The 103,713-nt window shown below is 40.2% G+C and carries 80 protein-coding genes and 1 pseudogene; 39 read left to right on the top strand and 42 right to left on the bottom strand.

What is annotated here, in order from left to right; all coding sequences use genetic code 11:
* Window positions 1-863: 863 nt before the first annotated feature.
* A complete protein-coding gene (locus H6G41_RS19020) occupies window positions 864-1,250 on the top strand; it encodes a hypothetical protein (RefSeq protein WP_190747745.1) in 387 nt (128 codons plus the stop codon).
* A gap of 390 nt (window positions 1,251-1,640) precedes the next feature.
* A complete protein-coding gene (locus tag H6G41_RS19015; RefSeq protein ID WP_190747744.1) occupies window positions 1,641-2,345 on the top strand; it encodes a DUF305 domain-containing protein in 705 nt (234 codons plus the stop codon).
* Between the two features lie 63 nt (window positions 2,346-2,408).
* Here the strand turns inward: H6G41_RS19015 and H6G41_RS19010 are convergent, their stop codons facing one another.
* Complete coding sequence (locus H6G41_RS19010; protein WP_190747743.1) at window positions 2,409-4,031, bottom strand: patatin-like phospholipase family protein; 1,623 nt, start codon at window positions 4,029-4,031, stop codon at window positions 2,409-2,411.
* A 405-nt stretch (window positions 4,032-4,436) separates the two neighbouring features.
* Between H6G41_RS19010 and H6G41_RS19005 the strand changes: the two genes are divergently transcribed.
* The 3 genes from H6G41_RS19005 to H6G41_RS18995 all read left to right on the top strand — a co-directional run bounded on the left by H6G41_RS19005 (window position 4,437) and on the right by H6G41_RS18995 (window position 9,765).
* Window positions 4,437-6,095: an efflux RND transporter periplasmic adaptor subunit gene (locus H6G41_RS19005; RefSeq protein ID WP_190747742.1), complete on the top strand. Its 1,659-nt coding sequence runs from the start codon at window positions 4,437-4,439 to the stop codon at window positions 6,093-6,095.
* Window positions 6,096-6,178: 83 nt separating this feature from the next.
* Window positions 6,179-9,250 (top strand): efflux RND transporter permease subunit, encoded by a 3,072-nt coding sequence (locus H6G41_RS19000; protein WP_190747741.1) that lies wholly within the window; start codon window positions 6,179-6,181, stop codon window positions 9,248-9,250.
* Window positions 9,251-9,279: 29 nt separating this feature from the next.
* Window positions 9,280-9,765: a hypothetical protein gene (locus H6G41_RS18995; protein WP_190747740.1), complete on the top strand. Its 486-nt coding sequence runs from the start codon at window positions 9,280-9,282 to the stop codon at window positions 9,763-9,765.
* A gap of 50 nt (window positions 9,766-9,815) precedes the next feature.
* Here the strand turns inward: H6G41_RS18995 and H6G41_RS18990 are convergent, their stop codons facing one another.
* Entirely contained in the window at window positions 9,816-10,097 is a 282-nt protein-coding gene (locus H6G41_RS18990; protein WP_190747739.1) for a hypothetical protein, read from the bottom strand.
* Between H6G41_RS18990 and rppA the strand changes: the two genes are divergently transcribed.
* Complete coding sequence (rppA, locus tag H6G41_RS18985; protein WP_190747738.1) at window positions 10,098-10,793, top strand: two-component system response regulator RppA; 696 nt, start codon at window positions 10,098-10,100, stop codon at window positions 10,791-10,793.
* A 260-nt stretch (window positions 10,794-11,053) separates the two neighbouring features.
* Here rppA and H6G41_RS18980 read toward each other — a convergent pair whose 3' ends face one another.
* The 3 genes from H6G41_RS18980 to H6G41_RS18970 all read right to left on the bottom strand — a co-directional run bounded on the left by H6G41_RS18980 (window position 11,054) and on the right by H6G41_RS18970 (window position 15,986).
* Complete coding sequence (locus tag H6G41_RS18980) at window positions 11,054-12,403, bottom strand: glutamine synthetase family protein (RefSeq protein WP_190747737.1); 1,350 nt, start codon at window positions 12,401-12,403, stop codon at window positions 11,054-11,056.
* A 428-nt stretch (window positions 12,404-12,831) separates the two neighbouring features.
* Window positions 12,832-14,073, bottom strand: a complete 1,242-nt coding sequence (gene argJ / locus H6G41_RS18975; protein ID WP_190747736.1) for a bifunctional ornithine acetyltransferase/N-acetylglutamate synthase — start codon at window positions 14,071-14,073, stop codon at window positions 12,832-12,834.
* Between the two features lie 209 nt (window positions 14,074-14,282).
* Entirely contained in the window at window positions 14,283-15,986 is a 1,704-nt protein-coding gene (locus H6G41_RS18970; protein ID WP_190747735.1) for a TrkA family potassium uptake protein, read from the bottom strand.
* A 600-nt stretch (window positions 15,987-16,586) separates the two neighbouring features.
* On the opposite strand from H6G41_RS18970, the gene H6G41_RS18965 reads away from it, so the two are divergent.
* From H6G41_RS18965 to H6G41_RS18950, 4 genes are all read left to right on the top strand, one after another.
* Window positions 16,587-17,081, top strand: a complete 495-nt coding sequence (locus H6G41_RS18965) for a hypothetical protein (RefSeq protein WP_190747734.1) — start codon at window positions 16,587-16,589, stop codon at window positions 17,079-17,081.
* 441 nt (window positions 17,082-17,522) lie between these two features.
* Window positions 17,523-18,173 (top strand): transaldolase family protein, encoded by a 651-nt coding sequence (locus H6G41_RS18960; protein ID WP_190747733.1) that lies wholly within the window; start codon window positions 17,523-17,525, stop codon window positions 18,171-18,173.
* Window positions 18,174-18,362: 189 nt separating this feature from the next.
* The gene (locus tag H6G41_RS18955) at window positions 18,363-18,566 is read left to right on the top strand and encodes a DUF104 domain-containing protein (RefSeq protein ID WP_190747732.1); all 204 of its coding nucleotides are present in this window, start codon (window positions 18,363-18,365) and stop codon (window positions 18,564-18,566) included.
* Between the two features lie 29 nt (window positions 18,567-18,595).
* The gene (locus H6G41_RS18950) at window positions 18,596-19,021 is read left to right on the top strand and encodes a type II toxin-antitoxin system VapC family toxin (RefSeq protein WP_190747731.1); all 426 of its coding nucleotides are present in this window, start codon (window positions 18,596-18,598) and stop codon (window positions 19,019-19,021) included.
* 68 nt (window positions 19,022-19,089) lie between these two features.
* On the opposite strand, the gene H6G41_RS18945 is transcribed toward H6G41_RS18950, so the two are convergent.
* The 3 genes from H6G41_RS18945 to H6G41_RS18935 form a co-directional block, all read right to left on the bottom strand.
* Entirely contained in the window at window positions 19,090-19,872 is a 783-nt protein-coding gene (locus H6G41_RS18945) for an ABC transporter permease (protein WP_190747730.1), read from the bottom strand.
* 141 nt (window positions 19,873-20,013) lie between these two features.
* Entirely contained in the window at window positions 20,014-21,306 is a 1,293-nt protein-coding gene (locus tag H6G41_RS18940) for a condensation domain-containing protein (RefSeq protein WP_190747729.1), read from the bottom strand.
* A 220-nt stretch (window positions 21,307-21,526) separates the two neighbouring features.
* On the bottom strand, window positions 21,527-25,582 hold the full coding sequence (locus H6G41_RS18935) for a BTAD domain-containing putative transcriptional regulator (protein ID WP_190747728.1): 4,056 nt from the start codon (window positions 25,580-25,582) through the stop codon (window positions 21,527-21,529).
* A 186-nt stretch (window positions 25,583-25,768) separates the two neighbouring features.
* Between H6G41_RS18935 and H6G41_RS18930 the strand changes: the two genes are divergently transcribed.
* Window positions 25,769-28,567: a CHAT domain-containing tetratricopeptide repeat protein gene (locus tag H6G41_RS18930; RefSeq protein ID WP_190747727.1), complete on the top strand. Its 2,799-nt coding sequence runs from the start codon at window positions 25,769-25,771 to the stop codon at window positions 28,565-28,567.
* Window positions 28,568-28,702: 135 nt separating this feature from the next.
* Window positions 28,703-31,627 (top strand): CHAT domain-containing tetratricopeptide repeat protein, encoded by a 2,925-nt coding sequence (locus H6G41_RS18925; RefSeq protein ID WP_190747726.1) that lies wholly within the window; start codon window positions 28,703-28,705, stop codon window positions 31,625-31,627.
* Here the strand turns inward: H6G41_RS18925 and H6G41_RS18920 are convergent.
* The 3 genes from H6G41_RS18920 to murJ all read right to left on the bottom strand — a co-directional run bounded on the left by H6G41_RS18920 (window position 31,605) and on the right by murJ (window position 35,482).
* Window positions 31,605-31,946 (bottom strand): hypothetical protein, encoded by a 342-nt coding sequence (locus tag H6G41_RS18920; RefSeq protein WP_190747725.1) that lies wholly within the window; start codon window positions 31,944-31,946, stop codon window positions 31,605-31,607. The genes H6G41_RS18925 and H6G41_RS18920 overlap by 23 nt on opposite strands.
* 73 nt (window positions 31,947-32,019) lie before the next feature.
* Entirely contained in the window at window positions 32,020-33,594 is a 1,575-nt protein-coding gene (locus H6G41_RS18915; RefSeq protein ID WP_242037974.1) for an EAL domain-containing protein, read from the bottom strand.
* Window positions 33,595-33,877: 283 nt separating this feature from the next.
* On the bottom strand, window positions 33,878-35,482 hold the full coding sequence (gene murJ, locus H6G41_RS18910) for a murein biosynthesis integral membrane protein MurJ (protein ID WP_190747724.1): 1,605 nt from the start codon (window positions 35,480-35,482) through the stop codon (window positions 33,878-33,880).
* Between the two features lie 257 nt (window positions 35,483-35,739).
* Between murJ and H6G41_RS18905 the strand changes: the two genes are divergently transcribed.
* On the top strand, window positions 35,740-36,576 hold the full coding sequence (locus H6G41_RS18905; RefSeq protein ID WP_190747723.1) for an endonuclease/exonuclease/phosphatase family protein: 837 nt from the start codon (window positions 35,740-35,742) through the stop codon (window positions 36,574-36,576).
* Window positions 36,577-36,617: 41 nt separating this feature from the next.
* Window positions 36,618-38,060 (top strand): cardiolipin synthase, encoded by a 1,443-nt coding sequence (gene cls / locus H6G41_RS18900; protein WP_190747722.1) that lies wholly within the window; start codon window positions 36,618-36,620, stop codon window positions 38,058-38,060.
* A 263-nt stretch (window positions 38,061-38,323) separates the two neighbouring features.
* Here cls and H6G41_RS18895 read toward each other — a convergent pair whose 3' ends face one another.
* The 11 genes from H6G41_RS18895 to H6G41_RS18845 form a co-directional block, all read right to left on the bottom strand.
* Window positions 38,324-38,749: a hypothetical protein gene (locus tag H6G41_RS18895; RefSeq protein ID WP_190747721.1), complete on the bottom strand. Its 426-nt coding sequence runs from the start codon at window positions 38,747-38,749 to the stop codon at window positions 38,324-38,326.
* A 475-nt stretch (window positions 38,750-39,224) separates the two neighbouring features.
* On the bottom strand, window positions 39,225-39,869 hold the full coding sequence (locus tag H6G41_RS18890; RefSeq protein ID WP_190747720.1) for a heterocyst differentiation related protein: 645 nt from the start codon (window positions 39,867-39,869) through the stop codon (window positions 39,225-39,227).
* A gap of 267 nt (window positions 39,870-40,136) precedes the next feature.
* The gene (gene trpA, locus H6G41_RS18885; RefSeq protein WP_190747719.1) at window positions 40,137-40,937 is read right to left on the bottom strand and encodes a tryptophan synthase subunit alpha; all 801 of its coding nucleotides are present in this window, start codon (window positions 40,935-40,937) and stop codon (window positions 40,137-40,139) included.
* A gap of 72 nt (window positions 40,938-41,009) precedes the next feature.
* Window positions 41,010-41,321 carry a DUF3007 family protein gene (locus H6G41_RS18880; RefSeq protein ID WP_190747718.1) on the bottom strand — a complete coding sequence of 104 codons (312 nt, stop codon included), beginning with the start codon at window positions 41,319-41,321 and terminating at the stop codon, window positions 41,010-41,012.
* Between the two features lie 24 nt (window positions 41,322-41,345).
* Entirely contained in the window at window positions 41,346-41,558 is a 213-nt protein-coding gene (ndhL, locus tag H6G41_RS18875) for an NAD(P)H-quinone oxidoreductase subunit L (protein WP_190747717.1), read from the bottom strand.
* 1,216 nt (window positions 41,559-42,774) lie between these two features.
* The gene (locus H6G41_RS18870; RefSeq protein ID WP_190747716.1) at window positions 42,775-44,673 is read right to left on the bottom strand and encodes an ATP-binding protein; all 1,899 of its coding nucleotides are present in this window, start codon (window positions 44,671-44,673) and stop codon (window positions 42,775-42,777) included.
* Window positions 44,674-44,685: 12 nt separating this feature from the next.
* Window positions 44,686-45,573 carry a phosphate/phosphite/phosphonate ABC transporter substrate-binding protein gene (locus tag H6G41_RS18865; RefSeq protein WP_190747715.1) on the bottom strand — a complete coding sequence of 296 codons (888 nt, stop codon included), beginning with the start codon at window positions 45,571-45,573 and terminating at the stop codon, window positions 44,686-44,688.
* A 361-nt stretch (window positions 45,574-45,934) separates the two neighbouring features.
* Window positions 45,935-46,261 (bottom strand): DUF6464 family protein, encoded by a 327-nt coding sequence (locus H6G41_RS18860; protein ID WP_190747714.1) that lies wholly within the window; start codon window positions 46,259-46,261, stop codon window positions 45,935-45,937.
* A gap of 287 nt (window positions 46,262-46,548) precedes the next feature.
* Entirely contained in the window at window positions 46,549-46,989 is a 441-nt protein-coding gene (locus tag H6G41_RS18855; RefSeq protein ID WP_190747713.1) for a hypothetical protein, read from the bottom strand.
* Between the two features lie 394 nt (window positions 46,990-47,383).
* Window positions 47,384-47,926: a hypothetical protein gene (locus H6G41_RS18850; RefSeq protein WP_190747712.1), complete on the bottom strand. Its 543-nt coding sequence runs from the start codon at window positions 47,924-47,926 to the stop codon at window positions 47,384-47,386.
* 214 nt (window positions 47,927-48,140) lie between these two features.
* Window positions 48,141-49,490, bottom strand: coding sequence for an OB-fold nucleic acid binding domain-containing protein (locus tag H6G41_RS18845; RefSeq protein ID WP_190747711.1), 1,350 nt, complete (start codon window positions 49,488-49,490; stop codon window positions 48,141-48,143).
* A gap of 204 nt (window positions 49,491-49,694) precedes the next feature.
* On the opposite strand from H6G41_RS18845, the gene gatA reads away from it, so the two are divergent.
* The 4 genes from gatA to H6G41_RS18825 all read left to right on the top strand — a co-directional run bounded on the left by gatA (window position 49,695) and on the right by H6G41_RS18825 (window position 54,869).
* Complete coding sequence (gene gatA / locus H6G41_RS18840; RefSeq protein ID WP_190747710.1) at window positions 49,695-51,155, top strand: Asp-tRNA(Asn)/Glu-tRNA(Gln) amidotransferase subunit GatA; 1,461 nt, start codon at window positions 49,695-49,697, stop codon at window positions 51,153-51,155.
* 308 nt (window positions 51,156-51,463) lie between these two features.
* A complete protein-coding gene (locus H6G41_RS18835; protein WP_190747709.1) occupies window positions 51,464-52,357 on the top strand; it encodes an alpha/beta hydrolase in 894 nt (297 codons plus the stop codon).
* A 300-nt stretch (window positions 52,358-52,657) separates the two neighbouring features.
* The gene (locus H6G41_RS18830) at window positions 52,658-53,740 is read left to right on the top strand and encodes a RodZ family helix-turn-helix domain-containing protein (protein WP_242037973.1); all 1,083 of its coding nucleotides are present in this window, start codon (window positions 52,658-52,660) and stop codon (window positions 53,738-53,740) included.
* Window positions 53,741-54,209: 469 nt separating this feature from the next.
* The gene (locus H6G41_RS18825; RefSeq protein ID WP_190747707.1) at window positions 54,210-54,869 is read left to right on the top strand and encodes a PEP-CTERM sorting domain-containing protein; all 660 of its coding nucleotides are present in this window, start codon (window positions 54,210-54,212) and stop codon (window positions 54,867-54,869) included.
* An 83-nt stretch (window positions 54,870-54,952) separates the two neighbouring features.
* Here the strand turns inward: H6G41_RS18825 and H6G41_RS18820 are convergent, their stop codons facing one another.
* The 8 genes from H6G41_RS18820 to alaS all read right to left on the bottom strand — a co-directional run bounded on the left by H6G41_RS18820 (window position 54,953) and on the right by alaS (window position 65,685).
* Window positions 54,953-55,210, bottom strand: a complete 258-nt coding sequence (locus H6G41_RS18820) for a hypothetical protein (protein WP_190747706.1) — start codon at window positions 55,208-55,210, stop codon at window positions 54,953-54,955.
* Window positions 55,211-55,436: 226 nt separating this feature from the next.
* Window positions 55,437-56,789 (bottom strand): magnesium transporter, encoded by a 1,353-nt coding sequence (gene mgtE / locus H6G41_RS18815; RefSeq protein ID WP_190747705.1) that lies wholly within the window; start codon window positions 56,787-56,789, stop codon window positions 55,437-55,439.
* Window positions 56,790-57,575: 786 nt separating this feature from the next.
* A complete protein-coding gene (locus H6G41_RS18810; protein ID WP_190747704.1) occupies window positions 57,576-60,689 on the bottom strand; it encodes a CHAT domain-containing protein in 3,114 nt (1,037 codons plus the stop codon).
* A gap of 101 nt (window positions 60,690-60,790) precedes the next feature.
* On the bottom strand, window positions 60,791-61,174 hold the full coding sequence (locus H6G41_RS18805; RefSeq protein WP_190747703.1) for a type II toxin-antitoxin system VapC family toxin: 384 nt from the start codon (window positions 61,172-61,174) through the stop codon (window positions 60,791-60,793).
* The gene (locus tag H6G41_RS18800) at window positions 61,171-61,386 is read right to left on the bottom strand and encodes a prevent-host-death protein (protein ID WP_190747702.1); all 216 of its coding nucleotides are present in this window, start codon (window positions 61,384-61,386) and stop codon (window positions 61,171-61,173) included. Before H6G41_RS18800 ends, H6G41_RS18805 begins: the two co-directional genes overlap by 4 nt.
* Before the next feature lie 7 nt (window positions 61,387-61,393).
* Window positions 61,394-61,759, bottom strand: coding sequence for a hypothetical protein (locus H6G41_RS18795; RefSeq protein WP_190747701.1), 366 nt, complete (start codon window positions 61,757-61,759; stop codon window positions 61,394-61,396).
* Between the two features lie 4 nt (window positions 61,760-61,763).
* Entirely contained in the window at window positions 61,764-62,885 is a 1,122-nt protein-coding gene (locus tag H6G41_RS18790) for a hypothetical protein (RefSeq protein ID WP_190747700.1), read from the bottom strand.
* Between the two features lie 136 nt (window positions 62,886-63,021).
* Entirely contained in the window at window positions 63,022-65,685 is a 2,664-nt protein-coding gene (alaS, locus tag H6G41_RS18785; protein WP_190747699.1) for an alanine--tRNA ligase, read from the bottom strand.
* A gap of 377 nt (window positions 65,686-66,062) precedes the next feature.
* Between alaS and H6G41_RS18780 the strand changes: the two genes are divergently transcribed.
* Together H6G41_RS18780 and H6G41_RS18775 are read left to right on the top strand one after the other, a co-directional pair.
* Window positions 66,063-66,263, top strand: a complete 201-nt coding sequence (locus H6G41_RS18780; RefSeq protein WP_190747698.1) for a heavy-metal-associated domain-containing protein — start codon at window positions 66,063-66,065, stop codon at window positions 66,261-66,263.
* Window positions 66,264-67,147: 884 nt separating this feature from the next.
* Window positions 67,148-68,173 (top strand): diguanylate cyclase, encoded by a 1,026-nt coding sequence (locus H6G41_RS18775; RefSeq protein ID WP_190747697.1) that lies wholly within the window; start codon window positions 67,148-67,150, stop codon window positions 68,171-68,173.
* 49 nt (window positions 68,174-68,222) lie between these two features.
* Here H6G41_RS18775 and H6G41_RS18770 read toward each other — a convergent pair whose 3' ends face one another.
* Together H6G41_RS18770 and H6G41_RS18765 are read right to left on the bottom strand one after the other, a co-directional pair.
* A complete protein-coding gene (locus H6G41_RS18770) occupies window positions 68,223-68,894 on the bottom strand; it encodes an ATP-dependent Zn protease (protein WP_190747696.1) in 672 nt (223 codons plus the stop codon).
* 585 nt (window positions 68,895-69,479) lie between these two features.
* Window positions 69,480-69,743, bottom strand: a pseudogene (locus H6G41_RS18765) (IS1 family transposase); the annotation flags it as partial.
* A 593-nt stretch (window positions 69,744-70,336) separates the two neighbouring features.
* Here H6G41_RS18765 and H6G41_RS18760 point away from each other — a divergent pair.
* From H6G41_RS18760 to H6G41_RS18745, 4 genes are all read left to right on the top strand, one after another.
* Window positions 70,337-71,818: a CoA-acylating methylmalonate-semialdehyde dehydrogenase gene (locus H6G41_RS18760; RefSeq protein WP_190747694.1), complete on the top strand. Its 1,482-nt coding sequence runs from the start codon at window positions 70,337-70,339 to the stop codon at window positions 71,816-71,818.
* Between the two features lie 271 nt (window positions 71,819-72,089).
* Window positions 72,090-73,562, top strand: coding sequence for a TldD/PmbA family protein (locus tag H6G41_RS18755; protein WP_190747693.1), 1,473 nt, complete (start codon window positions 72,090-72,092; stop codon window positions 73,560-73,562).
* A gap of 40 nt (window positions 73,563-73,602) precedes the next feature.
* Window positions 73,603-73,968 (top strand): four helix bundle protein, encoded by a 366-nt coding sequence (locus H6G41_RS18750; RefSeq protein ID WP_190747692.1) that lies wholly within the window; start codon window positions 73,603-73,605, stop codon window positions 73,966-73,968.
* Window positions 73,969-74,038: 70 nt separating this feature from the next.
* Window positions 74,039-75,379: a TldD/PmbA family protein gene (locus H6G41_RS18745; protein ID WP_190747691.1), complete on the top strand. Its 1,341-nt coding sequence runs from the start codon at window positions 74,039-74,041 to the stop codon at window positions 75,377-75,379.
* A gap of 57 nt (window positions 75,380-75,436) precedes the next feature.
* On the opposite strand, the gene H6G41_RS18740 is transcribed toward H6G41_RS18745, so the two are convergent.
* The 4 genes from H6G41_RS18740 to H6G41_RS18725 form a co-directional block, all read right to left on the bottom strand.
* Entirely contained in the window at window positions 75,437-75,880 is a 444-nt protein-coding gene (locus tag H6G41_RS18740) for a pentapeptide repeat-containing protein (protein ID WP_190747690.1), read from the bottom strand.
* A gap of 433 nt (window positions 75,881-76,313) precedes the next feature.
* Complete coding sequence (locus H6G41_RS18735; RefSeq protein WP_190747689.1) at window positions 76,314-77,321, bottom strand: aspartate carbamoyltransferase catalytic subunit; 1,008 nt, start codon at window positions 77,319-77,321, stop codon at window positions 76,314-76,316.
* Between the two features lie 192 nt (window positions 77,322-77,513).
* The gene (locus H6G41_RS18730) at window positions 77,514-78,155 is read right to left on the bottom strand and encodes a hypothetical protein (RefSeq protein ID WP_190747688.1); all 642 of its coding nucleotides are present in this window, start codon (window positions 78,153-78,155) and stop codon (window positions 77,514-77,516) included.
* A 168-nt stretch (window positions 78,156-78,323) separates the two neighbouring features.
* Window positions 78,324-79,001, bottom strand: a complete 678-nt coding sequence (locus H6G41_RS18725; protein ID WP_190636091.1) for a LuxR C-terminal-related transcriptional regulator — start codon at window positions 78,999-79,001, stop codon at window positions 78,324-78,326.
* Between the two features lie 103 nt (window positions 79,002-79,104).
* Between H6G41_RS18725 and H6G41_RS18720 the strand changes: the two genes are divergently transcribed.
* A complete protein-coding gene (locus tag H6G41_RS18720) occupies window positions 79,105-79,758 on the top strand; it encodes a DUF3386 domain-containing protein (RefSeq protein WP_190747687.1) in 654 nt (217 codons plus the stop codon).
* Here H6G41_RS18720 and H6G41_RS18715 read toward each other — a convergent pair.
* The gene (locus H6G41_RS18715; RefSeq protein ID WP_190747686.1) at window positions 79,741-79,881 is read right to left on the bottom strand and encodes a hypothetical protein; all 141 of its coding nucleotides are present in this window, start codon (window positions 79,879-79,881) and stop codon (window positions 79,741-79,743) included. The genes H6G41_RS18720 and H6G41_RS18715 overlap by 18 nt on opposite strands.
* A 174-nt stretch (window positions 79,882-80,055) precedes the next feature.
* Between H6G41_RS18715 and H6G41_RS18710 the strand changes: the two genes are divergently transcribed.
* Both H6G41_RS18710 and H6G41_RS18700 read left to right on the top strand, forming a co-directional pair.
* Complete coding sequence (locus tag H6G41_RS18710) at window positions 80,056-81,006, top strand: class I SAM-dependent methyltransferase (RefSeq protein WP_190747685.1); 951 nt, start codon at window positions 80,056-80,058, stop codon at window positions 81,004-81,006.
* A gap of 675 nt (window positions 81,007-81,681) precedes the next feature.
* On the top strand, window positions 81,682-82,638 hold the full coding sequence (locus H6G41_RS18700; RefSeq protein WP_190747684.1) for a protochlorophyllide reductase: 957 nt from the start codon (window positions 81,682-81,684) through the stop codon (window positions 82,636-82,638).
* 205 nt (window positions 82,639-82,843) lie between these two features.
* On the opposite strand, the gene rppB is transcribed toward H6G41_RS18700, so the two are convergent.
* The gene (rppB, locus tag H6G41_RS18695; RefSeq protein WP_190747683.1) at window positions 82,844-84,259 is read right to left on the bottom strand and encodes a two-component system sensor histidine kinase RppB; all 1,416 of its coding nucleotides are present in this window, start codon (window positions 84,257-84,259) and stop codon (window positions 82,844-82,846) included.
* A 126-nt stretch (window positions 84,260-84,385) separates the two neighbouring features.
* On the opposite strand from rppB, the gene H6G41_RS18690 reads away from it, so the two are divergent.
* Window positions 84,386-84,805 (top strand): hypothetical protein, encoded by a 420-nt coding sequence (locus H6G41_RS18690; RefSeq protein WP_190747682.1) that lies wholly within the window; start codon window positions 84,386-84,388, stop codon window positions 84,803-84,805.
* Window positions 84,806-84,912: 107 nt separating this feature from the next.
* On the opposite strand, the gene H6G41_RS18685 is transcribed toward H6G41_RS18690, so the two are convergent.
* A complete protein-coding gene (locus H6G41_RS18685) occupies window positions 84,913-85,104 on the bottom strand; it encodes a hypothetical protein (RefSeq protein ID WP_190747681.1) in 192 nt (63 codons plus the stop codon).
* Window positions 85,105-85,420: 316 nt separating this feature from the next.
* Window positions 85,421-85,819, bottom strand: coding sequence for a CAAD domain-containing protein (locus tag H6G41_RS18680; RefSeq protein ID WP_190747680.1), 399 nt, complete (start codon window positions 85,817-85,819; stop codon window positions 85,421-85,423).
* Between the two features lie 397 nt (window positions 85,820-86,216).
* Here H6G41_RS18680 and H6G41_RS18675 point away from each other — a divergent pair, with 397 nt between their 5' ends.
* From H6G41_RS18675 to H6G41_RS18635, 9 genes are all read left to right on the top strand, one after another.
* The gene (locus H6G41_RS18675) at window positions 86,217-86,657 is read left to right on the top strand and encodes a pyridoxamine 5'-phosphate oxidase family protein (RefSeq protein ID WP_190747679.1); all 441 of its coding nucleotides are present in this window, start codon (window positions 86,217-86,219) and stop codon (window positions 86,655-86,657) included.
* Window positions 86,658-87,156: 499 nt separating this feature from the next.
* Complete coding sequence (locus H6G41_RS18670) at window positions 87,157-87,552, top strand: hypothetical protein (protein WP_190747678.1); 396 nt, start codon at window positions 87,157-87,159, stop codon at window positions 87,550-87,552.
* Between the two features lie 652 nt (window positions 87,553-88,204).
* A complete protein-coding gene (locus H6G41_RS18665; protein ID WP_190747677.1) occupies window positions 88,205-88,897 on the top strand; it encodes a 2Fe-2S iron-sulfur cluster-binding protein in 693 nt (230 codons plus the stop codon).
* Window positions 88,898-88,914: 17 nt separating this feature from the next.
* Complete coding sequence (locus H6G41_RS18660; RefSeq protein ID WP_190747676.1) at window positions 88,915-89,910, top strand: xanthine dehydrogenase family protein subunit M; 996 nt, start codon at window positions 88,915-88,917, stop codon at window positions 89,908-89,910.
* Window positions 89,907-92,021, top strand: coding sequence for a xanthine dehydrogenase family protein molybdopterin-binding subunit (locus tag H6G41_RS18655; protein ID WP_190747675.1), 2,115 nt, complete (start codon window positions 89,907-89,909; stop codon window positions 92,019-92,021). Before H6G41_RS18660 ends, H6G41_RS18655 begins: the two co-directional genes overlap by 4 nt.
* A 47-nt stretch (window positions 92,022-92,068) precedes the next feature.
* Complete coding sequence (locus H6G41_RS18650; RefSeq protein WP_242037972.1) at window positions 92,069-93,277, top strand: XdhC family protein; 1,209 nt, start codon at window positions 92,069-92,071, stop codon at window positions 93,275-93,277.
* 286 nt (window positions 93,278-93,563) lie between these two features.
* Window positions 93,564-96,512 carry a PAS domain-containing protein gene (locus H6G41_RS18645; protein WP_190747746.1) on the top strand — a complete coding sequence of 983 codons (2,949 nt, stop codon included), beginning with the start codon at window positions 93,564-93,566 and terminating at the stop codon, window positions 96,510-96,512.
* A 17-nt stretch (window positions 96,513-96,529) separates the two neighbouring features.
* Window positions 96,530-96,955, top strand: coding sequence for a response regulator (locus H6G41_RS18640; RefSeq protein ID WP_190747674.1), 426 nt, complete (start codon window positions 96,530-96,532; stop codon window positions 96,953-96,955).
* Window positions 96,956-96,960: 5 nt separating this feature from the next.
* Complete coding sequence (locus H6G41_RS18635) at window positions 96,961-99,243, top strand: response regulator (protein ID WP_190747673.1); 2,283 nt, start codon at window positions 96,961-96,963, stop codon at window positions 99,241-99,243.
* 285 nt (window positions 99,244-99,528) lie between these two features.
* Here H6G41_RS18635 and cydB read toward each other — a convergent pair whose 3' ends face one another.
* Window positions 99,529-100,542 (bottom strand): cytochrome d ubiquinol oxidase subunit II, encoded by a 1,014-nt coding sequence (cydB, locus tag H6G41_RS18630; protein ID WP_190747672.1) that lies wholly within the window; start codon window positions 100,540-100,542, stop codon window positions 99,529-99,531.
* Window positions 100,543-100,550: 8 nt separating this feature from the next.
* Complete coding sequence (locus H6G41_RS18625) at window positions 100,551-101,993, bottom strand: cytochrome ubiquinol oxidase subunit I (RefSeq protein ID WP_190747671.1); 1,443 nt, start codon at window positions 101,991-101,993, stop codon at window positions 100,551-100,553.
* Window positions 101,994-102,557: 564 nt separating this feature from the next.
* On the opposite strand from H6G41_RS18625, the gene H6G41_RS18620 reads away from it, so the two are divergent.
* Together H6G41_RS18620 and H6G41_RS18615 are read left to right on the top strand one after the other, a co-directional pair.
* Window positions 102,558-103,262, top strand: coding sequence for a hypothetical protein (locus H6G41_RS18620; protein ID WP_190747670.1), 705 nt, complete (start codon window positions 102,558-102,560; stop codon window positions 103,260-103,262).
* Window positions 103,263-103,612: 350 nt separating this feature from the next.
* A partial coding sequence (locus H6G41_RS18615; protein WP_190747669.1) for a CTB family bacteriocin occupies window positions 103,613-103,713 on the top strand: 101 nt, incomplete at its 3' end.

Here is a 103,713-nt window from a genome sequence, read left to right as displayed (position 1 = left end):
TTTTAGCGATCGCTCTCTTCACCAGTTATATATAGTTCTCTTGTACTACTCAAAACACACCTCTACTTAGCACTTTTCTCTATTTAGATGCGTTTGCCCTGTCTGCACCCCTGCTTTCAGGTAATAGTTGGATGCAATTACCAACTTACTTAGAGGATGTTTTAAAAATCCTATCGTTGGTAGCAAAACGTTTTAGATCCCCCTAAATCCACGCCACTGAGGGAGTCGGGAAACCGCAAGGGCGCAGTGGCTCCCCTTTTTTAAGGGGGGTAGGGGGGATCAATAAGTATCTAAAATCACAGCCAAAAACTTTTCAAACAACCTCTTAGATGATTGCAGCGATGTGCAAACAAAGATTTATTGCTTACGGTATACACTAAAGCTTAATAGGCAAACCTATTGGGAGATTTGAAATAATTTTTTATTTGTTATATCTATAATTAGGTTTTTGAGTTAATAGATTTAGCTAAATATTTAAATCTGAGGTTGTATATGCTTAGCTAACAATATGTATTTATCATATATTGCTAGCTCATATATTAATCAGATTTGAATTGGGAAATAATTTAAATATTTGTCGGGTGTGTTAAATGTTTTATTTAACTAACTATCTTCATATAGTGGTGCTTTAGGCTACGGCATAAAACACTTACATAAATATAGCAATCCGATTTTATTTCTGAAAGAAAATCTACCTATCCATAGGGGAGCTAGTACGCCCTTACGTATATTTCAAAAATTCAATTAAATTACAATCATCAGTTTCCCTGAATTAGTGAAAGATGACAAAGATATTTTCCCGTATTAGCCAATACAAAAATATGTGCTGAATAGATATAAAAATATAACCGAGAACAATTGATATGCAAATTCAAGAAATATGGCAAAGATATCAAGTAATAGATTCATCGTCTCACCCCATAACCTTGCAAGAAGTTCAAACTCAACCTGCAAAAACTGAGAATTTTTTCATCAGTGATACATTTATAGCTCAGTCAGGGAGTTTTCTGGCTTTTCTAGTTTTTTGGGGTGGAATTTTAATAATTTTCACAAAAAAATTGAAGTTATTATCTGAGAATCAGCTTACTGAACCCATGAATGATTGTGCTAACTTACCTTGTATAAGATGTCATTATTTCGCAAGAAATCATTATTTAAAATGCGCTGTGCAGCCAGCAATAGCGTTGACTAAAGATGCAAATACTTGTTCTGATTACCACCCTAAGAGAGAAGTAGCATCTGGGGATTAGAAATTGGCGCAACAATTTGGATGTTCTTTATAACATCATCAACAGCACAAAGATGTAATTTCATTGAAAGCTGCGGGAAACTCCATCCTCTGGCGATGCGCTGAGCTTGTCGAAGTGTGAGTTGAGAGAGACAGCCGCTTCGGACATTGGTATGTTCTTTACCTATGTCCCATTCCCTATGCCCAAAAACTCCATCCCCTTGTGGGTGGAGTTTTTCATCCTAATTTCATTTCTGTCTGCAAAACTATGTATTGGGGTGCAGCAGTCATGTATGGCGCGATTTTCTGGAGAATTGTTTTACCTAAGGAAAAAATAAGTTACCAAAAAGCTTGACTCTCCACCCAACTAGAGATTGCTTAATGAAATTAGGAATTTATTGAAATCATCCTTATGGAACTCTCTACTCTAAAACATAACTTTTTGGCATTTACTTTAGTAGCGATCGCCTCTGTATCTGGTAGCCTATTAACAGCCTGTAATACAACTACTTACCACACTAGAAGGCAAGCATCATTACCACCCATTACTACCCGTGCTGCTAGCGACAAACAACCGATAAATCACAACCAGCACAATCACCACAGCATGGTGATGGATTTAGGCCCGGCTGATGCTAACTATGATTTACGCTTCATTGATGCAATGATTCCCCACCACCAAGGCGCAACTCTGATGGCTAAGGAAGCACAGCAAAAATCAAAACGCCCAGAAATTAAAAAGCTAGCAGACGCAATTATCAAAGCACAGAACCAAGAAATTACCCAGATGAAAGGCTGGCGCACAGCTTGGTATCCCAAAGCGGGAGATAAACCGATGGCTTATGATTCTCAAAAGGGTCAGATGATGGAAATGTCATCTGCACAAATGCAAGCGATGATGATGAATATGGACTTAGGCGCTGCTGATGAAGAATTTGATTTACGCTTTATTAATGCAATGATTCCGCATCATGAAGGAGCCGTAACGATGGCTAAAGATGCTTTGCAAAAATCTCAGCGTGGGGAAATTAAGAACCTAGCTCAAGCAATTATCAAAGCACAAGATGCGGAAATTAATCAGATGAAACAGTGGCAAAAAGCTTGGTATAAAAAGTGATATTAAGCAAGAAAGGCAGATGGTTTACCTTCTGCCTGACCGGAAAGAGGCAAGGGTCGAAGATTATTTATTTTTGAGAGTTTCCTTCAGTAGAAATTGAAAATAATTCTGAGGATTCACACAAAAACCATTCCAATCTTGTACCAAGATAGCCCAAAGTTTTTGAATGTCTTGAGGATATGAACTAGGTTCATCTCCATGATTGCGAGTAATATAAACCATTAAGTTATAACAACTAGTCACTTGACCAGCAATCATCACATTATTGAATTGGTTATCTTCAGTAAACCAAAGCGTAGTGGGCATAGTTGCCGCAGCATCAATGACTTTAAGAATCTCCGGTGATATTGGTTTGACTTCTATTGGTAATTTAGCTCTTTTACCACCGGCTCTTAATTCATAAATTAGATTAGAAATTAATTTTTTTTGTTTATCTTTGTCTCTATACTGTTGATAAATAAAACTAAAGCCCATATTGCGAATGCGATTCATGAAAACTGAACCAGCCATCGCCTGTAAAGAAGTTAAACGCAAAGAAATAGCATTAATTACTTGGTTAATTGTTAAACTTTTTAAATCGTTCCAAGCAACTATACCAGCTTGAGGTACAGCCGGGAGAATTTGATTTTTAATGATATTTCGACCCCAAAACAAAATAAAAGCTGTGGCAAGAGCTAAGAAAAAGGGAATGATATACAAGAAAAAATCTAGCCAAATAAATTGACCGCTTATATAGTCTTTGATGGCTTCATAAGCTACGGTTATTACAGTAAATAAACAGAAGACTATTAGGATTTTTGATAGCCAATCAATTGTTTGTAACTTTAAATTACTTACTTTAAAATCTGGGGGAAAGGAATAAAATGTTCCTGGTCTTTCATCGACATCAGAAATAATAAATAAATCTAAGGGAAAATCACTGCGTTTTTCAGCTAACCATAAACTGTCTATGCCTTGGTTATCATAAATTCCCCCATCCATCAAAGCTAGATCTTCAGCCAATTTTTCATGAACTACGGCTCTGACATTATTGAAAATATTTTGCTTTGACCAATTAAAATCTCCGGGAAAGGCTAAAGGTTCAAATCCACCAGGAAAACAAGAAGATGCTGCTACAATATCAGCAACTCGAATGTCTTCTGCATCAGACCTCTCTATTGATATTTTCCCATTACCAATTTTGGCGTTTAAGTTGGCACTACGCTGAAACCGAAAAGCTAAACCACTGCGAAATTCTGTAGCGTTAAAAATGACTTCTTGTAGATGTATATTAGCTTGAAGAATATCGCCAAAGCGATAGGGTTTGCCTTGAGGATTTTGGAAAAATTTTTCGGCGTAGACTTGGGCACTGGCAGTAATAAGATCGTGTCTTGCTGATGATTTCTTAGATGATTTTTTACTGAGGTTTTTTAATGCTAATTCTACCAGCCTAGTGTTTTTCAGCAAGTAAGAATATTCTTGATAAAATTCCGCAAAAGATTTCTTTTCTACTAAAGATAAAGTATATTTTGCACCTGTAAATGTTCCTCCAGATACGGTGGATATCATTTTGACTTGCTGCAATAAATTGACGCGATTTAAATAAAACAATAATCCTAAATGAAATACCGCAGCCCGATAACCGCCTCCTGACAATGCTAAGCCAATATTTTGAGGTAAATTTGATTGCTGGTTATTTGAATTCATGGAATTTTTACCAATAAATTGAGTTTGCCTAGTTTGTGTAATAAGTAGCTGAAGTGCGTAGATGCGCAGCGTCTTGTCAACAGATATCGCTTGGGCGAATTCCTCAAAAAATCGAGGATAAAGTCTCTTAAACCGTTAATTTTTTCTAAAAATGTCTATATTCCACAAATAGGAATTATTCTACCTCAAAAAAACCTTGTAGAAAATCTTACTTAACATAAAGACAGGGAATTTACGGTGCAGCTTTTTGACTAATCAAAACAGTCTAGATGAACCAGGAACAGTCAACCGTCAACCGTCAACTGTCAACATGATTGTCATTTCATCCCAATTTCATTTTCAGATGAAAAACTGGGAAGTATAGCTTTGTTTACGCTGCCCATAAATGACAAATTCCTGATAGCGATGTTTAAAACTCTGCGTTCCCAACCACTCATAGCAATTTCCTCTGTTTCTAGCACAATTATCAGTCTGTTGATATTTGCAAATTCCCCAGTAGTTTTAGCCCACGGGGGACATGGTAATGAATTTCAAGGAGGTAGTGAGGCGCATTCCGCGACTACAGCGATTAAAGTTGATGCGCAAACAGCGCAACGCTTGGGTATTAAAGTTGAGCCAGTGAAACTTCAGGCGTTAGCTGTGGGAATTAAAACTACGGGACAGATTGAAACTTTACCCAGCCAAAAGGTAGAAGTAAATACGCCAATTGCTAAAGCCAAAGTAGTGGAGTTGTTGGTAGAACCGGGTGCTACAGTCAAAAAAGGTCAAGCAGTAGCGGTGGTATCTAGCCCGGATTTAGTGGAATTGCGAGTTAATTCCCAAGAAAAACTGGCAGAAGGTCAGGCAGATTTACAACAAGCTTTAGCTGATTTAAAATTAGCTCAACAAAATCGCGATCGCTATCAACAAATAACCACAGCAGAAATCGCTCAAGCACAAACACAAGTAGCATTCGCCCAAGAAAAGTACAATAAAGATCAGCAGTTAGTCGCGGCTGGCGCTTTACCCCAACGCACAGCCTTAGAATCGCAAACCCAGCTAGCGCAAGCTAAAGCCGAACTCACTAAAGCTAACAGCCGCCGGGAAGTAATTGAGGCAGAAAATCAGCTAAAACGCGCCGCTTCCGCCGTTGAAGTGGCAAAATCGCGCATTCAACTGAGCAATACCACCTATCAAACTCGCCTTTCTCAATTAGGAACCCGCGCTAATGCTCAAGGATTGGTGACGGTGGTATCCCCGATTACTGGTAAGGTGGCAGATAGAGAAGTTACCCTCGGTCAATCCTTTGAGGATACGGGCGGTAAATTGATGACGATTGTCAATGATAGCAAGGTTTTTGCCACCGCGAATATCTATGAAAAGGATTTAAATCAAGTTAAGACTGGTCAAAGGGTAATTGTTAAAGTTGCTGCTGTGCCTAACCGTAGTTTTACAGGTAGAATTATCCGCATTGGCTCGGTGGTGGAAGGAGAAACGCGAGTTGTTCCCGTACAAGCTGAATTGGAGAACTTCGGCGGATTGCTCAAACCGGGAATGTTTGCAGAACTGGAAGTGTTAACACAGCAAACAGCATCGCCTAGTTTAGTGATTCCCAGTGCGGCGGTAGTGGAAGCCAATGGTAAAAAGCAGGTTTATATCCAAAATGGTAACGCCTATCAATCTGTGGAAGTGACTTTAGGGCAAACCTCTGGCGATATGGTGGAGGTAAAAACTGGGTTATTTGCAGGGGATTTAATTGTTACCCAACGCGCTCCGCAACTTTACGCACAATCGCTGCGGGGGAGTAGTGCAGCAGATGAGCATGGACATGGCACTTCGACTTCGCTCAGTGCCCAAACAGAAGAGAAAAATTCTAATTCCTCAATTCCTTTGTGGGTGGGTGTAGGGGGAGGTGTTGCACTTTTTGGTGTAGCTTTTATGGGTGGTGTTTCTTGGGCTAGTCGTTGCCGCAAACATCAATATCAATTACCTGTAGAACAACCAGATTTACCGCCAGAATGGGTTGATAACCATTACGTAGCGAAACAGGATTCGGAAGTAAGGATTGATACGAAATTGAGATAAGTTGACGGTTGACTGTTGATGGTTGACGGTTGACGGTTGACTGGTAATCCAAAATCTAAAATCTAAAATCTAAAATTTTCAAGATGCTTAGTGCGATCATTAAATGGGCGATCGCTCGCCGTTGGCTAGTGGTTCTGAGTACAATTATCCTGATAATTTGGATATTTCGTACGATTATCCAAATGCCTTTGGATGTTTTTCCTAGTTTTGCGCCACCGCAGGTAGAAATTCAAACGGAAGCGCCAGGACTCGCGCCGGAAGAGTTGGAATCTTTGGTGACTTTACCGATTGAAAGTGCAATTAATGGTACTCCTGGGGTGACAGCAGTGCGTTCATCTTCCGCAGCGGGAATTTCTGTGGTTAAGGTGATTTTTAATTGGGGAAGTGATATTTATCAAGCGCGTCAGTTGGTAACGGAAAGGTTACAACAAGCACAAGGTAAGTTACCTGCTGGGGTAGAAACGCCACAAATTTCTCCTACTAGTTCCCCAATTGGTACTGTATTGCAATATGCTTTTACTTCTGATACTACACCTTTAATGGAAGTACGGCGAATTGTCGATTGGCAAGTGACAAATCGGCTTTTGGCTGTGCCTGGTGTGAGTCAAGTTGTTGCTTATGGGGGTGATATTCGGCAATATCAAGTATTAGTAGATCCAGAAAAATTACAAGCTTTTAATGTTACTTTAGCTGATGTAGAAGAAGCAACGGCGGCAGCAAATATTAATGCTCCTGGTGGTTATTTGATTACCCCTGATAGAGAGAAATTAATTCGGGGAATTGGCAGAATTGAATCTCTTGAAGAATTACAACAATCTGCAATTACTGCTCGCAATGGTACGCCAGTTAAAATATCTGATGTGGCTGATGTAAAAATTGGTGCAGCAATTAAAAGAGGTGATGGCAGTTTTAACGGAAAAAAGGCTGTTATCGTTACAATCAACAAACAGCCACAAGCCGATACACCAAGCGTTACCCGTGCTATTGAACAGGCGATCGCAGAAATTAAAGCTGCTTTACCAAAAGATATGCAAGTAACGGCGACATTTCGCCAAGAAAACTATATTGATGCTTCGATTGAAAATGTTCGCGCTGCTTTAATTGAAGGTAGTATTATTGTTGCTATTATTCTCATTCCTTTTTTAATGAATTGGCGGAACCTCGCCATTTGTTTAACTGCTTTACCTCTATCTTTATTAATTGGGATATTTCTCCTTAATTGGTTGGGACAAGGTTTAAATACCATGACTTTGGGAGGGTTAGCTGTTGCAATTGGTTCGGCGGTTGATGATGCAATTGTTGATGCAGAAAATGTTTACCGCAATTTACGAGAAAATAAATATTCTCCCCATCCTCGCCCTGTTTTAGATGTGGTATTTGATGGTTGTCAAGAAGTAAGAGATTCGGTATTTGGCGCGACTATTATTACTATCGTTGTCTTTGCTCCCGTGTTTGCTTTAACTGGGGTAGAAGGTAGCATTTTTATCCCGATGGGGTTAGGCTATATGGCGGCTGTGATTGCGTCGAGTATCACAGCTTTGACGATAACTCCCGCTTTATGTGCAATTTTATTACCTCACGGTCATCTACCAGAAAATGAACCTTGGGTAGCGAGATTTTTTAAGCGGTTGTATTATCCGCTGTTGGGTTTTTCGCTGCGAAATTCGGGAATTATTTTAGCCTTAGCCCTTGCAAGTATAGTAACTGCGATCGCGATCGCTCCTAGTTTTGGGAGAGTCTTTTTACCAGAATTCCAAGAACAAACTTTGGTAAATACCCTGACACTCTACCCTGGTGTTTCCTTGGAAACTACCAACGCTGCGGGGGAAGCAATTCAGCAAGCACTTAAAGGCGATTCGCGATTTCCTTATGTACAGTTGCGTTCCGGGCGCGCACCAGGTGATAGCGACGCAGGAGGGGTAAATTTAGCACATTTGGATATTGAATTGAGCCGGGAAGCTTTAGAAGATAGGGAAGCGGCGATTAAAAAGCTGCGGGAAGAAATGGCGAAATTACCAGGAGTCGCGCCAAATATTGGCGGTTTTATCTCCCATAGAATGGATGAGGTATTATCTGGGGTAAGAAGTGCGATCGCAGTTAAAATTTTCGGCCCTGATTTAGCAGAACTCCGCACCATTGGGAGTCAAGTAAATGAAGTCATGAAAACTGTAAATGGGATTGTTGATTTACAACTAGAACCGCAAGTACCCATCGAACAAATACAAATTAAATTTAATCGGATTGATGCTTCTCGCTATGGTTTAACAGTAGGCAAAATTTCCCAAATTATGGAAACTGCTTTAAATGGTAAAGTAGTTTCGCAAATCTTAGATAAACAACAAACTTTTGATTTATTAGTTTGGTTAAAGCCAGAATCTAGGCAAAATTTAGATACAATTGGCAATTTATTAATTGATACTCCTGCTGGACAAAAGATACCATTAGCCCAAGTCGCCACAATTGAAAATGGTACAGGGCCAAATACCATTAATCGGGAAAATGTCTCTCGGTTAATTGTCGTTTCTGCAAATACTAGCGGTAGAGATTTGCGCTCCGTTGTCAATGAAATTCAAGCAAAAGTCAATCAACAAGTACATCCACCCTCTGGTTACTATATCCAGTATGCAGGGCAATTTGAGGCACAAGAAAGAGCCACACAGGATATTTTAATTTATAGTGCGATCGCCTTTATTGCCATTACAGTTATCATGTATATTTCCGTCAAATCTATTCCTTCAACTGCCACGATTATGATTAACTTACCCTTGGCATTAGTAGGAGGAGTATTTTCTGTAGCTTTATCTGGCGGAATTATTTCTATTGCTTCTTTAGTTGGCTTTGTTACCCTATTTGGCGTTGCAACTCGTAATGGTTTATTACTAGTAGATAATTACAATACCAAGTTTGCCGAAGGAATGCCTTTGAAAGAAATTTTAATCAAAGGTTCAATGGAAAGATTAAACGCCATTTTAATGACAGCCTTGACCTCTGCTTTAGGTTTAGCACCTTTAATAATTGATAGCGGCCCTGGTAAGGAAATATTACAACCGCTTTCTATAGTTGTCTTAGGTGGTTTATTTACATCTACAGCATTAACGCTAGTAGTTATTCCTGCCTTATATGCTAAATTTGGCAAAATTTTATTACAAAAATAATAAATTGAATTGAATTGAGGATTAAATCTATGAATTCACTCAAATCTAGCTTGCTAATTATTAGCAGTATCGGCTTATTATTCTTAGGTGCTTGCAGTAACAATCAGCCAGCAGCAAATACAGAAAATAATCCAGCTAATTCTAGTCCTAATACTCAGACTTCAACTGCACCCGTAGCAAAAACAGAAGCACAACATGGTAAAACTCATGGCGGACAAGTTGTTGAAACAGGTGCTTACCATTTAGAATTTGTTCCTGTGAAAGAAGCTAGGGGAACGCATCTAGATTTCTATCTCCAAACAGGAGATAATCACGAAACAATATCTAATGCTAAAGTGACAGCGCAAGTGCAGTTACCTGATGGTAAACAGCAAACAATTCCTTTAACCTATGATGCTAAAGATAAGCATTATGCAGGTTTATTAAAAGAACAATTAACAGGTCAGTATCAGGTGAAAATTAATGCTGATATTAAAGGTAAAAAAGTAGATGGACGCTTTAATTTTAATCGGTAGATGTTTATCGTCCTGCGGGTAACTTCCGTCTTCCCGTTTCCGTGTTTCGCTTAGCCTGAATTAACTTCAGGGTTCCCGGAATCAACTTCCGTCTTCCCGTTTCCGTGTTTCGCGTAGTCTGAATTAACTTCAGGGTTCCCGGAATCAACTTCAGGGTTAACGTTTCCGTGTTTCGCGTAGTCTGTAGCAACTTCAGGGTTCCTTGAATCAACTTCAGGGTTAACGTTTCCGTGTTTCGCGTAGTCTGAATTAACTTCAGGGTTCCTTGAATCAACTTCAGGGTTGACGTTTCCGTGTTTCGCGTAGTCTGTAGCAACTTCTGGCTTTACCATATGCGAATATTACTAGTAGAAGATGAAGAAGATTTAGGTGGTGCTATTAAGCGAACTCTTACCCAACATAAATATTTAGTAGATTGGGTAATTGATGGTGATGATGCTTGGGCATATTTAGAAAATAGTTGGACACAATATACTCTAGCTATTTTTGATTGGATGATACCAGGAATATCAGGCTTAGAATTATGCAAACGCCTACGCCAGCATAAAAATCCTTTACCTGTGTTAATGCTCACAGCCAAAGACAGCATGGAAGATAAAGTTGCTGGCTTAGATGCAGGTGCAGATGATTATTTAGTCAAGCCTTTTGGTATGGCAGAATTATTAGCTAGATTGCGAGCATTACAAAGGCGATCGCCCCAATTTCAGCCACAGGAATTAACTGTTGGTAAATTAACTCTCGACTATGGTAACAATTTAGTTGTCAGTCATGATTCGGCGGGAAACAAACAGGAAATTCCTCTAACAAATAAGGAATTTCAGCTACTAGAATATTTTATGAAACATCCCAACCAAATTGTCACCACAGAACAAATTCGCAATCAACTTTGGGAAGTCAGCGCCGAGCCAGTTAGTAATGTAGTAGCAGCACAAATGCGATTGCTGCGACGTAAATTAGCTAATAGCGGTTGCGATCACACGATTGAAACTTTGCACGGTACGGGATATCGTCTTAATATTACCCATTGAATTTTTGAATTTAACAGTCAACCGTCAACCGTCAACCGTCAATTTTAGATTTTGGATTTTAGATTTTAGATTATCCCCATACATTAATGTAGGGGCTTGAATCTAAAATTTTAGATTTTGGATTTTAGATTTATGCCATGAATAAATTCAGGGGCTTGAAACCTTTTTAAATTTTGGATTTTGAATCTTCAATCCAAAATCCAAAATTTAAAATCTAAAATTCCGTCAACCGTCAACCATCAACCATCAACCATCAACCATCAATATCTTTCTAATAACAGCTTGACTTCTGCTTCTAATTCCCAATCTTTCATTGCTAGCCATTCAGCTTGACGAACTGCGAGAAAAGCTTGTGATAGCTGGGGATTTAAGGCATTTAATAATACATGATTGTCTTGCAAACGAGCGATCGCATCTCCTAAATTTGTCGGTAAGGGATCGATAAGATTGGCTGTCCGTTGTTCAATAGACAAGTTTCCTGGATCTTCTGTCACTGGGTTTGGCGGTTCTAAACCTCGTTGTACGCCATCTAATCCCGCCGCAATCACTGCACCTAAGGCTAAGAAAGGATTAGCTGATGCGTCTACAGTTTTCACTTCAAAATGGCTCGAACTACCCAAACCCGGATCGCTAGGAACTCTCACAGCTGCTTCGCGGTTATCTAATCCCCAACAACGGAAAGCGCCACTCCAAGTATGAGGACGGATGCGGCGGTATGAGTTAACACTAGGAGTAGTTAATGCCATTAGTGCTGGTAAATGCTCTAGAATACCAGCACTAAACGCTCTACCTATCTGGGAAACACCGCAGACACCTTGAGTATCAGGTAGCAGATTTTTCCCGTCATGCCACAAGCTGAGGTGGATGTGACAACCGCTACTTGCAGCATCAGCGAAGATTTTTGGTAAAAAAGAAGCTGTGAGATGATGTTGACGCGCGATCGCTCTGACAGTTTCCCGAAAAGCAATTTGTCGGTTAGCCGCTTCTAAAGCATCAGTGTAGCGTACAGAAATTTCTTGTTGACCGGGGCCTGATTCTGGGTAATATTGCTCTACGGGAATTCCCTGAGCAATTAAGGCATCAGCTATACCATCAATCACTTCTCGATTGATATCCATTGATTGCGTCGCTGCAAATACAGTAGAGTCTGTCGGCGCAATTCCTGTATCTGTATGCTTTAACAGATAAAATTCGTTTTCAAAAGCTGCTTGAATTTCCAAACCTTGATTTTTCGCCGCATTAATCATTTGGATAAGGAAATTTCGCGGACAAAAAGCCCAAGGTTGTCCATCAAGGATCATATTTCCTAAAACGCGGGCATGACCAGGAGCGTAAGGTAAAGGCGTGAGACTAGCCCAATCAGGTACTAAGCGAATTTCCCCCACTGGAGCCACACCACTATCAGGTGCGATCGCATCATACATCACAGGTATGCCTTGTTCTCCAGCAGATATGCCCACACCATGCTCAAAATAGTGTGACAACATCTCAACATGAACAGCCTTGCCGCGAATAATATTGGCATTATCACACCACAGAATCCGGACAAACTTTACACCAGCTTCCTGAAGGGATTTCTTAATCTTTTTAAATCTATATTGTCCACTCATAAATAGCCATCATAAACTGCGTACACCAGAACACATGAAAAATTGATTAATCCCCTTTGCTCCCTGCTCCCCTGCTTTTTCAAGTTAGTCAATCATGGGAAAAACCCACAACCAAACATGAAAACCTGTCTTTCCCATGCCCAATGCCCCATTGGTGTCAACTTAAGCTAAAAGCTATATACGGCGCGTATTGTACAAAAACCCTCGCCCTCATCCCCTCACCCCTTCTCCCCCAGGAGAAGGGGAATTAAATCTCTTGCTCCCCTCTCCCGGTGGGAGAGGGGTTGGGGGTGAGGGCAAAAACCTTGCTACAAAGCGGATTTCGCGTTAAGTTGACACCCATGCCCCATGCCCAATGCCCACCAAAACCCGGATATGGTGGGCATCGCCCCTAAAATCTGTGGCGTTCTTTTTTCAAATTGGTATAATTACGTCGTATATTCGGCGTTAATCTTCACATAGTCATAGCTTAAATCGCAACCCCAAGCTTTACCTGTACCTTGACCATTGCCAACGCTCACAGAAATTAAAACAGTATCTTCTTTGAGATAAGCACCTGTCGAGGCTTGTTTTAAATAGGCGCTGGCGGCTGCACGATCAAATGTTAGAGGTTGACCATTTTCTAATAATAAGAAATTGCCTAATTTGATTTGCAGATTTTCTTGTTCAAAGGGTACACCTGCGCGTCCGGCGGCGGCGGCGATGCGTCCCCAGTTGGGATCGCGGCCAAAGATTGCCGATTTAACTAGGGATGAACCGGCGATGGTTTTGGCTATTTGACGGGCAGAAATTTCATCATGTGCGCCAGTAACTTGGACTTCAATTAAGCAAGTTGCACCTTCACCATCACGGGCGATCGCTTTTGCTAAATGCTGACACACTGCTGTTAACATGGCCTCTAGTTTCTCCGCTTCTGCACCCATTTCTGTAATCGCTGGGGTGCGAGATTGACCATTAGCTAAGGCAATTAAGCTGTCATTGGTGCTGGTATCACCATCAACTGTAATCGAATTAAAACTTCTATCGGCAGCGCGACTTAACATTTGCTGCCATAAACTTGGTGACACCGCCGCATCACAGGTAACAAATGCCAACATCGTCGCCATATTCGGATGAATCATCCCCGAACCTTTGGCAATTCCGCCAATCCGCACCGGGCGATCGCCTATAGTGGTTTCTAAAGCGATAGATTTTGGGACTAAATCTGTAGTAATAATTGCGCCGGCGGCTGCATCGGAACCTGTTTCCGAAAGCGCCGCAACTAATGAAGGAATTCCCGCTTTGAGTGCATCCATCTTGATCCGCTGACCAATTACCCCAGTAGAAGCTAATAACACCGATTCGCTAGGGATATTTAAAGCTTGCGCTACTGCCATAGCTGATTCTATAGCATCAAACCAACCTTGAGTACCTGTAGCGGCATTTGCTTGTCCCGCATTACAAAGAATCGCGCGGGCATTATGCTTAGCTTGCAAACGTTGACGACAATAATCTACACAGGCGGCTTTAACTTGACTGGTAGTAAACACACCAGCTGCGATCGCTTCTACATCAGATACTATTAAAGCTAAATCGGGTAATCCCGAAGGCTTTAAACCTGCGGTAATTCCTGCGGCCCGATAACCCCTTGGTGCTGTGATCCCACCAGTAATCTCCTGCCAGTCTGCCATGATTATTCTCTCACAACTGTATAGTGGCTCGACTGGCGATTATACCAAGAGTTAGTGGGCATTGGGCATTGGGCATTGGGCATGGGGCATAGAAACAATTTTGGATTTTGGATTTTGGATTTTAGATTGGAATCCAAAAGACGCTCGCGGACTCGCTAACGCTACGCTAACGCAAATCTAAAATCTAAAATTCCTTGTCCCCCTGCCTCCTACTCCCTAGTCCCTGTCACCATAACTTGCGATCGCTCGTCGCGCCATAATTGATATAACCGATTGGCTGGCATGGTCAAATATAAAATGTCTCCTGGACATAGTTGAGCATCTAATAATTCCCAACCATGCAGGGTTTTATGTGTGGTTTCCACATACAAGGGTACAAAGTCTGCTGACATGGCGACATCTTTTACCAATTCGCCGCAAAAGGGATGTACTTGGGTAATCATCGTGGCAAAGGCTACCCAAAGACTATCAGCAGTGATGCCATTACCAAGGATACGTCCGCCTAGTGCGGCGGCGGCGAAAGCTGGGGCGGCTAATTCTGCGGGACTGAGTACGGCCTCGAAATCAAATACTTGTTGTGCCATACCCGCAAAATCAGGGTCGGCATAATGGACAATTACGGGAATGCTGGGTGATAATCCTTTGGCTTTCAGGGCAATTTCTAAGTTAATGGCATCATTACTAGTAACAGCTAGCACTGCGGCGGCATTGTTAATATTACTCGATTGCAAGATGGCGCGGAAGCTGGCGTCACCTTGAATTACAGGTATGCCAAGTCCGCGAGTGGTGTTGACAAATCTATTGTTACTATCTGTCTCAATAACTACCACCTCATGGCCGCTAGCGTGGAGTTCTTGCACAATTCTCACGCCAATGCCACTCAAGCCGCAAACTATGTAATGATGACGCTGGGGTATCCTAGCTGCATCCCAAAATTGCTTGAAGCGATTTCCCAGAACAAAATCGGTAAGCATCGCATACCAAATACCAATCACCCCTGCACCAACTAGCATCATCACAACCGTAAAGATTTTGATACTATTGGGAGCAAATTCGACTACTTTATCATTGCCGCCGGCTCCGGTAATCATGCCAACGGCAAAATATAAAGCATCAACAAAGGAGATATTTAAATTAGCAGAAACATAGGTAAGTGAGGCGAGAAAAATAACTACTAATAGCACCGCCGCCATGACTAAAACTGATTGGGCGTGTTTTTGAAATTGCTTCAAACTAGTACAAACTTTGAGCAATTTTCTTACCCATGATTTGCGCGTAGAACGAACGCGGGGTTGGATACCGACAATAATGCGATCACCTACTTTTAATTCTTGGTCTGAAAGTAAAGCAGATACCAAATTCATTTTACCTTTGACAGGTAAATAATAAATCAGCATCCGCGATCGCTCTTCCCATAATTCACTGAGTTTATGACCGAGCCAAGGATGGTTTTCATCAATATATTCTTCTTGAATCGGCCAAGTTTGTTGAAATAACTTAATTTGACCAATTGCTTGATTACCCAGTGCGGCGAAGGTAAACACCGGTGCAGCTAAACCTACCACACTCATACTCAAGTGATTTGGCAAAGTCTGATCGAGACGTTCCGCCAAACTTGTATTATAAAAACGATTAATAATCCGAATGTGGGGATTTAACACCCGCGCTTGCAACATAATTGCTAAATTACGCGCATCATCGGAAGTAGCAATCACTAAAGTATGTGCTTGCTCAATTCCCGCCGCTGTCAGCGTAGCAGCGGTATGTAAATCGCCAATGATTACATCTGGAGCGGATTCACCAGGGATAGGTTTGTGATGAATACCAACGACAAATGCACCCTGCTGTCTTAGCAGTCGAAAGACTTTATAGCCAGTACGTCCTAAGCCACAAACAATAATACGAGGTTTCATGAAATCGCAGCATTATGGAATAAGGGGCTGCATTTGGAAATATCAATTAATATTGTTGCCCACTTCCTTTGCTAAGAACTGTAACTGACAACACGGTAATTAATTCAAAAGTCAAAACTTGTGCTGAAGCTCGTGAAGTATTCAAAATTCAAAATTAATGATTTTGGAAATACAAGTAGAGTGAATAATACCTAGCATCTAAAGATTTTTTTGAGTATTGCCTATTTTACAGATGCCGATATTTTTTGAAAAATCAATTTGTATTGCTATAGATTGAGGAAATATTTTATTTGATGAGCTATGGTACAACACATTTCCTTTAAGCATTAATTCCTTCTCTTTCTTCTCTTTCTTCTCTTGGCGTCTTCTCTGTGAGACGCTGCGCGTTGGCGGAAGCCTCTCCCAGAGAAGGCGGTTAATTAAAATAATTACTACAAATACAGCGTTTTATCTTAAACATTGATGGTGCGTTGCGCTACGCGACAACACACCCTACTAGTTACTGATATGTCAATCGGATATCTTACCTAAATTGGCACTTTGTCCCCATCGGAACAGTCAATATTATTTAGATAGCTTAAATCTAAAAAACTTAATTTTATGAAAAATTTAGCAAAGTTAGCTACTCTTGGGGTAATTATCTCGCCCTTAATAGCAGCAGGAATAATTTCAACTACAGCAAAAGCACAGCAAGAATCACCTCCCGGCCCCCTTGCTGCACCCAATGTGCCATTAAATATACAACGTAGCGCTGGCAATTGTCCCAAAACCGTTGGCTTGTGGTGGTTTGTCTTGCCTTATGAAGGTGGAGCAGAACACACAGTAGTTGCAGATACCAGAGCATTTGCAGACTCTACTAAGTTAGTATCATCAACTAAGCAGTATGTAGAATTTGTTTCACCGTTACGCAGTGATTATGCTTCTTGCGTTGGTAAAACCCAAGGTCAAGAATATAACTTTTACAGCGTGCAATTTAAGAACAAACAAGCCTACTTTCGTGTAGATTTGCGCAAAATTAATGCACCTGCGAAGGAAGTTACCTATAAAACTGTAACAGCTTCTCGTCCTTATGTGCGCTGGGCGATCGCAGACTAAGACAATCTCCGCATTAGGTTTATGACTTTTGTCATGGTTGATTCATGACTTTTGTCTATAGGATTCTTTGATGAAAACAGTTTTAATTACTCATGTAAGGGCTAAGAACGGCTACTACCTAATAATGGGTCAGGACATTAAAAAGTAGTAGCTGTTAATCCCTTGGTTAAAGCTAGTTTACTCCTCATCGCCGATATAGTTGCCATACTCACACCTATATCAGCAGAATCAACAATCATTTCTCATTGATTTTCTCTAGGAGCTGCGTGTGTAGCTTCTTTTTTCTTTTGGGCATTGGGCATTAGGCATTGGGCATGGGGAAGAGAGATTTTGTGATGACTGCATAGGGAAAATCTTGATGCATCTGGCGGTTTTGTGACAGAGGTAACCGGCAAATTTCTTGTAAAATGACAGCGACACAACCTTTCACAGGAGATACAAGTGAGTATTTATCTCGATTCGGCAATTGTCGCTGAAGCTCAAGCTGCGAAGGAATTAGGCTGGGTAAAAGGTATCACAACTAACCCTACTCTGTTAGCGAAAAGCGATTTACCAGTAGAGACTACGCTGAAACGATTGACACAATTGACTACAGGCCCGGTATTTTATCAGCTAATGTCTTCAGATTTTGATGAAATGTTAGCTGAAGGGCGAGCAGCTTTTGAGATTATTGGTAAGCAAACTGTACTCAAAATTCCCGCATCTATGGTAGGGTTTCAAGTAGTTGCAGCATTATTCGGAGAAATTTCCTGTGCAGTCACAGGAATATATAGTGCTTCCCAAGCAGCAGTGGCTAAAGAAGCGGGTGCAAAATATGCGATCGCTTATGTGAATCGAGCTACTAAACTCTTAGGTGATGGCATTGCTTTATTACAGCAAATGTCTAGCGTAGTCGCTGGTAGCAATACAGAAATTATGGCAGCTAGCATTAAATCACCTGAAGAAGCAGTAGCATCTCTCCAAGCAGGCGCACAACATCTCACCTTACCTTTAACTATGTTGCAAGCCATGACTACCCATGAACTCTCACTGCAAACCATTGATGAGTTTAACAAAAATGGTCGTGGTCTTTGGGTATCTTGTCATTTATGAATTGGTCAGTTGTCAGTTGTCAGTTGTCAGTTGTTAGTAGGGGCGGGTTTATTAAGATCATCATTGCTCGGCGAAGATATCCGTGAACCCGCCCGTACAGTTGTCAGTTGTCAGCGATGCACTGAGAGCTACAAGAAGTGTTGTCAGTTGTCTCCTTGTTCTCCTAGCCCCTAGCCCCTAGCTAAAACAATGTCACAAAAAATCACAGCCGTATTTGATGGTAAAGTGTTCTATCCGACAGAACCCTTAGCTTTACCAGCTAATACGCGTGTGCGGTTGAGTATTGAGGTTTTACCGCCACAGAAGCAAGAAAGTGTATCTTTTTTAGCCACTGCGCGATCGCTTCAACTTTCAGGGCCAGCTGATTGGTCTACCAAAATTGATAAATATTAGTAAGATTAGTAAGTTTTAGCATCTACAGCATGAGGTCAGAAGTTTTTTTAGATACAACATTTGCGATCGCCTTATCTACGCCACAAGATAACTTGCATCGGCGTGCTGTTCAATTGTCTCAACTTTTAGAAACAGCGGGCACGCGCTTAGTGACAACTCAAGCCATATTGTTAGAAATTGGCAATATTTTATCTAAACAACCATTACGTCAAGGGGCAGTGATGTTATTAAATGCCCTCACAGCCGACTCTAAGGTAGAAATTGTCCCTTTATCTCAGGAACTTTTTGAAAAAGCTTTTCAGCTATACTGCGATCGCTCCGAGAAAGAATGGAAATTTATTGATTGCGTATCTTTTATAGTGATGCAATATAGTGGCATTACAGAAGCTTTAACTGCCAATGAACATTTTCAGCAAGCAGGCTTTCGGGCTTTACTGCGCGAAGAACAAAATTAAATAAACATTCAACAGTCAACAGTCAACCGTCAACAGTCAACAGTCAACCATCAACTTACCTGTAGTCTCTAACTCGAAGCACTAGTATAAAAACGCAAGGCAAATCGCCAAAACCAAGCGGAAAGAAAAAATAACGCCAATGCTAAGACAACTGCACCTGCTACCCAGGTAATCTGTCCTCTACCTAGCATGGCTTCCGCTGGAACTGTTGTTAAAAAAGCTACTGGCACGACGAAAGTAAAGAAAAAACGATAAGCCGCAGGATAAGCGGCGATTGGATATCTTCCTGCTTCTAATAAACCCCGTAGCACTTCGGTAACGTTGTATATTTTCACAAACCAGATGCTAGTCGCACCTAGAATAAACCACAGGCTATAAAGAATTACTAAACCCAATAATAAGGGTAATGCACTGACTAAATAGTTATTGATACTCAAGCCGAGACGTTTACCCGCATAGCCAATAATCGCGCTACCAAAAATTAAATCGGGTAGTCCCCAAGGTGACAGGGTGTGAGTCGAAAGCCAAAATTGACTGCGGATAGGTTTGAGTAGAACAAAGTCTAAAGTACCTTCTTGGACGTGGCGAACAATACTATTTAAATTGGGTGCGAGGAAGGTAGAAGAAAAACCTTGTAGCAGCGTAAAAATGCCTAGCACAACTAAAGCTGCATCCCATGACCAACCAGCAAAATTATAGCCAGTGCGGTAAAACAAAAATAATCCAAACAGGCTACCTATCAAATTACCCAAGCTGGTGATGGTAGCAACAATAAAGTTAACACGATATTCCATTTCAGCTGCGATCGCAGTACTCCAAAATAGCCTCAGCACTCTTAGATATCTCTGCATTTTCCACCTTTCACCGCAATATCAATCGGAATTTTATCTATAATTGTCTCTAATAAATTAGAATATCCCCGATTTTTTAAAGAAGTCGGGGATATTACTTTGGGGCATGGCAGTGCCAGTGCCCCTACAATCAACGATAATCTAGACTAAATACTCTTGTTTTAATGCTTGGGCTTGCTTAAGTTGTTGCATTGCTGCTTGCTGAATTTGGGTGGCTTTGGCTGATGATGTTTCTGGTTGTAAATAAACATAGGTAAAAAACATTTTATCTCCTAAAGTTGCTACTCCTATTTGCGGTGCGTTATTCATGTATGTTGAGACAGCGGGGCCGTAAATTGCTTGGAGATGGAGATTACCAAACTGTTGGGGAATATTTAACCGTCCAAGATTGGAAACAAAAACATCATAACCATAAGCATCTGTAAAGCCTTGCTTAACTTGAGAAGGGGTTGGATTTGTAGTTAAAAAAGCTTGTCTTGGGGCGATTGTTTCTGCTACTTTTTCTAGTGTCATCTGCTGATGAATTTGGGATTTAAGCGATCGCGCTATATCCCAAAGGGTTAAATCTGGGGTAATGCTATTACTGGCCATCCCTACAGAAGCATAATAACCATAATCTTCTGCAATTAATGGTGCTAGGTAATCTCTGATATTAATTGGCGATAAACATTTGAGTTCAAACTGCTTACCGCTATCTTCAGAAACCGCCAATAAAAATGCAGCACAAATAGCCCCATGAACAGTTGTTTGTTCTTGGCGACAGCGAGAAATTAATGCAGTAGTTTCTGCTGGTGATAGTGACCAAGTAAGTAGAGAAACACGATAATTATCGGAAATTCTATTTATCTCTACACTTGTAGAATCATAGATATGTGATGCCCAATTATCAGGATTAATGTTTTCTGGATTGGCTAAATTAGAGAAATTACCAAATTTCTCAGCAATTATTTCTTCCATACCCGAACGTAATGCTAAGATATTGCGATCGCTATCAGTAAGACCAACTGCTTGTAAGATATCTCGCAATAAATATACAGAAGATAAAGCATCACCAATTGAGTGATGAATCGTCACAATCAGTTCGGAAATTTCCGGAGAATGAACCAGAACTACGCGGATTAGGGGTGCTTGTCTCCAATCAAATGGTTGGGCAATTTCTTGTTCTACTTCTTTTTGCCAATGTTCTTCGCCTAAACGCTGGACAATTCGCAAAGGAATTTTCGCGCAATATTCTTGAAACCAAGGTTTTCCTGATGCATCAAGAACAATGCCTACTCTTAATAATGGATGCCTTTGCTGGACAAATTCAAGTGCTTGTTCTAATTGGTTCAGATTAATTTCTCCGGCGATTTGTGCAGTGATGGCAAAATTTAATAATGCTGCTTGGTCGTATAACCAAAAGCTGTGTTCTGTGGCGCTAAGAGGTCGTTGCATATATTAATAATCTCCAAATTAGTCATTGCTAGGACAGCAAGAATTAGGGCTGGTATTGACCAGCCAATGACAGGTATATTTACAAATAGAAATCATTTGTAATTTATTGAGAAAACAAAGTCTGAAAAAACTCAATTTCTTTGTTCTCTGGGTTTCATTTATTAAGATAATGAAGGAAGCGATCGCAAAACGTTCTCAAAACGATCCAAAAACGTCGTCATTAGGAAAATGCGATCGCACCGAGTAATTTTAAAGTGGCTATTTGGGCGTTGGTTAAGCCTGTGACACCTGTGATGTTCATGTTGGCATAAGGGCGATCGCACTGCAAGGTCTGCAAGTATTCACCTGTATTGACATCCCAAATTTTAATTGTCTCATCGGCGCTACCACTGGCAATCAAATGTCCGTCGGGACTGAAAGTAACACAACGGATTTGATTTGTATGTCCGCGTAAAATCGCCAAACATTCCCCAGATTCAATCTTCCACAGTCTGATGGTTTGGTCAGTACTGCAACTGACTAACTTACGATTATCTGGACTAAATTTAACTTGAAATATTTGATTGGTGTGTCCCTGCAAAGTTTGTATGCGATCGCCTGTGGCTACATCCCATAATTTAATAGTATGGTCAGTACTGCTACTAGCTAAAGTGCGACCGTCGGAACTAAAAACTACAGACCAAATCCAGTTTGTATGTCCCTGCAAAGTTTTTAAACACTCACCGTTACGGATATCCCAAATTTTAATTAATTTATCAAAACCGCCACTAGCTAAGGTTTTTCCATCAGGACTAAAAGCTACAGACCAAACCCAGCTTGTATGACCTTGTAATGTATTTATACATTTACCTTGGGAAATATCCCAAATTTTGATGGTGCTATCAAAACTGCAACTAGCAATAATGTCTCCTACCGGACTGAAAATAGATGATAATACCCAGCCTTGATGTCCCTGAAGAATTTTCAGACATTCACCTGTACTGATATCCCAAATTTTAATATTTTGTTCGGAACCGCTACTAACAAGCAGTTTACCATCGGGACTGAAAGATACTGATGTTGACCAATTGGTATCTTTTTGTAAGGTTTTCCTGCATTTTCCTGTGTTTGCATTCCAGAGATTGACGGAACCAGTGTTAGCACTAGCCAAGATTTTTCCATCATGACTAAAAGCCACTGACCAAACTTGCATGGCGTATCCGTGCAATGTTCGCAAAACTTGTTTGCTATTTAAATCCCATAGTTTCACAGTTTGGTCATCACTACCACTGGCTAAAATTTGCCCATCGGGACTAAAAGCCACAGACCACACCATGCTATAATGTCCGGTCAAGGTGCTGATGCATTTACCTTGATTAATATCCCATAGCTTAATAGTTTGGTCGTCGCTACCACTCGCTAGGGTTTGTCCATCAGGACTAAAAGTAACTGACCACACCATACTATGATGTCCGGTCAAGGTGCTGATGCATTTACCTTGAGAAATATCCCACAGCTTAATAGTTTGGTCATAGCTACCACTGGCGAGAATATTTCCATGAGGGGAAAAAGCTACTGTCCAAATTTGGCTGGTGTGTCCTTGTAAAATTTTTAAAGGTTTACCAGTAGAAACTTGCCAAAGTCTGATAGTTGACTCACTACTCCCACTAGCTAGGATTTCTCCATCGCTACTAAAAGCAATTGAGCGTACTTGATGATTATGGCCTAAAAACACTTGCAAACACTCACCTGTATTTGCATCCCATAATCTAATTGTAAAATCAACGCTACCGCTAGCGATCGCTCTACCATCTGGACTAAAGGCGACTGAAGAAACTATACCAGTATGTTCTGATAAAATCCGTCTGCATTCCCCTGTGCTAATATTCCACAGTCTTACTGTTCCGTCTTCGCTACCACTGACAATGGTTTTGCCATCTGGACTAAAGCCAAGCGACCAAATCCAGTTATCATGTCCTTTAAGAATTAAGTATGGTTGATCGCTATTAGCAATTTGCCATAAATAAATATCGCCTGTACCATCGCCTGTGGCTAAAATTTCGCCATTGGGACTGAAGGCTAAAGATGTAATTGCACCAAAACTGTGGGTGAAAGCAGATTTAGCAAAATCGCAATTAGCAAAGCTAACTTGATTTAAATCTAGTTTTGCAAGATAGGCGTGCCAAATTGTTAAATTAGAGAAATCATAGCTGGTTAAATCAAGTTGCAAATTACAGCAAAGATTGAGTAAATTTCCTCCACCATAACCAGATAATCTATTTTCTGGCTGTCGCAGTAACTCGGTAATTAGCTGAATTTGTTGATTGAGTGCTGATTTAGCTGAAAAATTTTTACTGATTTGTTCAGCAATTGGTTGTAAGATTAATCGCAGTTGACTTTCCCGCACATAGTCTTTAACTGTGGTTTTGATGATGGCGTAATTTAGGAAGAGTGAGAGTTTTGCTGTAATGATTTCATTGCATATCTGCTCAATTAATCTGTCAGTTACATATTCCATCACTACAGATTGTTGTGTATAGCTGCTCAATTTTTTTTCAATTAATGAGCGACCATTTAAATATTCTAAAGCTTCTAATAATCTGCCTGTAGAATTGGACGAAACAATATCTTCTTGTAATTGATTAATGGTAGTCCATTCGCGATTAATGGCTAACCAGTACATAATAGTTTGTTCTAAAGGTGAAAGTCGTTCAAATTGTTGTTCTAATAAGCGACGAATTCCGTTAAAAATCACTGTGTCGTGCTTTTGGAATTCACTAATATCACCATCAAATAATTCTTGAATAGAAGTGGCAACAATTTTCACCGCTAAAGGACTATTATCATAGCGATCGCATAATTTTTGCTTTTGGGTTGGCGAACCGACTAATCTTTTGGCTGCTAATAAAGCTTGTGCGGCTTCTTTGGAACCTGTTAACTTGAGCGATCGCACTTTTGACTCTAGACTTTCTAAAGTACCCACTTCCACAGGTTTCTCTCTACTAGTCAGCAGCAAGCAACTCTGGTGTACCGTTTCCCCAATTACATTAAATAGTTCGCCATATCGCTCATAACCTACACGATATTCTCCCGAACGATTTCCCGCCTGAAATAAAGTTTCGAGATTATCTAAAATTAATAAACAACGGTGGCGGCGAAGATAAACTAGTAATGTCGGTAAATCTGTTTTTGACTCTTGTTGACGGGAAAGAAACAACACCCAATCATTGATTAAAGTCTCAAATGGTGGCGCATTCCGCAAAGAACGCCAAATTACAAATTCAAAACCTGCTTCCCGATTTTCCACTAATTCTTGGGCAATTTTCACCGCTAACGCAGTTTTACCAATCCCACCCATTCCCAGCAGCGCAATTAGGCGAGATTTATCCTGAATCATCCATTCTTCCAGGGTTTTGCGTTCCGATTCACGCCCATAAAATACAGATACATCAATTGCTTCACCCCAATCGCAAGTAGGTGCGGGAGCAACTACATTTTCTCTGACTTCCTGGGTACTGAGCGTAGTCGAAGTACCCTGCTTCTCTGCTTCTTCAGCGCGCAGTAATTGTTCATACAACTGACGAGTATTCAGGCTGGGATCTATACCTAATTCTTCCCGTAAAATTGTCATACAGCGATGGTAAACGCGGAGTGCGGAAGTGCGATCGCCTAAAAGCGAATGTAACCGCATTAAACTTAGGTAGGCGATTTCGTGTAACGGCTCAATTTCCAGCAAACGTTGTGCATATTCAATTGCTAGCGGATAATTACCTTGGTTTTCTAACAACTGTATTAAAGCTTCGAGAGCGCAGATATATTTCTGGCGCAGTTGTTCGCGTAATAGTACAATCCACTCATCCTCAAAATCAGGTAGTAATTCTCCAGCGTATATACTTACTGCTTGTGTTAAATCTCCTATTAATTTTTCACGATCATTTCCTGCTTTAGCGGCTTCTGCTGTTGCTAATCCTTGTGTAAATTGCTCAACATCAAGTATAAATGGTGCATCAGACTGCCATTGTAGGGTTTTGGCATTAGCGAAAATAAAACTATCAGCATCGGGGAGTACCTGACGCAGCTGATGTAATTCCCGACGCAAATTAGTCCGGGCTTGAGTGTCGGTGGAATCTGGCCAAAGTTGAAAAGCCAAGCGCTGACGGCTTTGAGGTGTATGATGATGGAGTACGAGATAAGCCAGTAATGCTTGTAGGCGTTCTATTCTCACACCAGCCACAGGCTTACCCCCATAAGCAAGGGAAAATCCACCTAATAGCTTGATGTGCAAAGTTAAAGGCATATTCGCAGCCAAGGATTCCAGCCAAATACAATACATGGTAGGGGCATGGCACTGCCATGCCCTCTAGAATATTATTGATGTGCCGCAAACACTATTTAAATTGGTATGACAAATCTTCATCAAAACTGCATACCCTAAGCCATCACAGAAATATATGTTACTGACAGGATAACCCCAGTAACACCAATGAAGATACAGAAAATTGCACTGATTACTTTCATTACCTTACTCGCAACGATTGGACAAACACCAATCAACCGCAGCGCAATTGTGGGAATCACCCAAGCTTCAGCGCAAACCCCAGAGGCGCGGAAAGCGGAAGCTGAAAGGCTGATGAAACAAGGTATTCAGGAGTATCGAAAGCGTCAATTTCCAGCAGCTATACAATCTTGGCAACAAGCGCTAATTATTTACCAAGAAATCAAAGATCGTCAAGGTGAATATGAGGTACAAGGTAGTCTCGGTTTTGCTTACTATAACTTGAGAAACTACCCAAAAGTTATTGAGCACCACTCCTCAAGTTTAGCGATCGCCCGGGAAATTCAAAACAGTAAAGACGAAAGACTATTTCTAGATAGTCTCGGTTTTGCTTACTATGCTTTGGGAAACTATCCAAAAGCCATTGAGTACTACCAACAAAGTTTAGCGATCGCTCGTAAAAGCCAAGATCCTCAAAGTGAAGAAAACGCCTTAGGCGGTATTGGTCTTGCTTACTATTATTTGGGAGACTACCCAAAAGCCATAGAATACCACTCTTTAAGTTTAGCGATCGCCCGGAAACTAAAAGACCGTCAAAGCCAGGGAAAGTCTTTGGGTAATCTTGGTCTTGCTTACCATGCTTTGGGAGACTACAAAAAAGCTATTGATTACCAGCAGCAGAGATTAGCGATCGCTCGTGAAATTAAAGACTCTTTAGGTGAGGGACAGTCTTTGGGTAATCTCGGTCTTGCTTACCGTGCTTTGGGAGATTACCCCAAAGCCATTGAGTACCATCAGCAGAGTTTAGTAGTGTTTCAGAAAATCAAAGACTTGTTAGGGGAGGGAAGAGCGCTGGGTAATCTCGGAAGTATTTACCATGCTTTAGGGGACTACCCAAAAGCAATTGAGTACTATTCCTCAAGTTTAGTAATTCTCAGGAAAATCAAAAATCGTCAAGGTGAGGCACAATCTCTAGGTAATATTGGGAGCGTTTACTATGCTGTGGGAAATTATCCAAAAGCAATTGAGTACCATCAGCAGAGTTTAGTAGTTTTCCAAGCAATGAAAGATCGGTTAGGAGAAGGAAGGGCGCTGAGTAATCTTGGTCTTGCTTATGATGCTTTAGAAGAATACCCAAAATCCATTAATTATTATTCCTCAAGTTTAGCCATTTTCAAGGAAATCAAAAACCGTCCTGGCGAGGGTGCAGCGCTGGGTAGTCTCGGTAATGCTTACTATGCTTTGGGAGACTACAAAAAAGCTATTGACTACCAAAAGCAGAGTTTAGCAATCAAAAGGGCAATTAATGACCGTGCTGGCGAAGGAATTTCTTTAAACAATCTAGGAATTGCTTTCTATAAACAAGGTAATCTCAGCGACGCCGAGAAAGTCTTGTATGAAGGAATTAAAGTTTGGGAATCTCTGCGAGATAAAAAGTTAGCTGATACCAACAAAGTCTCTTTGTTTGATACCCAACGTATTACCTATATAGTTTTACAAAAAGTCCTCATCGCCCAAAATAAAACTGATGCAGCCTTAGAAATAGCTGAACGCGGTCGCGCTAGAGCGTTTGTTGAGTTGTTAGCATCTCGCCTATCTACTAATAATAAACAAACTGATAAATCGTCCTCTTCACCAACAATTGACCAAATTAAACAAATTGCTCAACAGCAAAATGCCACTCTCGTTCAATATTCTATTACTAGCGATCAATTCCTAGTCGCTGGTAAACAAAAATATAAAACATCAGATTTGTATATCTGGGTTATCAAACCAAATGGTGAAGTCACATTCCGTAAAGTTGACCTGAAATCTTTGTGGCAAAAAGATAATACAAGTTTAGAAGAATTAGTTACTCAAAGCCGTGTGGGAATTGGTGCTGGTAGAGGGCGCGGCGGTATTATCGCCCGTCAAAATCCTGATGCTGCAAACGTTAAAAAGCCATTACAAAAACTGTATGACATTTTAATTAAAGATATCGCTGATTTATTACCAAAAAACCCTGAAGATAGAGTTATTTTCATTCCCCAAGATTCTTTATTTCTCGCACCTTTCCCAGCTTTACTTGATGCAAAAGGTAAATATTTAATTGAAAAACATACTATTCTTACTGCCCCAGCAATTCAAGTATTAGATTTTACCCATCAATTAAAGCGAGGCAGACAAACTAATTATAATAATGCCTTGATTGTCGGTAATCCTATCATGCCTGTAGTATCTACAGAACCAGGTAAACCTGCAACAAAGTTAGATCCACTACCAGGGGCGGAACTTGAAGCCAAGACTATTGCCCAGATGTTAAAAACTCAGGCGATTCTAGGTAAAGATGCGACTAAAGCTAATATTTTGTCAAGGTTATCTTCAGCAGATGTAATTCATTTAGCTACTCACGGTTGGGCTGATGATTATCGCGGTTTGGGTAGTTGGATTGCTCTTGCGCCATCGAGCAATGATGATGGTTTACTCAAAGCTGAGGAAATTTTAGATTTAAAATTAAAAGCTCAGTTAGTTGTTCTCAGTGCTTGTGAAACTGGTAAAGGAAAACTTTCCGGTGATGGTGTAATTGGGTTATCGCGTTCTTTAATTTCCGCAGGCGTTCCCAGTGTGTTGGTTTCTTTATGGCAAGTACCGGATCAACCCACACAATATTTAATGGTGGAATTTTACAAGAGTTTGCAAACTCAACCAGATAAAGCGCTGGCTTTACGTCAGGCGATGTTGAATACGAAGGAAAAATTTCCCTCTGCTGGTGATTGGGCGGCGTTTACTTTGATTGGGGAAAGGTAGTTTGAATCCATACGGTTCAGTTCAGGATAAATTGTAGCGACTAGCTGATGACTAATGACAAATCTTCATCAAAACTGCATACCCTAAGCCATCACAGAAATATATGTTACTGACAGGATAACCCCAGTAACTCCAATGAAGATACAGAAAATTGCACTGATTACTTTCATCACCTTACTCGCAACAATTGGACAAATACCAATCAACCGCAGCGCAATTGTGGGAATAACCCAAGCTTCAGCACAAACCCCAGAAGCGCGGAAAGCTGAAGCTGATAAACTTTTTCAGCAAGGTAATCAGCAGTATAACAATAGTGACTTTGAAGCTGCATTACGATTGTGGCAACAAGCACTGATTATTTACCAGGAAATCAAAAACCGTCAAGGCGAAGGATACGCACTGAGTAATATCGGTGGTGCTTACCATGCTTTAGCAGAATATCAAAAAGCCATTGATTACTTTCAGCAGAGTTTGGCGATCGCTAAAGAAATTAAAGACCGTAAGCTTGAAGGAGTTGTGCTGGGCGGACTTGGTATTGCTTACCATGTTTTGGGAAACTACAAAAAAGCCATTGATTACCACCAGCAAGATTTAGCGATCGCTAAAGAAATCAAAAATCGTGAAGATGAAGGTAGGGCGCTGGGTAATCTTGGTAATGCTTACTATAATCTAGCAGATTACCCGAAAGCGATTGAGTATCAACAACAGAGTTTAGCGATCGCTATTGAAACTAAAGACCGATTTAGCCAAGGAAAAGCACTTGGTAATCTTGGTGTTGCTTATAGTGCTTTGGGAAACTACAAAAAAGCTATTGAATACTACCAACAGAAATTAGCGATCACCAAAGAAATTAAAGACCGGAAAGGTGAGGCTCATGCACTGAGTAGTCTCGGTAGTACTTACTATAATCTAGCAGATTACCCGAAAGCGATTGAGTATCACCAACAGAGTTTAACACTGGCTAAAAAAATTAAAGACCGTAGGGGCGAGGCCAGGTCACTAGGTAGTCTCGGTCTTGTCTATAGAGCTTTAGGATACTACAAAAAAGCTATTGATTCCCATCTTGCCAGTTTAGCGATCAAAAGAGAAATTCAAGACCGTAAAGGCGAGGGAGATTCTTTAAGTAGTCTGGGTGTAATTTACGATGATTTCGGAGACTATTCCCAAGCTATTGCATACTTTCAGCAGAGTTTAGCGATCTTCAGAGAAATTCAAAACCGTCGGGGTGAAGGAAAGGTACTAGGTAATCTTGGTAATGCTTACTTTTCTCTAGGAGACTATAAAAAAGCTCTTGAGTACTTCCAACAGAGATTAGCGATCGCCCAACAAATCAAAGACCGTAGGGGAAGTTCTATAGTATTAGCTAATCTTGGTACTACTTACCATAAACTGGGAGACTATCAAAAAGCCATTGATTATCAGCAACAAAGTTTAGCGATCGCCAGGGAAATTCAAAGCCGCACGGGCGAGAGTAATGCACTGGGTAATCTTGGTAATACTTATGATGCTCTAGGAAACTATCCCAAAGCGATTGAATATCACAAACAAAGTTTAGCAATTGACCGTGAAATTAAAGACCGTGTAAGTGAGGGAATCTCTTTACACAATCTAGGAATTAGTTTTCAAAAGCAAGGTAATCTCAGTGCAGCAGAGAAAACCCTGTATGAAGGAATTCATATTTGGGAATCTCTGCGAGATAAAGAATTACCTGATGAAGATAAAATTTCTTTATTTGACACCCAACGCAGCACCTACAGGATTTTACAAGAAGTCCTGATTGCTCAAAATAAAATTGATGCAGCTCTAGAAATTGCCGAACGCAGTCGCGCTAGGGTATTTGTTGAGTTGCTATCATCTCGTATATCTACTAATAATAAACAGACAGATAAATCAACTCAATTTCCCACAATTGCCGAGATTAAACAAATTGCTCAACAGCAAAATGCTACTCTCGTACAATATTCTATTATTTACGATCATTTCAAAATTGCAGATAGACAACAAACTAAAGAATCCGACCTCTATATTTGGGTTGTCAAGCCGACAGGTGAAGTCGCATTTCGCAAAGTTGACCTTAAATCTCTGTGGCAAAAAGATAATACAAATTTAGAGGAATTAGTTACTAGTAGTCGTATAAATATTGGTGCTGGTAGAGGTAGAAGCGCAGGCGGTATTGTCGCGATTCAAAATCCTGATGCAGCATCATCTAAAAAATCATTACAAAGACTGCATGAAATTTTAATTAAAGATATTGCCGATTTATTACCAAAAAAACCTGAAGATAGAGTTATTTTCATTCCCCAACGTTCTTTATTTTTCGCACCTTTCCCAGCTTTACTTGATGCAAAAGGTAAATATTTAATTGAAAAACATACTATTCTTACTGCTCCAGCAATTCAAGTATTAGATTTTACCCATCAATTAAAGCGAGGCAGACAAACTAATTATAATAATGCCTTGATTGTCGGTAATCCTATCATGCCTGTAGTATCTACAGAACCAGGTAAACCTGCAACAAAGTTAGATCCACTACCAGGGGCGGAACTTGAAGCCAAGACTATTGCCCAGATGTTAAAAACTCAGGCGATTCTAGGTAAAGATGCGACTAAAGCTAATATTTTGTCAAGGTTATCTTCAGCAGATGTAATTCATTTAGCTACTCACGGTTGGGCTGATGATTATCGCGGTTTGGGTAGTTGGATTGCTCTTGCGCCATCGAGCAATGATGATGGTTTACTCAAAGCTGAGGAAATTTTAGATTTAAAATTAAAAGCTCAGTTAGTTGTTCTTAGTGCTTGTGAAACTGGTAAAGGAAAACTTTCCGGTGATGGTGTAATTGGGTTATCGCGTTCTTTAATTTCCGCAGGCGTTCCCAGTGTACTGGTTTCTTTATGGCAAGTACCGGATCAACCCACACAATATTTAATGGTGGAATTTTACAAGAGTTTGCAAACTCAACCAGATAAAGCGCTGGCTTTACGTCAGGCGATGTTGAAGACTAAGGAAAAATTTCCCTCTGCTGGTGATTGGGCGGCGTTTACTTTGATTGGGGAAAGGTAATGTAATTGGGCATTGGGCATGGGGCATTGGGCAGAGAAAAATGCTGTATCACGAAAAATTTTTGTTGCAATGATTGTCTTATTAATAAGTTTTGCTTAAGTTTTTTAATAAAAGAATAAGCAGTTATCGTAAATGCGATCGCATTTGCCATTTTTGATAATACAATTGCCATTTCTGATACTACAATTGCCATTTCTGATACTACAATTGCCATTTTTGATAATACAATTGCTATTTCTGACACTACAATTGCCATTTTTGATAATACAATTGCCATTTCTGATACTACAATTGCTATTTCCGATAATACAATTGCCATTTCTGATACTACAATTGCTATTTTCGCGAACCCAATTGCTATTTTCGCGATCGCATTTATAAATATCTTGTCCTCAATAGGGCTTTTCTAAAATCAATCTTCGCAGATCGTCGTACTTTTCTTTACTCAGCCGATAAATCTCTGGACTTGGTTTACCAACAATATGCCCTTGAATATATTTGACGCCAATCTCGTGCAGGCGATGTAAGCTAATGGGAGTAGTTTCATCTATCCCTTCAACAATGACATTGGAAGGATTAAGATTATTTGCACCTACTAATTCATGAACAAAGCGGATAATCACATCGCAAGGTTGATGGTACAAAATATTGCGATCTATTTTCACATGAGATGGGTTTAAGCCGGCGAGGCGAGACACGGAAGCATAACCTGCACCAAAATCATCAATGGCAAATCTTATTTGTAATTGACTGACATATTCCAATAATTTATTCTTGAAAAATGTCAAAGGTGATTTTAACTGCACACCTTCATTAAATTGTGGTAATTCTGTTTTTTCGGAAATTTCTAAGATTAAATTTCTTGATGTAATGGTTTTCTCTTGCAAAACCTGACGCACAGTTTCAAAATAGGCAGTTCTAATTAAAGATTCTGGATAAACGTTAACGGATAATGGTACGATATCTTTAGATCTATTTTGTTTTGATTTTTTTCTCGCTGCTTGATAACTAAAAGTAGCTGTGCGCAAAAAATATTGATCGAGTTCAATTATAAATCTCGTTCCCCACATTTCCGCAGCCTGAAATAAATCCACAGGTGCGGTTAAAGTATCGGGATCTCTGGCTAAAGCTTCCCAACTACTGATAAATAATTCATCAGCATCTAAATGCAGCACTGGCTCAAAATAAACTATCATCCTTTGCAGGCGATCGCAAAATAATCTAAACCTGCGTTCGTATAAATGTGCAGCAACAAATCCAAAGTCTTTCTTTAAATCATCCAAAATCGCCGCTTCTACTAAATCTGGATTATGAGCTAATTTCTGAGCAGCCAGATAAAAGCTAGATAATATTCGCCCGTAGATATCGCCTAAGAGATAGGAATCTTGTGGTATACCACAAACCACAAGTACCTCGACTTTTAATAAACCTTTTAAAGGTACAAAGACAAAAGCTTTTCTCTCACCATTGATATCTTCATGTAATCTATAAATTCCATGATAAGCCGGGTTAAAAATTGCCACCTGAGAAACTGTAGGTAAAATATGTGAATTGAAGGTATTAAAATAAAAGTTATGGTCTATAAATTGAGAAACATTACTATGGGATTGAATATATAATTTATCTTGGCTATCGCTTCCCAAAATAAATACCAAATCAGCATCAGAAGTTTGACGAATAATATTTAAAATATGCTGAGTATTACCAGCAGGATTAATATTTAATTTATCTTGGACTAAATTAGTTAATTGTTGAATTAAGCTTTTAATAAAAAATTCGTAAGGTTCGAGAAAGTTACGTAATTGACGTATCGGCGCTTCCAGATGATATAAATCTCCAGAGGTTTTGATTTTTCCTAAATTAATGACTTGAGAATTATTGTTTTGAATATCTTCTAGCTCTGGTTGCGTTGTCATATTATTTGTTTGAGCAATAACAATATCAAAGCCTTCATCAAAATCTCCCATAATTATCCTTAATTCTTAGCCAAGAAAAATACAAAAGTAGTATATCGCCTTTATTACAACCACAAAAGCAACTTGCTGTTGCATATGTATAGGCTACAACTAAGGACACAACAATGTTGTGCCCTTAGCTGTGTAGTTGATGTATAGCTGTTGACTGTTGACTGTTGGCTGGTAACGGGTGCATCCCAGTTTTTAAAACGCCCGCAGGCTGGAAGCCTGGGGCTATAAAGATGAAGCCTGCGGAGGCAGGCTTTGTTTATGTAGCAATACCCAAAAAAGTTGGTTATTTCTTCAAGAATCGCTGACGCATCCGCACTACAAAACTATTTATCTCTGGTATCTTCAGCCAGTAAGCAAAGATAGCAAACACAACAATTCCTACTAAACCAGCGATAGATACCTCTAACAGCAGAATGACTAAATTTGTTGATTTAAATACCTGCTGACAAGCGAATAAAGCACCATAGCTAGCTACCCCAGAAACTATGCTCCCAGCAGTTAAACCAATAATAGGTATACTCCACTCACGCCAAGGTAAACCGTCAATTTTGCGATTGAGTATCCACAACAGCATTAACATGGAACTACAATTAACACCTACAGTAGCTAAAACTAAACCAGGCGCGCCAAAAGGTTGCACTAGTAACCAATCTAGTAAAGCGTTGAGAAAGATGTTAAAAGTACTAATGCGAAATGGTGTTTGTCCATCACCTAAAGCATAAAATACTCGGACTAATACATCACGCCCTAAATAGACAAACATGCCGATACCATAAGCAATCAGTAAGGAAGAAACCAACTCTGTTGCTTCTTGCTTAAAAGCACCTCGTTCATAGACTATTTGCACAATGGGGACTGATAAAACTACCATCAGTGCGCCTAAGGGTAACATGGTAAAAGCAGTTAGTAGCAATCCTTGGCGAATGCGTAGTTTCAAATCCGGCCAATTTTCCGGTGCAGCAAGTTTGGCAAATATTGGTAATAATGGCAACAAAATAATGTTAGAAATAATCCCTAGAGGTGTTTGCACTAGCAGATTGGCATAATTAAAACCAGCCGCAGCACCAGGAATCGGACTAGCAAAATATAGTGCTGTTGCAAAGTTAATCGGCATCATTCCCGAGGAAATTGTCGCCGGCGTCATGATTTTAATTACTTCTTGAACTCCAGGTGATTTAAAATCAAATCGCAACTTTAATGTGCCTAATCCTAAGCGCCACTGCACAATTAACTGTACTACCCATTGCAGAATTGCTCCGGCTAAGGTTCCCCAAGCTAAAACCATACCGCCGATGTAAGCATATTGCGGCAGAATAATATCTTTGCCATATTGCACCGCTAAGATAGCAATACCGATGACAACAGTGATGCTAGATAATAAAGGACTAAGGGAAAGCAACCAATATTGATTAGCAGCGTTGAGAGTACCAAAACCAATACCGATGAAGCCTGCAAATAAAGCCATCGGTGCCATAATTTGGATTTGTTGGATAGCGATCGCTCTAGTTGTCGGATCTAAACCATGTCCGATTAAATCAACTAGCTCATTTGCAAAGAAAATCTGTGCAAATGTCACCAGTAACAGCAAACCACCTACAAAAGTCGTCACTGTTTCCACTAAAGGCGCAGCTTCTTCTGGCTTGCGCTTAGCTAAAACACTAACAATGGCACTATGTAACGGCCCGTTTACACCACCGAGTAAAATTAATAAAAAACCAGGAATAATATACGCATAACTATAGGCAGTGGCAGCAGCACCAACACCAAAAGCCGCAGCGATCGCTTGCTGCCTAACTAAACCAAATACTTTACTAATTAACGTAGCAATGGCAACAATGCCAGCAATTCCAGCGAAAGAACGAGAGGGTTTTTGGTCTTGTTGTGTCACGAATAATACCTGAAAACTCTTGCTGAGTCGATATCTGAAAACATTAACCTGAAATTGTAGATGGTGTCAGGCAATTTTTCATCATTAGCATTTGCAATTTCCAATTTTTCCTCAGCTGTCAGCTATTAAGCTCATCCTATCCTCCGGGGATGGAATTTCATGATGACAGGAAACAGCATTCCCTTCTGCCTCCTGCCCTCTGCCTTTCCCGATAAAATTTAGAGTTAAGCTATGTAAAGGTCAGGTTGCAGTAAAAAATGGTAGATCTCAAAGAAAAAGTAGACATCCTTGCGAAAAAATTCGTTCCCTCCTATCGCTTTCTGCGCCCTCAAGAATCCACAATCGATCGCAGCCATATACTGCAAACAGAACTTAACGCTTCATCAATCAAAGTTCTCAACTGGAATATCGCCAAGAAAACTTATGACAAAAATTGGCTGCAAGATTTTTTAAACATCCTGGAGCAATATCAACCAGACTTAATTTTTCTGCAAGAATTCCGTCTAGATATAGATGCAAAGAACCTCAAAGAACTGATAAATATGAGTTGGAACTTTGCACCTAACTTTATTGATGCTCATCATCAAAGTTATTCAGGCATTTTAACCGCAGCTAAAATCAGCCCCCTGCATAAAAGAGCCATCATTACTAAACATTATGAACCCATTATAAAAACACCAAAAGTCTCGCTTATTGCTGAATATTCCTTATCTCACAATCAAAATAGTCTCTTAACTATCAATAGTCATTTGATAAATTTCGTCAATATTCATAAATTTAAAACTCAATTGCATGAATTAGAAATAGCACTGTCTACCCATCAAGGGCCAATTATTTTTTCGGGAGATTTCAACACATGGAGTCAAAAAAGGGCTTTACTGCTTTATAAAGTCGTTACCCGATTAGGATTAACGCCAGTAGCTTTTACACCCCACCACAGCAAAAAAATTAAACGATTTCTGTTATCACCGCCATTAGACTATATATTTTACCGGGGACTAAAAGAAAATAAAGCCAGTGCTAGGGTACTAGAAAATATTAATTCATCAGATCACAAGCCATTATTGGCAGAATTTTCTTATATACAGACTTAAAAAACCTAAAAAAAATTAGATAAAATTACAGAAAATTACAGATGTTGATAGATAGTGGTGCCATAACTATTTATAGTGCGGCTACAGTTATTGTTCATGCTTTAGGAATTGTCCATGCAGCCCATGCAGTAATGATAGTGCGTTCTTCTCAAGGTGCGATCGCCTGGGGAATTTCCTTAGTGACTTTTCCCTGGTTAGCTATTCCCTTATATTGGGTTTTGGGGAGAACTAAATTTCATGGATATGCTGAAGCCTTGCGCTCAGTTTATGCAGAACACTATGAGCTAGCTCGTCAAACATACAATGATATTGCCCAATTTCAAATAGCATTACCAGATAATTTAGCCAGGTTGCAACCACTAGCAAAAACCTTTACCGGCATACCCTTTACATCCGGTAATGCAGCCGAATTGCTAATTGATGGTCAAAAAACCTATGCAGCTATGTTAAGTGCGATCGCCTCCGCCACCAATTACATTTTGCTGCAATCATATATCGTCAACGACGATCAAGCAGGCGAAGAATTCAAACAAGCATTAATTGACAAAGCCAAGCAAGGAGTAAATATTTACTTTCTCTATGATGAAATCGGTTCTAACAAACTATCTCGTGGTTATATCCAATCTCTACGCAAACATGGTATTGAAGTCAGCGCATTTCACACCACCAAAGGTAAAGGTAATCGCTTCCAACTCAACTTTCGCAATCATCGCAAGATTATAGTCGTAGATGGTGAAGTCGGATTTTTAGGCGGGTTAAATATTGGTGACGAATATTTAGGCAAAAATCCCCGTCTCAGTCCTTGGCGTGATACTCACATGAAACTACAAGGGCCCACCGTCCAAAGTTTGCAAGCTTCATTTATGCAAGATTGGTACTGGGCGACGCGAAAGCTAATTGATGTCAACTGGCAAATTAAAGCCAATCAACAAGCCAATCAAACCGCATTTGTTCTACCTACAGGCCCCGCAGATAAATACAAAAATTGTAACTTGTTCTTTGTGAATGCAATCAACGAAGCGCAAACGCGCCTGTGGATTGCTACACCTTACTTTGTCCCCGATGACGCAACTTTAACAGCCTTAAAACTAGCTGCAATGCGCGGTGTAGACGTGCGCATTCTTTTACCCAATCGCCCCGATCATCTATTTGTTTATCTTTGTTCTTTTTCCTACTACAGCGAAATGGAAGCGATCGGCATCCAGCTATATCGTTATAAACATGGATTTATGCATCAAAAAATCATCCTCATTGATGACGATATGGCCGGAGTCGGCACAGTTAATTTAGATAATCGCTCATTTTTTCTCAACTTTGAAGTTATGGGTTTTGTCGCTGCACCCCAATTTGTAGCCAGTGTGGAAAAAATGTTAAAGGATGATTTAGCAGTTTCTGTGGAAGTTAATTATGCTGAATATCAAAAAAAACCTTTGTGGTTTAAATTAGCTGTGAGAACTTCTCGATTGTTAATGCCATTGTTGTAAAGTTGCCAAACAAAAATAACTACTCATTGGCAATATCAACTAGTGCTTGATTGATCGCATCATCACTTACATCATGCCGTTTTAAACTTGTAATCAACGCATCCGTTTTATTCAAAAATCAAATAGTTAATTAGACTAAATTACACTATGGGAACTCCAAAAAATAAATTATTCCGTTCAAGTAGTTGACGGTTAACAGTCAACCGTCAACAGTGAACAATAGTAATGGAATATTTTTTTACTTGGAAGTCCCTAGTTAAAATTTAGCGTTGCACTGTGTTAGAGATATCTCTACCTGCTTTGGCTGCACTATCCTTAACACCACCAGCAGTTTCCTTAGCACCTTCTACATAGCCAGAGCCAAATTCTTTAAAGGCTTCAGCCGATTGTTGACCAATCCGTTGTAAACGTTCACCAGGCGCGCCTTTTGTTTCCCGTGCTTCTCGATTCCATTGACCTGTGGTTTTAGGTCTTTGAGCATCATTTTCTGATACTCTTTCGCGAACTTGGGCGCGCAACTCTCTATTACTGCGTCCAGAATCGTCAATGTAGGCGCTATTGTTACCATGATCTACATTGGTTGTCAGGACAATTAAACCAACAAAGACAACAGATAAAAAACGCTTAACTTGAAATCCTTGAAACAAAGAACTAATGTAAGCGATCGCATTAGAAATCACATTTTTCATGCCAATACTCCCTTGGTAAAATTCTCGAAGATTTTTAGATTGTCGAGATATCACTGGCTCACTGCAAATTTAGCTAATTCCATCAGAAACTATAGTTAGTTTCTCTGGGAAATTAACCAACCTAATAGAGTGATAGATTTAGTGATGAAATCAAGCCAATGACTCTTTTGATTACAAATTAAGACTAACTGGAAAAAATTATTTATCCCTCTAACAAAAGTCAGAGTTTGGTGAAAAATCAGCAAAGCTGATACCAGCAAATATTTATGCGCCAATAAATTCCCTTAGTCAGGGTGCATATCTAAACGTTGCTGTCCCCTGAAGTCCCTAAGCGATCGCCATTTCTATATGAGCATATAAAAATACTCACATCTGCTTCTATTTCTGAAGTGAAAATGCGAGTTACTCTTAATTTTATTATTCAATAATAGATATAGAGGTAGTTGCTAACCCTGCTAACTACTATATATTGCCGTTAACGTACATCGTCATATTCTGCTGTTTCTACTCGTCTTGCTTCCATGCGGGGGGGTAAAAACTCAGTCCGACGTACAGGAACTAAAGGCGATGTCTGTCCTTGGTATGGGTGAATTACTTGTACAGTTCGACTAGAGCGCTGTTTTGGGGAAAATAAAGCCAATACACCAGCAACGACAACGCCACCACCAATTGTTAGAGTCATACCGCCTACTGCCCAGACTATAGGTGAAGACCACCAAGGATTTTGAGGTTGTAAAGCTGTTTTCTGATTATTTTGTTGGGCAAATTGCAGTTGTTGTTGCTGCTGATTGTAGCTTTGAAACTGCCATTGGAGTTGTTGATTTTGAGTTCTCAACTGCTCGTTATCGTTTTTCAACCGCGCCATTTCCGACTTGAGAGTTTCTAGTTCAGCTCGCTGATCGGAATTAGGAGCAGTGGGAGGCTGATTATTGGGATACATCGGCTGCCCATAGGGATACTGGGGCGGTGTCATTACCTGAGGTGCTACTACAGTAGGAGGCATCTGTGGGGTAACCGCAAAATTAGGTTGTAGAGAATTATTACCTGCCCCTTTGAGCAATACTAGAGCCGCCAGACCAGCTACGGCAACTCCACCGATAAATGCCATACTCTCACTCATCGCCTAAGCCCCTCAACTGCGACGTAATAATCATCATTTTTAACTGACTCACTCTCACACTCATATTTTTTAGTTTACTTACACTTCAACATAATACCCAAAGTATCAGCGATGTTCCCAGGTAGTTTTAACACAGCATCATATTTGCTGCTTATATTTAATATTATATCTGTTAAATTATCTACCAATCCCCGGCAAAAAAACTACACTGTTATATATTTTTAATCTACTTTTCCCTAGTCATCAAGACTAGTATTTATACCAGTATTACTTTGCCTTGAGATCTGCTTTAAGACTTTGACAAAATTCTGCGATCGCATTTAACCCCTCTTGGGGAGTACCTTCGGCTAAACGTTTGACAAAAGCACTGCCGACAATCGCCGCATCTGCGCCCCAATCTCTGACCTGACGCGCTTGTTCTACTTGCGAAATCCCAAAGCCTACCCCAATTGGCTTACCTGTAAAATTACGTATTTCTTTGAGTAAATCCGAAACTCGCGTTTCTATCTGCGCTCTCATACCAGTGACACCAGTAACGCTGACTAAATAGATAAATCCTTGAGAAGCGCGAGCGATCGCTTCTATTCGTTCAACAGAACTAGTGGGTGCTATCAGCAAAATTAAGTCAATTCCCATCTTGCTAGCTGGTTCGATTAAAACAGCAGCTTCTTCCAAAGGTAAATCTGGTACTACCAAACCCGCTACCCCAGCCGCCGCAATTTCTTGGAGAAACTTATCAATTCCCCGGTGCAAAATTGGATTGTAGTAAGTAAACAGGACGATGGGCGATTTTAAATCTGGAGTAGTTGCTTGCAACATTTCCAGTACACTATCTAGGGTGGTTCCCCGTTCTAGGGCGCGAGTAGCAGCCGCTTGAATTACCGGCCCGTCTGCCAAAGGATCGGAGTAGGGAACCCCAAGTTCAATAATATCTGCTCCACTGCGATCTAGAACTCGCAATGCCGCCGCCGTTGTTTCTAAATCTGGATCGCCAGCTGTAATAAACGGAATCAGCGCACACTCTTTATTGCGTCCTAGAGTTTCAAAGCAGTGGGAAATAGCAGTCATTGGTCAAGATTCAAGAGTCAGTTGTCATATCCTACCAAACAACGGACACCGAACCAACGACCAATCCACACCCTAACGCTGAGATTGTTTTTCCGCTTCAATTTCCGCTTGCAGTTTGGCTAGTTCTTCAGGAGTCAGTTCGTCTAGCCGCTTTTGGAAAAAAGCCTGTTCATAATCTTCGCGTTGTTGATGGTAGGTCATATTTTTACCCACCGCACGAAAAACATAGGTAGCTAGCCAACCCAGCAAACCACTGACTAGCAAGACTTGGCTCCAAATACCAGCTTTTTGACTATCTAAACCTACTAGCTGCAAGCCTAGATATACTATGCCTCCAGCAACAAAAACGCCAAAGCCGATTCCTATAGCATCAATGCGTCGCATGAGAGTTATGACCTACCAATCTTGTTAAACTTCAATTTGTCGCCGCTGGGGTCGAATATTGACAAATGGCGATAAAACCAACAATCCTGGAAAGAAGAAGAACACCAGAAAGTACATCATGGTGCGCTCTACAGAACTAGCTACATACCAGCGCAGCTTGAGGTAGAACAACACAGCCACTGGAATGACTAACAAATAAGCTCCAGCCAAAGCCAGATACAGCAGGGCTACAATCATAATTTTTGCTTCTGAGATAGACAAGATGGTTGATTACATCTATCTTCCATCATAGGCTGAATGGCGAAACATAGGGCATAGGGCATAGGGCATAGGGCATAGGGCATTGGGCATTGGGCATACAATTTGCTTAGGATTGGCATTAGATATTTTTATCCAAACATTATTTGGTGGTGGTACTTGCAATTCATAATTTGGTGTGTTACCTTTGTTAAGGCTTTTGCGAAAGGAGTTAAAGCTACCCAATAAAATGGGAATAACACTCTAGGTGGCGATCGCAAAAAAGCTAATAAATACTGTTGCCAGTTCAACAAGTATTTATAAAAGTCACCAAACCAGTAAAATTACTATTTGTGAACAAAATTATTAAATCTAGTTGCACAAAAGACGTAATTAATGCTGGAATGTATGAGGGAGTATTTATTACCTCTCAATCAAATAAACTCCTAACTAAAAATTAGGGGGGTGTGGCGGAATGGTAGACGCTACGGACTTAGATAACTGAGCCTTGCTAGAGAAATCTTTCAAGTGTAAGCTCTCAAACTCAGGGAAACCTAAATCTGTTTACAGACATGGCAATCCTGAGCCAAGCCCAAAAGAAAATATAATGACTTTTGATTTTTGATTGATTTTAATCTAAATTTCAAAACTCAAAATATCCGATTTTGGGAAGGTGCAGAGACCCGACGGGAGCTACCCTAACGTTAAAGTCGAGGGTAAAGGGAGAGTCCAATTCTCAAAGCCGAAAGTAATGAAAACTATTAGGCAGTAGTGAAAGCTGCGAGAGAATGAAAATCCGTTGATCGTAAAAGGTCGTGTGGGTTCAAGTCCCACCACCCCCATAAAAAAATTAAATTCTGTGTGGCTCAAGATGTAACTTTACCCATAAATTTGCCGCAAACTTCAGCTTTTATTAGCTATAAGTTTTGGTAAAGTAATGTAGAGTGAGAATCTTCTCATCGACACAGAGATAAACGTTGTTTTGCTTAACAAGTCAGGATGTGCAAAGCTGCCCAATGAGTGCCAAGAAAATTTTGGGGCTTATGCTATTACTTTTAACTTAGGTACACTTGGGGACATCTGGACGTTGCGACTATAGCCGCAATTACATATTTTTCCCTGAAACGATGTTTTAAAACATCTTCATTAAGCTGGCTAATATCTATTCTAAGTATATTATTAAGAAACCAATCTATTGTTATTAGATAATTCTTGATTATATATACTTGTTCTCATTAAATACCCTAGAAAATTCTAGATTTTCCGCTTTTATAGGCAAAGTAATTGTAAATTCTGTGCCCTCATCGATTGCGGAATTTATTTCTATTTTACCTTTGTGTTTTTCAATTATTTGGTATGAGATACTTAAACCTAAGCCAGTTCCCTTACCTACTGGTTTAGTTGTAAAAAATGGGTCAAATAGTTTACTCATAATTTCTTGGCGTATTCCCGGGCCGTTATCTTTAATGCTAATTTTTAGACAATTATTATTTACTAGTGATGTATTAATAATAATTTGTTTATTTCTTTTATTGCTATAGTCTAGTAGTGCATCTAATGCATTATTTAAGATATTCATAAATACTTGATTAAGCTGTGCTGGATAACATTCAATTAATGGTAAGTCTCCATAAATTTTAATAATTTCAATTCCTAATTTGAGACGATGATTCAAAATTAATAGAGTATTATCTATACCTTCATGTATATTGACTGCTTTCATATCAGCTTCATCTAATCGTGAGAAATTGCGCAAAGATAAGACAATTTCTCTGATTCTCTGCGAACCCATCTTCATTGAGGAGAGTAGATGAGATAAATCCTCTGTAATAAAATCTAAATCAATATCTTCTATATTTTCGGCAATCCTATAGCTAGGTTCTGGATATTCTTGCTGGTATAGATTAATTAAATTAATTAAATCTTGAATATAGCCACTAGCACATTCAATATTACCATGAATAAAGTTAACAGGGTTATTAATTTCATGGGCTATACCTGCTACCATCTGTCCCAGTGATGACATTTTTTCTGTTTGAATTAATTGTCCTTGAGTTGCTTTTAAGTCTTGCAGTGCTTGTTGAAGTTCCTGGGTTCTTTCTTCTACTTTTTCCTCTAAAGTGTGATGTGCTTGTTGAAGTTCTTGGGTTCTTTCTTCTACTCGTTTTTCTAAAGTTTGACGAGCTATTTCTAATTCTTGAGTATAATTTCCCACCCATTCTACTAATTGATTTAATGAAGCCGCCAAAGTTCCTACTTCATCTTTACTACTCACATTAACTCTGAGTTGAAAATTTGATTCTTGGGTAATTTGTTGGGCGATTTTAGTAACTAATTGCAAAGGATGAGCAATTAATTTACTAGTATAAACTGCCAAAGCAGCAGCGATTATCAATGAGAGAATTACACTACAAGCTATAACTTGTATTCGCAATTTACGAGCATAAGTAAAGCTAGTAATTGCTTGTTGCTTTTGATTTTCAGCATTACCTATAATGAGAATTAATTCATCAGACAATTTATCAAATTTGATATTAATATTTCTAATCTCTTCCCTGAGAAGTAAAATTAATAACTTATTATGCAAATCTTGTGGCTTTTGAGCTTGTAAACTATCTGTTTCAATCTGCTGCCAAAAATTTTTAAATAACTGAGTGTATGAATTAATATTGATTTGATATTTTTGTAAAAAACTTTGGTATTCTGTATAACCTAAGGCTAAATAATAAGGTGATTTATTTATAAATATTTCTAGCTCAGCTATCTGTTTGTTAACTTGAACATTTCCATTTAAAAACTTGTTCTTTTCAAACTCTAACCAAATAGAGTCATCTAATACAGTAACTAGCCTTTGTGGATGTAGCCGCATCCTGGTTACTGAATTTTCTAAATTTTTCAAAAGATTTTGTTGTTGTTCCGCAAACTCAACTCGCTTTTGTGCATTTCTTTCGTAAGAGTTAGCAATTACTAATCCACTAATTGTGCCGATTAAAGCAATGCTAATTGCTACTGTATATCCATAACTTATTTTTTTTGCAATAGACCAATTATTACTTAATTTAATGAACCTTAGGAAAATCTCATGATTTTTGATTTTTGTATGCTTACCATTCATTAAATATTTCTCTTATAAAAAAGTTCCTTGACCAATTTTTTGATAAACTTCACGAATCATATTGTAATCAGCATCATCGGCTGGAGTAAATTTACCTCCTTTGTATTTTTGATTAGCTTTACTAGTCAAGATACTTTGAAGTAGTTTTTCCTGATTATCAAGCATACGTTGGCGTATATCTACTATAAAATTAGGTGATAATTGGTTTTTAACAACAAACACATCACTAGGAAGTAGTGGGCCTGTAAAAATTATTGAAAAATCTTTTTCTAATAAGCCTTCTTTTTCTAAGATATTTTTGTATCTGTCAGATGCAGTGGCCCAAGCATCCACCTGACCTTTTTTTAAAGCTTGCGCTCCTTGATCATCTAACATGACGATTTTCACATCAGTTTTTGGATTTAATCCGGCATCCATTAGCAGCTTAGTAGGGGCGAGATGACCAGAAGTTGAGCCAATTTTTCGCATAGCAATTGTTTTGCCTTTTAATTGACTTAGTGATTTAATTTTGCTATTTGCCCGGACAACAAAGATAGAATGGTAGTTAATGCGCTGAATAGCAATTATCGGAATAGCTTTAGCTCTAGAGTTTAAAATTAAATATTCTGATGGCCCTGCAAATACAATATCTACTAGTCCTGATAATAAAGCTGGTGCAGCCGCTGTAGGATTTTCCACAGGAAAAAATTCAATTTTTATATTTAATATCTCTTCTAAAGTATTGCGAAACTCTCCAAAATCACTTTGTAAATTTTCTAGTCCATTTATATCTGTGACAGCAAATTTTAATTTTGTAGGATAATTTTGAACTGATTTTTGCTGATTATCAGCATTATTAACTTCTGCTGTACATCCAAAAGCAAATAATAGCGAATACCATAAAAAATTACGCCTCTTCATATCATTAACAATAGTCGGATAATTTTTTGTTACTATTTATTTCTGTATACTAGTAACTTATTTTGTTAGCGACTACTGTATATCTACCGATATTAAATTATTAAAACTATAGGTTATTGTTGAGCAAAAAAAAATCTAGACAAATTAATTTTTAGGATTTAAAATCCTTAGTAGCCTTTCTTAAAAGGTTAAAAAAAGGTTATCTTTAAGCAATACATTAGCTCAAAAAATTATTATTAATTGTCGCTATTATTTGGTTATTTAATGTTAATTAATCACAAAAATATTGCTATTGTTTTTAAAATTATTGGAGATTGGATGAGCTAGGCTAGGTAGAAAAAGTTTATAAATTTAAACATTTTCAAGTCCTCTGTTCGCTTCCAGCCAATTCCTTTGGTTCGTAGTGACGACATCCCTGACACGGCCCGTCGGGATTGACAGCACAGCGAATATAGCCGGATCTAGCATTGAATTTACAGCTGATGTCACCTACTAGGTAACCAACCCCTTCTAGATAATAGCGTTCGCCTTCAACTGGCCGGATATTTTGTCTCATCCGCATCCCGGAAACATTCATGGCTGCTTGTCTCATCCTTAAACGTGTCCGCAAATGAGTTTTGCGGATAACCCACAAGGAGAACAGGGATGGTAAGAAACCAATGGCGATTACCAAAAGAGTCCTTAACATTTTTTCCGTACCTCTTTATCTGCTGATTAATTGTTCCTGATGTTGCACTACGATGATTGTTCTCAGTGCAGCTATTAGGCGAGTTTCGCCTTTGCGCTTTGACAGTAAAGTTTCTGCCAACTACAAAGGCTTGTGGTAATAGAGACTGTGAGCAAGAATTCTATTACCACTTTAAATCAGCATAACTTTTAGAGTTTATAGGTTGGGCTGTAGTTGGGGTTTCCTATCTTTAAGATTTGTGGATCGTCAGTTGTCTGTTGTCTGTTTTGAGTAATCGTCCCCTCTCTTCAGTGCGATCGCTCTTCTTTACTTTTGCTATGCTGACGTAGTTGCTGTGCTAGCTGTGCTGCTTGTCTTTCGGCTTGGAAGATATCTACTTTTTGCATTGTCAAGATAAATGACTCGTCTGGCTTTTGGATTACCCAAGGAACGCTAACTGGTAAATACTGACAAATGCTTTTGTATGGCTTTCCTTTTTCTTGCAGTTTGCTGGCTATTGTCTTGAACTCTAAAATCATTGCTTCCAACTGTGCAGCCATTTGATTGATGCGTTGTGCTTGCACTAGTAAACAATCCCAATCATTGTCTCTATCATTGTCTGGCAATTGCAATGGCGTAATGGCTTTACCAAAGCTTTTGACTAACGCAGTGGATGTATTTTTTAGTGGTGACAATGATGAAATTTCGCTTAAATAAGGTTTTGTGCAGTTGTCTGTGATTTTTTTCATACTTGTTCTGATTATGGCTAACTGGCGTTGAAGGCATTTTAGCAGCTTTTGGTACATTTGTACTAAATTTTTGCTGAGAATGCGGGTTCAGTAATATAGCTGGCTGGAAAATAAAGTTTTAGATCCGGTCTAAGTTGTATAAGCTCGAAGTCATAGGCTGATAAATGTAACAAATTTGACTTATTAAGCAGATTTACGATATTTACGTTTAAATTTCAGTGTTGCTTCAGGCAGAGTATTAGAAATTACCAATTTCTGTTAGTCGTATTAGAGGCTGATTTAGACAAAAAGATTAATTTATACAAGTAAAAAAATAATTAGAATACTTCGTTAATAGACAAAGATATTTTTATTAGAATGTTTGTACTTGGAAGTAATAATTAATCATCCCTAATTAATCACGAATTATTTGATAATTTCTGCGCCATTTTTCCAGATGTTCAATAGTGACTGATTTAGTGACTACGTTGACACCATTACCCCGCCAATCCACTTCTGGATCTGTCGTAAAAACTCCACATTCTAATTGCTCACTGCGGATATGCCAATATTCGCTAAATCTGCTTTTTAAGGTAATAACTTGTTCAAAAACCTTATTTCTATGTTTATTCCTTCTTTTTCTTTCTGTAGCTCCTGTTGCTTCTGTATCAATAAATTTAGTTTCAATCAACAATAGATTACCCCGATTTGTCAGGTAAACGAAATCACATTTACCTAAATCTGTATAATCTGCAATTGGTGACTTTTCAAATAACAGTAATTCAGTGCATGAAGGAAACAAAGTTTTGATATTTAAAAATAAATAGGCTTGCAATAGCAGCTCTTTGTCATAGGGAAAGACAATCACTCCTTCAAAAAATTTTTTGATATCCTCATATGTTTGGGGTTGAACTCTTTTACAATATGAGACAAATTTATGTAGATCATTGACGATCATCAAATCCTAGCTCCTTCCCCTGACTATTGCCTAAATGGCATAGCATCAAAAGATACCATTTAAACTGGGGAGTATCATCCGCATAAGTAACCAAAAAACAGACTACAGAGCCTTTTGTCTCCGGCTATATACTGTTGACGTAGTAGTAAATGTTATGTCAAGCTCATTCAGCAAATATCAGTAATGATGCAAATGATCTAACATTTTTTCTACCTTAACTACCTGTTAGTGGCTTAATATGTGCTGGGAATCTAGCATTTTGTAGAGCGATAACCGTGCTGAGAGAATCTTGTACCCAAAATTGGCGACCAAATCGCACAAGTTGGCGGGAATTTCCATCTTTAACTATGCCAATCACGGGTATTTTAGCTTTTTCTTTGTCTCCCGATTGTTCTTTCAACACACTTCGTAAGCGATCGCGTTCTTCAATGTTGACTGCTTGGGAAGGAGTTAGTTCTACCATTACTAGTTTGACGGTATCAACCACTTCAGCATCTTCCACAATAAATTGCGTTTGTTCGTCTCGGCGGTCTACTTTTCCCCAAATAATTAATCTCGCATCAACTTGTAATAGCGAACTAATACGTTCATAATTTTTGGGAAAGACTATGGCTTCTGATTGAGCAGTTAAATCTTCAATTTGTAAAATAGCCATTGGATCGCCTTTTTTGGTGATCACTTTTTTCACACCATTGAGCATAATCACGGCGCAAACCAATGTATCATCCCTTTGTTCACCAAGCTGGGAAAGATTAATTGGCGCTAGCACTAGAGATGATTGCTTAATTGCTTTGAGGGGATGATCGGACACATAAAAACCCAAAATTTCCTTTTCCATCCGTAATTTTTCCTGGGGAGGGTAATCGGAAACAGCTTGAGCTTTCGGTGCAATTTCAAAAGCATTATTCGCTTTTTTCTCATTAGCAGCCGAGAAACCCCCTAATAAGTCAAAAATACTACCCTGACCGCTGGCTCGGTCTTTAGCGCGAGATTGTGCCCAATCATACACTAGTGGTAAGTCTTGAGTCAGTTGGTGACGGTTAGATTGAATTTTGTCGAAAGCACCGCAAGATATTAACGATTCCAAAGTCCGCTTGTTAACAGAACGTAAATCGATGCGATCGCAAAAATCCCCCAAAGATTTAAACTCGCCACCTTCCTCTCTGGCTTCTAAAATAGATGCGATCGCATTTTGTCCCACATTCCGAACTGCTGAAAATCCAAACAATATTTTATTGCCTGCTGGTGTAAAATCTACCCCAGAGCGATTAATATCTGGCGGCTCGATTTGAATATTCATACTCATACAGGTGGCGATATATTTTTGCACCTTGTCGGTGTCGCCACTGTTAGCCGTCAATAAAGCGGCCATGTATTCTAAAGGAAAATTAGCTTTTAAATATGCTGTTTGATAAGTTACATACCCATAAGCAGTGGAATGGGATTTATTAAAACAATTAGAAGCGATGAAACCATTTTTGATGGCAAAATTATGGTCTTGTTCTACTCCAATATCGTAGACATTTTTTGTACCCAATGATTTACGTGTAACTATTTTGACCATATGATTAATATTTTCAGTAAATTTATGAAATGCTGTAAAGAGCGATCGCGATTGTCAGCTAGGTAATGACAATAATATAAAATCTATTGCAAAGTGTAGGGGCTAGAGGCTAGGGAAGACAAATAACCAATGCCCAATGCCCAATGCCCAATTCCCAATCATAATGTACTAAAATCAATGACTTGAGACATAAAGGAAGCAATCATGGCATTCATCCGCGAGTTGCACGAACAATTAATTAAAAAAGAACGTTCTGCTGTTGAAATTACCCAAGAAGCTTTAGACCGTATCCAAGCTTTAGAACCGAAATTGCACAGTTTCTTGTGTGTAACTGCACAACAGGCGTTAGACCAGGCTCGTGCGGTGGATGCAAAAATCGCGGCTGGTGAGGAAATTGGACTGTTAGCAGGGATTCCTATCGGGATTAAAGACAATCTTTGTACTAAAGGCATTACCACCACCTGCGCTTCCCGGATTTTAGAAAATTTTGTGCCGCCTTATGAATCAACGGTAACGCAAAAACTGGCTGATGCTGGGGCGGTGATGGTGGGTAAAACCAACTTGGATGAGTTTGCTATGGGTAGTTCCACAGAAAACTCAGCTTACCAAGTGACGGCGAATCCTTGGGATTTATCGCGGGTTCCTGGCGGTTCTTCTGGCGGTTCGGCTGCTGCGGTGGCGGCTGATGAATGCGTTGTCGCTCTGGGTTCGGATACTGGGGGTTCAATTCGTCAACCAGCTTCGTTTTGTGGTGTAGTTGGCTTGAAACCTACTTATGGCTTGGTTTCGCGTTATGGTTTGGTGGCTTACGCTTCTTCTTTGGATCAAATCGGGCCGTTTGGGCGGACAGTAGAAGATGCGGCTATATTATTAAGTGCGATCGCGGGTTACGATCCTAAAGACTCCACTAGCTTAAAAGTGGAAATTCCCGATTATGCTGCTAGCTTAAAACCAGACCTGAAAGCCAGAAAGAAAATCCGCATCGGTATCATCAAAGAAACCTTTGGTGAAGGCTTGGACTCGGTGGTAGAAAAAGCAGTTACTAAAGCCATCGAACAATTACAACATTTGGGTGCAGAAATTCATGTAGTTTCCTGCGCTAACTTCCGCTACGGATTACCTAGCTATTACATCATCGCCCCATCAGAAGCATCAGCTAACCTCGCTCGTTATGATGGTGTGAAGTATGGCTTAAGGGTTCCTGACGCTGATAATTTGCTGTCAATGTACACTCGTACTCGCGCCACAGGTTTTGGTTCTGAAGTTAAGCGGCGGATTATGATTGGTACTTATGCCCTGTCTGCTGGTTATTATGATGCTTACTATCTCAAGGCGCAAAAAGTCCGGACTTTAATTAAGCAAGACTTTGAAAAAGCTTTTGAACAAGTTGATGTGTTGGTTTGTCCGACTGCACCCACGACAGCATTTAAAGCCGGGGAAAAAACAACCGACCCCTTGAGCATGTACTTAACTGACTTGATGACGATTCCTGTCAACCTTGCAGGTTTACCAGGCTTAAGCGTACCTTGCGGATTTGATGAACAAGGCTTACCTATTGGCTTACAGCTAATTGGTAAAGTACTGCGGGAAGACCAACTCTTCCAAGTAGCTCACGCTTATGAGCAATCAACTACTTGGCACAATCGTCAACCAGAGATAGTTTAATGATGGGTATTGGGCATGGGGCATTGGGCATTGGGCATTGGGCATTGGGCATTGGGTATGGGGTAATAGTCATTTTTCTCTTCCCTTGTCCCCCTATGCTCCCTGCTTCCCCTAACCTGGAGTACTGCTGTCAACACTGTTTACTTAAATAGTAAAGTGTTGTAAATTATTGTATATAATAGTACTAATAATTCAAGCTCATTAAAGTTTTTCTGTTTGGGTTGATCCTAACTGGGCAATTACTAAGTTACCAGTTAGGAAATTTTTTTCATGTTTACAAATACAAGTAATTTTACCGAATTGGGTAAATGATAATAGACAAGCTGCACCTACCATTAAATTTTTTGTTCAAGGTGGTACTTTGTTTCGGGATGATTGCGGCGATCGCTTATTTTGGCCTATGTATATTTTTATTTCTTCAGCAAACTAGATTTATCTTCTTTCCTTCTAGTATCCTGGAAAATACGCCAGAATTGTTTAATGTTGCTTATGAAGAAGTTTGGTTACCTGTACCAGCGCGCTCAGGTAAAGTAGAACATATCCACGGTTGGTGGATTGCAGGTAAGCATCCCCATACCAACGTTTTGTTGTATTTACACGGTAACGGTATCAATATTGGTGCAAACCTTAACCATGCCTATCGATTGTATCAACTAGGGTTTTCTGTGTTGTTAATTGATTACCGGGGTTATGGTCGCAGTGGCGGTGCTTTCCCTAATGAAAATAAAGTATATCAGGATGCCGCTACAGCTTGGAATTATCTGGTACAGCATCTCAAGATTTCACCAAAAGACATTTTTATCTATGGTCATTCCTTGGGGGGTGCAATAGCTATTGACTTGGCTGTCAAACAGCCTGATGCAGCTGGACTGATTGTGGAAAGTTCTTTTACTTCTATTCGTGAGGTAATCACCCATAGGAACTTGTTCGGAATTTTCCCCGTCGATTTAATTCTGACCCAGCGATTTGAATCGGTTAAAAAAGTACCAAATTTAAGAGTGCCAGTTTTATTTATACATGGTACTGCCGATTCAACCGTGCCGTCTTTTATGAGCCAAGAATTATATGCGATCGCACCTGAACCCAAAAACTTGATTTTGCTTCCAGGTGGAGGACATAACAACGTTGCAGATTTAGCTGGCGTGCAATATCTGCAATGGGTGAATGATTTTGTGCAACAAGTTTATACACACTATAAATAACTTGAAAATGGGCATGAGGCATGGGGCATTGGGTATAGGAAAGACAGATTTTCATGTTTGGTTGTGAGATTTTTTCGTGAATGGCTGACTAATAAAAAACTCCATCCACAAGGGGTTGGGGTATTAGATCAAATCCTTTCAACAACTGACAACTGACAACTGACTTTTGACATGCGTTCGCGTAGCGTCTCGTAGAGAAGCGCAATAAAAATAATCCGGAACAGTTAGCAAATAAAAGAAGAAATTATACAGGTAGAACTACTATTTACTCCAGTACTGGAAAAGATTTAAATTATGGCTATGGCACCTGTATATTTAGTCACAATTCCTGGAAATACTCCTATTGAAATTTCTCAAGATGAATTGCGATCGCTCTTAGGACAAATTGAAGCAAAATTGCATCGCAGTAAGGTTTATCAAAATGCTATAGTCAGCTTACAGCAGATGCTAGGGTCATCCGCAGAACAAGCAAAAATTTTATTTAAAGCTGTCAGTAGAGAAGCTATTGGTTTAGCATTTCAGCAATTTGCAACACATCATCAACAAGTTACAAATATCAATCCGCAGACAGATGTTACTAGTATTTCTTTTGGTAACAAAATAGAAGAATCTAGTAATTCATCACCAGCTTTAACAAGTATAAAACCCCACGCCCAAGAATCTGTAAATCATCCAAGTGCGGGCAATTTATCATCAGCAGCAGATACATCTGTAGATTTAGCCACAAAACCAGAATCTAAATTTACAGCAACCCCCTGGAAGCGGTGGTTGAATCAAAATCAAAAAGTATCCCAGATTCAAGAAAATCAGCCAACTCTAGCGGAAGAATATGCAATTAAGTTGCGTCAAATAGGTCAACAATTTCAGCAAGCACGAGAATCTAAAGGATGGTCTTTAATTGAACTAAAAGAACATACCCATGTACCAATCCATCATATGGATGCGTTGGAAAGGGGGAATATAGATCTATTACCAGCAGATGTGTTTGTTCGTGGCTTTATTCGCGTAATTGGCAATGTTTTAGGGCTAAATGGTACAGATTTAGCAGCTTCTTTACCCAAACCAGAAATAGCAAAATCACAAGCAGCTTTACCTTCTTGGTGTCAGGCGCAAAAGGCGAGTGGTGGTTTGGGAATGGAAATCCGCCCAATGCATTTATATGTAGGTTACACCGCTTTTGTCGCTGGAGCAGTCGGAGGATTGTCTTTAGTATATCAACCAGTAAACTCACAGAAAACGCTGCATGTTGATGTAGATAGCAAACCAGCTTCATCTTTACCTCAGTCAACCCAGAACAAGGGAAACACAGCTAAACCAGGACTCAAATCTACAAATACCAGCGTGATTGTTGGGCCGAATATTTCTCCACCAGAAGCGCTTTAATTAGCTTTAATTAAACTAAAAGCGATCGCTTGTTTGTACTGTTGGTGCTTAAGCGATCGCATTTATACCGATTCAATATGAAGATGCATATATGAACGGTATTGTCCACTATATTAGTTTGATTTTTAGACATATCTGTAATATCAGATATGCAATATGGTTAATAATCGTTTTTATTATAAAAATATTGCGTATAAACACTACAATTTTTGCCTCTATAATCATTTTTTATGTCAATGAAAAAATAGTTATTTCCAAGTAAGAATACTGATTTTCATATTTATATTTTAAAAATTTTATGTAAATAAAACTTTTATAAAGACAAGGTAAAAATATTAGCTTTTTTATTGACTATGTTGTATTTAATTAATATTTTGACAGAAGAGAGTTTTTGAACAAAAGAATCCAGAATTTTTTTGGGTAAAACTAAGTATTTTCTAGTATGTCTTGAGAGAAAAGATATTTTTTTATGAAAAAAATATTGGCGACGGTAGTAAGTTCATCTATTCTAGCGGTGGGGATGTTGGCAGCTTCAGCACCAGCAAAGGCAGCTACTTTTGCTTGTTCTAGTGTTATTAGTGATAACGTCTCAAATACTTCTGGATGCCAAGTTAGCAACACTGCCAATCAAGATTTTCTCAATGGTAGTTCTTTGACAGTTAATAGTGAAAAATTCTTTGGGCTTAACGACTGGGTATTCGGTGGCAAAATCGGTGAAAATTCTGGTTATACAGGTACAAAATCAGGTCAATCTGGAAGTTGGAATATATCTAGCGTAGTTAAAAATTCATGGGAAGATGTGATGCTCATCTTCAAATCTGGTCAAGGGACTAACCTTGTCGGTTACATGGTTCAAGATGGAAAAACTTTTGGAACCTGGAATTCCCCATTTGAAAAAACTGTAACTACTATTGATAAAAAGGGGAAAGAGGTAATAAAGACAGAAATAAAGGATGTTTCTCATATTAGCGTTTACTACAGATTGGGAGCAAGTACAAAAACCCCCAAATATGTACCAGAACCCGGCACAATCCTAGGACTGATGGCTGTTGGTATGGGTGGACTGTTGACAAAGAAAAACAGCAAAAATTCCCCCAAAGAGCAGGCAACTGCAAAAGTAACAGTTTAATTTCAGGTAGTTGATAATTCTGAGATATTCTGAACAATAATAATTCCCGGTTTCTTTAAAGAAATCGGGAATTTTCTGATTGATTATGCTTTAGTTAGCCAGGACTCTAAGGCAGTTTTTGCTATTTTCGTCGTTACTAAAACAACGAACATGCCCAAAATACCTGTTTTGTAGAGATTCTTGTTTACATCATTCTTAATCTGAGGCTGATAGGTCTCAGATGTATGATAGTAACAATTTCGGTAGAGGGTGCATGTGGTAGCATCAGTAGTTTGAGCGATCGCCAAAGTGGCTATAGATGCGATTGAACCTGCGATAATCAAAGATACAAAGCGATTCATAACTGCTCATCTTAGAAACCTGATATTAGTGACTACACTTACACATCTAAGAATTTCGGAAATGATTGGAATGGGGCATTGGAAACAATTTTGGATTTTGGATTTTAGATTTTAGATTAAAATCCAAAATCGCAAATCTAAAATCTAAAATTTCTTGTCCTCCTTGTCCCCCTTGTCTCCCTTGTCTCCCTTGTCCTCCTTCCTAGCCCCTAGTCCCTAACCCATACTAAGTTGGTAAATGCAAGACATTTAAAGCCACAGAAATCAGTGAGAGGAAAGTTAGAAAGCCTATTGTATCTAGCATTGTTGTGACTAATGGCCCGCTGACTAAGGCAGGATCTAGCTTCAATTGTTTCAAACCCATTGGTAGTAAAGTGCCTAGAGTGACTGCCACAATTGTGTTTGTTGCCATTACTAATCCAGCAATTAAGGCTACCCATCGTTCTTGAGGTTGTGCCCAAATTAAGGAAAGCATAATCATGGTTAGGGCTAAAGCTATAGCTGTACCTACACCCGCAAGCAGTTCTTTACGAAGAATTTTCAGGGTGTCTTTGGCTGTAACTTCACCGACACCTAAACCTCGGATTGTTACTGTCAATGCTTGAATCCCAACAGTCCCACCAGTATTGGAAAAAATGGGCATAATGACGGCGAGAACTGGGACTGCTGCAATTACAGATTGAAAAGGTGCGATCGCACTAGCTGCACCAATATACAGAGCCATAATCCCTAAAAGCCAAGGTAGGCGATTGCGAATTGTCAGTAAAGGTGAAGATAAAGCCGCTTCATCACCACTGACACCCGCTAGTTTTTGAATATCTTCTGTAGCTTCTTCTTCTAAAATATCGACTACGTCATCAATGGTGATAATCCCCACTAATCGGTCTTCTCTGTCCACAACGGGGATAGCGATTAAGTCGTAGCGCTTCATGATTTGCGCCACTTCTTCTTGGGGGGTTTCGGTTCTGACTTTAATTACGCGATCGCTAGCTATATCTCTAATTAATACATCAGGAAAGGTAAATAATAATTGACGCAGTGAAACTACCCTTACCAAAGTGCGGTTGTCATCTGTGACATAAGCATAGTAAATCGTTTCTTTATCTTCATCCTGACGGCGAATTTTACTTAGCGCTTCACCGACAGTTAATCCTTCTCGCAACCGGACATATTCTGTGGTCATTACACGCCCAGCTGTCCCTTCTGGATAGCCGAGAATTGTTGCGGTTGCTTGTCTTTGTTCGGGACTTAATTCTTGTAATAATCGTTTAATTACTCCGGCTGGTAATTCATCAAATAATTCTGCCCTTTCATCAGGACTCATGGCCTCAACAATTTGTACTACTTGTACATCATGCAGAGAATTGATCAGTTCTTCTTGTACCTCTGTTGGTAGATATTCAAACACATCAATTGCTTGAGCTTTATTGAGCAAGCGAAAGGCGATCGCCCGCTGATTTGTAGGCAATTGTGTAATGTATTCACCAACATCAACAGGTTGTAAATGATTCAAATCCCATTTGAGTTGGTTTAAGTCAGCAACCCCAACAATAGAATTGCGCACATCTTGCATGAGCATAATACCTCCCTCCTAATGGTCTCCCCCGCGCTGGGAGACTTTCTCGCCAGCTCAGAGGAGGTTAATACTACCGTCTTGTGGACTCTGGTCCATAAACTTCAAAAATTCAATATGGATATCCAATCAGGCATCGCTAAGTCATAATACTATCCTGGAAAGGTGTGATCCGAATAGATGCAAAAACTCAGTATGTGGAATTTGTGGCATTCCACACCAGTAATAACTCACCGCCCTGATTCTTGGTTTATTTAGAGTAGATTTTACTACTGTCAGTGTCTGTGTCAAGCTAATAATTAAATTTACCAGTAAACTTTACACAGTTAAAATATTTACCACTTTGGTAGTAGTCTTGTGGTCAGAGACAAAATCAAGTATTGTGCTTTTATAAATAAAATTAAAACCCTAATTTTGACTTTACTGGCTTTGTCAGTGTCACCTTTTTAATCAAAGATGTAACTGCTAAGTCATAAAGCAATTATCAAGCTGTTAATGCAGGTAAAGGTTGGTCATTAGCATCAATTTGCTAATTGTATAGTGGTTTATTAATCACACTGGATTTAACTCTAATTTTGGTCAATTATCAGCTATTTCTGAATTTTTTGAGCTAAAAATCTCAGTGATAATATTGATAAGGGGTAGGGCACAATCATATCCTAATTATGGCTAAAATTTGCCCTAATTATCTCTATCTTTGGTTTGGTAAATAGGTATTGGGCATGGAAAATTCCTTGATTTTGAATTGTTTATTTCCCTTGCCTGTATACTGATGTAGTCGAAGTGTTGCCCTTAATTTGCTTCGCCAATCAAGGTGAATCCAGCCCAATTAACGGGGTTGGGGTATTTTTTCAGAGTATTCAGCATAGCGTTGCGCAATGCAACGGCTTTATCGGGATTTTGCTGCCATTTTTGATAAAATTCAGTCATTAATTCTGAGGTGGGTGAATCGGGAACCGACCATAAAGAGACAATTACACTGGTAGCACCAGCGGTAATTAATGAACGGGATAAACCAATAACGCCATCACCTGTAATTGCGCCTCTACCAGTGTCACAAGCACTCAAAACTACCAGTTCTGCATTGATGGGTAAATTGACAATTTCCGCAGGGGTGAGTAAACCGTCATCGTTAGCAGTTGGAGCAAGTGCGATCGCAGTTTTAATTCCCTTGCTAGGATCGTCGAGTAATCCATGCGTTGCTAAATGAATAATTCTTGCAGAAGATAACTTTTGTTTGAAAGCGGTTTTTGTGGCTTGTTCGCCAGTAATAGCTTGAGTTTTGAGTAAATTAGCAATTGTTATAGCTTCTACTTCTGCACCCGATAATGGTTGTAATTGCATCGGTGGAGTTCCTACTATTGGCATGGTAGGATTACCAATGACTAATACATCTTTACCTTTGACTTTTTGTCTTTGTTGACGAGTCAATTCTAAAACTTGAATTGCTGGTGCAGTTAAAATAGTATGTTTTTCAATTAAATATTTATCGTTTTTGGCTTGCAATGCGGGAAAGGGAACTAAAAAAAGCGATTGATGCGGAATGAAAATTACGCGATCATTGGGGTTATTGGGCAACAATGAAGCAATTGGGGCAATGAGTATTTGATATAATTCTTGTAAGTATTGTTTTTGCAAAGATTCATCATTAGGTTCAATTTTAATTCCTCTACCACCTGCACCGAGGGAGACACGGCTTTGATTGATAATATCTGTCAGAGGTTGATTGAGAGATTGCAAATTAACTGATTTAAAAGTGATTTCACCGTGAGGTTTAATTACCCAAATATATATTTCTGATGTCTCCGGTTTTTTTTTATCGTTATTTTGGGGAGAATTAACCAAAGAATATGAGACAATTGTCGCATTTTGGGCTTGAGCAATTTTTTTGATTTTCTCAATTGTCGGTAAATCCGCAGTTAATTGACGATTTTGTTTTTCGGAAATTCGTGAAGTTAATAAATTCACAAATGCTCTAGCGCGACTGCGTTCAGCAACTTCTAAAGCTTCGTTAACTTTGTTTTGTGTAATCAGAATTTTCTGTAATAAACTATAGGTTTGAGCTTGGGTTTCAAAAATGGAGATTTGACTTTTATCTGTGAGGTCTATACGCAGACTTTCATAAAGTTTAATCGCCTCATATAAAGCCTCTGTTGCTTCTGCTAGCTTACCTGCTGTGTAGCTAGTATTTGCAACTTGATTTAACATAATAGCTTCATCAAATTTCTGCTGCGCTTTTCTCGCAGATAAGGCCGCTTTTTTGTAAAATTTTATCGCTAAATCGTATTTTTTCTGATTTTCGTAAAAACCTCCTACTTTAAAATAGATGTATTGCTGAAACTGTGGATATTCTTGAGCTAATGCAATAGCTTTTTGATAGTATTCCCAAGCGCGATCGCTTTCTTTTAAATTGGCGTAAGCATCAGCAATTTCAGCCAGAGCATAGGCTACCATTTCCGGTTTTCCTAATGCTTGCGCTTCATTTAATTTCTTCAAGGCTGCTTCTAATTCTGGTGAAGTTTTATTTGCAGCAGTGAGACTTTTAATATTAGGAGAAGTTCCTGCGCAAGCTTGTTTTGCTTCTGCTGATTGACCTAAAGCTTTATAAGCAGCACACATGCGTACATAGCTAAATTTAATTGCTTGCTGGAGTTGTTGCTTGCTTAAATCCAGCAAAAACTTTTTCCCAGGCTCGGTGATTTGTTCAGTTTGCTTGAGGGTAGATTGTAAAATTACTAAAGCATCTTGATAATTTTGAATCGCTTTCTCATACTTACCTGTATCTGCATAAATATTAGCAATACTTGCTAAAAGTAATCCTTGTTCTTTGTCTTTTTCTAGATTCGCAAAAGGAGAATTAGCTGTAATTTGTTTGGCAATTTCCAATGCTTGTTGATAATATGTTAATGCTTGTTCTGGTTGACGCAAACTTTGATAAACTTCACCTAATTTAGATAAAGTATCGCGCAGCTTAATTGGTGATTTTTTATCTGTTTGGAAAATCTGCAAAGCTTGCTGGAGTGTGGCGACTGCTTCGTTATACTTACTCTTGGCATTGTACATATTACCAAGCCCCAAGAGTGCGTTTGCAAGTTGAGAGCGATCGCCTGTTTGTTTCCCTAGACTCACCGCTTGTTGATAAATCTCAATTGCTTTATTGAAAGCTTCATCAGGTGATTTTCCTTCACCTATACCTTTGTCAACCCCAAACAGATAATAATTCCTAGCCAAAGCGATGAGAATATCCGTTTCCTGCTTGCGCAGATTTAGCTGCTTCTGTGGAGAATCAGCAGATTGTTTGCGTAAAACTACCAAAGCTTGTGCTAAAAAATCAATAGCCTGAGTCAGATCGACAGTAGCGTAGACATAACCGAGATTTTCCAATGTATTGGTTTCTCGTTCGAGATCCTGAATTTGACGCGCGATCGCTAATGCTTGTTGATAATAGGCGATCGCTTGCGGCAAATCCCCCAAAGCTCTATAATTGCTACCGAGATTATTCAATGCTCTAGCTGCTAAATCGCGATCGCTGATAGCTTGGGCGATATCTAAAGCTTGTTGTTGATAGGTAATTGCTTGTTTGTAGTCGCCCAAATCATAGTAAACATTCCCTATCCCCTTGAGAGTTCTTCCTTCTCCCTGTCGGTTTTTGAGTTGACGATAAATTGTCAAAGCTTGCTCAAACACTGGTAAAGCTGCTTGAGATTGATTGCGATTGACTAAATCTTCACCTTGTTTGAGTAGTTTATCAGCTTCGATTTGGCGATCGCTGGAATTTTGCGCCAATACCGGCGATATTCTCAATGGCGCAATGAATGTTCCCAAGGGAAATGTCAGGTACAGCGCCAAAGACGCAACACTTAGACTTTGGAGACTAGAAGCGATTGGGCGATAACGACGACGCATAGCTACAATGCAGATTGTCTGCGAAGATTTACTGAGATATATATCTCATGTTTGAGAGCTTATGCAAAACTCAGCTATTTGCAGTGCGGGGAATGATGTTGTTAAATAAGAGCGATCGGATATTTAATAATTTCGCTATCCACTGTGGCAATTGTTAAGTTATGTTTTAAGGCTTGACAGATAAGCATTCTATCAAAAGGATCTTTATGTAATGGGGGTAGACTAACAAGTTGAGTAACACTACCTTCATCTAAATCGAGATTTGCAATTTGATGGCGATCGCGTTGTTTGGGAAGATAGATTTCTGGAGATTCTGGTAATGGTAGTTTTCCCAACTGATATTTGACAATGCACTCCCATATTGAAACAACACTAAGATATACCTTGTTATCTAGATCGCAAATTGCCTCTCTCACATCTGTTGATAGCTGAGGATCGCCACTAATAAACCATAAAAAAATATGAGTGTCTAGAAGAATTTTCATCCGCCCTCAAATGCACTCAAAATATCTTCAGGTAAAGGTGCATCAAAATCATCAGGTACAGAAAATTCTCCTGCACATAAACCAAATGGTCGCCTTGGTTTATTTCTCATTGAAATAGGAAGGTAAGAAGTTAACTTATTTGATGCAGAGTTTTCCCAACCAAGAATGTCTATTGTCTTATTAACTTCTTTAACAAGAACAGCTTTACGCATAAATTAATCAAACAAATTCAATTGCTTGGTTGAAATAAGCAATGAAGTCAAACGATAGTTCATCCTCGTTTTCTACACTTTGTTCACAATGCGGACAAATCCAAGGTAAATCAGGAAACCCTATCCCAAAAGGAATTGCACCCGCAGGGACTTCTGGCTCACAATTATGGTATATGAGAAGCTTCATTTCACATACTCCTTCTGCTTCAAGCTCTGCTAGAACTGCCAGAGCATGAGGGTATTCTATACCCAACAGTACAGCAAGTTCGTGCGGCATTAATGTAATCGATGCCGTCATAAAATGCTTGCTCAGTTTAGCCTTCTGATTCTCAGATAAGAATTCCAAATGACCCTTTTGGATGAAGCTAGCCATGACCTTAGCCTTGAAGTCTAAGTTCTTTTAGCAGAAAATTAAGAACACCCGTACTACCACCATAACACTTAACGTGCTGAAGAGCATCTTGAGTTGTAGAGTTAGCTTTGAGTCCAAAATAGCAGTGTGCTTTGATGAGACATTGTAATTTAATATTTTTTAACTTGTCTGTTTCTATTTCAGCCTCAGTTAATTCTCTGTTTAGTTCAAATTCATAAGATTTAGTACCCCAACCTTTAATCAGGGTAAATAAAATTGCATCTTCAGCATTGCTGATCTTTTTTGGATCGCCAGACAAACCAAGTACATTTAACACAGAATAAGCTAATTTTTGCGACAGAGCTTGTAATCCTCGAACATCAATTTCTTGAACTCCAGAACTATGAGCATTTATAAAAAGCCCTGAAGCTTCTGCTCTAATCCTTAAATGTTTCCATATATAACGAACACCATTGATTGATTTATGGAGATATTTATCCCACATATCATGCAGAATAATGTGATGGAGATTAGGATATGTCCACTTAGCTTGGCAATGATTAGCTAATTCATCAAAAAATCCAGGAATATGATTCCAAAACGGGAATTGAGTGCGTTGTTCTATACTTTCATCAACTGTTAAACTATAAGTAAATCCATTCCAGTAGAAAGCTGTATAATCTTTTCCTACTTCAGCAATTACAGACCAGCGAATATAACGTTCATCTAGCTGACCAGCAATCCCAGTTCCCCGACGAACACGATCAACTATTCTATAAGTTCTGATATACCATTTTTTATTAGGTTGATTCGGTTCCTGAATTGGCCCATACCAAGCGTCTTGACCAAATTCTTTTAATAATAATTCGGAAGAATACAGTTTTGGTGTGTGAGTGCAAGTACCTAATTTGAGACTCAACCATGTTCTTGGTTGTTTCACATAAGCAATTAATATTTCATCAGAAGTCAGCTTACCTTTTTCAAAGTTATCAGTTATGTGCAGTGCTAATTCAGCTTTTTGAACCCGACCTGAACCAGATGAAATAAGTCTGAGAGTTTCAACAGTAAACTCACTACTAGAGAGAAATTTTTCACAAAACTCTCTACCTGGGGCATACCCATTATCAACAAAAGCGTTAATACTCATAAACTATCGGGTTAGATGTAGATGTTGTTTTAATAAACTTGAAAGGATATTAAAACAAGAGCATACCAAAAAAGTATCTACGCTTAAGTGATTTATAGTAGGGCAGGCATCTTGCCTGCCCCACAAGAAAATACAATTAACTCAACGCAGATTTTAAATCACTCAGCGCTTGTGTTAAAGCCTCTGGTAACTTACTCGCATCTCTACCACCGGCTTGGGCTAAATTTGGTCTTCCACCACCGCCACCGCCGCAAATTTTGGCGACAGCACCGACAAATTTACCTGCTTGCAAACCTTTCTTGTTCACCTCTGCGCTAAAGGCTGCTACTATACTCACCTTCCCAGCTTCGGGAACTGAACCCAGCACTACCGCACCGTTACCTAGTTTTTGTAATAACCGTTCGGCTGCGGTTTTCAAGGATTCGGCATCGACATCATCTAATTGGGCAACGATGATTTTATAATCGCCTACAGATTCGGCTGTTTGCAGTAAGCTGTCAGATTTTGCGATCGCTAATTGTCCTTTCAATACATCCAGTTGTTTTTGGCTGGTTCGCAGTTCGTTTTGCAGAGTTGTGATTCTCTCTGGTAGTTCTTCGGGTTTAACTTTAAAGCGATCGCTTAAATCTTTAACCACTTTATCCCGCAAATTCAGGTAATCCAACACCGCCGGGCCGGAAACAGCTTCAATCCGCCGTACTCCTGAAGCTACACCAGCCTCAGAAATTACCTTGAAAACGCCAATCTCCGCAGTATTATTTACATGAGTTCCACCGCACAGTTCCATTGATACGCTAGGAAAGTCAATTACTCGCACTTCTTCGCCATATTTCTCACCAAACATGGCAACAGCACCTCTGGCTTTGGCTTCTGCTAAAGGTAATATTTCTATCTTTGCACTGTGGGCTTCCGCAATCCAAGTATTTACCTGTTCCTCAACTTGCTGGACTTCTTCTGCTGTCAACGCACGGGGACAGTTGAAGTCAAAGCGCAATCTATCAAAGGAAACTAAGGAACCTGCTTGAGATATACCTTCATCGACAATTTTCTTTAATGCTGCTTGTAACAGGTGAGTTGCTGTATGGTTAGCTTGCAAACGACGACGACAAGCGCGGTCGATTTGTGCAGTCACAGTATCTCCTACTCGGATTGTACCGCGTTCGATGCGTCCAAAATGCACAAAGAAATCAGATTCTTTTTTCACATCATCAATGCGAATCACCACGCCATCGCCAGTGATATAACCGCGATCGCCTATTTGTCCCCCAGATTCAGCATAAAATGGGGTCTGATTCAGGACAATTTGCACATCTGTGCCTGCTTCTGCTGCTTCTTGCGCCACACCACCCACTAGTAATACTTCCACTTTCGCCGTGGCTGCTGGCTGGGTATAGCCTAAAAATTCCGTAGCATGGATGTGTTCTGCAAGTTTATCCAAAGAACCCTGGACGGTTAAATCGATGGTTTCATGGGCTGCTTTGGCACGTTCCACCTGCTTTTGCATTTCCACATCAAACCCTGCTTCATCAACGGTGAGGTTGTTTTCCTCAGCGACTTCTTGGGTGAGTTCTAGGGGGAAACCGTAGGTATCATACAGGGTAAAAGCACTTTCACCACTAATTACTGTTTGCCCTTGCTGTTTTACCTGTTGAATAATTTCCTCCAGCAGTTTTTCGCCTCTGTCGAGAGTTCTTAAGAAATTGCTTTCTTCTCGTTGCAATTCTGCTTTAATTGCCGCTTCCCGTTGTCTAACATTAGGGTAAGCTGATTCTGCTAGAGCGATCGCAGTTTCTGCAACTTGGGTAATAAATTCACCACCAATCCCAATCAATCGCCCGTGACGCACCACCCGCCGAATTAAGCGCCGCAATATATAACCCCGTCCCACATTAGAAGCGCAAATTTCATCAGCGATCATGTGGACAACAGCACGCACATGATCCCCGATGACTTTCAGGGAGACTTTGGTGTTCTCATCGCTCTTATGGTAATCAATCCCTGCAATTTTAGCTGCTGTTTCGATAATTGGGAATATTAAATCAGTTTCGTAATTATTCGGTACTTTTTGCAGGATTTGTGCCATTCTTTCCAAACCCATGCCAGTATCGATATTCTTTTTTTGCAGGGGTGTTAAATTCCCTTCTGCATCCTGGTTGTATTGCATGAATACCAGGTTGTAGAACTCGATAAACCGGGAATCGTCTTCTAAATCAATGTTTTCATCACCCCGTTCTGGATGGAAATCGTAGTATATCTCAGAACAAGGGCCGCAAGGGCCAGTAGGGCCGGATGCCCAAAAGTTATCATCTGCACCCATGCGCTTGATTCGGGCTTCGGGAACGCCGATTTGATCGCGCCAAATGGCAAAAGCTTCGTCGTCTTCCTCAAACACGCTGACGACAAGGTTGTTGGGGGAAAAACCAAAAACTTGCGTAGAGATTTCCCAACCCCAAGCGATCGCTTGTTCTTTAAAATAATCACCAAAGCTGAAATTACCCAACATCTCAAAAAACGTATGGTGGCGTTTGGTGCGTCCAACATTTTCAATATCATTGGTGCGGATACACTTTTGCGATGTGGTAGCGCGATTAAATTCCGGCGTGCGTTGTCCTAAGAATATCGGTTTAAATGGTAGCATCCCCGCGATCGTCAGCAGCACCGTCGGGTCTTCAGGTACAAGAGAAGCACTTGGGAGCATCTGATGTCCTCGTTCAGCAAAGAAGTTCAGGAATAAGGTGCGAATTTCGTTACCGCTGTTAGCGAAGCGGGGCGCAGCCTGGTACTGGGGATTAGAAGACATGGGTTTTACAAAATTAATCTCAATAAAATTGGGAAGGCCGACAAAGGATCGTTTCTTCTTTACAGACAAAGTATGCCGTATTCACAATCCCCACGCCTACAAAACGGGGAATTTGTGCTATCAGTTTTTGCTTCCGAGTTCAGCCTTGATTACAGCCAGCATAGAAACCAATTCCTATTTTATTGGTGAATTTACTGTCAAGACATCTATTCACCAGAAAACGCCATCACGAAGGAATAATAATCCCTCTTCCCTAGCCCCTAATCCCTAGCCCCTAGACCTATACTCTTACCTAACTTGGGGACGATGAGCAAGCCCACTGTTAACGTTAGGATTGATCGTTAAGAATAAATTAAATTTTTTTTCCGAGGTCAGCAATGGCATTAAAACTGAATGTACCAGACATAGCTTGTGACGACTGTGCAGCCAAAATTACCGATTCTATCCATGTCATGGAACCAGATGCAAAAGTAAATGTGGATGTCAAAGCTAAAACTGTCAGCGTAGAATCCGCAGCCTCCGAGGAGTCCATTAAACAAATAATTGTTGCTGCTGGTTACAAAATTTCAGGTTATTGATAATTACAACACTTGCTTTGCATCCTAGACAGTTGTGCGATCGCTCTCACAATCAAAGCATGAAAACCTTTCTTACCTGTTAACACTCAAGACTCAACAGTCAACATTATTTTCGAGACAGATTTAGAACTAGTTAGATTTACATAAATCCTTGTTGTCACTGTCCGCCTTAATCAAAGGCGGACAATCACGTATTTAGATAATATAATCGTGATTTTAGCCAAGAGACTGTAGCCAGGATTTATGTATAATCACTGAAGTCTTTTTAAAAAATTGATGAATAACTAACAAATTATATATATTAACAAGACTGATGTTTGCTATATTGCTAATTATCGCTGAATACTTGCTGTGTAAGGATAAAGCGAGTTGTACAGGCGACAAAAACTTGGGGCTTTTCACTATTTAAATTACGTATTTTAAGGGAGGCAGAATTATTGAAATTCAGTAAAGATATCGGTTTTTACGGGGAAAAATAAAATTTAGAAAATTTTAAATATTCAGGTTAAGTAAAATTTTTTATTTAATATATGCTTGTTATTAGAAACTAATAGTTGTCATAATTATTCCCGATGTCATATACGAGGAAAATACATAAAATATTTTATATACAAGAAGAAGATTCAGTATTTTTACTGTTTTAAAAAAAATATAGAAAAGCAGAAAGTAGGTTCAGAACTTCATGGGCGATGCCCCATAAATTGAGGGAAATCCTTAAAAGGAGATTAAAATTGCAAATAAATTATAAATTTAGGTTTAGAACAATTAATCATAGGGTAATCTTCCCTAACCAAAACTACCGACGTATTCAGTATTAATTAAGTAAGCGCAGCAGTTTTACAAGTTTATATCTTTCAAGTTGAAATAGGGCAAAAAGCAAAGCAATGAATATTTCCATTCTGGTCTTTGGGAGTCAAAAATTTATCTCCACGCTTCCAGATCAGATCCGTTATGCAACCGCTTTTAGTGTAGAGGTAATTGGCGATCTCGATGGGGCAATTTCCCATATTCAAACATCACCGCCTGACATTATGATTGTCCAGGCTAGCCTAGATGGAAGTATGGAACTTTGCAGTTGGTTGAAAGACCAATCAAAGTTATCTTGGATATATTGCATTCTTTTGGAAGATCGTTGTCAGCAGATAACCGATCGAGATAAATATGGCTGGGAGTGGGAATTAGAGATGACCTCTTCCGCATTAAAACAAGGCGCTGATGCTTATATTTGGCAACTTCCAGAGAGCAAAACCGACTATACATTAGCAGAGGTCACTGCTAATCATCGGTTGATTTTGGCGCAATTAACAGTTGGTTTGCGGAAAGCGAAAAAGTACCGCGATTTAATGCGGACAAATGATTTACTTTCAGCGATCGCTTTAGCTGATTCCTTGACTGAACTCAATAATCGTCGTGCGTTGGAATGGGACTTACCCAGACAAATTAACAAAGCTCGCGAGCAAGGGTTACCTTTTAGTTTAATTATCTTAGATGTAGATTACTTTAAAAAAGTTAATGATACATACGGTCATTTAGTAGGCGATCGCCTTTTACAGTTATTGTGTATTCGCTTAAAACATAATTTACGCTTTCAAGATACACCCTTCCGTTATGGCGGTGAAGAATTTGTGATTCTTCTCGCCAATACAACTGGAGAGGAAGCATTGATTGTCGCCAAGCGTCTCAATCGCATAGTCAGCGAACAGCCATTTGCGATCAACAACCATCAAACTATTAACGTCACTATTAGTTTAGGCACAGCTTCCCTACAAAACGATGATGACGAACAAGGTATCAGCCTCTTGCATCGTGCCGATCAATGTCTGTTAGAAGCTAAATCTACGGGCAGAAATAAAGTCATTGCCTCTTATGACTTATCTGATATCTCCTATCTCAAAGCTGCTTCTTCATAATAGGGCATGGGGCATTGGGCGAGGATAATAATAGATAAATCACAACTGACTATTGACTAATTGCCTTTTTGCAATCTGCTACTGAGGCACGTTGTTCCATAGCTGTGACTAAAGCTTGGTAACTTGACCAATTTTCTTGCAACAGAGTTTTCGCTTGTAGTGCATGAAAACGCTGTTTTTGTTGGATTAATATACCAGAAAATCCCAATTTTGTCAATACCTCTGCGAGCTTGAGGCGATCGTCAGCGCCACCTTCAGCATTTTGAAAAACCAAATTTTCGGCAGCAATTCCAGCCATCCATACAGTACAGTAGCGATCCAAGATTTGAGCGCTAATTTTACCTAATTCTAATTCTGATGCTAATTCGCCATCATCAAAGCTGACACCACCTTGTCCTATTTGTCCCTGTTTCCATGCTTCCCAGGCGCTGAGAGTGTAGCCGGTGACGGGAATGCCTAATTGGTGGGCGACGAGAAAATGACCCGCTTCATGGTGGATAATGCGATCGCGATGGGAACTAGAGAATCCAGCAAGCCAATCTAACAGCAGCGAACTACCCTTTCCCTGTAAGCTGAAACTATCGAAGGTTGCTATTCCCAAAATTGTAAATGTAGCAATTGCTGGTAATGTTGGCGAAATGTTCAGTAATGGCCCCAACAACACCGAGAGAGTCATTAAAAAAATAGATATTGCAATCAAATTCAGGGCAGTCTGGCTCATTGTGAGTTTGCTCAATCCAACTTAATCTTTCTTTATTATTAGCCAAACTGCGGGCGATCTGAATGCTAAATTAGTAAATTCCGACTAGTGCTAGTGGCTCATCACATTAATTTCGTGGGGAGAATGATTTAGTAGTCAGTACTTCAGTCTGGGATTTTGACAAACTAAAATGCTGACGACCAAGAAATCAAAACTTTGGCGCTGAACCATTAGTAGCGTTAGTACCGCTTTCCGGAATTCTTTACGAAATTCAAAATTTTTCTGCAAAAGTTTGCTCAATTCAAGAAACTAATTCAACGCATTAGCTCAATTTTTCGCAAAATTAAAAATTAAAACAGGTATACAGCGCTAGAGTTTCCATTAGTTGAGAATGGCTAATTTAGTGACGCCGTGGGTTACTAATTTCTAGTACCTTCTTAAACCTGGATTATTCACAAAATTGTTCAAATTTAATGTTTCTAGTTTTCCAGAGGTTGTAGGGATGAGTTAAACGAGATAGTCTTGAACAATGGGAACATCCTTGCTGAACTCGCCCCTACGGCTTTTGAGAAAAGCAGGTTAAACCTCTGCGCTAGATTCATTGGTTTTTTGGTTAGCAGCCTGAATAATTCTGACTACCGTATTGTAAGCTAAACCACTAATACGGCTTATACCTCTAAAACTCATACCTTCTGCATAAGATTGCAGCACAATTTGTATATCTTCTTTATTAACTTGACGACGATAATAAAGAGTATTTAAAGTTTCGCTAAAAGTTTGCCGACAGCTTGGGCAAAAAAAGCGCTGACTACCTTTACTTGTCTTGCCATGTTTACGTGTACGGTTATAACCGCATAAAGGACAATTCATTGTTTGCTTAGTGAAATTAGACTGTTTTTGATTTAGCAAACTCACGTTTTTATAGGGTAAAGGTAAGCTATTGTCTACTTTTTGTACTCCAATTTGAACTGACATAAATTTATCTACCTTGTAAAAAAATTGATTGCTTATCTATGCTTTTTGTCGAAATACTTACTATTAAGTTTTTCTTAAACTAAACAGACATTAGCTATCTACCTGCAACAGTAGAAGCTCAGAGATTATTACCAGCGGTCGTCACTCTCTAGCATCAAAGACTAAAAGATAATTCTGAGGAAATTCTGAAGAAGCAGTAATTTTGACAAAATGCTTGACAGTACATCAATTGAGTGTGGCGGTACAGTAGCTTTGAATCAAGAAGCAGCCCAGCATTGAGAATATAAACGGATAGTTATGGAGTCAGGAATTTTTTATTTGAAAGTTCTTTAACCCTGTTGCTTTCACGTACTCTATAGATAAACCTGAAGGGTTGCTATTAGATAGAGGGGTGTGTTGTTTCATGCCTCAATCAATCCTCAGGAAAAGCTAAAGGGCTAAGATAACGATATTGCTGCATCTACTCATCTATACTCTCAACTTGCCCCATGAGCACAATGCCAATCTTACCCAACTACATCAATGGTCAGTGGTGTACATCGACAAACGCTACAGAATATCTAGATGTCATCAACCCAGCAACCGCAGAAATATTGGCACAAGTACCTTTATCACCTGCGTCTGAAGTAAATCAAGCAGTTGCGGCGGCGGTGGCGGCTTTTGCGACATGGCGACGTACTCCACCGACGGAAAGGGTACAGTATTTATTTAAGTTGAAAAATCTGTTGGAAGAAGATTTTGCAGATTTGGCAAGAACCATCACTAGAGAGTGCGGTAAGACTTTAGCTGAGTCTGGGGGGGAAATGCGACGGGCGATTGAAAATGTGGAAGTTGCTTGCGGAATTCCCATGATGATGCAAGGGACGAATTTGGAAGATATCGCCAAAGGAATTGATGAGATGATGATTCGCCAACCTTTAGGAGTAGCGGCGGTGATTTGTCCGTTTAATTTTCCGGGGATGATTCCCTTTTGGTTTTTACCTTATGCGATCGCAACTGGCAATACCTACATTGTCAAACCTTCGGAAAAGGTACCCCTGACAATGCAAAAAATCTTCCACCTGCTAGATAAAACAGGTTTACCTAAAGGGGTAATTAATTTAGTTAATGGCGCTAAGGAAGCTGTCGATGCGATTTTAGATCATCCGCAAATCAAAGCCATTAGTTTTGTCGGTTCCACACCAGTGGCTAAATATATATATAGCCGCGCCGCCGCCAATGGTAAACGAGTGCAATGTCAAGGTGGGGCGAAAAACCCCCTGATTGTTTTACCAGATGCAGATATCGATATGACTACACGCATTGCAGCCGATAGCGCCTTTGGTTGTGCGGGACAACGCTGTTTAGCTGCATCGATAGCCATTACTGTCGCTGATGCACGTAACTCGTTTACGGAAGCCATCGCCGCAACTGCCAAAAATCGGGTGGTAGGTAACGGTTTAGACAAGGGTGTAGAAATGGGGCCAGTAATTGATGTGAGGAGTAAAACCAGAATTGAGGGATTAATTCAGCAAGGAGTAGAAGAAGGGGCAAATTTGTTAGTTGATGGGCGCAAACCTCAGATATCGGGTTACGAACAAGGTAATTTTATCTCCCCGACAATTTTAGAAAATGTCAATCCCGCAGGTGAAATCGCCCGTACAGAGATTTTTGGCCCTGTACTGAGCTTAATTCATTTAGATAGTATTGAAGATGCGATCGCCTTAGTTAATAGCGGTCAATATGGTAACATGGCTTGTCTATTCACCAGCAGTGGTGCAGCCGCGCGTAAATTCCGCTACGAAGCTGAAGCTGGTAATATTGGCATCAACATTGGTGTAGCTGCACCAATGGCATTTTTTCCCTTTAGCGGTTGGAAAGAAAGCTTTTTTGGCGATTTACACGGTCAAAGCCATCACGCCGTCGAATTTTTTACCCAAACTAAAGTCGTAGTCGAACGCTGGCCTAGCAACTGGTCGCGTCAATTTTAACTGAAAAATCAGGAATCAACCCGCATCTCTCACCAGATGTAGGGGCGGGTTCACAAATATGATCCAATCATTCACGACTATCTTGCTTAACCCGCCCCTACTGATTTTAAAAAAATTGGTCATAAATCTTGGTAAACTCTTGAATCCAAACGCTAAATGGTGGAAAACCCTACCAATTTACCACCAACTGTGGCTTTTACTGATTTGTTAGACTAATCACACTAGGAATTTTCGGTCAAATCTCTGAACACGCCAGCAGACGAGGCTATTCATGCTTACAAGTACTCTACTTCTCTCGAACCAGCTCCCTACCTTACAATATTCTTCTACATCGGAACGATTCGATGACACTTGGGAAGCCCCTCTGGCTACCCTGTTAGGATTAGGACGCGCCGCAGGTGCCGACTTTATCGAATTTTACCTAGAACGTCGCAACTATATCAGCTGTCTAGCTGAAGATGACGCCATCACTAGTATTTCACCCAGTCTGGCCACAGGTGCAGGGGTGAGAGTATTTCGCGGTAAAGCTGATTGCTATGTCAGCACCAATAACCTTTCCTTCTCTGGCTTGAAAGCCGCCTTAGAAAAAGGTCTTTCTATCCTGGGATTGCAATTACCCGCACCCACCGCTTTTATCCCCGAAATCAACCTCGAACTACTTAGAGACTACGCCACAAAACGTGGTAAAGATGGCTGGTTACCACTGTGTAGTTCCATCCGCGAAATGGGAGAAGTTCTACTTGATGGTACTGCCCAACTCACCAAAAAAGCCAGCCACGTACAATCCCGTCGTGCTAGCTATTTCCGCGATTGGCAAGAAGTATTAGTCGCCGCCAGTGATGGAACTTTTGCCCGTGACATCCGCCTCACCCAATCTGTAGGCTTTAACCTACTCTGTGCAGATGGTGCTAATCGCGCCTCCATTGGCGAACGTGCAGGTAATACCAGCGATGCTAACTTCCTGAGAACTTGGGATTACCAACAAGCTGCCGAGCAAATATCCGAATCTGCGGGTAAAATGCTCTATGCAGATTATGTAGAATCTGGCACTTACCCGATTATCATGGCGAATCACTTTGGTGGCGTGATTTTCCACGAAGCTTGCGGACATTTATTAGAAACTACGCAAATAGAAAAAAATACCACACCCTTTGCTGATAAAAAAGGCGAAAAAATTGCCCACGAAAGCCTAACAGCTTGGGATGAAGGACGAGCCGACAATGCCTTTGGTACCATAGATATGGATGATGAAGGTATGCCGGCGCAAAGAACATTATTAATTGAGAAAGGTGTTCTCAAAAACTTCTTAGCAGATAGAACAGGTTCTTCACGCACTGGACACCCCAGAACCGGTAGCGGACGCCGCCAAAATTATACCTATGCTGCTGCTAGCCGGATGCGGAATACTTATATTGCACCTGGCGAGTACAGTGTTGATGATTTATTTGCCTCCATTGATAAAGGCATTTATTGCAAAAAAATGGGCGGTGGTAGCGTTGGTGCTACAGGTCAATTTAACTTTGGCGTTGATGAAGCTTATTTAATTGAAAATGGCAAGATTACTAAGCCTTTAAAAGGCGCAATTCTAATTGGTGAAGCTAAGGAAATTATGAATAAAATTTCTATGTGTTCCCAAGATTTAGAACTTGCACCTGGTTTTTGTGGTTCTGTTAGCGGCAGTATTTACACTACAGTAGGACAGCCTCACATCAAGGTTGATTCTATTACTGTAGGCGGACGCTAAATAATTTTAGATTTTAGATTTTGGATTTTAGATTTAGATTATGAATGAAAAGCAGTTTAAGGCTAGAACAAAGCAGCTTGGATTGCGAGTTATTTATCTAGTTGAGGCATTACCACAAACTAGAACTGCTGATGTAATTGGTAAACAAGTGTTGCGTTCGGCTACTTCTGTAGGATCCAATTATCGAGCAGCTTGTCGAGCTAAATCGACAGCAGATTTGATTGCCAAACTCAGTATTGTCGAAGAAGAAACCGATGAAACTCTTTATTGGTTAGAAATTTTAGTTGAAGCAGGAATAGTTTCAGCAGATAAATTAACCAATCTCATGCAAGAAACTACTGAAATTCTAGCCATGACTGTGGCATCGATAAAGACCCTCCGAGAAAAGCACAAATCCAAAATCTAAAATCCGAAATCTAGAATTCAAAACAGACTTTCTCAATCCAAAATCTAAAATCAAAAATCCAAAATTGACTATGCCAACTATCAACGACATTGCAAATTATGCCAAGGAAAATGCTGAGAAACTTGGTATTCAGAAATTCGATATCTATGGCTCTACTGTAGATGAAACTAGCGTCCAAGTAGACCAAGGTGAACCAAAACAAGTTAAAGCTTCTAATCGTTCTGGTGTGACAGTTCGTGTCTGGAATGAAGAGAATACAATGGGTGTCACCAGCACTACGGATGTAGACCCCAAAGGATTAGAATTAGCTTTAAAAACTGCATACGAAGCTAGTTTTTTTGGTGTGAAGGAAAATGTTCCTGATTTTAGTCCAGAGGCTACTATTCCTATTGAAAATACGCCTCACGACAAAGTACCTCAAGCACCTGTTTCGGCACTTATCGAAAAATTATTGGTGGCTGAAAAAGAATTACTATCAGCTCATCCGGCAATTAACGGTGTACCTTATAACGGTTTAGCGCAAAGAGATATTGACAGATTCTATCTCAATAGTGCAGGCGCAGTCAGAACAGAATCACACTCTATTGCATCGGTATATCTTTACAGTAAAACCGAAGAGGAAGGAAGAAAACCTCGCAGTGCTGGCGCTTTTAGAGTCAACCGGGGTGTAGAAAAATTAGATATCAATGGTTGTATTCAAGAAACTGTTGATAAAACTATCAGTCACTTGAATTATGAAAAAATCAAGTCTGGTAAATATTTAGTTGTGTTCTCACCGGAAGCTTTCTTGAGTTTGTTGGGTGCTTTTTCTAATTTATATAATGCCCAAAATATTCTCGATAATCAAAGTTTATCAACTGCGGATGATATCGGTAAGCAAATTGCTTCACCGCTAATTTCTGTAGTTGATGATGCATTACACCCTGCTAATATTGGTGCAGAAACTTTTGATGGTGAAGGTACACCTACTCGTCAGGTTTCTTTGATTGAAAAGGGCGTTTTAGCGGGCTTTCTTCACAGTGCGGGAACTGCGAAAAGAATGAACGCTCAACCAACAGGTAATGCAAGTATTGGTGCAAAAGTTAGCGTTAGCCCTAACTTTTTTCATGTATTTAGAGCCGCCGAACCTGAGCAAGAATTAAGCTTAGAAACTGCGGAAAATGTAATTTTGATTGATGATTTACAAGCTTTACATGCGGGCGTGAAGGCTTTACAAGGTTCTTTTTCTCTACCTTTTGATGGTTGGTTAATTAATAAAGGTGAGAAAACCAGTATTGAATCTGCAACAGTCGCCGGCGATTTCTTAGAAGTTTTGAAATCGATTATTTGTGTAGAAAAAGAGCCTGAGTTAACACCAGGTGGTGTTTGTCCTCGCATTTGGGTAAATGAACTCTCGATTACTGGTGATTAAGATTTAAGAGTTGGGGGTTAGAAATTAGAGTTAATGCTAGTTTCTAACTCTTAACTATTATTCTTCACCGCCAATACCCAGATTAATATCAAATCCCTCAGCACCATTAAGATTAGCGCCAATCATCACAGCGCCATCTACTTGAGCATTGTGTAAACTAGCTCCGCTTAAATTAGCATTAGTAAGATTAGCATTATTGAAGGTTGTACCACTGGCAAAGACTTCTTTCAAATTTGCAGCTTCCAAATTAGCGCCAGCTAAATCAGCACCTTCTAAATTTGCACCTGCTAAATTTGCACCTTTTAAATTAGCGTTTCTTAAATCTGCGCCAATTAAGTGCGCACCGCTAAGATTAACACCAGTTAAATCACATCCAGCACATACTCCAGTATCTAACAAGCGTTTTACTTGCGCTTGGTTGGCGCTAGCTTGAGCAGAAATTGGTGCAGCTAAAGTGAGGGTGCTGAATAAAGCTACTGCTGTCAACAATGTCTGTCTCATAATGATTTTCTCCCGTTAATCCTACAATCTCATTTTCCCAAATTCTCAAATTAAGTCTTCATACAATTGGCGTAATTTACTACGCGAATATTTTCTACGTACTCATACCTGGGTTAGAGTAAGACACCCAAAAAATCTCTGTTTAATGGATGTTGAGGTTTAAGGTGGGAGATAGAGATGAATATAATTTTTCGGGTGTCGAACAAAAGATACAGTTAGCTTAAGGCTAATGCTGAGAGTATATAGCAATCCTAAATCATTTATGAAATTTGCTAACTCTCAGTTTTTTCTCTGAACCTTGGCGTACTTGGCGTCTTGGCGGTTCATCAAAAAAAATATTTTCACAACTCAGATAGGATTGCTATAGTCAACTGAAAAAATATCCTCACAATAAAGGGCGGGGAGACCCCGCCCCTACGGGTGTGTTTTATGATTAGGGTGAGACTTTACCGCTACCAATGAGATATAACAAAGCCATGCGCACGGCTACACCACTAGTAACTTGTGCTTGAATTAAGCTAAATTCTGGATCGTCCATTAAGTCGGAGCTAATTTCCACACCGCGATTGACTGGCCCTGGGTGCAATACTTTAACATTAGGTTGGCAAAGTTGTAATTTATCGCGAGTAATGCCGAATAATTGATGATATTCACGTAAACTAGGTAATAAATGGGCAGTCATGCGTTCTTTTTGTAGGCGCAAAGTCATGACAAAATCAGCGTCGCGTAAAGCAGGTTCTAGTTCCCAATGTAAAAATAGCTGACGCTGGGGAGAAGTTGTTTCTTCTGAGAAATACTCGGCAAAGATTTTGGGTAAAAGGGTTGGGGGTGCGGCTAAATGAACTTCTGCACCGCTTGCTGTTAAACTCCAAATATTCGATCGCGCTACACGAGAATGAAGAATATCACCAACAATGGCAATTTTTTTACCTTTTAACAATTCTATGCGGGGATTGGCTGGATCGATTAAAGTACAGATGGTGAATAAGTCTAGCAATGCTTGGGATGGATGCTCATGTTGACCATCACCGGCATTGAGTACGCTAACTTTTACACCTAAACGATCCATTTCTTGAGCGATCGCATTTGGTACTCCAGCTTCTCGATGGCGAATTACCATAATATCAGTTCCCATCGCTAAATAAGTCTTCGCCGTATCTAAAATTGTCTCGCCCTTTGTCATGGAAGAAGTAGCGGCGGCAAAATTGAGGGTATCTGCGCTGAGACGTTTAGCAGCGATTTCAAAACTACTGCGAGTGCGGGTAGAAGGTTCAAAGAACAAATTCGCCACCACCTGTCCCTGTAAAGTTGGTACTTTCTTCGTGCGTCGCGATAGCACTTCTTGGAAACTCGCAGCTGTTTGCAATACAGCATCGTATTCAACGGTAGTAAAGTCGTTAAGGGAAAGAATGTGATGACGATTCCAGGTGGTAGTAGGCATAAATATTGTTCGGTTTTTACGTAGAGATGATGATTAAGTAGTTCTCTACAGCTTTTAATTTACATATGCAGAGGCAATGATACCACCTGTCTTTTAGCGAACTCTAAAAAAACAATTAATTTGTTGACTGTTGACTGTTGACTGTTGACAGAAATTTAGCAATCTCTGATGTCATCGCATTTTTTCGATAACTCAACTATTCTCCATAGTTAAGGATGTAGGTGCAACAATAATTCCTATCAAAATCCGCAGTAATTCTTCTAATTCTTCAGGGACGCGATAAAGTTTCAAATCTTGGACAATGCGTTTTTCTTGACGGTGAAATATACCAAATCGCCAATCTTCTCCTGTGGTGACAGCGCCATAAAGTAGAGGTGTTTGAGATTGTGTCCATTGATCAAGGGCGATTAATTCTACTGCTAATTGAGTAAATCCTCGACCTAAATCAGATTGCTTGGCTTCAATTACTAATATTCCCGCATCACTGTTAATGTAGTAATCAAAGCTACCTTTTAACTGTTCGTTAACATTAATTGGATATTCAATATTTAATTGAGTTTGAGTTTCTGCACAAATTTCTAATAAAGTGGGGGCAATTAATACCTCTCTTCTTGCCATTTCACTTATCGGATTAACGTAGGCTAAATTTCTTGACAAATAGCCGCTTAAAAAATCAAAACAATTAAGTTTATCCTTATATTTTGGTAAATCCAGCCGTTGACGTTGATAAGTACAATTAAATTCTGCAAGAATATCGGCTGGTGCATATGGCAGTTCAAAATATTTACTAAATGTGTAACTTGTACCTGGTTGCAGAATCTGTGGGCGGTTCATAAAAGCATCAGCCAAATTTTTTATTCCGTTATGGATATGGACTTACGCAAAAATTTTCCAAATCCTTAATTTATGGAACCGCCAAGACGCCAAGTACGCCAAGAGTTCGTAGAATGTGCGTAAGTCCTAATGGATATGGATTTAAATTTAAACCATAACGATAGATTTTCATAAATTACGAGTTATTGTTGAATGCAGCTTTGTCACCATTTCTGTGCGCGCTGACACCCCAAGTTTACGAAACATGCGTTTGAGGGCTTGTTTAACAGAATTTTGGCTAATCCACAGCCGAGCAGCGATTTCCCCATTGGTTAAGCCTTGAGCGACTAATTCAGCAATTTCTAACTCCCTTGGTGTGAGGGGGTTAGGTAATGAGGGTTTGATAATTTGAGGTTTTGCCCGCAAGGTGGCAATTTTTGCGGAAATGTGAATGCATAAAGCACTCAAATCGGCTAAATCGTTACCGTCAAAGGGTGGACTACCTTGAGCGCGAGCTAGGTTGAGGGTTCCTACCAAACGACCGTCACAGACTATGGGGCCTGTCATTACATGTTCGTGATCGTGGCGCGGACAAATATGCTTCCAATCTTGTTCTGATAGTATTAATTGCTCGTGCGCAGGTGCATGACGCTCAACTACGTAGCGTCCAATGGGATTACCTTGTAAGCAGACGGCGGGAATATCGGAAACATCAATCTCAGTCTTTGACTGGTCATCTATGAAAGAGATACCCCAATGTTGCACGCCAAAATGTTCGCTAATTTTGTCCGTGAGCGCGAGTTTTAGCTCTTGCTCATTGCCGACGTTAGCGATCGCAGCAAATGCAGCATGAAGAGAATTAGTCATAAAGTGTACCCAGTTGGGGACTATGCGGAGCTTCACAATTACTTCTATGCTAATACCAAGGAAAGCAAAAACGCTAATATCACTACTGGCTATAGGTAAACAGATGACAGTTACACAAATTTCTGCTCAGGAACTTTTCCGGGCTGCTTATGAAAATCGTTACACTTGGGACAAGGATTTTCCTGGCTATACAGCTGATGTTACCTTGAAAAATGACGATCAAGTGGCTACAGCGAAGGTAGTGGTTAGCGCTAATCTCAAGGCGGAAGTTTCAGATGCATCGGATGACCAAGCCAAGCAAGCGATTCAATATCAAGCTTGGGAAATCGCGATTCACCGCGTCCGTCGTTCTTTTGAAGATACCCACAGTGCTAATACTTTCAGCTATGGTGCTACCGCAGCCGATGGTTCTGTGGAAATTTTAGTTGGTGGTAAGGCTGAGGGCGATAAATATAAAGTCCGCAATAATGAAGTTAGCCACGTTCATCGTCTGGTTCACGGTACTTTTGTGACCATTGATACCTTTAGCAGTCACCAAACTGGCGAAGGCTATTTGTCTCACACCTACGATTCTGTATACCATGACCCGGCAACAGGTGAACAAAAGGGTGGTAGAAGTGAGTTTACCGATGAATATGAAAAAGTTGGTCAGTATTTCATTCTCAATCGTCGGGAAATTAAGACTGAGATTGAAGGAAAAGTTACAACTCAGGAATTTATCTTCTCTAATATCCAGTTGTTAGAACCGACTGCTTAATTTAGTTTCACTCCTTAATCTCATAATGAGCGATCGCATTTCTTCTGGTGCGATCGCTTTTTTGTCAGAGACAGAGAGAGACGCGATAAATCGCGTCTGTACAATTGTCAGGAGTTGGGGCATTAATTCCTGTACTATATCAATATATAGGAATGAAACGATTTAAATTCAGGCGATCGCGTTGAGGATTGAGGTTGCTCATTTTAATTTAATGAGAATCGGCAACAGATAGACCTGATAATGATCTTGGTTTCGACCTATCTACATTAGTTATCTTGCCTTGATTTTTGCAAGCCGATGAACACTAAGCTAAAACCGGATTGGGCTGGAGAAGATACGCTTTCCAAGTTTGTCAATCTCCTGATACAGACTAAACCCATCTATCAATTGATGAAGCAGCAAGCCAGGAAAGTACTCATCAACACTGCTGAGAAAAACGGCGTTCCCTGGCGCAAAAACTATCAAACGCTGAAATCATCGGGAATTACAGCGCAAATTACCAAGATGACTAACCCCGATGTTGTTTATCCTGACTATTATAAAGTACCCTTTCATGCCTACAGTGAAGGTAATCTTTGCTGGGATGCGGCTTTTGAAACTGAGTCAGCTACCTATTCAATGGCGTTACGGGTATGGCCGAAAGAAAACTTAACTTGGGAAGTCGCCCATGCACGCCTCAGAGGTAGTTTTCATGAAGTTCTCGCTACTTATGCACCTCAAGAAGTCCGAGATATTTTAGATATTGGTTGCTCGGTAGGGGTTTCTACTTTAGCTTTACACCGCTATTATCAGCAAAAGCAGAGTCATCCTGTGCGTACAGTAGGGCTAGATTTATCACCCTATATGCTAACTGTTGCTCGTAATCTTGATGTTAAGGGTGAGATAACCGAGTGGATTCACGCACAAGCTGAGAATACAAAATTACCTGATAATTCTTTTGATTTGGTAACGCTTCAGTTTGTCACCCATGAATTGCCGGGGTATGCGAGTCAAGCAATTTTCGCCGAAGCTTTAAGATTACTACGACCTGGTGGTGCGATCGCAATTGTAGATAATAATCCCAAATCCCAGGTAATCCAAAACCTGCCACCAGTGCTATTTACATTAATGAAAAGCACCGAACCCTGGAGCGATGATTACTACACCTTTGATATTGAAGCTACATTGCAAGCTGTAGGTTTCGCGCCACCAGTTACGGTAGCTAGCGATCCTCGCCATCGGACTATTGTGGCGAGAAAGCCTGAGTGAGAGGAGTAGGGGAAGGGGACAAGGGAAGGGGGACAAGGGAGACAAGGGGGACAAGGAGGACAAGAAATTTTAGATTTTAGATTTGCGATTTTGGATTTTAATCTAAAATCTAAAATCCAAAATCCAAAATTGTTTCCAATGCCCAATGCCCAATGCCCAATGCCCCATATTTATTTTTTGCACAATTGCATAATCTTGTATCTCCGGGATGATAGGTAGACATAATACGACCTCCTAGAGTTGATATCCCCCCTGCCTACCAGGGGTTTTTTCGTCTTTTGTAGCAAAGGTGCTACTAAATTCATAAGTAGCTTTCGTTATCATAAATACCCACAAAAATTTAGTAATTATCTTTCATCAATCTCAAGCATTTTGGTTAAGAATTACAGATGCAGTAAGGCTGGGATAGTAAGATTTAAAGAATGTGGAAAATGCTTGCATAAATCAAAGAATTAATAGGACTTACGCAAGTATCACAGAAAATAACAGTCAAGAGTTAACAGTCAACACCTTAAGAAAATATCTATGCAACGCATAAAAGTCTCTCTATGTAAAGAGTCTAGCTTGTGGCTGCAAACATAACAATCTGTTTCATTAGATATAGCATTTGTTAATAGAAGTCATGATGCATGAGATTCTAGATAAAGTCTAGAGATTATATGGAGGTTAAACACAATGTTTGGGAAGTCAACAGTTATCATTACAGGTGCATCTTCGGGGGTGGGTTTATACACTGCAAAGGCGATGGCTAACAAGGGATGGCACGTAGTGATGGCCTGTCGTAATTTAGAGAAAGCGGAAGCAGCTGCCCAATCTGTAGGCATACCCAAGGATAGCTATACTATCATGCATATCGATTTAGGCTCCTTGGATAGCGTGCGGCAGTTTGTGAATAACTTTCGCGCTAGCGGTAAAAGCCTAGATGCTTTGCTGTGCAATGCGGCTATTTATATGCCTTTAATTAAGGAACCGTTGCGCAGTCCCGAAGGTTACGAGTTGACGATGACTACTAATCATCTCGGACATTTCCTGCTGTGTAATCTCCTGCTTGAGGATTTGAAAAAATCACCTCATGGCGATCGCCGTGTCGTCATTTTAGGAACTGTCACCCATAACCCCGATGAACTTGGCGGTAAGATTCCCCCACGCCCAGATTTAGGAGATCTCGAAGGTTTCGCCAACGGATTTAAAGAACCAATCACGATGATTGACGGGAAGAAATTTGAACCTGTCAAAGCTTACAAAGATAGCAAAGTCTGCAATGTATTAACCATGCGCGAACTACATCGCCGTTATCACGATTCAACTGGGATTGTTTTCAGTTCTTTGTATCCCGGTTGTGTAGCCGAAACTCCTTTATTCCGCAACCACTATCCCCTATTCCAGAAAATATTCCCCATTTTCCAAAAGTATATTACTGGCGGCTACGTATCGCAGGAATTGTCTGGAGAACGAGTTGCATCAGTCATTGCCGATCCTGAGTATAAGCAATCTGGTGCTTACTGGAGCTGGGGAAATCGTCAGAAGAAAAACCGTAAATCCTTTGTGCAAAAAGTATCTCCCCAAGCCCGCGATGATGAAAATGCGGAAAAGCTGTGGGATTTAAGCGCGAAGTTAGTTGGATTGGCTTAACAATTCAAAACTAGTACTGAAGCTCACTCGTTGGCGTAGCCTCTCCACCAGGAGAAGTATTCAAAACTTGAAATTCAAAATTTAAGACATTTGTTAGTGGGGGATTTAAACTCCCACTAATGATTTTCAGACAAGACTTACCAGCCCATAATCAAGATTGTTTCTGACGATCGCGATCGCCTAAAATATAACCCTATTGACAAGTTTATTTTTTCTCGATATTTCGTAATAAACGATACATAATTTTTAATGGATAAATAGAGCGCACTCTATCAACTGAGCCAATATCAAAGGGTAAGTTGACAGTAAAATTACTACCTTTACCTAACTCACTTTTGACTTCTAAGCTACCGTGATGTGCTTGCACTATTGCTTGAGCGATCGCTAATCCTAACCCAGAACCGCCAGTGCTGCGAGAGCGATCGCTATTGACGCGGTAGAAGCGATCGAAAATCCGCGTCAACTCTGCTTGGGGAATCCCAATACCTGTATCTTGTACCTGAATGACAGCATAATAATCATTGCGAGCTACATAAACCGTTACTTTTCCGCCGGCTGGGGTGTAGTGAATCGCATTGACAATTAAGTTAGAAAATAGGCGATAAAGCTGATCTTGATTACCGATGACATTTAAGGGATGGGAAACTGAGATAGAAGCGGTGAGTGTAATTTGAGATGCGATCGCTAAAGCTGCAAACTCCTCAATTAAATCGTTGATAATATCATCCAAACTACAAATTTCCCATTGCATTCGTATTGATTGACGATCCAGACGAGTTAATAAGAGTAAATCTGTTACTAAAGTTGTTAGTCGTTGATTTTGACGTTGAGTAGTGCGGAGAATTTCCCGCGCTTCTGTTTCATCTAAGTGAGACAACATCAGCGCTGATTCTACTGTAGCTTGAGTTGCAGCTAAAGGCGTGCGTAATTCATGGGCTGCATCGGCTGTAAATTGTTGAATTTGTCTATATGAACGATAAATTGGTTGCATTGCTAATCCTGCTAACCACCAACTAGCAACGCCTACCAAAAGCATGATAACTGGTAATCCAAAGATTAAAGTGAGTTTTACCGCCGTCAAATAACTATTAAAATCTGCTAGACTGCGCCCGACTTGAATGTAACCCCAATCACGATGGTCTTGGGTATGTAAAACCAAAGAAATTTGATGATAAAGGTTGCCTTTTTTATCTTTAATAGTTTGCCAAAGTTCTTGATTAAAGGTTTTGGGCAATCCTTCAGGATAATTACCCGCTAGAGCAATTAAACGTCCTAAGTTATCGTAAAAACGTACATAGTAATTGCTTTGATTAATGGCGCTTAAAATATGACGTTTAGAGTTGACTTTTTCTGGAATGCAACTTGCTCCAATTACACAAATGTTAGGTAAAATCTGCTCTATTGCTGGTTCTAATTTAGCAGGTTGATATAGTTTTAACTCAATAGTATCGTGTAAAGTTCCTGCTACTGATTCTAGTTCTCTATCTGATGTCATCCAATGGGCGTGAGAGATTGCTTGATAGATACCAAATCCGCAAATGCTTAAAATCACAGCCATTACCAAGGCGTACCACAGCGCTAAACGCAGGCGGGTTTGCTGAAATAGTATATTTTGATTCATATTTCAGTTGTCAAAAACATCGGTTTTGACTGTTAAGGTTATGATACATGGTTCAGCAGTTGTGAAAAATTACAAGCAGTAAAATTAAATTGTCACAATAAATGTAAATCATTTGGAGATAGGACTGTGACTAATCTCGGTCAAAAAAGATTAGATGCTGCTTTAGCGATCGCAACTTATGCTGTCGGTAGCGGTACAGCTTCAGCCGCACCAACTTTTGGGGGAGAACTTCCGAAACAAATGCTGTTAACTGCTTCTGATATCCTCATGTATACCAACATTTGGAAAATTTATTTTGCAGAGGATTTATCTAGCAAACAACTGGTGGAAATTTTGGCAGAATTAGGATTTGTCACCATTGCTGGTGCTGGTACAGCTTATGTAGTTAGTAAAGCCAGTACAGCACTCCTCAAAGAGATTACCAACTGGATGGGGCCTTTAGGCTGGGGTGCAGTTGCAGCAATTGCAGGTTCCCTGAGTGGTTTATTTGGCGTTGCTTGGGCTATTTATTGCGATCGCCTTTATGCCGAAAAACAACCACATTAACAATTCAAAATTCAAAATTAAACACATTTTCAGACGGGGATTTAAACGCTGTCTGAAAATGATACTATTTTTTCGATGTTCCCTTGGGTGAGATTTTTTCACCCTGATTAGTGATAAACTGCCCCAATAATTAGGGCAATAATAATGGGGAGTAAAATCGGGATAGCGACTATCAAACCCCATTTACCAAATTTAATTTCCTCGCCTTCAGATTTGAGAAATGCAATCCAGCCGCCAACTCCCATCAGCAGCCAGAGAAAACCAAAGGCGAGAAATATGACAAATATTGAATCATCCATTGGATATTAATTTATCTTCAATTTTAAATATTATTAGTAGATGTAGGGTGGGCATTGCCCACCTTCAATATACTGATCATGACAGATATTTATCTATAGCAATCCTCAATGATTTGTGAAACATTACATTTATGGTTGTTGACTGTTAACGGTTAACAGTCAGTAGGGGCGGGTTTATTGAGAATTATCATTGATCATTGAGGATATTTGTGAACCCGCCCGTACAACAATCAACAGCCAAAACCGATATTTTTAACAGATGAAATAGGATTGCTATAACAACTTCGTCTGTCATTTTTCTTTAACTTGGATTAATTTATTGTGTTACTTCTTGGCGCTGCATTGCTTTAAATAGATAGCGAGATACATGCCAAGTTACATAACCAAAACCAATTAATTCAAAAAATGAGGCAACTAAGGGAATCCCATTTAATGCTTCTGTAATTGCCAGTAAAATTCTTAAAACAATAACTCCTATAACCAGCACAGCAAAGCTAACAACCAGCAGCGGGTATTCATTGACGAAATTGCTGATACTTTGTGATACGCTTGCCGTCAAACCAGAAATTATGCTGCCAATTTCTGATACTTGTTCATCAGATTTATCGGTATTTGCTACTGTTGTCATTTGCCCTGGTGCGGCAATTTCAACTGTGGCTATCTTTTGAGGTAAAGTAGCTTCTACATATTCTGATTGTGGTTCTTTCACTTGCATAAGCTTGGCTCAAAGAATTTCTGTATAGATGTGATACTACCATTCCGGCATGATTTTTAGATAATTTCATCTTCCAATTGGCTGAAAAATATAGCAATCCTAAGTAATTTGTGAAATATTACAAGCAGGTTTGTTGACTGTTAACCGTTAACAGTCAACAGTCAACAGCCAAAACCAATATTTTTCGCAACTGCAATAGGATTGCAATATGTCTCTCACAAGTGGGGAAATAAATATGTTTGCTAATTGAATAGTTTTATCTCCGGTATAATCTGCAATTTAAATGCAGCGAAATTATACCTTTAGGCGCAAGCAATTAACTAGCAAAAATGTTGATACTAAAATAGGTAATTCCTAACCGCGCTAATTCGTTGTAAGCAAAAACACAGTACTGTATATGACAACTACTACTGAAGAAAATCAAAATATTTATCAGTTGGGTAGACTTATTCAAGATATTGACTGTGGGATGTTAACCACAATCGATGAAGATGGTAGCTTACACAGCCGCCCGATGGAAAGAAGTAGCGACATTCAAGCTGATGGTAGTATTTGGTTTTTTACTAACGCTACTACTCATAAAGTATTTGAGATTAAGAATAGTCAGCAAGTCAATATTAGCTTTACATCTGGCGATAAACAGCGATATATTTCTATTTCCGGTATTGCTGAACTGGTAAAAGACCGTCAGAAAATGCAAGAGTTATGGAAACCAGAACTAGAAGCTTGGTTTCCCCAAGGATTAGATGAACCTAATATTGCTTTGCTGAAAATACAAATCACTAGGACTGATTATTGGGATAATCAATCTCAGTTTCAACAGCAAACAATTACATAAAGTCGGCGGGAAAGTCCACTTTTTCCAGGGGTGAGATGCAGCACCGCCCGCCGACTTGGGACATTGGGCATTGGGCATTGGGCATTGGGCATGGGGAAGAACATATCATGTCTGAAGCGGCTATCCCCCTGTGGGTGGAGAGGGACAGCCGCTTTCAATAAAATTTAGTTTTGTGGTAACCACTCCATTCGCTGTAGTTACCACGGGGTTGCTGTGGTAACCACCCCATTCGCTGTGGTTACCACGGGTTTGCTGTGGTTAGCACCCTATTCAGTGTGGTTACCACAAAAGTTGTGTGGTAACTACAAAAAAAATTGCACTTGATGCCTAAAATATCTTACTTAGGATTGTACTGAGCGACTTTATCAGAGAATTCACCCAAATTTTAGGGTAAATAGTGGTAAATAGGGGCAATAATTAGCGAATTCTGCTGATTGAGAATCCTGGCTGCATCGGGCAAGCTAGCTCTATAACCTTTTTATAGGGCTACATCTATCATATGTCACGCAAAAAACGTACTTCTCGGATTCTCGAAAATGCTAAGTTAAGAACCTCTGGTTTAAAAGCCATAGATCCTAATATTGATTTTGGCGAGGCGCGGAATTTAACGAATATGACGCAGTTAATGGAGCGTCTACGCAATAAAATCGAGGCCCATAATACAGCTTTAATTGTAATTGACTCTTCTAAGACAGAAATTAAGGAGTTAGAAAAACAATTAAGCGAACTTTCAGAAAGAATGCTGATTGGTGTGGCTTTTAAATATGGCAAAGATAGTATTGAATATGAAATGGCGGGTGGGGTTCGCAAAAGTGAACGAATTCGCCGCAGTACAAAAAGCCGTTTAAAAACTCGTTCAGAAGAAGCATCTTCTGATAGCATCATCACTGCATAATTATTGTTCGCGGTAGTAAAATCTATTGTCTTGGTTGGGTGCGTTATTACTAGGTGATAACGCACCTTTGTTTGATTAATTATAAATTTCAGTTGCGAAAAATATCGGTTGGGCTGATGACTGTTGTACGGGCGGGTTCACAAATATCCTCACTGATCAACGATAATTCTCAATACACCCGCCCTTACTGACTGTTGATTGTTAAAAGTCGAGAATATGGTGCGTTACACTTCGTGATAACGACACCCTACATATACTTAGATTTTTTAGAAATCAAATCGGATTCCTCTCTTATAATTAAGATATCTTAATCTTAAGTTAATAATTATGATTTATTTGTTGTGAAATTTGATGTTTAATGACTTTTTAATCTGATTTTTCCGCCAAAATCAGGACAGACTTGGTTTATTATTATTAATTGTTAATCGCTGTTGTTGGCAATGATTTGAAAAATTAAGAAATCCAAATAGAAGACAAAAATCTTACTATTATCAACTATATTCCACTTCCTACTTTAGATAGATTTTTTCTGATGCCACAAGTCTAAATGCTTTTGTGCCCAGCAATCTTGTAAAGTTTGAAGAATATATAGCTAACAATTCAAGCCCTGACTATCTACTTACCTAACCGAACAAATTTATCAGGTCAAATCATGTCTGACAATGAAAAAGGCGGAGGAAAAACTTCTCGACGCGGTTTTTTTGGACAAGCATTAACCGCAGCGGGTACGGCGATCGCCGCTCCGACTTTGATTAATCAAGTTAGCGTAGCTAAAAAAGCTATTCCAAATTCCCAAGGAGAGATGACGGTGAAATTAAAGGTAAATGGTGAGTTGCGAAATTTAGATATTGAGCCGCGTGTCACCCTACTAGATGCATTGCGGGAAAATTTAGGGTTAGTGGGAAGTAAGAAGGGATGCGATCGCGGACAATGTGGGGCTTGTACAGTATTAATTGATGGTGAACGAGTGTATTCTTGCCTAACTTTGGCAGTGATGCAAGAAGGTAAGGAGATTGTCACCATTGAAGGTTTAGCAACAGGGGATAGTCTCCACCCAATACAAGCAGCATTTATTGAAAATGATGGCTTTCAGTGCGGTTATTGCACCCCAGGACAAATTTGCGCTTCTGTGGCGCTACTTGAGGAAGTCAAGCGTGGTTGTGCGAGTGTGGTTACCGCAGATTTAACTCGTCCCCCACAATTAGCAGAACTCTCAGATCGGGAAATCAAAGAACGGTTAAGTGGTAATCTCTGTCGCTGTAGTGCTTACAACGGTATTGTCGCCGCAGTCCAACAAGCGGCGGGACAAACGCCACCTGCGGCAGTTGCGGATGTGGTAGTTTAGGGAAGCAGAGGAAAAGCATGAATAATTTTACATATGCTCGCGCTAGCTCTCAACAAGATGCTGTGCAAAAAGCTAGTAGCGATCGCAATTCTCTGTATATTGCAGGGGGAACAAATTTAGTTGATCGCCTCAAGGGATTTTTAGATCAGCCATCGCAAATTATTGATATTTCCCGCTTGGAGATGAAGCGCATTGACAAACTGGGAAATGGTAGTTTGCGTTTAGGAGCATTAGTTACGAATACAGCAGTCGCAGATCATCCAGATATTCGCCGCGATTACCCTATCTTAGCTAGGGCGATTTTATCAGGTGCATCTCAGCAAATTCGCAATATGGCGACAGTGGGAGGTAATTTACTGCAACGCACACGCTGTCCTTATTATTACGATACTGCTTTCCCTTGCAATAAACGGGAACCAGGGCAAGGTTGTCCGGCGATTAATGGAATTAATCGAATGCACGCGATTTTGGGAGCTAGCGAGCAATGCGTGGCTGTCAATCCTTCCGATATGAATGTGGCGCTGGCGGCGTTGGATGCAGTGGTTGAGGTGGAAGGAAGTAAAGGAAAGCGCCAAATCCCCTTTACAGATTTTCATCGGCTCCCCGGAACCACACCAGAACGAGATACCAATTTAGAGCCAGGAGAATTGATTACAGCAGTAATTTTGCCACCTTTAGGCTTTGCGAAATCGGGAGTTTATTTAAAATTACGCGATCGCACTTCCTACGCCTTCGCCTTAATTTCCGTCGCCGCCGCCATTGATTTAACTGGGGATAAAATTAAAAATGTCCGCTTCGCTATTGGTGGTGTAGCTCATAAACCTTGGCGTTCCCCAGAAGCAGAAGAATTTTTAATCGGTAAAACTGCGGAAACTGCAACCTTTCAACAAGCCGCCCAAATCGCCCTACAATCAGCCAAACCCTTAGCGCACAACGCCTACAAAGTCGAACTAGCAAAACGAGCAATTCGCCGCGCACTGACAATTTCTGCCAAAGGAGGCGGAGTAGCATGAATAAAGTAATTGGTACAGGGGTGAACCGTAAAGATGGCTTCGCCAAGGTAACGGGAAGCGCAACCTACGCCGCCGAACATCAAATTGCCAATTTGGTGCATGGTTATCTTGTCACAGCTGCGATCGCCAATGGAGAAATTGACAGTATTGACACCAGCGCCGCCAAAACAGCACCAGGGGTAATTGCAGTATTTACTCACCAAAATCCCCCAAAAATCTTTCAACCGGCTAACGATTTTATGACCTCGAAAATTTACGAGGCTAGATTACCTTTATCAGATAATAAAATATACTACGGCGGGCAAATTATTGGTTTAGTCGTCGCTGACACCTTTGAGCGGGCGCGTCATGCAGCCCATTTGGTGAAAGTAAAATATACAACTGCCAAGCCAACAATTGATGGCAAACAAGCCACCTACAAAGAAGCACCGCCATTTTTTGGTGAAGAATTAAAATTTACCAAAGGCGATATCGCCGCCGGGACTAACGCCGCTAAAGTCAAAATTGCTGCAACTTACACCACAGCCACCGAACTCCATGCGCCAATGGAACCCCATGCCATTATTGCCCATTGGACAGATGACAACTCCTTGACAATCTATGAACCAACCCAATGGGTAGCAGGTTCCCAACGCACCTATGCGCAAATTTGTGGCTTACCCACAGAAAAAGTGCGGATTGTCACGCCTTTTTTGGGTGGCGGCTTTGGTTCTAAAGCTTTTCCTTGGCCTCATGGAATTTTAGCAGCCGCAGCAGCGCGAGAAATCAAGCGCCCGTTAAAAGTTGTCCTCACCCGTCAGCAAATGACAGCCAATACTGGACATCGTTCGGAAACTGAGCAATTAATTAAACTAGGCGCAACCGCAGATGGTAAGCTCACCGTCATTGACCATGAAGCCAAATCCTGTACCTCACTTGTAGATGTGTTTCCTGAACTCTGCACCGGGATTACCCCAGCAATGTATGCAGCAGCAAATCTGAGAATTCAGCAAGAAATCGCCACATTGAATGTCGGTACACCCACATTCATGCGTGCGCCGGGAGAAAATCCGGGGATGTGGGCGATGGAATCAGCCATTGATGAGTTAGCTTGGGCGTTGAACATCGATCCGGTAGAACTGCGGTTAAAAAATGAAACCACAGAACACCAGCGCCAAGGCTTACCCTTTTCCGCCAAACATTTTGCCGATTGTTTACGCATCGGTGCAGAAAAATTTGGCTGGAAAGACAGACCAAAACAAGTGCGATCGCTCACCCGTGACGGTAAACTCATAGGTTGGGGAATAGCCGCCGCCACCTTCCCCGGTATGCGCGGGAAATCAACCGTTAAAGCGCGATTATTACCCGATGGTACAGCTCACATCCTCACCGCCGGTAATGATATGGGTACTGGCGCTTATACCATTGTCGCCGCCACCGCCGCCGACGCATTAGGTTTACCAGTCGAAAAAATCCGCGTAGAAATGGGCGACTCCCTATTACCCGATGCAGGTATCGCTGGCGGTTCCCAAATGACAGCATCCCTAGTTCCCGCAGTCATGTCAGCTTGTGCAGAAGTCCTGAAAACTGCTGGTGTAAAAACTGCAACAGAAGCCTTGACAAAATTACAACAATCTGGTGCTTCTGCCTTTGAAGCCACAGCCACCAGCGCCCCTGGTGGTGAGGGTAAAAAATGGGCGTTTCAATCTTGGGGCGCACATTTTTGTGAAGTCAGCCTCGATGAAGAAATTGGGCGTTTACAAGTAACCCGCTGGCTTTCAGTCATGAACATTGGTCAAGTCATCAATGCCAAAACCGCAGCCAGTCAAGTCCGTGGCGGCGTCATTATGGGTATTGGTCAAGCCTTAATGGAAGAATGTCATTTTGATCCCAATATTGGCAACCCTGTAGTTTATGACTTAGCTACATATCATTTTCCCGCCCATGCAGACATCCCCCGGATTGAAGTTACCTTTGTCGGCGAACCAGATTTAAACTTCAACCCAGCCGGGGCGCGGGGTGTAGGTGAAATTGGAATTACCGGCGTCTCAGCTGCGATCGCCAACGCAGTTTATCACGCCACAGGTAAACGCATCCGTAATTTACCCATAACGCCCGATAAATTGTTGTAAACAGAAGGCAGACGGCAGGAGGCAGACGGCAGAAGGAGAAAGAAACAATGCCCAATGCCCCATGCCCCATGCCCAATACCCAATGCCCTATGAAAGAACTTACCGCTATTTTAGAAGCCTTTGCCAAACTGCAAGATGATGCTGAATCTTGCTTTTTGGCGACTGTAGTTAATGTCAAAGGTTCTACCTATCGTCGCCCTGGGGCGCGGATGTTAATGACGCGATCGCATACGCTAATTGGGACAATCAGCGCTGGTTGTTTAGAAAATGATGTATTGGAACATACTCGTGTTTCCATGCCTGATGGTAAACCAATAGTGGTTACCTATGACTCAACTGCTGATGAAGATATTCTTTGGGGGTTTGGGCTGGGTTGCAATGGATTGGTGCAAGTATTGATTGAACCCTTAGATCAAAATGACTTGTGTAATCCCCTAGCCTTGATACAGGAATGTTTTGCCAAACAGCAACCAGGTGCGATCGCCACTGTGTTTGCCGTCGATGGTACAGTAAATGTAAAAATAGGCGATCGCTTAATTATTAAACCGAACAATAATCTAATTACTAACATCACAGACTCAGCTTTAGAATCTGCTTTAATTGACGATGCCCAAATTGCCTTAACAAATCAAAAATCAACTATTAATAAATATCAATTATCATCAGGTATTGTTGAAGTATTTATCGAAATTATCCAACCACCCACACACCTAATAATTTTTGGTGCCGGTCAAGATGCTTTACCCGTATTACAATTTGCTAAAGCTTTAGGTTGGCGCGTGACTATAGTTGATTGCCGCGCCAACGAAGCAACTAAAGAACGTTTTGCTTTAGCCGATGACGTAATTCTCAGCCGTCGCGAGATTTTACAACAACAAATCTCTGTGAATGAGCAAACTATCGCCGTAGTCATGACTCATAACTACCTCGATGATTTAGCAATTCTCAAAATATTACTTCCCTCGCCAATAAAATATCTAGGTATTTTAGGGCCGAAGCGTCGCAGTGAAAAATTACTAGCAGAATTGAGCGACGAGGGACAAGCATACAGCGCAGAACAATTAGATAAATTACATAGTCCAATTGGTCTTGATATTGGCGCAGATACACCAGAAGCGATCGCCTTATCCATCATCGCCGAAATTCAAGCTGTATTAGCAAATCGTTGCGGCAACTTTTTAAAGAATCGCACCTTACCAATTCATCAGCCACAAGAGATCAAAGAAATTACCCTTGATGCATTGCAAAAGCTATAAATCAATTCAAAATTCTCTCTTGGAAAGTCTGAGCGCCGGAAGCCGGCGCTCAGACTTTCCGCAAAATTCAAAATTAAAGACATTTTCAGATAAGGTTTAAATCCCCAACTGAAAATGATACTACGTATAAACGTAGGGTTTTAAACCCTTTTATTGACGATAAGCTATTCTTTCAGTTGCACAATCCATCCTCACAGCCGTTAACAGTCAACAGTCAACATATTCTTTCCAATGCCCAATGCCCAATACCCAAAGATATACTTAAAGATAGATTCATCAAAAATTTATCAAGCCTGTGTTCTCTAATAGCGAAGTAGCCAGACTGGAAGCGTTGCATCAGTATCAAATTCTGGATACAGAACCGGAAAAAGCCTACGACGATATTGCCCAGTTAGCTGCATTTATTTGTGGTACTCCCATAGCTTTAGTCAATTTTATTGCCGAAACTCGTCAGTGGTTTAAAGCCAAACTAGGTATAGATGTACCAGAAATGCCCCGAAATGTTGGTTTATCTTACCTTTGCTTACAGCAACAGCAAATGGTGGTAGTGCCGGATGTATTAGCTGATGCCGAGTTGGCAACTAATCCGGTGGTGGTTGACTATCCCTTTGTGCGGTTTTATGCAGGTGTACCTTTAGTTACTCCCAAAGGCGATATTCTCGGTACGCTCTGCGTCATTGATAATGTGCCGCGAGAACTCAATCAGCAACAATTGGATGCGCTTCAGGCTCTCAGTCGGCAAGTCATCACTCAATTAGAGCTAAGACGCCATGTAGCTGAGTTATCCCGTAAGACTGCGGAACAACAGCAAGTAGAAATTGCTTTGCGGCGCAGTCAGCAAAAGCTAACAGACTTTGTTGAGAATGCAAGTGTCGGGATGCACTGGGTACAGGCAGATGGGACAATTATTTGGGCTAATCAGGCAGAACTCGACCTTTTAGGCTACTCTCGCGCTGAATATATTGGGCACTCGATTACTGAGTTTCATGTGGATCGCCATGTGATTGACGATATTATGCAAAGATTGGGCAGAAATGAAACTCTACAGAACTATGAAGCCCGGTTACGTTGCAAAGATGGCTCAATTCGTTACGTTCTGATTCACTCCAATGTATTGTGGGAAAATGGCAAGTTTATCCATACGCGGTGTTTTACCAGAGATATTACCACCCGGAAAAAAATAGAAGCCGCTCTCAAAGAAAGCGATCGCCGTTTAAGAGTAGCATTAGAAGCAGCTAAACTTGGCTCTTGGGAATTAAACTTAGCCACAGGCGAGTTATTCACATCTAAGCAGTGCAAAGCTAACTTTGGTTTACCAGAGTCCTTTGAATTTACCTATGAGCGCTTATTAGAAAGTATTCATCCTGACGATCGCGCTTACATGCAAAATTCTGTCAAACAAGCTCTCGTCAACCATAGCGATTATGAAGCAGAATACCGCAATATTTGGCCTGATGGTAGCGTTCACTGGATATTAGCCAGAGGTGTAGGTATCTACGATAGTAATGGTACTCCCACCAGGATGATTGGTGTTACCCTCGACCTCACCGCCCGTAAGCAAGCAGAACAGGCTTTACAAGAAAGCGAGCAACGTTGGCAATTAGCCTTACAAGGTAATAATGATGGAATTTGGGATTGGAATGTGCAAACTAATGAAGTATTCTTTTCTACTCCCTGGAAAGCGATGCTTGGTTATCAAGACCATGAAATCGCCAATAATGTAGAAGAATGGTCAAAACGAGTTCATCCTGACGATTTAGATTGGGTATTACAAGCGATTCAGGATCATTTTGCCAAAAAAACTCCTTATTACATCACCGAGCATCGCGTCCAATGCAAAGATGGCAGCTATAAATGGATTTTAGATCGGGGACAAGCGCTATGGGATAATGCAGGTAATGTCGTCCGCATGGTAGGTTCCCATACCGATGTTGACGATCGCAAGCGAGCAGAAGAAGAAATCAAACGGCAAAATCTGCGATCGCAATTATTCTCAGAAATTACCTTTAAAATTCGCGAAACCTTACACTTAGATGATATCCTGCAAACTACAGTCACAGAAATTCAAAAACTTCTCCATGCTGACCGAGTTTTAATTTTTCGTCTGTGGGCTGATGGTTCGGGAACGGTAGTACAAGAAGCCGTGTTACCAGATTGGCCTGTGGTTTTAGGGCAAAATATTCTCGATCCTTGCTTTCAACAAAATTACGTAGACAAATATCGTCAAGGTAGAGTCAGCGCCATTACAGATGTAGCGAAAGCGAATATTAGCGAATGTCACCGAGAATTATTGCAGCAATACGGCGTGCAAGCTAACCTGGTAGTACCCATATTAATTAGAGATGGGGTATGGGGCTTGTTAATTGCCCATCAATGTCATAATCCCCGCGAATGGCAAAGTTTTGAACTAGATTTGTTGCAACAACTAGCCAATCAAATCGGTATTGCTTTATCCCAAGCCCAACTTTTAGAACAAGAAACCCGTCACGCCCAAGAACTGACTCGTTCTAATGGCGAATTAGAACAGTTTGCTTATATTGCTTCCCATGACTTACAAGAACCATTGCGGATGGTGACGAGTTATTTACAACTCTTAGAACGGAGGTACAAAAACCAATTAGATGCCCGTGCAGATGAGTTTATTAGCTATGCTGTTGATGGGGCAGGGCGGATGCAAACTTTAATCAATGATTTGTTAAATTATTCTCGCGTTAGTACCAGGGCCCAACCCTTTAAATTAGTTGATTGTAATACTATTGTCGAAAAAGCGATCGCCAACTTGCAAATTGCGATCGCGGAAAGCAATGCAGTGATTACCGCCGAACCTCTCCCCCAACTCCTAGCCGATACTACTCAATTAGTACAAGTATTCCAAAACTTAATTGGCAATGCGATTAAATTCCGACGAGAAGAACCACCGCAAATTTACATCACAGCTACTAAGAACACCATAGAATCAAATTCAGAAAATTCTCATCTCACACCTTTAGAAAACGAATGGTTATTTTCAGTCCGCGATAACGGAATTGGTTTAGAATCTCAATATGCTGACAAAATTTTTGTCATCTTTCAACGGTTACATAGTCGAAGTAAGTATCCGGGCACTGGAATTGGTTTGGCAATTTGTAAGAAGATAATAGAACGCCACGGTGGTCGCATCTGGCTGGAGTCGAAACCGGGTGAAGGCTCGGTATTCTACTTTACAATTCCAGAGCAAACAGGGAAGCAATCGTGAACAAATACTTACCGCTTATGGCTATCGAGGTTTTGTTAGTAGAAGACAATCCAGGCGATGCGCAACTTACACGCATCGCCTTGGAAGATAGCAAAATCTCGGTGCATTTGAGTGTAGTTGAAGATGGGGTAGAAGCAATGGCGTTCTTGCGGAAAGAAGATAAATATGCTGCGGTACCACATCCCGATATTGTGCTACTTGATTTAAACCTGCCAAAAAAAGATGGTCGGGAAGTTCTAGCAGAAATCAAAGGCGACAAACATCTCAAAAGAATTCCTGTAGTTGTGCTGACCACTTCCCAAGCAGAAGAAGATATTGTTAAAGCCTATAATTTAGCTGCCAACTGTTACATAACTAAGCCTGTTGACTTCGATCAATTTGTCAAAATTATTCGCACAATTGAAAACTTTTGGTTTGCAATCGTCAAACTGCCACCGGAGTAATGGACATGGCAGGTGAAACTATCAAAGTCCTCTTAGTGGAAGATAACCCCGGTGATATCCTCTTATTACAAGAATTTTTACAGGATGTCACCCCAACTGTAGTTGAGTTAAAACCTGTTGAGCAGCTTGACGAAGCCCTTAACTTTCTGCTGCAAGAAACCTTCGATGTCATGCTTTTGGACTTGTCTCTCCCAGATAGTCAGGGATTAGAAACCTTTATCAAAGCCCATAATCGGGTAAAATCAATTCCGATTATTGTTCTCACTGGCATGGCCGATGAAAACTTAGCACTTAGAGCCATGCAAGAAGGCGCACAAGATTATTTAGTCAAAGGACAAGTAACAGGGGACTTACTAGTCCGCTCCATGCGTTACGCTATTGAGCGTCAACGCATAGAAGACGCTCTGAGACACAGTGAAGAACGGTTTCGCGTCGCCTTAAAAAATTCCCCGATTTTTGTCTTTAACCAAGACCAAGAATTACGTTATACCTGGGTTTATAACCCAGCCTTTGGTTTAACAGCCGAAGAAATGCTAGGTAAACGCGACTCTGAATTAATTCCTTTGGAAAGTGCCCAATATTTGACAGCACTGAAACTGGGGGTATTAGTTACAGGCGTCGGTACAAGAAAAGAAATATCTCTAACTACTACCCAAGGAACTCAATATTACGACTTAACAATAGAACCATTGCGCAACGAATCACAACAAGTTATTGGCATTACTTGTGCTTGTATTGATATTAGCGAACAGCAAGCTGCCTTAGAACAACGCAAATTAGCTAACGAGACAATTCGCGAACAAGCCGCATTACTAGATATTGCTACTGATGCAATTCTTGTCCGCGATTTACAAAACAAAATTCTTTTTTGGAATAAAGGCGCAGAAAAACTTTATGGCTGGTCAGCCCCAGAGGCTAAAGGTAGAAACGCCAGCGAAGTTTTATTTGATGATGGCCAACCATCAGAAATTGAAGCCGCACTTTTAACCGTCATCAACACCGGTAAATGGGAAGGTGAGTTAACTAAAGTTACCAAAACTGGCAAAGAAATTTTAGTTTCTAGTCGTTGGAGTTTGGTTTGTGATGACAAAGCTAGACCGAAATCAATACTTACCGTTGACACAGATATTACTGAGAAAAAACACTTAGAAGCTCAATTGTTTCGCGCCCAAAGATTAGAAAGTATTGGCACGTTAGCTAGTGGTATTGCCCACGATTTAAACAATATCCTGACACCGATTTTAGCCGGAGCGCAACTACTACCGCTGAAATTTCCCGATGCTGACGAACGCACCCAGCATTTGTTAGAAATTTTGGAAATTAACGCCAAACGCGGTGCTGATTTAGTCAAGCAAGTACTATCATTTGCTAGAGGTGTCGAAGGTAAACGAATTAATCTGCAAATCAGACATCTGATTGTGGAAGTTGCTAAAGTCTTAAAAGAAACATTGCCAAAATCGATTCAAGTTGTTGTTGATATACCACAGAACTTGTGGATAGTTTCGGGAGATAGTACGCAAATCCATCAGGTGTTAATGAATCTTTGTGTGAATGCTCGTGATGCTATGCCCAATGGTGGTATTTTGTCTATCTCTGCCAAAAATCTTTTTATTGACGAAAACTATGCCCGCATGAACTTAGAAGCCAAAGTCGGGCCTTATATAGTGATTACTGTTAGCGATACAGGCGTGGGGATTCCTGAGGAAAATTTAGATAGAATTTTTGAGCCATTTTTTACCACCAAAGAAGTAGGACAAGGTACAGGTTTAGGACTTTCCACGGTTCTAGGGATTGTCAAAAGCCACGGTGGTTTTGTGAATGTGTATAGCGAAAAAAGCTTTGGTACGCGGTTTCAAATATATTTACCTGCTGTAGAAGGTATAGAAACCCACAATATAGATGAACCGAAAGTAGTAACCGCCCAAGGGGAAACAATTTTGATTGTAGATGATGAACCTGCAATTCAAGAAATTACGCAAACATCCCTAGAAACTCATAACTACAAAACCATTGTGGCGAGTGATGGTATTGAGGCGATCGCAGTTTATGCTAAACACATAGATCAAGTTAGCGTCGTCCTCATGGATTTAATGCTTCCTTCCCTCGATGGTGTTACAGCCATCCGCACTTTAAAGAAAATCAACCCCAATGTCAAAATTATTGCCACCAGTGGTTTGATTTCCAGCCAGAAAATGGAAGCTTTAGCTAGTACTGGTGTCACAACATTTTTACCCAAACCCTATACCATCAATGAATTATTGCTGATGTTACAGCAAGTCATGTCCTAACAAGAAAAAATTATTGGACATTTTTGTGAGATCTTAAAATCTGACAGACTGTCTTTTGACTTCTCATACTTGCCAAGCAATAATAAAAATCATCTTCGCTTCAAGTATTTAATTTGAATATATAAAGGTGCATACCAACCTGCTATATAAAGGGATACAACATTATTTGTATCCCTTATTTATTAATATTTGCGATCTAATTAGGTTTAGTATGCAATTGGTAGGCGGAAAATACCATCTTGGATTTTGCAAAAAATTAACAATTATTTCTCAAATTGGTATCACCTATTCCCCATAATGTGTACCTATAACTTTCCCGCGAAACACAATGTAATTATAGATGTTGTAGAACAACATAATGGGAATTAAAAATCCAATGAAGATAATCATGAACACTAAAGCGCTAGGTGCTGCGGCTGCTTGATAAATGGTGATACCTGGGGGGATGATATAGGGAAAAACAACTAATCCTAAGCCCACAAAGGTAAGTAGAAAAAGCAGCACTGTCCAAACCAGGGGACTAGTTTCTGCTTTGCGGTTCAGACTTTGAATCAATAACCCAATCAGCAGCACACCTAGCACGGGAATGAGTGAAAATAGATATACTTCTGGTTGGTGAAATAACTTTGCCCTAGCATTTTCATACACAACAGGGGTAGCAATCGTGATTAAAATTGCACCTAGAAGCGTTGTCCAAGCAGCGAGTTTTGCTGTGCGGTAGTGGGATGTTTGCAGTTCTCCTTCCGTTTTTAAGATGAGATAGGTGGAGCCAATCAATACATAACCTTGAATCAATGTCAAGGCAACTAAGAGCGATCGCCAATCGAGCCAGTCCCACATACTACCGATAAAGTGACCCGATTCATCCACCTTAATGCCTTCTAAAATACTCCCCAAGGCAAATCCTTGAAACAGCGCCGCCATGAAACTCCCAACTCCAAAGGCGACATTCCAAAATACTTTGTTTGTCGAATGCTCCCGAAATTCAAAGGCCACAGCCCGAAAAATCAAGCCAAATATCATCCCAAAAATGGGAATATAGAGAGCATTCAAAATGGTGCCATAAGCCAGAGGAAATGCCCCAAACAACGCACCCCCCATCAACACCAACCAAGTTTCATTGGCATCCCAAATATTACCCAAACTCGTCATTAAAATGTCCCGTCGCTCCTCATTAGAACTGGTTAGGGACAGAATACCTACGCCTAGATCAAACCCGTCTAACATGACGTAGAGAAACAAAAACAGAGCCAAGATGACAAACCATACCTGGGCTAAAAAGTGTTCTAAATTCTCCATACAATTACCTATTGCTGTGCTTCCACAGGACGTTGATCGGGAACAAATTCAGCCGGAGTAGTTTCTACGCCTGGTTGAGTGTCAATACCTGGAACCGGAAGTTCTAGGTTGGGGCCTTGACGAATGATTCGACTACCAAAGAATAAAGCACAAATAAACAGGGCTGTATAAATTCCTGCAAAAATTAGCAAGGATGTTAAAACCTCAGTCGCCGGTAGGTGGGAAACACCATCTGCTGTGCGAATTTTCCCGTACACTACCCAAGGTTGTCGCCCAACACAGCGCACAATCCAGCCTGATTCCACGGCGATGTAGCCCAGTGGAGCCGCTAAAATCCAGATTCGCAGTAGCCATTTTTGCTGGGCGATCGCTTCTGGTGAAAGCTTCCCTCGCAACCATTGAATCACACTGATGCCCATCAAGCCAGCCAAGAAAAAGCCGATACCGCTCATGATGCGGAAGGCGTAATAAATCAAACCCACCATCCGGGGGCGATCTTCAGGTTTCCACTCTTTCAGTCCCAGAACGGGTTTAGACAGATTTTTTTTGAATTCCAAAATGTAGCCTAAGCCATTGGGAATTGAGATTTCCCAGTCATTTTTCTCAGTCTTGTTATTGGGTAATGCAACTACACTCCAGGGCGCAGGCTGTCCGGCTGGAGAGGTTTCCCACTTAGCTTCCATCGCCGCCAGTTTGGTAGGCTGATAGTCAGCTACCTGCTCGGCGCTGAGATGTCCGACATAGATTTGTAATGGGGTGACAGCGATCGCTGTTGCTAGGACAATTTTGAGCGATCGCGCAAAGAAAGCTTGATGACGGTTGTTGAGAATATACCAGGCGCTAATTCCCCCAATCACAAACAGAGAAGTTTCCAGCGTCCCCAAAAACATATGCGAGACACTGTTGACCATGAAGGGATTTAAAATTGCCTGAAAGTAATCATCGACAACAAACTTCCCGTTTACTATTTCCCCGCCTGCTGGGGTCTGCAACCAAGAGTTTGCCGCTAAAATCCAGAAGGTAGATAGGTTTGCGCCAAAGGCAACCATAATGGTGGCAAAATAGTGAATCACTGGGTTTACCCGTTCCCAGCCAAACAGCATAATACCTAAAAATCCGGCTTCTAGCATGAATGCCATCGAAGCCTCAAAGCCTAAAATACTGCCAAAAAAGTCGCCTACCGCTTCGGAAAACGGGGCCCAGTTCGTACCAAATTGAAACTCCATTGGTAAGCCAGATGCTACACCAATCCCGAAATTCAACACATACAGCTTGGCCCAGAAACGAGCATGGTGGTAGTAATCAGGATTGCGTGTTTTTAGCCACATTCCTTCAACGATAACTAGATAAATCCCCATCCCAGTGGTGAGAACAGGCCATAGCATGTGAAAAATCGCCGTCAATGCAAACTGCATCCGCGATAGAGCAACGGTGTCCGATAGAAAATCCATCAACTAACCTCTGAATTTGTTTAAATCTTGACTTGCTTAGCATCTTGGGGACATAGTCGCATGGTAACGGAAGATTTCTACCTTTTCACAATGATTAAAGTGTACGGAACTTTTTTAAGAATCAAACCGGATTCCTATAGCAATCCTAAATGATTTGTGAAATCTGAGATGAAGGGTTGGTGACTATTAACCGTTAACAACCAAAAGTCAACAGCCAAAATCGATATTTTTTATAACTACAATATGATTTCCATAGCTTAAATTGAGTGGTTATTAACAGTCTCAACTAAAAATTGTGCAACAAATAGTTTGAGCTTGATAAATATCACCTAACTTCATAAAATCTTGATAATATTCCTTCTTTAGAGAGAGGAAAAAATCCCTACTGACGATAGAGCCGTGGACTTGAATAGAGAAGTTATTCTGAAAAATATCGAAGGTTCAATAATAAATAAAAACAATTCAAAATCTAGATAACCAAGATTTTAAAACCGACTAAAAACCTTTGATTATTAGCAAATTCAAGTTATCCAATTGTACCAATCGAGGAGTGGGACAGAAGTTATGAATAATCCAGGCGATCGCGAAAATTATCGTAGTGAAACTCAGAAGGAATATTACACAGATAGTAACGGTGAAACTCAGACTCACCTACAAAAAACTACCGAAACAGTAAACAACGCAACTAATGTTAATTCTTACGGTAGTGGTTATGTAAATGGTCGCGATAGTGAGCGCAGATATCAGCAAGCTAATTTAGCAGAGCGCGATAGCAGTAACACTGCTAATGGTTTACTATTAGGTGTTATTCTCACTTCCCTAGTTACCTTAGCTGTTGGTGCATTTTGGTATTTTAACCAGCGTAACAACGCAGCTAATGAAAATGTTAGCCCTGTATTTGTTCCTGTACCATCTAGCGCTAGTCCTTCTGCGGCTGCTAGCCAATCTCCTCAACCACGAACCACAATCATCGAAAGAACCAGAGAAGTACCCGTTATAATTCCTCAACAACAGGCTCCAGTAAGGTCTGCGCCTACACAACCAAATATTAATATTACAGTTCCACCTCAGCAACCTACTACTGAAAAAGCCCCAACTACATCACCAAATACTCCCAGTCAACCAAATTCTACCAGTAATTCCCCAACTTCAACTAATCAAAGCGATACCTTAACAACTACTCCATCTTCTGGTGCTAACCAGCCAAATACCAACTCTAGCAACAGTTCTTCCTCTTCCGAAAACAGTAAAACTGGTAGTTCTGACTAGTAATAACTGATACCTTATACCTCTGAAGCGGTGTCAAATTCTAGTTAGGTGCATCTTCATAAAAAATTTCTATAAGTTTCTCACGCAGTAGCCTTCTCCAGAATTGGAGAAGGCTATTGCAGTTTTTGCGTAGCTTAAATTCATTTCCAACTTTAGTAGGAGACAGTTCGGAGGAGATGAATTTGCTTGCAATCCAAACTTTATTCCGATGTATATAGCTTAGTGAATTTCCTACTATGAACACATCAAACGAAACGAAAAACGCAGCGAGATAACCAAGATAAAAATCATAACACGGTTAATTAAAGCTGCTTAGTCCGACAAATTAACACAAAATTAGGAGCAAAACCATGTCTCACGAAATCAAAAATGTAGTTGCAGTTGAACTTTCTGAACAAGAACTAGATAACGTAGCTGGTGGACTAGCTTTAGTTCTAGGTGATGTTAACGG

The sequence above is a fragment of the Tolypothrix sp. FACHB-123 genome (assembly GCF_014697075.1).
Lineage (GTDB): Bacteria > Cyanobacteriota > Cyanobacteriia > Cyanobacteriales > Nostocaceae > Aulosira.
Note: the sequence above shows the minus strand (reverse complement) of the source record. Positions and strands in the feature narration are given on the sequence as shown.

Bases quoted from the DNA above. Each gene is read 5' to 3' on its own strand.
- H6G41_RS18660 (WP_190747676.1), top strand. From the start codon at position 88,915: ATGAATAATTTTACATATGCTCGCGCTAGCTCTCAACAAGATGCTGTG.
- H6G41_RS19000 (WP_190747741.1), top strand. From the start codon at position 6,179: ATGCTTAGTGCGATCATTAAATGGGCGATCGCTCGCCGTTGGCTAGTG.
- H6G41_RS19015 (WP_190747744.1), top strand. From the start codon at position 1,641: ATGGAACTCTCTACTCTAAAACATAACTTTTTGGCATTTACTTTAGTA.
- H6G41_RS18890 (WP_190747720.1), bottom strand. From the start codon at position 39,869: ATGAGTGAGAGTATGGCATTTATCGGTGGAGTTGCCGTAGCTGGTCTG.
- H6G41_RS18665 (WP_190747677.1), top strand. From the start codon at position 88,205: ATGTCTGACAATGAAAAAGGCGGAGGAAAAACTTCTCGACGCGGTTTT.
- mgtE (WP_190747705.1), bottom strand. From the start codon at position 56,789: ATGCTCATGCAAGATGTGCGCAATTCTATTGTTGGGGTTGCTGACTTA.
- H6G41_RS18655 (WP_190747675.1), top strand. From the start codon at position 89,907: ATGAATAAAGTAATTGGTACAGGGGTGAACCGTAAAGATGGCTTCGCC.
- H6G41_RS18625 (WP_190747671.1), bottom strand. From the start codon at position 101,993: ATGGATTTTCTATCGGACACCGTTGCTCTATCGCGGATGCAGTTTGCA.
- cls (WP_190747722.1), top strand. From the start codon at position 36,618: ATGTTGATAGATAGTGGTGCCATAACTATTTATAGTGCGGCTACAGTT.
- H6G41_RS19010 (WP_190747743.1), bottom strand. From the start codon at position 4,031: ATGAATTCAAATAACCAGCAATCAAATTTACCTCAAAATATTGGCTTA.
- H6G41_RS18920 (WP_190747725.1), bottom strand. From the start codon at position 31,946: ATGGCAATTGTATTATCGGAAATAGCAATTGTAGTATCAGAAATGGCA.
- H6G41_RS18750 (WP_190747692.1), top strand. From the start codon at position 73,603: ATGAATGAAAAGCAGTTTAAGGCTAGAACAAAGCAGCTTGGATTGCGA.
- H6G41_RS18955 (WP_190747732.1), top strand. From the start codon at position 18,363: ATGTCACAAAAAATCACAGCCGTATTTGATGGTAAAGTGTTCTATCCG.
- H6G41_RS18870 (WP_190747716.1), bottom strand. From the start codon at position 44,673: ATGAATGGTAAGCATACAAAAATCAAAAATCATGAGATTTTCCTAAGG.
- H6G41_RS18680 (WP_190747680.1), bottom strand. From the start codon at position 85,819: ATGCAAGTGAAAGAACCACAATCAGAATATGTAGAAGCTACTTTACCT.
- H6G41_RS18880 (WP_190747718.1), bottom strand. From the start codon at position 41,321: ATGCGACGCATTGATGCTATAGGAATCGGCTTTGGCGTTTTTGTTGCT.
- H6G41_RS18805 (WP_190747703.1), bottom strand. From the start codon at position 61,174: ATGAAAATTCTTCTAGACACTCATATTTTTTTATGGTTTATTAGTGGC.
- H6G41_RS18670 (WP_190747678.1), top strand. From the start codon at position 87,157: ATGTCACGCAAAAAACGTACTTCTCGGATTCTCGAAAATGCTAAGTTA.
- H6G41_RS18675 (WP_190747679.1), top strand. From the start codon at position 86,217: ATGACAACTACTACTGAAGAAAATCAAAATATTTATCAGTTGGGTAGA.
- trpA (WP_190747719.1), bottom strand. From the start codon at position 40,937: ATGACTGCTATTTCCCACTGCTTTGAAACTCTAGGACGCAATAAAGAG.
- H6G41_RS18740 (WP_190747690.1), bottom strand. From the start codon at position 75,880: ATGAGACAGACATTGTTGACAGCAGTAGCTTTATTCAGCACCCTCACT.
- H6G41_RS18800 (WP_190747702.1), bottom strand. From the start codon at position 61,386: ATGCGTAAAGCTGTTCTTGTTAAAGAAGTTAATAAGACAATAGACATT.
- H6G41_RS18730 (WP_190747688.1), bottom strand. From the start codon at position 78,155: ATGAACCGCCCACAGATTCTGCAACCAGGTACAAGTTACACATTTAGT.
- H6G41_RS18895 (WP_190747721.1), bottom strand. From the start codon at position 38,749: ATGAAAAATGTGATTTCTAATGCGATCGCTTACATTAGTTCTTTGTTT.
- rppA (WP_190747738.1), top strand. From the start codon at position 10,098: ATGCGAATATTACTAGTAGAAGATGAAGAAGATTTAGGTGGTGCTATT.
- H6G41_RS18990 (WP_190747739.1), bottom strand. From the start codon at position 10,097: ATGGTAAAGCCAGAAGTTGCTACAGACTACGCGAAACACGGAAACGTC.
- H6G41_RS18830 (WP_242037973.1), top strand. From the start codon at position 52,658: ATGGCACCTGTATATTTAGTCACAATTCCTGGAAATACTCCTATTGAA.
- cydB (WP_190747672.1), bottom strand. From the start codon at position 100,542: ATGGAGAATTTAGAACACTTTTTAGCCCAGGTATGGTTTGTCATCTTG.
- H6G41_RS18790 (WP_190747700.1), bottom strand. From the start codon at position 62,885: ATGAGTATTAACGCTTTTGTTGATAATGGGTATGCCCCAGGTAGAGAG.
- H6G41_RS18850 (WP_190747712.1), bottom strand. From the start codon at position 47,926: ATGATCGTCAATGATCTACATAAATTTGTCTCATATTGTAAAAGAGTT.
- H6G41_RS18780 (WP_190747698.1), top strand. From the start codon at position 66,063: ATGGCATTAAAACTGAATGTACCAGACATAGCTTGTGACGACTGTGCA.
- H6G41_RS18795 (WP_190747701.1), bottom strand. From the start codon at position 61,759: ATGGCTAGCTTCATCCAAAAGGGTCATTTGGAATTCTTATCTGAGAAT.
- H6G41_RS18865 (WP_190747715.1), bottom strand. From the start codon at position 45,573: ATGAAGAGGCGTAATTTTTTATGGTATTCGCTATTATTTGCTTTTGGA.
- H6G41_RS18710 (WP_190747685.1), top strand. From the start codon at position 80,056: ATGAACACTAAGCTAAAACCGGATTGGGCTGGAGAAGATACGCTTTCC.
- H6G41_RS18965 (WP_190747734.1), top strand. From the start codon at position 16,587: ATGAAAAATTTAGCAAAGTTAGCTACTCTTGGGGTAATTATCTCGCCC.
- H6G41_RS18715 (WP_190747686.1), bottom strand. From the start codon at position 79,881: ATGCCCCAACTCCTGACAATTGTACAGACGCGATTTATCGCGTCTCTC.
- alaS (WP_190747699.1), bottom strand. From the start codon at position 65,685: ATGTCTTCTAATCCCCAGTACCAGGCTGCGCCCCGCTTCGCTAACAGC.
- H6G41_RS18940 (WP_190747729.1), bottom strand. From the start codon at position 21,306: ATGCAACGACCTCTTAGCGCCACAGAACACAGCTTTTGGTTATACGAC.
- H6G41_RS18620 (WP_190747670.1), top strand. From the start codon at position 102,558: ATGAATAATCCAGGCGATCGCGAAAATTATCGTAGTGAAACTCAGAAG.
- H6G41_RS18855 (WP_190747713.1), bottom strand. From the start codon at position 46,989: ATGAAAAAAATCACAGACAACTGCACAAAACCTTATTTAAGCGAAATT.
- H6G41_RS19020 (WP_190747745.1), top strand. From the start codon at position 864: ATGCAAATTCAAGAAATATGGCAAAGATATCAAGTAATAGATTCATCG.
- H6G41_RS18950 (WP_190747731.1), top strand. From the start codon at position 18,596: ATGAGGTCAGAAGTTTTTTTAGATACAACATTTGCGATCGCCTTATCT.
- H6G41_RS18810 (WP_190747704.1), bottom strand. From the start codon at position 60,689: ATGCGTCGTCGTTATCGCCCAATCGCTTCTAGTCTCCAAAGTCTAAGT.
- H6G41_RS18735 (WP_190747689.1), bottom strand. From the start codon at position 77,321: ATGCCTACTACCACCTGGAATCGTCATCACATTCTTTCCCTTAACGAC.
- H6G41_RS18915 (WP_242037974.1), bottom strand. From the start codon at position 33,594: ATGGGAGATTTTGATGAAGGCTTTGATATTGTTATTGCTCAAACAAAT.
- H6G41_RS18905 (WP_190747723.1), top strand. From the start codon at position 35,740: ATGGTAGATCTCAAAGAAAAAGTAGACATCCTTGCGAAAAAATTCGTT.
- H6G41_RS18820 (WP_190747706.1), bottom strand. From the start codon at position 55,210: ATGAATCGCTTTGTATCTTTGATTATCGCAGGTTCAATCGCATCTATA.
- H6G41_RS18685 (WP_190747681.1), bottom strand. From the start codon at position 85,104: ATGGATGATTCAATATTTGTCATATTTCTCGCCTTTGGTTTTCTCTGG.
- H6G41_RS18775 (WP_190747697.1), top strand. From the start codon at position 67,148: ATGAATATTTCCATTCTGGTCTTTGGGAGTCAAAAATTTATCTCCACG.
- H6G41_RS18935 (WP_190747728.1), bottom strand. From the start codon at position 25,582: ATGCCTTTAACTTTGCACATCAAGCTATTAGGTGGATTTTCCCTTGCT.
- H6G41_RS18635 (WP_190747673.1), top strand. From the start codon at position 96,961: ATGGCAGGTGAAACTATCAAAGTCCTCTTAGTGGAAGATAACCCCGGT.
- argJ (WP_190747736.1), bottom strand. From the start codon at position 14,073: ATGGCAGACTGGCAGGAGATTACTGGTGGGATCACAGCACCAAGGGGT.
- H6G41_RS18755 (WP_190747693.1), top strand. From the start codon at position 72,090: ATGCTTACAAGTACTCTACTTCTCTCGAACCAGCTCCCTACCTTACAA.
- ndhL (WP_190747717.1), bottom strand. From the start codon at position 41,558: ATGATTGTAGCCCTGCTGTATCTGGCTTTGGCTGGAGCTTATTTGTTA.
- H6G41_RS18700 (WP_190747684.1), top strand. From the start codon at position 81,682: ATGTTTGGGAAGTCAACAGTTATCATTACAGGTGCATCTTCGGGGGTG.
- gatA (WP_190747710.1), top strand. From the start codon at position 49,695: ATGGCATTCATCCGCGAGTTGCACGAACAATTAATTAAAAAAGAACGT.
- H6G41_RS18970 (WP_190747735.1), bottom strand. From the start codon at position 15,986: ATGAAACCTCGTATTATTGTTTGTGGCTTAGGACGTACTGGCTATAAA.
- H6G41_RS18650 (WP_242037972.1), top strand. From the start codon at position 92,069: ATGCCCAATGCCCCATGCCCCATGCCCAATACCCAATGCCCTATGAAA.
- rppB (WP_190747683.1), bottom strand. From the start codon at position 84,259: ATGAATCAAAATATACTATTTCAGCAAACCCGCCTGCGTTTAGCGCTG.
- H6G41_RS18980 (WP_190747737.1), bottom strand. From the start codon at position 12,403: ATGAGTGGACAATATAGATTTAAAAAGATTAAGAAATCCCTTCAGGAA.
- H6G41_RS18720 (WP_190747687.1), top strand. From the start codon at position 79,105: ATGACAGTTACACAAATTTCTGCTCAGGAACTTTTCCGGGCTGCTTAT.
- H6G41_RS18745 (WP_190747691.1), top strand. From the start codon at position 74,039: ATGCCAACTATCAACGACATTGCAAATTATGCCAAGGAAAATGCTGAG.
- H6G41_RS19005 (WP_190747742.1), top strand. From the start codon at position 4,437: ATGTTTAAAACTCTGCGTTCCCAACCACTCATAGCAATTTCCTCTGTT.
- H6G41_RS18760 (WP_190747694.1), top strand. From the start codon at position 70,337: ATGAGCACAATGCCAATCTTACCCAACTACATCAATGGTCAGTGGTGT.
- H6G41_RS18725 (WP_190636091.1), bottom strand. From the start codon at position 79,001: ATGACTAATTCTCTTCATGCTGCATTTGCTGCGATCGCTAACGTCGGC.
- H6G41_RS18835 (WP_190747709.1), top strand. From the start codon at position 51,464: ATGATAATAGACAAGCTGCACCTACCATTAAATTTTTTGTTCAAGGTG.
- H6G41_RS18825 (WP_190747707.1), top strand. From the start codon at position 54,210: ATGAAAAAAATATTGGCGACGGTAGTAAGTTCATCTATTCTAGCGGTG.
- H6G41_RS18995 (WP_190747740.1), top strand. From the start codon at position 9,280: ATGAATTCACTCAAATCTAGCTTGCTAATTATTAGCAGTATCGGCTTA.
- H6G41_RS18640 (WP_190747674.1), top strand. From the start codon at position 96,530: ATGGCTATCGAGGTTTTGTTAGTAGAAGACAATCCAGGCGATGCGCAA.
- H6G41_RS18925 (WP_190747726.1), top strand. From the start codon at position 28,703: ATGAAGATACAGAAAATTGCACTGATTACTTTCATCACCTTACTCGCA.
- H6G41_RS18930 (WP_190747727.1), top strand. From the start codon at position 25,769: ATGAAGATACAGAAAATTGCACTGATTACTTTCATTACCTTACTCGCA.
- H6G41_RS18860 (WP_190747714.1), bottom strand. From the start codon at position 46,261: ATGTTAAGGACTCTTTTGGTAATCGCCATTGGTTTCTTACCATCCCTG.
- H6G41_RS18845 (WP_190747711.1), bottom strand. From the start codon at position 49,490: ATGGTCAAAATAGTTACACGTAAATCATTGGGTACAAAAAATGTCTAC.
- H6G41_RS18770 (WP_190747696.1), bottom strand. From the start codon at position 68,894: ATGAGCCAGACTGCCCTGAATTTGATTGCAATATCTATTTTTTTAATG.
- H6G41_RS18945 (WP_190747730.1), bottom strand. From the start codon at position 19,872: ATGCAGAGATATCTAAGAGTGCTGAGGCTATTTTGGAGTACTGCGATC.